This is a genomic window from Aureispira sp. CCB-E (assembly GCF_031326345.1).
Classification (GTDB): Bacteria; Bacteroidota; Bacteroidia; order Chitinophagales; family Saprospiraceae; genus Aureispira.
The window spans coordinates 3,629,448-3,744,790 of sequence record NZ_CP133671.1 but is presented as its reverse complement, the minus strand read 5'-3'; the positions used below and the strand labels follow the sequence as shown (position 1 = coordinate 3,744,790).

At 35.8% G+C, this 115,343-nt stretch carries 86 protein-coding genes (1 of these 86 only partly in view); 43 read left to right on the top strand and 43 right to left on the bottom strand.

The window, feature by feature from the left end; all coding sequences use genetic code 11:
- Positions 1 to 630 precede the first annotated feature (630 nt).
- The gene (locus tag QP953_RS14570; protein ID WP_309551517.1) at positions 631 to 3,591 is read right to left on the bottom strand and encodes an insulinase family protein; all 2,961 of its coding nucleotides are present in this window, start codon (positions 3,589 to 3,591) and stop codon (positions 631 to 633) included.
- Positions 3,592 to 3,981: 390 nt separating this feature from the next.
- Between QP953_RS14570 and QP953_RS14565 the strand changes: the two genes are divergently transcribed.
- Both QP953_RS14565 and QP953_RS14560 read left to right on the top strand, forming a co-directional pair.
- Positions 3,982 to 5,997 (top strand): M1 family metallopeptidase, encoded by a 2,016-nt coding sequence (locus QP953_RS14565; RefSeq protein WP_309551516.1) that lies wholly within the window; start codon positions 3,982 to 3,984, stop codon positions 5,995 to 5,997.
- Positions 5,998 to 6,029: 32 nt separating this feature from the next.
- Positions 6,030 to 6,917 carry a hypothetical protein gene (locus QP953_RS14560; RefSeq protein ID WP_309551515.1) on the top strand — a complete coding sequence of 296 codons (888 nt, stop codon included), beginning with the start codon at positions 6,030 to 6,032 and terminating at the stop codon, positions 6,915 to 6,917.
- 15 nt (positions 6,918 to 6,932) lie between these two features.
- On the opposite strand, the gene murF is transcribed toward QP953_RS14560, so the two are convergent.
- From murF to topA, 3 genes are all read right to left on the bottom strand, one after another.
- A complete protein-coding gene (gene murF / locus QP953_RS14555; protein WP_309551514.1) occupies positions 6,933 to 8,240 on the bottom strand; it encodes a UDP-N-acetylmuramoyl-tripeptide--D-alanyl-D-alanine ligase in 1,308 nt (435 codons plus the stop codon).
- Positions 8,241 to 8,440: 200 nt separating this feature from the next.
- A complete protein-coding gene (locus QP953_RS14550; protein WP_309551513.1) occupies positions 8,441 to 9,190 on the bottom strand; it encodes a class I SAM-dependent methyltransferase in 750 nt (249 codons plus the stop codon).
- Positions 9,191 to 9,348: 158 nt separating this feature from the next.
- Positions 9,349 to 11,985 (bottom strand): type I DNA topoisomerase, encoded by a 2,637-nt coding sequence (gene topA, locus QP953_RS14545; RefSeq protein WP_309551512.1) that lies wholly within the window; start codon positions 11,983 to 11,985, stop codon positions 9,349 to 9,351.
- A 786-nt stretch (positions 11,986 to 12,771) separates the two neighbouring features.
- Here topA and QP953_RS14540 point away from each other — a divergent pair.
- The 3 genes from QP953_RS14540 (at position 12,772) to QP953_RS14530 (ending at position 14,930) form a co-directional block, all read left to right on the top strand.
- Positions 12,772 to 13,305, top strand: coding sequence for a DUF4442 domain-containing protein (locus QP953_RS14540; RefSeq protein WP_052598885.1), 534 nt, complete (start codon positions 12,772 to 12,774; stop codon positions 13,303 to 13,305).
- Between the two features lie 99 nt (positions 13,306 to 13,404).
- Positions 13,405 to 14,370: a DUF1152 domain-containing protein gene (locus QP953_RS14535; RefSeq protein ID WP_309551510.1), complete on the top strand. Its 966-nt coding sequence runs from the start codon at positions 13,405 to 13,407 to the stop codon at positions 14,368 to 14,370.
- 23 nt (positions 14,371 to 14,393) lie between these two features.
- A complete protein-coding gene (locus tag QP953_RS14530; protein ID WP_309551509.1) occupies positions 14,394 to 14,930 on the top strand; it encodes a hypothetical protein in 537 nt (178 codons plus the stop codon).
- A 61-nt stretch (positions 14,931 to 14,991) separates the two neighbouring features.
- On the opposite strand, the gene QP953_RS14525 is transcribed toward QP953_RS14530, so the two are convergent.
- The 4 genes from QP953_RS14525 to QP953_RS14510 all read right to left on the bottom strand — a co-directional run bounded on the left by QP953_RS14525 (position 14,992) and on the right by QP953_RS14510 (position 23,537).
- Positions 14,992 to 18,117, bottom strand: a complete 3,126-nt coding sequence (locus QP953_RS14525; RefSeq protein ID WP_309551507.1) for a glycoside hydrolase family 2 TIM barrel-domain containing protein — start codon at positions 18,115 to 18,117, stop codon at positions 14,992 to 14,994.
- A 220-nt stretch (positions 18,118 to 18,337) separates the two neighbouring features.
- Positions 18,338 to 20,455 carry a T9SS type A sorting domain-containing protein gene (locus tag QP953_RS14520; protein ID WP_309551505.1) on the bottom strand — a complete coding sequence of 706 codons (2,118 nt, stop codon included), beginning with the start codon at positions 20,453 to 20,455 and terminating at the stop codon, positions 18,338 to 18,340.
- A gap of 271 nt (positions 20,456 to 20,726) precedes the next feature.
- Positions 20,727 to 21,191, bottom strand: a complete 465-nt coding sequence (locus QP953_RS14515; RefSeq protein WP_309551503.1) for a GNAT family N-acetyltransferase — start codon at positions 21,189 to 21,191, stop codon at positions 20,727 to 20,729.
- Between the two features lie 45 nt (positions 21,192 to 21,236).
- Positions 21,237 to 23,537, bottom strand: a complete 2,301-nt coding sequence (locus tag QP953_RS14510; RefSeq protein ID WP_052598891.1) for an acyl-CoA dehydrogenase — start codon at positions 23,535 to 23,537, stop codon at positions 21,237 to 21,239.
- 503 nt (positions 23,538 to 24,040) lie between these two features.
- On the opposite strand from QP953_RS14510, the gene QP953_RS14505 reads away from it, so the two are divergent.
- A complete protein-coding gene (locus tag QP953_RS14505) occupies positions 24,041 to 24,490 on the top strand; it encodes a MarR family winged helix-turn-helix transcriptional regulator (RefSeq protein ID WP_052598892.1) in 450 nt (149 codons plus the stop codon).
- Between the two features lie 61 nt (positions 24,491 to 24,551).
- Positions 24,552 to 25,070, top strand: a complete 519-nt coding sequence (locus QP953_RS14500) for an NADPH-dependent FMN reductase (protein ID WP_052598893.1) — start codon at positions 24,552 to 24,554, stop codon at positions 25,068 to 25,070.
- Between the two features lie 34 nt (positions 25,071 to 25,104).
- Here QP953_RS14500 and QP953_RS14495 read toward each other — a convergent pair whose 3' ends face one another.
- Entirely contained in the window at positions 25,105 to 26,451 is a 1,347-nt protein-coding gene (locus QP953_RS14495) for a transposase (RefSeq protein ID WP_052594259.1), read from the bottom strand.
- A gap of 444 nt (positions 26,452 to 26,895) precedes the next feature.
- Here QP953_RS14495 and QP953_RS14490 point away from each other — a divergent pair, with 444 nt between their 5' ends.
- The 4 genes from QP953_RS14490 (at position 26,896) to QP953_RS14475 (ending at position 31,070) form a co-directional block, all read left to right on the top strand.
- The gene (locus QP953_RS14490; RefSeq protein ID WP_309551502.1) at positions 26,896 to 27,753 is read left to right on the top strand and encodes an SDR family NAD(P)-dependent oxidoreductase; all 858 of its coding nucleotides are present in this window, start codon (positions 26,896 to 26,898) and stop codon (positions 27,751 to 27,753) included.
- Between the two features lie 215 nt (positions 27,754 to 27,968).
- The gene (locus QP953_RS14485; protein ID WP_309551501.1) at positions 27,969 to 28,697 is read left to right on the top strand and encodes a pyridoxine 5'-phosphate synthase; all 729 of its coding nucleotides are present in this window, start codon (positions 27,969 to 27,971) and stop codon (positions 28,695 to 28,697) included.
- A 372-nt stretch (positions 28,698 to 29,069) separates the two neighbouring features.
- Complete coding sequence (locus QP953_RS14480; protein WP_052598896.1) at positions 29,070 to 29,609, top strand: EB domain-containing protein; 540 nt, start codon at positions 29,070 to 29,072, stop codon at positions 29,607 to 29,609.
- Between the two features lie 273 nt (positions 29,610 to 29,882).
- Positions 29,883 to 31,070, top strand: coding sequence for an acetyl-CoA C-acyltransferase (locus tag QP953_RS14475; protein ID WP_052598897.1), 1,188 nt, complete (start codon positions 29,883 to 29,885; stop codon positions 31,068 to 31,070).
- Between the two features lie 122 nt (positions 31,071 to 31,192).
- Here QP953_RS14475 and QP953_RS14470 read toward each other — a convergent pair whose 3' ends face one another.
- Positions 31,193 to 31,912, bottom strand: coding sequence for a LytTR family DNA-binding domain-containing protein (locus tag QP953_RS14470; RefSeq protein ID WP_052598898.1), 720 nt, complete (start codon positions 31,910 to 31,912; stop codon positions 31,193 to 31,195).
- Positions 31,913 to 32,013: 101 nt separating this feature from the next.
- On the bottom strand, positions 32,014 to 33,156 hold the full coding sequence (locus QP953_RS14465; RefSeq protein WP_063833168.1) for a sensor histidine kinase: 1,143 nt from the start codon (positions 33,154 to 33,156) through the stop codon (positions 32,014 to 32,016).
- A 481-nt stretch (positions 33,157 to 33,637) separates the two neighbouring features.
- On the opposite strand from QP953_RS14465, the gene QP953_RS14460 reads away from it, so the two are divergent.
- From QP953_RS14460 to QP953_RS14420, 9 genes are all read left to right on the top strand, one after another.
- Positions 33,638 to 33,868 carry a MotA/TolQ/ExbB proton channel family protein gene (locus tag QP953_RS14460; protein ID WP_309551500.1) on the top strand — a complete coding sequence of 77 codons (231 nt, stop codon included), beginning with the start codon at positions 33,638 to 33,640 and terminating at the stop codon, positions 33,866 to 33,868.
- A gap of 355 nt (positions 33,869 to 34,223) precedes the next feature.
- Entirely contained in the window at positions 34,224 to 35,045 is an 822-nt protein-coding gene (locus QP953_RS14455) for a hypothetical protein (protein ID WP_309551498.1), read from the top strand.
- A gap of 215 nt (positions 35,046 to 35,260) precedes the next feature.
- Positions 35,261 to 36,196, top strand: coding sequence for an ADP-ribosylglycohydrolase family protein (locus tag QP953_RS14450; protein WP_309551497.1), 936 nt, complete (start codon positions 35,261 to 35,263; stop codon positions 36,194 to 36,196).
- A 179-nt stretch (positions 36,197 to 36,375) separates the two neighbouring features.
- Positions 36,376 to 37,260: an ABC transporter ATP-binding protein gene (locus QP953_RS14445; RefSeq protein WP_309551495.1), complete on the top strand. Its 885-nt coding sequence runs from the start codon at positions 36,376 to 36,378 to the stop codon at positions 37,258 to 37,260.
- Between the two features lie 234 nt (positions 37,261 to 37,494).
- Positions 37,495 to 41,082, top strand: coding sequence for a M1 family aminopeptidase (locus QP953_RS14440; protein WP_052598903.1), 3,588 nt, complete (start codon positions 37,495 to 37,497; stop codon positions 41,080 to 41,082).
- 240 nt (positions 41,083 to 41,322) lie between these two features.
- Entirely contained in the window at positions 41,323 to 43,170 is a 1,848-nt protein-coding gene (gene sppA / locus QP953_RS14435) for a signal peptide peptidase SppA (protein ID WP_309551494.1), read from the top strand.
- Positions 43,171 to 43,439: 269 nt separating this feature from the next.
- Positions 43,440 to 43,952, top strand: a complete 513-nt coding sequence (locus QP953_RS14430) for a DUF2628 domain-containing protein (RefSeq protein ID WP_309551492.1) — start codon at positions 43,440 to 43,442, stop codon at positions 43,950 to 43,952.
- 3 nt (positions 43,953 to 43,955) lie between these two features.
- Positions 43,956 to 44,468, top strand: coding sequence for a DUF2628 domain-containing protein (locus QP953_RS14425; protein ID WP_309551491.1), 513 nt, complete (start codon positions 43,956 to 43,958; stop codon positions 44,466 to 44,468).
- A 136-nt stretch (positions 44,469 to 44,604) separates the two neighbouring features.
- Entirely contained in the window at positions 44,605 to 45,324 is a 720-nt protein-coding gene (locus QP953_RS14420) for a hypothetical protein (RefSeq protein ID WP_052598907.1), read from the top strand.
- 55 nt (positions 45,325 to 45,379) lie between these two features.
- Here QP953_RS14420 and coaD read toward each other — a convergent pair whose 3' ends face one another.
- From coaD to QP953_RS14405, 3 genes are all read right to left on the bottom strand, one after another.
- On the bottom strand, positions 45,380 to 45,841 hold the full coding sequence (coaD, locus tag QP953_RS14415; RefSeq protein ID WP_052598908.1) for a pantetheine-phosphate adenylyltransferase: 462 nt from the start codon (positions 45,839 to 45,841) through the stop codon (positions 45,380 to 45,382).
- A 92-nt stretch (positions 45,842 to 45,933) separates the two neighbouring features.
- The gene (locus QP953_RS14410; RefSeq protein ID WP_309551489.1) at positions 45,934 to 47,730 is read right to left on the bottom strand and encodes a DUF4139 domain-containing protein; all 1,797 of its coding nucleotides are present in this window, start codon (positions 47,728 to 47,730) and stop codon (positions 45,934 to 45,936) included.
- A 115-nt stretch (positions 47,731 to 47,845) separates the two neighbouring features.
- Positions 47,846 to 48,418 carry a hypothetical protein gene (locus QP953_RS14405; RefSeq protein ID WP_309551487.1) on the bottom strand — a complete coding sequence of 191 codons (573 nt, stop codon included), beginning with the start codon at positions 48,416 to 48,418 and terminating at the stop codon, positions 47,846 to 47,848.
- Positions 48,419 to 48,814: 396 nt separating this feature from the next.
- Between QP953_RS14405 and QP953_RS14400 the strand changes: the two genes are divergently transcribed.
- The 3 genes from QP953_RS14400 to QP953_RS14390 all read left to right on the top strand — a co-directional run bounded on the left by QP953_RS14400 (position 48,815) and on the right by QP953_RS14390 (position 51,833).
- Positions 48,815 to 49,669, top strand: coding sequence for a DUF1853 family protein (locus QP953_RS14400; RefSeq protein WP_309551485.1), 855 nt, complete (start codon positions 48,815 to 48,817; stop codon positions 49,667 to 49,669).
- 181 nt (positions 49,670 to 49,850) lie between these two features.
- Entirely contained in the window at positions 49,851 to 50,411 is a 561-nt protein-coding gene (locus tag QP953_RS14395; RefSeq protein WP_052598912.1) for a hypothetical protein, read from the top strand.
- Between the two features lie 201 nt (positions 50,412 to 50,612).
- Entirely contained in the window at positions 50,613 to 51,833 is a 1,221-nt protein-coding gene (locus QP953_RS14390; RefSeq protein ID WP_052598913.1) for an acyl-CoA dehydrogenase family protein, read from the top strand.
- Between the two features lie 101 nt (positions 51,834 to 51,934).
- On the opposite strand, the gene QP953_RS14385 is transcribed toward QP953_RS14390, so the two are convergent.
- The 5 genes from QP953_RS14385 to QP953_RS14365 form a co-directional block, all read right to left on the bottom strand.
- Positions 51,935 to 52,273: a hypothetical protein gene (locus QP953_RS14385; RefSeq protein ID WP_052598914.1), complete on the bottom strand. Its 339-nt coding sequence runs from the start codon at positions 52,271 to 52,273 to the stop codon at positions 51,935 to 51,937.
- Between the two features lie 62 nt (positions 52,274 to 52,335).
- Complete coding sequence (locus tag QP953_RS14380; RefSeq protein ID WP_052598915.1) at positions 52,336 to 52,896, bottom strand: hypothetical protein; 561 nt, start codon at positions 52,894 to 52,896, stop codon at positions 52,336 to 52,338.
- Between the two features lie 330 nt (positions 52,897 to 53,226).
- Positions 53,227 to 55,065, bottom strand: coding sequence for a 6-phosphogluconolactonase (locus tag QP953_RS14375; protein WP_052598916.1), 1,839 nt, complete (start codon positions 55,063 to 55,065; stop codon positions 53,227 to 53,229).
- Positions 55,066 to 55,276: 211 nt separating this feature from the next.
- Positions 55,277 to 55,519, bottom strand: a complete 243-nt coding sequence (locus tag QP953_RS14370) for a hypothetical protein (RefSeq protein ID WP_052598917.1) — start codon at positions 55,517 to 55,519, stop codon at positions 55,277 to 55,279.
- A gap of 45 nt (positions 55,520 to 55,564) precedes the next feature.
- On the bottom strand, positions 55,565 to 56,818 hold the full coding sequence (locus QP953_RS14365) for a DNA/RNA non-specific endonuclease (RefSeq protein ID WP_309551484.1): 1,254 nt from the start codon (positions 56,816 to 56,818) through the stop codon (positions 55,565 to 55,567).
- Positions 56,819 to 57,373: 555 nt separating this feature from the next.
- Here QP953_RS14365 and QP953_RS14360 point away from each other — a divergent pair.
- The 4 genes from QP953_RS14360 to QP953_RS14345 all read left to right on the top strand — a co-directional run bounded on the left by QP953_RS14360 (position 57,374) and on the right by QP953_RS14345 (position 61,450).
- Positions 57,374 to 57,880: an HYC_CC_PP family protein gene (locus QP953_RS14360; RefSeq protein ID WP_052598919.1), complete on the top strand. Its 507-nt coding sequence runs from the start codon at positions 57,374 to 57,376 to the stop codon at positions 57,878 to 57,880.
- A 429-nt stretch (positions 57,881 to 58,309) separates the two neighbouring features.
- On the top strand, positions 58,310 to 59,266 hold the full coding sequence (locus tag QP953_RS14355; protein WP_052598920.1) for an MbnP family protein: 957 nt from the start codon (positions 58,310 to 58,312) through the stop codon (positions 59,264 to 59,266).
- Positions 59,259 to 60,350 (top strand): cytochrome c peroxidase, encoded by a 1,092-nt coding sequence (locus QP953_RS14350; RefSeq protein WP_309551482.1) that lies wholly within the window; start codon positions 59,259 to 59,261, stop codon positions 60,348 to 60,350. The genes QP953_RS14355 and QP953_RS14350 overlap by 8 nt, the downstream gene beginning before the upstream one ends.
- Before the next feature lie 62 nt (positions 60,351 to 60,412).
- Complete coding sequence (locus QP953_RS14345; RefSeq protein ID WP_309551481.1) at positions 60,413 to 61,450, top strand: cytochrome c peroxidase; 1,038 nt, start codon at positions 60,413 to 60,415, stop codon at positions 61,448 to 61,450.
- A gap of 17 nt (positions 61,451 to 61,467) precedes the next feature.
- Here QP953_RS14345 and QP953_RS14340 read toward each other — a convergent pair whose 3' ends face one another.
- Positions 61,468 to 62,688 (bottom strand): SUMF1/EgtB/PvdO family nonheme iron enzyme, encoded by a 1,221-nt coding sequence (locus QP953_RS14340; protein WP_309551479.1) that lies wholly within the window; start codon positions 62,686 to 62,688, stop codon positions 61,468 to 61,470.
- 236 nt (positions 62,689 to 62,924) lie between these two features.
- Between QP953_RS14340 and QP953_RS14335 the strand changes: the two genes are divergently transcribed.
- On the top strand, positions 62,925 to 64,613 hold the full coding sequence (locus tag QP953_RS14335) for a T9SS type A sorting domain-containing protein (RefSeq protein ID WP_309551477.1): 1,689 nt from the start codon (positions 62,925 to 62,927) through the stop codon (positions 64,611 to 64,613).
- Between the two features lie 67 nt (positions 64,614 to 64,680).
- Here the strand turns inward: QP953_RS14335 and QP953_RS14330 are convergent, their stop codons facing one another.
- A complete protein-coding gene (locus QP953_RS14330; RefSeq protein ID WP_309551475.1) occupies positions 64,681 to 65,073 on the bottom strand; it encodes a hypothetical protein in 393 nt (130 codons plus the stop codon).
- 101 nt (positions 65,074 to 65,174) lie between these two features.
- On the opposite strand from QP953_RS14330, the gene QP953_RS14325 reads away from it, so the two are divergent.
- Entirely contained in the window at positions 65,175 to 65,915 is a 741-nt protein-coding gene (locus QP953_RS14325) for a D-Ala-D-Ala carboxypeptidase family metallohydrolase (RefSeq protein ID WP_309551474.1), read from the top strand.
- Positions 65,916 to 65,922: 7 nt separating this feature from the next.
- Here the strand turns inward: QP953_RS14325 and QP953_RS14320 are convergent, their stop codons facing one another.
- Positions 65,923 to 66,609, bottom strand: a complete 687-nt coding sequence (locus QP953_RS14320; RefSeq protein ID WP_309551472.1) for a YdcF family protein — start codon at positions 66,607 to 66,609, stop codon at positions 65,923 to 65,925.
- A gap of 235 nt (positions 66,610 to 66,844) precedes the next feature.
- On the opposite strand from QP953_RS14320, the gene QP953_RS14315 reads away from it, so the two are divergent.
- Both QP953_RS14315 and QP953_RS14310 read left to right on the top strand, forming a co-directional pair.
- Positions 66,845 to 68,374 carry a WG repeat-containing protein gene (locus tag QP953_RS14315; RefSeq protein WP_063833169.1) on the top strand — a complete coding sequence of 510 codons (1,530 nt, stop codon included), beginning with the start codon at positions 66,845 to 66,847 and terminating at the stop codon, positions 68,372 to 68,374.
- Positions 68,375 to 68,566: 192 nt separating this feature from the next.
- Positions 68,567 to 69,583 (top strand): Rieske 2Fe-2S domain-containing protein, encoded by a 1,017-nt coding sequence (locus QP953_RS14310; protein WP_052598928.1) that lies wholly within the window; start codon positions 68,567 to 68,569, stop codon positions 69,581 to 69,583.
- A 658-nt stretch (positions 69,584 to 70,241) separates the two neighbouring features.
- Here the strand turns inward: QP953_RS14310 and QP953_RS14305 are convergent.
- From QP953_RS14305 to QP953_RS14275, 7 genes are all read right to left on the bottom strand, one after another.
- Positions 70,242 to 70,922 carry a DUF4386 domain-containing protein gene (locus tag QP953_RS14305; protein ID WP_309551470.1) on the bottom strand — a complete coding sequence of 227 codons (681 nt, stop codon included), beginning with the start codon at positions 70,920 to 70,922 and terminating at the stop codon, positions 70,242 to 70,244.
- A gap of 182 nt (positions 70,923 to 71,104) precedes the next feature.
- Positions 71,105 to 71,878, bottom strand: a complete 774-nt coding sequence (locus QP953_RS14300; protein ID WP_309551469.1) for a helix-turn-helix domain-containing protein — start codon at positions 71,876 to 71,878, stop codon at positions 71,105 to 71,107.
- 211 nt (positions 71,879 to 72,089) lie between these two features.
- Positions 72,090 to 73,202, bottom strand: a complete 1,113-nt coding sequence (locus QP953_RS14295; RefSeq protein WP_309551468.1) for a glycosyltransferase family 2 protein — start codon at positions 73,200 to 73,202, stop codon at positions 72,090 to 72,092.
- Positions 73,199 to 74,146 (bottom strand): bifunctional riboflavin kinase/FAD synthetase, encoded by a 948-nt coding sequence (locus QP953_RS14290; RefSeq protein WP_309551467.1) that lies wholly within the window; start codon positions 74,144 to 74,146, stop codon positions 73,199 to 73,201. Before QP953_RS14290 ends, QP953_RS14295 begins: the two co-directional genes overlap by 4 nt.
- Positions 74,147 to 74,220: 74 nt before the next feature.
- The gene (locus QP953_RS14285) at positions 74,221 to 74,694 is read right to left on the bottom strand and encodes a GNAT family N-acetyltransferase (protein ID WP_309551466.1); all 474 of its coding nucleotides are present in this window, start codon (positions 74,692 to 74,694) and stop codon (positions 74,221 to 74,223) included.
- A 209-nt stretch (positions 74,695 to 74,903) separates the two neighbouring features.
- Complete coding sequence (locus QP953_RS14280; protein WP_309551465.1) at positions 74,904 to 75,503, bottom strand: SH3 domain-containing protein; 600 nt, start codon at positions 75,501 to 75,503, stop codon at positions 74,904 to 74,906.
- Positions 75,504 to 75,898: 395 nt separating this feature from the next.
- Complete coding sequence (locus QP953_RS14275) at positions 75,899 to 78,043, bottom strand: von Willebrand factor type A domain-containing protein (protein ID WP_309551464.1); 2,145 nt, start codon at positions 78,041 to 78,043, stop codon at positions 75,899 to 75,901.
- A 521-nt stretch (positions 78,044 to 78,564) separates the two neighbouring features.
- Between QP953_RS14275 and QP953_RS14270 the strand changes: the two genes are divergently transcribed.
- The 3 genes from QP953_RS14270 to QP953_RS14260 all read left to right on the top strand — a co-directional run bounded on the left by QP953_RS14270 (position 78,565) and on the right by QP953_RS14260 (position 82,094).
- The gene (locus QP953_RS14270) at positions 78,565 to 79,416 is read left to right on the top strand and encodes a M15 family metallopeptidase (RefSeq protein ID WP_309551462.1); all 852 of its coding nucleotides are present in this window, start codon (positions 78,565 to 78,567) and stop codon (positions 79,414 to 79,416) included.
- Positions 79,417 to 79,733: 317 nt separating this feature from the next.
- Positions 79,734 to 80,783 (top strand): hypothetical protein, encoded by a 1,050-nt coding sequence (locus QP953_RS14265; protein ID WP_309551460.1) that lies wholly within the window; start codon positions 79,734 to 79,736, stop codon positions 80,781 to 80,783.
- Positions 80,784 to 80,810: 27 nt separating this feature from the next.
- Entirely contained in the window at positions 80,811 to 82,094 is a 1,284-nt protein-coding gene (locus QP953_RS14260; RefSeq protein WP_052598936.1) for a DUF2254 domain-containing protein, read from the top strand.
- Here the strand turns inward: QP953_RS14260 and QP953_RS14255 are convergent.
- The 3 genes from QP953_RS14255 to QP953_RS14245 form a co-directional block, all read right to left on the bottom strand.
- Positions 82,091 to 83,476 carry a hypothetical protein gene (locus QP953_RS14255; RefSeq protein WP_309551457.1) on the bottom strand — a complete coding sequence of 462 codons (1,386 nt, stop codon included), beginning with the start codon at positions 83,474 to 83,476 and terminating at the stop codon, positions 82,091 to 82,093. The two genes, QP953_RS14260 and QP953_RS14255, sit on opposite strands and share 4 nt — an antisense overlap.
- Before the next feature lie 81 nt (positions 83,477 to 83,557).
- A complete protein-coding gene (locus QP953_RS14250; protein WP_156039851.1) occupies positions 83,558 to 84,760 on the bottom strand; it encodes a serine hydrolase in 1,203 nt (400 codons plus the stop codon).
- 293 nt (positions 84,761 to 85,053) lie between these two features.
- Entirely contained in the window at positions 85,054 to 86,067 is a 1,014-nt protein-coding gene (locus QP953_RS14245; protein ID WP_052598939.1) for an ion transporter, read from the bottom strand.
- Between the two features lie 525 nt (positions 86,068 to 86,592).
- On the opposite strand from QP953_RS14245, the gene QP953_RS14240 reads away from it, so the two are divergent.
- Both QP953_RS14240 and QP953_RS14235 read left to right on the top strand, forming a co-directional pair.
- Positions 86,593 to 88,995, top strand: a complete 2,403-nt coding sequence (locus QP953_RS14240) for a DUF5686 family protein (protein WP_309555555.1) — start codon at positions 86,593 to 86,595, stop codon at positions 88,993 to 88,995.
- A 65-nt stretch (positions 88,996 to 89,060) separates the two neighbouring features.
- Positions 89,061 to 90,098, top strand: coding sequence for a DUF6340 family protein (locus QP953_RS14235; RefSeq protein ID WP_309555554.1), 1,038 nt, complete (start codon positions 89,061 to 89,063; stop codon positions 90,096 to 90,098).
- Positions 90,099 to 90,194: 96 nt separating this feature from the next.
- Here the strand turns inward: QP953_RS14235 and QP953_RS14230 are convergent, their stop codons facing one another.
- The 4 genes from QP953_RS14230 to yaaA all read right to left on the bottom strand — a co-directional run bounded on the left by QP953_RS14230 (position 90,195) and on the right by yaaA (position 97,112).
- The gene (locus QP953_RS14230; RefSeq protein WP_309555553.1) at positions 90,195 to 91,913 is read right to left on the bottom strand and encodes a hypothetical protein; all 1,719 of its coding nucleotides are present in this window, start codon (positions 91,911 to 91,913) and stop codon (positions 90,195 to 90,197) included.
- Between the two features lie 163 nt (positions 91,914 to 92,076).
- Positions 92,077 to 94,956, bottom strand: coding sequence for a hypothetical protein (locus tag QP953_RS14225; RefSeq protein WP_309555552.1), 2,880 nt, complete (start codon positions 94,954 to 94,956; stop codon positions 92,077 to 92,079).
- 128 nt (positions 94,957 to 95,084) lie between these two features.
- Positions 95,085 to 96,311, bottom strand: coding sequence for a glycosyltransferase family 4 protein (locus QP953_RS14220; RefSeq protein WP_309555550.1), 1,227 nt, complete (start codon positions 96,309 to 96,311; stop codon positions 95,085 to 95,087).
- A gap of 51 nt (positions 96,312 to 96,362) precedes the next feature.
- Entirely contained in the window at positions 96,363 to 97,112 is a 750-nt protein-coding gene (yaaA, locus tag QP953_RS14215) for a peroxide stress protein YaaA (protein WP_309555549.1), read from the bottom strand.
- Between the two features lie 298 nt (positions 97,113 to 97,410).
- Here yaaA and QP953_RS14210 point away from each other — a divergent pair, with 298 nt between their 5' ends.
- Positions 97,411 to 98,160: a glycosyltransferase family 2 protein gene (locus QP953_RS14210; RefSeq protein WP_052599052.1), complete on the top strand. Its 750-nt coding sequence runs from the start codon at positions 97,411 to 97,413 to the stop codon at positions 98,158 to 98,160.
- 473 nt (positions 98,161 to 98,633) lie between these two features.
- Here the strand turns inward: QP953_RS14210 and QP953_RS14205 are convergent, their stop codons facing one another.
- Together QP953_RS14205 and QP953_RS14200 are read right to left on the bottom strand one after the other, a co-directional pair.
- Positions 98,634 to 99,692 (bottom strand): class I fructose-bisphosphate aldolase, encoded by a 1,059-nt coding sequence (locus tag QP953_RS14205; RefSeq protein WP_052598947.1) that lies wholly within the window; start codon positions 99,690 to 99,692, stop codon positions 98,634 to 98,636.
- A gap of 333 nt (positions 99,693 to 100,025) precedes the next feature.
- On the bottom strand, positions 100,026 to 101,207 hold the full coding sequence (locus QP953_RS14200; protein WP_309555547.1) for a WG repeat-containing protein: 1,182 nt from the start codon (positions 101,205 to 101,207) through the stop codon (positions 100,026 to 100,028).
- Positions 101,208 to 101,718: 511 nt separating this feature from the next.
- On the opposite strand from QP953_RS14200, the gene QP953_RS14195 reads away from it, so the two are divergent.
- A complete protein-coding gene (locus QP953_RS14195; protein ID WP_197043905.1) occupies positions 101,719 to 102,306 on the top strand; it encodes an outer membrane beta-barrel protein in 588 nt (195 codons plus the stop codon).
- A gap of 351 nt (positions 102,307 to 102,657) precedes the next feature.
- On the opposite strand, the gene QP953_RS14190 is transcribed toward QP953_RS14195, so the two are convergent.
- Positions 102,658 to 102,966, bottom strand: coding sequence for a hypothetical protein (locus tag QP953_RS14190; protein WP_309555546.1), 309 nt, complete (start codon positions 102,964 to 102,966; stop codon positions 102,658 to 102,660).
- 574 nt (positions 102,967 to 103,540) lie between these two features.
- Between QP953_RS14190 and QP953_RS14185 the strand changes: the two genes are divergently transcribed.
- Positions 103,541 to 104,122 (top strand): outer membrane beta-barrel protein, encoded by a 582-nt coding sequence (locus tag QP953_RS14185; RefSeq protein ID WP_052598953.1) that lies wholly within the window; start codon positions 103,541 to 103,543, stop codon positions 104,120 to 104,122.
- 345 nt (positions 104,123 to 104,467) lie between these two features.
- On the opposite strand, the gene QP953_RS14180 is transcribed toward QP953_RS14185, so the two are convergent.
- Positions 104,468 to 105,571 (bottom strand): endonuclease, encoded by a 1,104-nt coding sequence (locus tag QP953_RS14180; RefSeq protein ID WP_309555545.1) that lies wholly within the window; start codon positions 105,569 to 105,571, stop codon positions 104,468 to 104,470.
- Positions 105,572 to 105,966: 395 nt separating this feature from the next.
- On the opposite strand from QP953_RS14180, the gene QP953_RS14175 reads away from it, so the two are divergent.
- The 3 genes from QP953_RS14175 (at position 105,967) to QP953_RS14165 (ending at position 110,362) form a co-directional block, all read left to right on the top strand.
- Positions 105,967 to 106,857 carry a hypothetical protein gene (locus QP953_RS14175; protein ID WP_309555544.1) on the top strand — a complete coding sequence of 297 codons (891 nt, stop codon included), beginning with the start codon at positions 105,967 to 105,969 and terminating at the stop codon, positions 106,855 to 106,857.
- Positions 106,858 to 107,008: 151 nt separating this feature from the next.
- Positions 107,009 to 107,710 carry a redoxin domain-containing protein gene (locus QP953_RS14170; RefSeq protein ID WP_309555542.1) on the top strand — a complete coding sequence of 234 codons (702 nt, stop codon included), beginning with the start codon at positions 107,009 to 107,011 and terminating at the stop codon, positions 107,708 to 107,710.
- 378 nt (positions 107,711 to 108,088) lie between these two features.
- A complete protein-coding gene (locus tag QP953_RS14165; RefSeq protein ID WP_309555541.1) occupies positions 108,089 to 110,362 on the top strand; it encodes a VIT domain-containing protein in 2,274 nt (757 codons plus the stop codon).
- A gap of 155 nt (positions 110,363 to 110,517) precedes the next feature.
- Here the strand turns inward: QP953_RS14165 and QP953_RS14160 are convergent, their stop codons facing one another.
- Positions 110,518 to 111,696, bottom strand: a complete 1,179-nt coding sequence (locus QP953_RS14160; protein WP_309555539.1) for a hypothetical protein — start codon at positions 111,694 to 111,696, stop codon at positions 110,518 to 110,520.
- Between the two features lie 342 nt (positions 111,697 to 112,038).
- On the opposite strand from QP953_RS14160, the gene QP953_RS14155 reads away from it, so the two are divergent.
- Positions 112,039 to 112,884, top strand: a complete 846-nt coding sequence (locus QP953_RS14155; protein WP_309555538.1) for a hypothetical protein — start codon at positions 112,039 to 112,041, stop codon at positions 112,882 to 112,884.
- Positions 112,885 to 113,119: 235 nt separating this feature from the next.
- Here the strand turns inward: QP953_RS14155 and QP953_RS14150 are convergent, their stop codons facing one another.
- Together QP953_RS14150 and QP953_RS14145 are read right to left on the bottom strand one after the other, a co-directional pair.
- The gene (locus QP953_RS14150; protein WP_309555537.1) at positions 113,120 to 114,622 is read right to left on the bottom strand and encodes a hypothetical protein; all 1,503 of its coding nucleotides are present in this window, start codon (positions 114,620 to 114,622) and stop codon (positions 113,120 to 113,122) included.
- 210 nt (positions 114,623 to 114,832) lie between these two features.
- Positions 114,833 to 115,343, bottom strand: the 3' portion of a protein-coding gene (locus QP953_RS14145; protein ID WP_309555536.1) for a methyltransferase. Its footprint extends 380 nt past the window's final position; the window shows 511 of its 891 coding nt (coding positions 381-891); the start codon falls outside the window, past its right edge; its stop codon occupies positions 114,833 to 114,835.

Genomic DNA, 115,343 nt, shown 5'->3' with positions numbered 1-115,343 from the left:
ATTTGGTTATAGGTGGCAAGTCATCATAATTGGCTATTTAATGACTTCCACCTTTTTTTTATTCCTGTCTTCTTTCTAACATTACTCCGTTGAAACCACGCAGTAGCAGCGCAGCAAACTAAAAGCAAAGCGCTCACGCAGTATCGTATTAATTTACCACACGAGGGCTTTTTTTTTCGTTGATTATCAGCAAGATGCTTTTTTTATGTTTTTACTTCCTGAGCCTACGGGTTCGTAGAAAAACTAAAAAACTAAGCTTGCCGAGTAGGCTTGTGCCAGTAGCACAAAAGCCCAAGCTCATGACCAGAGGGAACTAGCCTTGCGATCTCATGAGCGTAGCGAATAATAAACAACAGAGTATTATTGTAATAATACTTCATAATAGTAGTTCGTTGATTTTTTACTTTTTTACCAAAAAGATAAAAAAGCACATTTATATTAGTTTGATAATCAAAGCTTTAACACAAAACACGGCAAACTTACAACTTATTGATTATCAAACTAATAAAGTTTTTCAACGAACTATTGTCATAAAAAAGCCTCTTCTTAATAAATTCCCTTAGGAACTCTTAAAAAGAGGCTTTTAATCATTGGTTTAGAAATTCAAAATTTCACGATGAACTTCTTCTCTTATGGCTTTTTAGTAGCTTCGCTATCTCCAAAAATTTCATCAATAGTAAATTCTTCCACTGTTCCCAAAGATTCCAAGAACTTCATATCTACTTTTTCTTTATCTCCCAAGACCAAGTATGTATATTTACGTCCCTTGATTTTTTCTTCTTGAAACTTTTTGATAGCAGCAATTACAGCTTCTTTATCTTTTGCCAATGCACTAACTTTATCATAAACATCTTTACGAATATCGTGGTCAACGCCTTTCTTTTTATTGTTTCTATACGTCCAATAAATACCGCTTTTGGTAATGCGCTCTGACTCAATTTTCTTAGTTAATGCTTCTGCAGCACCTTGCATCAAACCTTCAGAAACAGGCATTTCCTCAACAATTTCTTTCATAGCAGGAATTGCTTGATCCATTTTATCGACTTGAGTTCCTACAAATGCTCTAAAGTAATGTGGTTCATCCTTTTTATACGGAGTAGTATTACTAGCATATGCAGAATACGCTAACGCTCTAGATTCTCTGATTTCTTGAAATACAATTGAGGAAAGTCCACTACCAAAATATTGATTGTATAAACGGCTGTCTACATACTCATTCAAATCAAAATGATCTGTTCCTTTTGACAACATCATAATCTCTGCTTGTGTCATATCAGGAAAGCTTACAAAAATCACTTTATCCTCATTCGTATCCAATTCTTTATATTCTTTCTTAGCAGGAATTGGTTTTAGTTTTGCAGGAACTTCGTGATGTGTGTCTAAGATTTTAGAAACCTCGGCAGGTGTCTTGGTACCATAGTAGAAAACATCGTGCTCATAAGAAGTCAAGTTATGAATTTTATCAATCAATTCACTAGCAGCAATATCATCTAAAGCCTTTTCCGATAAGCGATCCATCAAAGGAGAATTTTTACCGTATTTAGCATAATTCAACATACCATTGTACAAAATGGCTCCTTTCTCTTTCTTTTGATCTGCACGGCTTTTCTTGATAGAAGCAATCATATTCTTTAATGCCTCTTCGTTTCCTTTAGCATTCGCCAAAATGTGCTCAAACAATTCTACCCCTTCTTCCAAAGAACTTTCCAAACCTGTTAGCGTAACATAAGCAACATCATTGGCAGCAAATACATCAAAACTAACTCCTAGTTTATAAAATTCTTCTTGCACTTCAGCAGGAGTATATTTATCAGTTCCTAAAAATGGCAAATACTTAATAGCTATTGGCAATAGTTCATCATGCTCTGATCCCATATTCACAATATAATTCAAAGAGAATGTTTTATTGTATGGGTTGGTAATATGATCTAGCTGAATGCCATTTGACAATTTAGTGGTAACAATTTGCTTGTCAAAATCTAAAAACACTGGTTGCAAAGCAGGGGTATTTATCTTATCCCATTCTTTTTTGAATTCAGAGATAGCCTCTCTATTGACTTCTACAGGCGTAATTTTAGGTTTTTCTACTGTATAAATATCTTTTGGCTTGCCCTCTCGCTTATAAATAACAGCGTATTGACTATCCTTCAACTTTTCATTAGCAAATGCCACCAAATCTTCTTTGGTTAACTTGCGCATTTTATCATAATGATTCACAATATCCTTCCAGTCTTGATCGTACAAAAACGCATTTAGCATTTTGTCCGCACGCCCATAGTTGGACTCCATTTTTTTGATTTCGCTATATTCCTTATCATTGATAACAGCATCAATCAACCAATCTGGAAACGCTCCTTTTTTCACCATTGCCAATTGACCTAACAACAATTTTTGCACTTCTTCTAAGCTCTGTCCAGTCTTAGGCTGCCCAGCCATACAGTAGAAACTATAATCGTATGCACCACTAAAGTAAGAGTATGTTCTAGCTCCAGTACGTTGTGTTTTGACTAAGTTTAAATCAATTAGACCAGCACTCCCATTAGCAACAATCATATCCATCAATTCACAAACCAAAGCCTCACGGCTACCAATACCGTCCAATCTCCAAGCCATTGTCACTGTAGGGCTCTCTTTACTAAACACGTCTCTTTCTACCGGCACCTTAAACTCTGGTTGGGCAGGATTCGTCCACTTCGGTACTTCTTTGCTTTTATAATCTCCAAAATGTTTTTCAACCATTGGGATAACATCATCTGGATTAAAATCCCCTGCCAAAATAATGGCCATATTATTCGGCACATAATAAGTATCAAAATATTCATGAATCTTTTCCATCGAAGGGCGCTTCAAATGCTCTCCTTTTCCAATGGTTGTTTGTTGACCATAAGGATGGTTAGGATATAGGCTTTCCATCAAAGCTTTGTTGACTTTACGAAAAGCATTGTTTTGGCTAATATTAAACTCTTCGTATACCGCCTCTAATTCTGTATGAAACAACCTCAACACCAACTCACTAAAACGCTCGCCTTCTAGTTCCAACCATTTTCCTAGGGCATTAGAAGGAATATCATTAACATATACGGTCTGATCCAACCAAGTGTAAGCATTGGTTCCTTTTGCCCCTAAAGAAGAAACCATTTTGTCGTATTCATTGGTAGCAACATACTTCGCTGCTTCATAAGACAAGGCATCAATTTTTTCTAAATTAGCCTTGCGCTCTGCCTCATCAGCAGTTCTATTTTTTTCGTACAAATCAGAAATTTGCTTCAACAACACCTTCTCTTTTTCCCAGTCCAAAGAAGCTATTTTACTCGTCCCTTTGAACATCATATGCTCCAAATAGTGTGCTAATCCAGTCGCATCAGAAGGATCGTTTCTAGAACCTGTTTTGACAGCTACAAAAGTTTGGATTCTAGGAGCATCTTTATAAACGCTCATGTACACTTTCAAGCCATTTTTAAGGGTATAAATTTTTGTTTTTAAAGGATCTCCCTCTACAGTCTCATATTGGTATTTCCCACTCTGTGCCTGAGTAGCACAAATAAAGGACACCAATAAAATTGCAGAAAAAAACATAGTTGCTAATTTCATTATTTTGCGCTTTTGTGGTGAAAAGGTTTTACTTAACTACGAAGTATTAAGTAATCGTTCAGAAAAAATCATATAAAAATAAGTCTATTTTTTAGCTATATTTTTTTCTGCCCACTTACTTAAGATATTATAATGCAATTTTAGCGAAAAGTATTCAAGCAAAATGCTTGCTTCTTATTCTTCTCTATTTTTTTGCATCACAAAACTTCTTATTGTTTCTAGCAAAACTAAGTTTTTTTTATGAGAATACACTTGATTTACAACCACAATATCGACCAGTGACTATATACTATCCACAATCAACAAATAGTCTGTCGAAAACATTGGTTCTTTATTCTATTTTAAACTTGTTATTAGTATGTTTGTTGTTATGATCAAAAGGACTATACTATGAATTTTTATAAACCACTCCTCGTACTTTTACTATGTTTAGGACTTGGAGCTTCCACTCAAGACTCCAAATTAGCAACCCCACTTTCTCTTAGAACAGCCAACTACGAAATTGACTTAACTTTAGATGTCGAAAAAAAGCAAGTGTATGCTAGCCAATACCTAACCTTCAAGAATCCATCGTCAGACACCATTTGGACGATGCCTTTCCACATGTACTACAATGCGTTTAAAAATAATAAAAGCACCTTTGCCTTAGAAGCAAATAGTATCTTGGGCACCAAGAGTCAGGAAGACATCGAAAACGGCATTTGGAGTTGGATAAAAGTTGATGAAGTAATTGACCAACAAGGAAATATTTTATCAGACAGCCTTCATTTTGTTGCTGTAGACGATCAAAATGAACAAGATCATACTGTTTTAATCTTGCGTTTAAAAGAACCTATTCTCCCACATCAAACCTACGGTATCCAGATGAAATGGACTTCTCAAATTCCTAAGACATCCATCCGAACGGGTTATAATAGAGATTACTTCTTCATGGCGCAATGGTACCCCAAATTAGGAGTTTACGAGCCTGCTGGCAGCCGTTTTGCCAAAACAGGACAATGGAACTGCCATCAGTACCACGCCAACACCGAGTACTTTGGTGAATTTGGAGTCTACAAGGTAAATCTGACCGTTCCTGACAACTTTGTGGTCGGTGCCAGTGGTTTTTTAGTAGAAGAAAAACCTACTCCCAATAAACTAAGTCTCCAACGCCCTCTAAAAACATATACTTATTTGGCAGAAGATGTCATTGATTTTACTTGGACTGCTAGTCCACACTTTACAATTATAGAAGAAACATGGAAAGGGGTAAAAATCAAGTTGCTAATTATGCCAGAACACATTTGCAACAAAGAACGTTTTTTAACGGCAGCCAAATACACCCTTGATTTTTTTGAAGCCTACCTCGAAAAATATCCTTACCCAACCCTTACCATTGTTAGCCCTCCTTATTATGGATTATTTTCAGGCGCTATGGAATACCCTACGCTATTTACTGCGCCAACTTTATGTATTTTGCCGCCCAACATTCGAACTACCGAAACCTTGACCATGCACGAGTTAACGCATCAGTATTTCATGCAAATGCTTTCTACCAACGAACAGGAAGAGGCATGGATGGACGAAGGTTTTACAGCGTTTTTTGAAGCAAAAATGATGGATAAATATTACCCCAAAGGTGTTTTTTATTGGGATTATATGAACATCAATGTAGGATCGGAAGAATACCGTAGGGGGCGCTTTTTTAATGCGGACAATATTAAAATTGGTCCAATGAGTCAATTTGGATGGCTGTTTAAACATGGCGGACATCGAGAAATTGTATATGGCAAGGCAGCGGTTTGGCTAAAAACCCTAGAAGGAATGGTTGGCGAGGCATGTATGCAAGATATTATCAAAACTTACTTTAAACGTTGGAAATTCAAACATCCCTGCCGATTCGATTTTATAGATATTGTGAATGAAATTGTTCCGCAACATCACGGAGATCTTTTTGGAACCGATATGAATTGGTTTTTAGATCAGGTAATTTATGGAACAGAAGTATGTGATTATAGTGTCCATTCTATTACAAACAAAGAAGTCGTTGAGCCACTGGGGTACTTTGATAATACAACTCAAGCCCTCGTTCCTACCAACAAGACCTCTAAAACTTATGAAGCAAAAGTAGTCTTGTATCGCTTGGGGGAATTGTGGTTACCTCAAGATGTTAAAATTACATTTGACAATGGTGATGTGGTACTTGAACGATGGGATGGAAAAGCAAGGAGCCACGACTTTACTTATATTGGCAATCGAAAAATTGTTGCCGTGGAAATTGACCCAGCTTTAAAAATTCCATTAGACAAAAACCTTATCAATAATAGTTATGTTGTAGAACCACAATCAGCTGGAATTACTCGTTATTTTACGTCTTTTTTAACTTGGATGCAAGGGGCTATGGTTACAGCAAGTGCTCTCATTTAAATATAGATGGTACGTTATATTACTTTAATACTATGAATTTACTCCAAGCATTACAACAAGGAATCAAGCAAACTTGGCAATACAAGCCAATGATTTTTTTCTTGTATTTACTAACTTTTCTACTGGCTGCATTTGTTGCCTACCCGCTCAAAAGTTTACTTGAGTCTACTGTTGGGCATTCGATGATGATTACTGACCTAGTAAAAGGCTTTGATTATACATTCTTAAATGACTTTAAAAACGCACATGGCGATGGTTTTCTACCTATCATTGACCAATCTATTGTCATCTTAATACTCTACCTACTCCTATTTATATTTGTTACAGGTGGTATTTTCGCAACATTTATTCAGCAACCACAGACCTATAATCGAAGTATTTTTTGGGGACAAAGCGCCGAGTTTTTCTGGCGATGTTTACGACTGACCTTTTATTTTTTGCTAATACATAGCTTTGTTTTTGCACTTTTTGCCTTTGTATTTTATACTTCGTCTAATGGCTTATCTCCCTTTACTTTAGAAAATGAAGGAACCATAGCGTTTAATTTCAAAATTATTGCTCCCATTTATATCTTAGTCGCCGCTTTCTTTTTTATGTGGCAAGATTATGCTAAAATATTTTTGGTAGACCAAGATAAAACATGGATTTTTCAATCCCTCTGGCCAGCATTGAAATTCATAATTAAACATCTAAAACAAACCTATGGTCTCTATCTACTGAATTTGGGAATATGGTTTGTAATGGTCTTTATTAATTATTGGATTTCGACTCAGATTGAGTTCAATTCTGAAAATGCCATTTGGCTTTCTTTTGCAATCTCTCAGATTTTTGTCCTCTGCCGATTGAGTTTGAAATTAATTAATATAGGAAGTGCTGTTGCCTTGCATCAATCTACTCAAGAGAATTTATCTCATTCCTAGCACCTTGCTAAAGATTTATACAAACAAGTTTTCTAAACGATTTCCTCTTGAGCCTTTGACAAAAAAGTACCTTTGTTGGTAATTTTGAGCAGCAATAAATGCCTTTACGGCTGCCCTAGTCTCAAAATGTTGAATGTTACCTGACTTTGGAAGGTGAATATTGGCAAATGACTCACCAACCAACAAGACCTTTTCAAATTGAGCATAGTCAATGCGATTCACAAGTTGCTGGTGTTCGTCCTTGCTATACGCTCCCAGTTCTAGCATTTCGCCTAAAATTAGTATTTTAGCCTCTTGCAGATTACTTTGATGGATTTCATCTAGAAATACTTCCATGCTACTAGGATTAGCATTATAACAATCCAACAAGACTTTGTTTTCGTTCCAACTAATCTGCTGAGAACGCAGTGCCGCAGGTTGATAACTTTCCAAACCTTCTTTTATTGCCCCCCCTTCTATATTGAAATAATGCCCTACAGCCGCTGCGCCAAGTAAGGCATCCAACCAAAATCGACCAAATAAGTTCGTTTGCACGTCCCATTGAGTTTGATTTATCGACAACACCAATTTCAAAAATGGCGTATCAGTAATGGTTCCATCCACCGTACACCCATTTCCATAAAAAACTCGTTGAGCGACTTCCTTAGATATATCTACTAATAAAGCATCATTTTTACAAACAAAAGCCGTCTTATTCGTTGCTGCTAAAACATCGTATAGCTCTTTATTAGCATTGATAATATTTTCAATAGAACCATATTCTCCCAAATGATCTTTCCCACAATTGGTAACCAAACCATAATCTGGTGCAATCAATTTTGCCAAAAACAATGTTTCTTCCAAATGATTGGCACCTATTTCCAAAATTGCCATCTCATAAGTTGCATCAATAGAAAGCAAACTCAACGGCACTCCCAAATGATTGTTCAAATTCCCTTGTGTAGAAAAAGTTTTGTACTGCTGTCCCAAAACACGATGCAACAATTCTTTGATTGTTGTTTTACCATTAGAACCAGCAATGGCTAAAATAGGGCATTTTAACTGCTGTCGATGATACCGCGCCAAGTCCTGTAATGTCACTTCACCATCCTCTACCAAAATATACCGTTGGTCCAATTTATGTTTTTCTTTTAGTTCAGGATCATTAATAATGGCATAAGCTGCTTTTCCGCTATTAATTGCCAATTCTGCAAATTGATTTCCTCGATGTACACCACGAGTATCTTTTTGTCCCACAGCTACAAAAATGCCATTAGACAACTCTTTGCGTGTATCAATAAACACAAAAGGATGGTTCAAATAATGTTGGTATAATTCTTCCATAAAGGTTGTTTGATCTTGGATTTATTGCGAATCAATTCAATTGCTCAAAGCTAAAAAAAATGCACGGATAGCCCTAAAAATAATAGGTAATAATAGCGTCCTTCCCGTCAAGCTATAAAAGAGGGTAGTTCAACGTTAACAAAGATAAACATTGGGATTGACCCTTTATCACATCGATTCATTAAAATCACACACCAATTTTAAGTAAGGCGCCCTATTTTCAAAAAAATAGGAAAAGAAACTTCTTTTATTTCTTCTTTTCCCCAATAAGCTTCTATTTGTTTAATTACTGTGTCAACAGGATTGGTTGCATGTTCCCTTAAATATTTTTGTAAGCTTGACCAAGTGTTCAAATACCCCTCCAATTCATCTAGCTTCCACTGAAGGTCTATTGAATAAGAACGATTGATTTCGAGCGCTTCAAATGGAAACGGAATGGAAGTGTAGTGATTGTCAATATGCTTGCGTTCGACATCCCAATAAGGTCCAATAATTTGTGTATAATAATCATCTATCAGAACATCAATTTCTTCACTGATTCGCAACAAACCATATCCCCAAATAGCAAGAATGGCATTTTTCTTAGCAACTCGCTGAACTTCTTTATAAAAAGCATCAAAATCAAACCAATGCATTGCTTGTGCAACCGTAATCAAATCAAATTGATTGGCATCAAAAGACGTTTTTTCAGCAGCTTGTACGCTATAATGAATATTATCTTTAGGAATAGCGTATTTAATTTGTTCTGTGCTAATGTCTGTTGCTTGAACTGTTTTAAAAGCAGTAGATAAGGCTGCGGCTACCTGACCATTTCCTGTTCCACAATCCCACAAACAAATATTGTTTTCGGGCAATTCTGCCAACATTTGCAACAAAGCTTTAGGGTACTGGGGTCTAAATTTTCGGTATAAATGCGCCTGCTTCGAAAAATTTTCTTTTGTTCGTTTCATCTCCCTTTTAATGCTATGTAGTTCAATAAGATCGGTCAATAGAAATCTAATATAACTAAAAAAAAATGATCCAAGTAACTCATCCGCTCCTTGAATCATTTTGTATCTTATAAACTATATTAATAGCAACATGGCTAAACTATTACTATACCGTATCTCTATTTTTTTGTTGTCGTTTTCTTCTTGGTTCCCGTTGTTTTTTTCTTCGTTGTTTTTTTCTTTGCCGCAGGTTTCTTTTTGGCAGCCTTCTTCTTTTTCAACACCCCTCCTTGTTCTTCTACCAATTGAATAACATACTCCAAAGTAACTTCTTTCGCTTCTTCAGGAGTCATTTTCTCTCCCTTCTTATTCAACAACTTATAACTCTTACGATCTTTATCAATTTTGATAAAAGGTCCCCAACGACCATTTTGAACAGACAAACCTTCTTCGTCCCATTTGTGAATATAACGATTGGCTTCTTTCTCAATTTTAGCCTTTACTAGAACAATCGCTTCTTCTTCTGTAATCGTTTCTAACTGAAAGCCTGAGCCTTTGGTAATCGAACAATACAACCCCTCCCATTTCACAAAAGGACCAAATCGACCTTCTCCCTTTGTTATTGGTTTATCTTGATAATACCCAATTGGAGCATCTGCCTTTTGTTTTTCTTTAATCAATTCGATTGCTCGTTCCATCCCAACTTGATGTACATCTTCTGTTCTAGGGATAGAAATAAAAGCACCATCATATTTCACAAAAGGTCCATAACGCCCCTCTCCTATAACAACTTCTTTGCCTTCATATTCTCCTAAGTTTTTAGGAAACTGGAACAATTCCATCGCTTCTTCAAAGGTGATCGTTTCTATAGATTGCGTTTCTTTTAAATTGGCATATTGAGGTTTTTCTTCGCCCAATTCTTCTGTCAAACCAATTTGAGCAATAGGACCAAATCGACCAATTCTCACCAATACCGACAAGCCAGTTTTGGGATCTTTGCCCAAAATCCGTTCCCCTGTAACACGATCTGCATTTTCCAACGTATCTTCTACTTGATCGTGAAATGGTTTGTAAATATCATCCAACATCTTTACCCAATCCTCTTTTCCTTCTGCGACAATATCCAGTTGATCTTCGATTGCTGCTGTAAAGCTATACTTCATGATGTTCGCAAAATGTTCTGATAGGAAATCGGTTACTTGCATTCCCAAATCACTTGCAAACAATTTATTTTTTTCGTATCCCACATGTTCCGTCTGAGTAGCCGTAGCAATCGTTGTTTTTTTGCCGTCCAACGTCAACACTTTGTATTCTCTATCTTTTCCTAATCTAGTCTGTTTAACCACATAACCTCTATTAGGGTCCATAATTCGGCTAATCGTTGGCGCATAAGTAGACGGACGACCAATTCCCAATTCCTCTAGTTTCTTAACCAAACTAGCTTCTGTATAATGTGGTTTGGGGCGAGTAAAACGCTCTATGGCATCCATTTTTTCTAACATTAATGGTTGCCCTACGGTCATTGGTGGCAAAATTTTATCGTCCGTATTATCGTCATCTTCTTGCTCGTCTTCTTCTTTAGACTCTAAATAGACCTTCAAGAAACCATCAAATTTTAACACTTGCCCCGTAGCGACCAATTTTAGGTCATTTATCGTCGAAATATCAATATCTATTGTTGTCTTTTGCAACTGAGCTTTTGCCATCTGAGACGCAATGGTACGTTTCCAGATTAAATCGTACAAACGATTCTCATCACTGCCCATGTTTACGGCACTATTCTCAGCATAAGTCGGACGTATTGCCTCATGCGCTTCTTGAGCAGAAGCTTTGTTATTGGTATATTGTTTTGTATTTAGATAATTGTCACCGTATAATTTCTTAATTGTATCTGCCAAAGCCGCCAAGGCTGTTTCGCTCAACGTAGTAGAATCTGTACGCATATAGGTAATGTGTCCCGCTTCGTACAGGCGTTGTGCAACAGACATTGTTCTGGAAACAGAAAAACCTAATTTTCGACTAGCTTCTTGTTGTAAGGTAGATGTCGTAAATGGAGCAGCAGGTTTTCTATACGCAGGCTTAACAGCAATATTGCCTACTTTATAATTAGCCGGCGCACATTTTTCTAAGAATGCTTGTGCTTCTTTTTCAGAATCAAAATTCTTGTTTAGGTTGGCTTTGAAATGAACTGTTTTATTTTTTGAATCCTGAACTTCAAATTGTGCTACTACCTTAAAAAAGGGCTTGGGGGCAAAATTATTAATTTCTCGCTCTCGCTCTACTACCAATTTCACAGCAACAGACTGCACACGTCCTGCCGATAATTTCCCTCTAACCTTGCGCCACAACAACCCCGACAGCTCAAACCCGACCAAACGATCCAATACACGTCTTGCTTGTTGTGCATTGACTAAATTTATATCTACTCTACCAGGGTTTTGAATGGCATTTTGCAAAGCAGGTTTTGTAATTTCTCTAAACGAAATCCGCTTGGTAGAGTCCAAGTCCAATTTTAACACCTTTGCTAGATGCCAAGAAATAGCCTCTCCTTCGCGGTCTTCATCCGTTGCCAACCACACTTCATCCACTTTCTTGACCCAATCTTTGAGCTCTTTAACTACTTTTTGTTTGCCTGTAGAAATTGCATAATTAGGTTTGTATGAATTGTCAACCTCTATGGCTTTTTTATCTTTCGAGTCTTTGATTAAGTCACGGATATGCCCATAACTAGATTTAACTGTAAAATCTTTTCCTAAAATTTTTTCAATTGTCTTCGCTTTAGCGGGAGACTCCACTATCAATAAATGTTTTGCCATGTTGCAAAATCCGTTTTTCCCTAGTTATATAAATATAGTCGTTTGTTATCCTTGCAGTTTCGAGCGTTCTAAACGGCTATTGTATTAGCTTATAATAGTTCGTTGTTTTTTTACTTTTCTACCCAAAAAGACAAAAAAACACACCTACAACAACTTGACGATCAAAGCTTTAACGCGAAACACAATAAATCTACAATTTATTGATCATCAAACTAATAAAGTTTACTTCGTGAGCGCTGCGCTTTTAGTTAGCTTTGCTGCTACTGCGTGGTTTCAACGAACTATTGAGCTTGAGTATTGCTACTTTTTCAAAATTTGGTGACAGTCTGCAAGTTAATAAGCCAAGTCCGCTCCTATTGCATGGTTTTAGTAGATTATCAAAAATAGTAATTTATTGATTGTCATTAATCCCTAAAATAGCTCAAACCATAATTCTCACCAAGATGTTTATTCGTTGGATTTAAGTAATCGTTCAAAAAAATTATATTTATTAAATCCTTTTTATGCGCATTCAAACGCCTCTTTTAACTTCGAAAGATCCTATTAGAATGCAAAAGTACAATTTTTTTTTAGACCTCAAAATATAGTTTGAATGCCACAGTATACAAAAAAGGTCGTAAAATAAACTATCAATACACTAAAATTGTTGCTTTCGGGGTTGTTTCTTTTTATAAAAAACACACTAAAATTTACATAAAATTCATCTTAGAGTATAATAATTATCGTATTCTGTCTTATTTTAAGGCTGTCAATTCGACATTATCATCATATCATAAAAAATCATCAATGGCAATCACCAATAATCTAACACTCCCTTTTGACAATAGTAACCCACACATCAAAAAATACCTCAAACAATTAAGTAATCCTGTTTTGCAACGCTTGTTTTTGCTTGCCAAACTTCCCGCTGCATTTTTTATGGGTGTTAAAGTCCAATCTGTAAGCCCTCAAGAAGCAAAGGTTACGGTTCCCTATTCTTGGCGTTCTCAAAATCCATTCAAGTCTACTTATTTTGCGGCACAAGCGGCAGCCGCTGAAATGTCTACTGGCGTCTTGGCTATGTTGGCACTTCAAGGACGAGGTAAAATATCAATGCTGATTACCAAAATGGAAGCTACGTATGGTAAAAAAGCTGTCAGCACTGCTACATTTACCTGTAAGGAAGGGGATAAAATCATAGCGGCTGTTCAAAAAGCCATTGAGACAGGAGAAGGGCAAGAGGTTAGCATACTAACTATTGGTACTCAAATAGATAAAAATGGACAGGAAGTAGAAGTATCTAGATTTACATTTACTTGGTCTTTTAAAGTAAAACAATAATGGAAACTGGTTAACAATGATTTTTTGCTCAGAAAAGCAACGTAGAACAGTACCTTACGCATTTTTCTCATCAAATTTATAAACTATAAAACAAAACCCATGAACCATTCATTAACTAAAATCCCCTTATTTCAAGCTTTAGAAAATAGCCAACATATTTTACTAGCAGGTGCTGGTGGGGGCTTTGATATTTACGCTGGCATTCCACTTTATTTTGCGCTTAAACAATTAGGCAAAACCGTAACATTAGCCAATTTTTCTTTTACATGGCTGGATCACACAACAGCGAAAGAAGTCTGCTCCAAATGTTATCAAATAGAAGCTAAGGATATAGATCAATCAGGGCGAAATTATTTTCCTGAAAAATTTTTAAAACAATGGCTAGCCCAACAAAAAGAGTTTCCCGCATTGTATGCCTTTGATAGAATGGGAGTCCAACCTCTAAAAGAGGCGTACATCTACTTACAAAAGAAACATCAAATTGATAGCGTCCTTTTGGTAGATGGAGGCACGGATAGTGTACTCTTCGGAGACGAAGAACTCTTGGGTACCCCTCAAGAAGATATGTGCACAATTGCAGCCGTTCAAGAAAGTGGTATTCCAACTCAATTGCTCGCTAGTATTGGTTTTGGCATCGACCATTTTCATGGGGTATCTCACTTTCGCTTCTTAGAAAATGTTGCGGCACTCGCCAAAGAGGGTGGTTATTTGGGCTTATTTCAGCTCACACAAGAAATGCCAGAGGCACAGCATTACATTAAGGCCGTTCATTTTGCCAACCAACAAATGCCCCAAGCTCCTAGTATTGTCTCCAATTCTATCGTAAGTGCTCTACAAGGAGCCTATGGAAATATTCATGCTACGACCAGAACTATAGGAAGTGAACTTTGGATTAATCCTTTGATGACAATTTATTGGTGCTTTGAATTAAATGCTCTAGCTAGCAAAATAGAGTATCTAGAAGCCGTAAAAGATTCTGTTACGATGGGTGATTTTAATAAAAAGTTAGCTCAATATAGAAGTGGTTTAAAACAGACAAGACCTTACAAACAGCTTCCCATTTAATAAAACAATTACTCCTCTTCAAAATGAGAACTTTATTAACATTCATTGCCTGTTTCTATTTCTTTAAAGCTTCATTGGCTTGTAGCTGTGCAGAAATTCCCTCTATCGAGGATGCTTATTTTATGACGCAAGTTATTTTTTCAGGCACCGTCATTCAAATAGAAAACGTTTCTTTGTGGGAAACGGTCACTTCTGACAAAAGAATGCAGGTTCGAAAAGAGTATCAGCAACGGCATCCCAATGCAGCCTTTTTTGATAATGCAATCATTCAAAAAGTAAGTATAAAGCGCACCAAGGTTTACAAAGGAGAAAATATAAACGATACCCTTATCATTTTTACTCCTCGTTCGGGGGCGGCTTGTGGTTTTACATGGTTTAAAGTTGGGGAAGATTTTACCATCTACGCCAGCATTTACAACAACTATCTTTACAACTATACTTCTTTTACGAATTTAAAAGCACTCCAACTCCCCAACAGTTATTGGACCAATCAGTGCACTAGAACATTTGTCTATAGGGAGCAAGAAGCGGAAACATTACTCCAACTGAGTCGAGATTAATTGATGGTATTCAATGAGCGATTACAACAAGAACTCAAAATCATACCGAACTAGACAACTTCTATTGGTTCCAATCATTAATCGTGTTGATTGGTTGCATGACAAATTTATACCTATAGATACGTTCTGTTAAACGGTATTTTTTATGTGGTTTCTGCCACCACGAGTCATCGCCCCCAAGACCTTGTTGTACGCAATCAATTTCCAAAGCGACTAAGTCACGTTCCTTAACGTCTATTGTATGCCGATTCTTTTCGTTTTGTCCACCTAATGCACGGACTTCAGATTGGAAATCTTCGGTTAAATAATGCAATGCAGACATAGAAAAAGGCTGTTCTAAAGCTGTTACTTTTAAACCAACACCTTCTTTGTTGGTCAATGAAAGCCATTGTACATCTGTTTTGTTAGCGTTCTCTTGTGGGCGAATATAAGGCACATATTGTTCTGCAACGGTACTTTGGTAAAGGTCTACAAAAGCCGCTGATTTCCTATCTTGATAATTTTCAAAAGGTCCTCTCCCAAACCATTTTAATTGATCGTACTCTTTGGGCAATTGCATGGCTAAACCAAATTTGGGCAACGCACCAAATCGAATTAGTCCTCGTTTCAATTCACTGCTAACCATAATTTGACCACTGCTATACACATCGTACTGCACCACCAATTTCCCATTCGTACCCAATCGATAAACCACTTCAATTTGAGCTTGTTGAGCATTCGCAAAGATTAAGCGTGCTTTGTTAGCTTTGGCTCGGTTGCTAGCACGTTTCCAATTACCTGCCCTTAATAATAAGAAATTGCCATAATCATTATCCGTCATACCTCGCCAAAAACTAGGCGCAAAACCCTTTTTGATCAATTCTTTTCCATTCGTTTTCCATGAAACAATATTGCCTAGCTGCAAATCAAAACGGACGCTAAATTCGTCCCCTTCTATCCTCAAATTATCTTTATTCGCCAATACTTCTATAGAACGATTAGGAATGGTATCAATAGAAATGTTAAAGGGTGGAGTATTCACTAAAAATTGTTCTCTAGCCATGATATGCCCTATTTGGGAGACTGCTGTTGACCTATTTCCAATCAACTGAATATTCAAAAAACAAGCTTCTTTTTTTGTTCTATTCAACGCCTCATATTCCAAATCAATTGTCAGGCTATCACCTGCCCTTACATCTATTGCTTTTATTATCCCTTCTTTGAGAATACGCCCTTCTGTTTTTAATTGCCAGTGCAAATCAAAGTTAGAAAGATTTACAAATGCATAATTATTATAAACTTTAACTCGTCCTTGATTTAAATCTACTGCTTTGATTTGAGCATATTGATAGACCTTTTTGACCTCTTGTAAGGCTGGTTGCGGGCTTCGATCAGGGAAGACAATCCCATTCAAACAAAAGTTGCCTAGGCTGGGAATGTTTTTAGGACCAAAATCGCCACCATATGCCCAATACCGCTCTCCTGACGCACTAACTTTCTCTAGTCCTTGATCGACCCAATCCCAAATAAATCCGCCTTGTAAAGCATCGTATTGTTCAATTAAGTTCCACCAATCTTGAAAATTTCCTGTGCTATTCCCCATTGCATGCGCATACTCACACATAATTAAAGGTTTAAGAGACTCCGACTGAGCATATTTTTTTACCTTGTCAAATAGAGGATACATAGGCGCATAAATATCTGAATTTCGCCAATTTAAATGCGCTTGTTCGTATTGTACGGGGCGAGTAGTATCTCGTTTTTTTAACCAATCATAACTGTACAAAAAGTTGGTTCCATTCCCTGCTTCATTTCCCAGAGACCAAATAATAATGGATGGATGATTTTTATCTCGCTCAACCATTCTTCTTATCCGATCCCAATGCGCCAATTTCCACTTCGGGCGTTTTGCCAAAGAGGCAAGACCATAGCCCATTCCATGTGATTCGATATTGGCTTCATCCACCACATAAAATCCCATAGCATCACACAATTCATAAAATCGTTCGGGTTGAGGATAATGAGAGGTTCGAATAGCATTGATATTATTTGCTTTCATTAACTCCAAATCTTTCTGTAACAAAGCCTCTGTTACAACATGAGCAGTTTTAGGATCGTGTTCGTGTAAATTCACTCCTTTTAAATAAACGTACTTTCCATTCACCAATAATTGCCCATTTTTGATTTCCGAGGTACGAAAACCTGTTTTGCAACTAACCGTTTCTAATTGAACACCATCTTTATCTAATAATGTCAATACAAGGGTGTATAAATTAGGTGTTTCGGCAGTCCAAGGTTTTATTGTAGGCAACAGGTCAGAAAAATAAACGATAGCCTCGTTTGGTAGTTGCACCCGTTTTATTTTTTTCAGAATAGTCTTATTGTTTTCTAACAATTCTAACTGCAAATTAAGCTCCGAATTACCTTGTAAAATAACCTGAGTCTTTAACTGCCCTTGTTCGTAGTTTTGAACCAAACTTGCTTGTACCTCGAAGTCTATTATTCTTTCTTTTGGAGCAGCATAAACATACACAGAACGCTCTATACCACTCACTCGCCAAAAATCTTGACATTGTAAATAACTCCCATCTGAATACCGATACACCTCTAGTGCAATTGTATTTGTTCCCTCTCTAACATAAGCCGTAATATCAAATTCTGCGGGGGTCTTACTCCCTTGTGAATAGCCTACTTTTTGTCCATTTATCCAAAGGTAAAAGGCAGAATTAACGGCTCCAAAATGTAAAATAACATCTCGTTTCAGCCAAGCAGCATCTAATTCAAAAGTATGTCGATAAGCACCTATTTCGTTTTTACCTACTGGAATATGAGGTGGATTTTTTGCTTGAAACGCATACGCTTGATTAACATAAATAGGAACACCATAACCATTCACTTCCCAATTTCCTGGTACTGGAATAGTTCCCCAATTACTAATATCATAGGTCACTTTGTAAAAATCTTTTAAGCGTTTACGCTCATCTTTCACCCAATAAAAAGCCCATTGCCCATCCAAACATTGATAATATTTAGACCCTGACTTGTCTTCTTGTAATGCTAATCTTCTTCGTTCAAACGAGAAGAAATCAGCGTGGGGTTCTAATTTATTGATTGCAATGACTTCTGGGTTTTCCCAATCATTTTTTTGAGCAACAGAATTATTAAAATACAACAATAAAACGCAAACGATGCAGAACAGTAACTTCATATAAAATGCTTTTCTTTTACCCCTTACTCTGTTAAAACCACGCAGTAGTAACATAGTTAAACTAAGCGATAGCGATCTCACAAAGTAAGCTTTATAAACCAAGAAGTGTGTAAGAATAGTTGCCTATAAAAAGAGCAGAACGACAATAATGTTGTTCTGCTCCTACCTAAATTAGTTACACTGAAGTTCAAACTCTAATTAAACATGAACTTTTTTATCATTATCGTATAATTTGAAATGGTTGACCAACAATATGATCGACATCTAAGAAATACATTCCTGGCAGGATATCTTCTAGATTTATTTTTATAATTGGTTGATCTATCCTACCTTCTTTAACAATTTCGCCCGTAATTCCCACAACTCTATAAGTAGAGCTATTCAAAGATTTAGGAAGTTCTAAATACAAATCTGTATTTGTTGGGTTAGGATAAATATTTAGTTGTAATTGGAGCAGTTTCGATATTGAGTTAAGATCTTCTGTTCTAAAGCTCCATGTCGAACTCCACGGACCAGCAGTTGTCCCATTTAATGCTCTAACTTTCCAGAAATATTCTGTTTTAGGTTGAAGGTTGTTTACAGTCCATGTAGAACTAGAAGCAGTATATGTTTGTGGATTACTAGCAAAAGTAGCACTGGAATCAATCAACATTTCATAAGAAGAAGCTCCCACAGCTGTTGTCCAATCAAATACTAAATTCACATACACTTGATTGGTTGCTAAATCAGCTGGTGCTATCAAATTAAAGTTATCCAATGAATTTGTTGTAAAGCACCATACAGCGCTATATTGCCCCCATGAAGTACCATCTGTTGCACGTACTCTCCAATAATACTTTGTGCTAGACAACAGACCACTTAATCCTATATTTGTATTTGAACTCGTATACGTTTGAGCTGTCGCAAAGCTTGGCAATGTATCTACGTCTATTTCATAAGAAGTAGCTCCAAAGGCAGTCGTCCAAACCAAAGGTAAGGTGCTGTAACTTTGCTCGGTTGCCAGATTCGCAGGTGAGGTCAATTGAAAAGAGTCCAACTGAGGAATATCTGTTCCCAAATATCTTGCTATTGCAAGATCATTTCCTGTATATCCAACAGCAACAATTTTGTTGTCAGCAGGCTGAACAAGCACGTCAAAGCTTTCACTAATTGAATTGTTGTTAAAAGAAGTATGTACAACTCCCCCGTTGCCAAAGGAAACATCCAAATCATAATTACTAGATTCCAAAGTTCTAACAATTGTAAATTCCTTAGAAGTATATCCACTTGATCCTGCTAAAATAAATTGACCATTGTTATCTTCTGCAAAACCATAGGCTACGTCATACAAATTTCCAACATCTTTTCGTGTTTTAGGGCCTTTAATTCCCCCTGCATCGTCCAGCTCTACCAAAGAAAATTTATCCAAAGCCAAACTTTGATGACTCGTTCCGATCAAAAGTATATCACCATCAGGGCGAATGGATACAGAATAGGCACGATCTTGATCTCTACCATCTATACTCCCTCCATAATCATACGACATAACACCATCTGCTGAAAAAGTATTGTCCATTGTTCCATTAGAATTGATGCGGGCAGCATAGAAATCGGAGTACCTTGAAGACGATACAATATCTCTCCATCCTGCCGCTACTATTTTTCCATTAGGTCGAACTTCCAAATCCTCAATACACAAATAATAAGTATTACCTAAAGTTGTACCAATTGGCAGTTGTTGAACTCCAAAGGTCAAATCCAAATTTCCTGTAGACAGGTAACGTGCTACAATAGGCTTTGCTTCGTTAGAAGAAATTTCAGTATTTCCTCCCACTATAATATTTCCAGTCAATGCATGAATTTTGACAACTTTAATTTCATCTTGTTGGTTAGAAACAAAGGTACTGATAACAATCCCATTTGTACCAAAAGTACTATCAATAGAACCATTGGTATTATAACGAACTAATGCAGCATCTTTTTTGGTTCCATTATCACTAGATCCTGCCAAAATAATTTTCCCATTGGTTTGGATAACCAAATCATATGCGACATCCTCACTGCCTATTTGCAAATCAGTTGTCACGATTCCTCCATTTCCAAAAGTGCTATCAAGTGTGCCATTCGTATTATATCGAGCGCAAACAAAATCTTTGCCTGTAATCAAGCTACTAGAATTACCTGCTACTACGATTTTCCCATTGGTTTGAATAGCAACACCATGAGCTTGGTCTAAGCCATTTGTAATTGAAGTAACTACTTTTCCGCCTATGCCAAAACTTGGATCAAGGCTTCCCGCTTGCTGCGCAATAAGGTTTGAACATAAAAAAGATAATAAAATGAGTTGTATTGTTTTCATTTTGTTTGTTTTGGTGATTAACGTTTTCTTAGGAACTAAAACCTTTGAAGCACAAGCAATAAGAATCTTGCTGTCCTATCAAAGTAATTAATAAGCTCTTAATTTTAAAGCCCCCAAAAGTAAACAAAAAAACATATATTAACAACAAGCCTTTTTGTAACATCTCTATTTCGCTTGCCATCACCAACACAGCCCTAGCCTACAACAACATAATTATCAACAACATACACTTCACTCCGACTTGAGTGTTAAAAATTCCTTAGTTATAACACTAAATCTTAAAGGCATGAATTTGATTTACATCAAAATCACAATTACTCCATTCATTATCAATATCTGCACCGCATTTTTTGTACAACGCAATAGCAGACTCATTCCAGTTTAACACTTGCCAACGTACTCGTTTACAATTATTTTCCTTCGCAGCTTCAAAAAGCAATTCTAATAATTCGGAACCAATTCCATGACCACGATAAGCTTTCTTAACATACAAGTCATCTAAGTACAAAGATTTCCCCACCCAAGTATAATAGGCAAAATAATACAATGCCATGCCTATAATTTTACGATCATCCAACTCTACAACATAGCACTGAAACAACTCCTGTTCCTCCTTCATTTGCTCGACCGTATTGAATACTTTTTCAGGGGCATTCTCAAAGGCTGCCAACTCTTTGATAAGTCCTAATATGGCTTCAAAATCATTTTCTGTTGCCTTTCTTATGGTATAATTCATTCTATTTTTTGATTATTCATTATAATTAACGCCTACTCTACCCCTCTAAAAAACAGCAATGGGTGCCGCGAGACAAGCATCAGGAATACCAAATGCTTCCACCAGCGCAAAAGCATCGTTGCGAACTTCCTTACAGAGCTTGTCTACTACCCTTCTAATTGCTCTCGTTTTAGCACCAGACATACAGCCTTGTTCCAAGTACCATCCTTTATTTTCTTCTATGGTATGCAATGCATATAGATCGCAAAGCATTTTTAATGTTTTTTTGAGTGCAGCATCTTCACAACCCTCAATTTGTGCTAAAAACTGCTCCAAGATAATACGATCAATATAAGCATGAGCGACCTCTATCATATGCGTCTGACAACGCAGAAAGGCTTGATAGGAAGGAATACCTCGCTTGATAAATTTCCGCAAACGCTGTCCTACCGAAACCATTAAATCTCGTTCTCTATAAACAAAAGCATCTAACTGAAAAGTAGGGTCTTTGAGATGGCCTTCGTCGGTGTTGTGAGTATTGACAAAGTTCTTTTCTCGAATCGTTGCAATAAAACGCTCCGAGGCAAAATTGACCATTCCTAGCAACCCGCCACTAACAATCTCTTTGTTAAAATCGCCCAACACTCCTTTTGCCACCAATTGCATGAGCACCGTATTATCTCCTTCAAAGGTGGTAAAAATATCTGAGTCTGCTTTAAAATCAGCAAAACGATTTTCAGCCAAATAGCCTTTTCCCCCACAAGCCTCTCGGCACTCTTGAATTGTTTTGGTCGTATACCAAGTTGCGACAGATTTTAAACCCGCTGCTAAGGTTTCTATTTCTCGCATATCTTCCTCTGTTCGATTTGAAAAACGATCTGTTAGATACGTCAAAGCAAAATCTAAAGCATATGCTTTTGCCAAAGGAGGCATTAATCGACGTTGATGCGAAGGATAATCCATAATAAGCATTTCGGGCTTACCATCTTCACCAAATTGCCTCCGTTTCAAAGCATACCGAATGGCAATTGTCAAACTTGCTTTAGCAGCACTTAAACCCGCTCTAGGCACGCACATACGCCCTCCAACCAAAGTACCTAACATCGTAAAAAATCGCTTTGACTCTTTCTCTATTGGACTCGAATAGATCCCGTGTTCGTCTATATTCCCAAATCGATTCAATAAATTGAAACGAGGTACTCGAACTTGGTCGAACCAAATACGACCATTATCAACACCATTTAACCCCAATTTATACGCACAATCTTCAATACTAACTCCAGGCGCTATATTTCCTTCTTCATCTCGAATATCTACCAATATAGCATGTACCCCGTGATTTTTGCCATCGACAATCAATTGAGCAAAAACCGAAGCCATCTGACCATGCGCTGCTGCATTGCCTATATAATCCTTTCCAGAAGACAGCGTTGGAGAATTGATAATAATTTCATCCCTAACAGGGTCATAAGTCGCCGTTGTTTCACAATCTCGAACATTTGATCCATGTCCAGTCTCTGTCATGGCAAAACATCCAGGCAGTTTCATTGTCCCAATATCATTCAAATAACGCTTGTGGTGTTTTTCAGTACCCAACCACAAGACAGAACCACCCCATAATCCAAACTGTACCCCAAACTTTACTACCAAACTCAAATCGTGATAACCTAACGTTTCAAATACAGCTGCATAAGCTCCCATGTCGTCAATGCCACCATATTCTTTAGGAAAATGCAATGCACCGTATCCTTGTTCAGCAAGTAGGTGTACCCATTTTAATACATGTTCTCTATACGTTTCTTTGTTCCGAATGGTCTCCAAATTAAACATTGGGTCGTGCAAGATTTTGAAAACATTGGCTCGTATTTCTATATAATCATCATCCAATATGTGTTGCAAGGCTTTCACATCAATGTTAGAATGATTTAGCGTCGCTTCTCTTTCTTCTATAATTTGTTGTTGTGTTAGAAGGTGGCTGTGCAATTCTAAGCTAACAATACCAATCGCCTCTTCTAGTTTTTTTAAAGCTTCAACAACCTTGGGAGTCAACCATGTTTGATTATCGGATTGTATTTTTGCCATTTCAATTCCCAAATCTACCAAAGTTTGTCGTCCATCTGAATTCATGCTTTGAGCGGTCGATTGGATACTTTCTGCCCATTCTTGATGGAGACTATCTGATGGCGGATTCGTTGGATCCATCCATGATAATAAAAGCTGTTTGTCTCTTTCTTTTATCCAGTCAAAATTATTAATCTTATTTTGTATCAACTTTATTTCACTAGGTCCTAGCACCGCATCAGACCATCCGATATAAAACAAAGGAATTAAAGAAGCAACTTGTGGAGAATACTTTTCGGGTAACATGGCGTATTTTTTTTTATAATAATTCAATAATCATCATTACTTCACAATAAAATCATACCACACTAATAATCAACACGATACAATTTAAATTGGCAAAACATTTAAAACCAACATAATTTGAGCTATCTTTTATCAAAAACTCCAACCAACAAGCTAAGTTTGGAAATTTAGGATTGATGAAAAGAATTGAGTAGTGTAGCTAAGTATTACAATTATTAACAGAACAAATAAATGCTGTTTAGGTTGACGCATCACAATTCTAAATTAAATATTTACAAAGGCATAACTAGAGCAAATGATTCTGTTATTGTTATTAAGGTAGCAATACTTCGACAAAAAACAGAGTACTGTAGAATAATTCAAAATAGAAAGTTCGAAATAATCATAATCCATCTGCCTTTTTATTTTAGAGAATACATTTTTTTTGAAAAAAGGCACATTTATTTGTAATTACAAATAAAAAATTGTACATTTGTAATTACAAATAACGGAATAACATAAATATGGACATAAACGAAGCAATACAACAAAAGAAATTCGAAAATGAGTGGGAAAAAGCACTTGTCAATCTACACTTCACAAGCAATGTATTTAGTGACCGATTATTGGCAATACTAAAACCTTATTCTATTCATGATCAACACTACAATATTTTACGTATTCTGAATGGAAGATATCCCGATGTAGCTTGCCCTGGAGATATTAAGGCAGTTTTACTCAACAAGCGAGGAGACCTAACTCGGCTACTAGACAAGCTAGATAAACTAGGTTATGTAGAACGAGCTACCAACCCGACCAATAGACGAATGGTAGATATTAAAATCACAGCAGCTGGCATTGCTTTGCTAAAAAAACTCAAATCTGAGATAAAAACTACTGAAGCGATAAAAAAGAATTTAACAGAAGCAGAAGCCACTCAGCTCAGTTTATTATTAGATAAAATAAGAAAATAATTTTTTTTTAAATCAACATCTGTAATTACAAATATTGTACAAACACTTAAAATACTATATTATGAAAAAAATACTTGCATTTTCAGGAAGCAACAGCTCAAGTTCTATTAACCAACGATTGGTACACGCTGCTGCAAAGTTAGTAAAAGAGATAGATGTTATTGACCTAAGAGACTATGATGCTCCTATTTATAGCGAAGACATCGAAAAAACAACTGGTCTGCCTCAAAACATTACTCAACTATATGATTTGATACAAGAATACGATTCTATTATTCTTGCTTCACCAGAACATAATGGGCTACCAACTGCTTTTCTAAAAAACATCTTGGATTGGCTTTCTCGCAACAAAGGACAAAAATTTTTGCAAGATAAAAAAGTTGTCTTATTAAGTACTTCACCTGGTGGAAATGGAGGAGCAAGTTCCTTGGCAAAATTACAAGAAGTCATTCCTTATTGGGGCGCAACTGTAGTTGGCAAACACAGTCTTGGTAATTTTCATGACAAAATAGATTTAGAGAACAACCTCAAATTTGAAGCTGATCGAGATGCCCTAAAAAAGGTTCTAGAGACACTTTAAGTGTTGCAAATGTTACAATATTAGCCAACATGAGTCATCCCGAATTTTGTAATAGAGCAAAGAGAGAAAAAATACAAACGGAGATGGCAGCTCTAAGACGGTAAATCGGTATGGAAGTATTTCTATACCGATTTCCTGTTCGATGTCCCCAGTTTCGGAGGAAAAGGTTGACCCAAGTTCTCCAATTTCGAAGTAGAGTTAAAAGAAAATCATAAACCAAAGCAACGATAGCTAATAACTTAAGCTTGTTTTCCCAAAACCACAATCTAGGAGATTCCATTGCTAACTCTGTTTTACAGAAACGAAAAGATTGCTCAATTTCCCAGCGATGCATATAGCTATTCGCCATTTCCCAAGCAGTTCTGGCATTTGTAATGATTACAGAAGTCAGAAAATAAATAGGAGGAGTCTGTCTTTTTTTGTCTCTAAGAATAACTAAATATAAGGGAATATCGGGTAACTCTGGATGAAAGACTTCTCCCCATGCTATAGTTGCAGAACGTTGCTCTTTTCGTTCCTTGTCATAAATTAATCTAGGTTTTTTTCCTTTAAATGAACGGGCTAATAAATGTGTTTTCTTCTTTCCTTTTTTCGTAGCGATAAGTAGATGATTTTTCTTCCAACGGATCAGAAAATCTTGTTGGAAATGTAACATATGCTCTACTGTCCAGATATTTGCATATCCTCTATCCAAAACATGTAGAACTCCTGTATTTAATTCCTTTTTTAATCGTTTTAGCATACGAAAAATGATATTAGTAGCGAGTTCTTTATGCTTGCCTCTTGTTGTCCACCAAGTCATTTGACAAACACTTGGCACTCCTCCTAGGCAAGACAACATCGTAGCTGTCCACTTATAGCCAGGGACACATATTCTGCTACTTGGTGGTCGGTAAAAACCGCGTTTAATTTTTGTTAATCGCTTGCCTTTACTACTCCAGACACTACACAATCCTTCACTCCACCAACTTTCTGGCTTTTCTAAACGAGAATCATCCCATAACAACAAAGGGCGTTTTCCTTCTTTTTGCAAGCTGGCAATACGCTCTTTTGTCTTCTCAAACAAATAGTCTTTTATTAACTTGTGTTCCCATTTTTTGCTCCTTAACAAGTTGCTTATTCGCTTTGTCCCTGCTGGTGCCTTCCGAAATCCACAAATGTACCCGCCTAACTCACTTAAAAGTAAACCGCTACTCTTGTTTCTTAATATTAGTATCGAAATGAATAGATTATAAAATGTTCTAACCAAACGGCTATCTATTTGCTCATCTAGTTTTATCAGTAATCCTTCTAAGTATTTAGAACTTTTTTTCAAAAGAAAATTGTCGGCACCATTTATTTTTCCTTTTTCTATTTTATCTTGTAAGTATGTTTTATACATAAAAAAACTCTTGTCGTTTTGGAATTGTCGTTAATCCCAAATTTACGCAAGAGTTTTTATTTTTTTGTCATCTCATAAATTCGGGATGACTCATGTTTTTTATTTTATTTTTCTTAATTAAGCAATCTCTCAAAATTGGCATCCAGCCTCTTATTTTTCTAAACGATTGTTTAAGATTCTTAAAATAGATAGTATCTTAACTCTAATAAAAATCTATTTGATATAATATAGTACTTAGCTGCGGTGCTACTTCGTGGTAGCTCCCTACGGTCGTGAGATTGCTATCGCTTAGTTTTTTTGTAAAAAACTAAAAAAAGCATCTTTGCATCAGTTTAATTATCAATTCTTTAAGAAATTAAACAACAAAACATACTCTATTGATAATCATACTAATACAATTTACCCACGAAGTAATAATCAAAATCATCCATTAATTTCCAATCAATGAGAAAAAGCAAAAACATTGTTGTTACAGGTGCCTCGACAGGAATCGGCTATGCCACTGTAGCATCTTTAGTAAAAAGAGGGTATAAAATTTTCGGTTCTGTTCGCAAACAAGAAGATGCCGATCGCCTTAAAAAAGAATTTGGGGATTTATTCGAGCCTCTCTTGTTTGACGTAACCGATATGCAAGCTGTTCGGCAAGAAGCGGCAAGAGTAGAACAACTTATTGGCAATGAAGGCATTCATTCCTTGATTAATAATGCAGGAGTGGCTGTCTGGGGACCAATGATGCACCTGCCGTTGGAAGATTTACGTTGGCAAATGGAGGTCAATGTAATTGGGCTGGTTGGTGTTACACAAGCTTTTTTGCCTCTTTTAGGAGCGAAAAAAAATTGCCCTCATGCCCCTGGTCGTATTTTTAACATGAGTTCTGCCGCAGGCGAAATTGCCAATATTTTTATGGGACCTTACTCGGCAAGCAAACACGCTCTCGAAGCCATTTCAAAAACTATACGTATGGAACTCTTACTGTATGGAATTGATGTGGTTGTTATTGGTCCTGGTGTTGTAAAAACTCCAATTTGGGACAAAGCAGAGGAAGTTGATTTGAGCAAATTCGAAGAAACGGACTATATAGAGCCTGGCAAAAAGTTCAAAAATTTCATGCTAAAAATGTCTAAAATAGGCTACGAACAAGCTAAGTTTGGTGACATGATGGCAGATATTGTCGAACATAAAAATCCCAAAGCACGGTATCCGCTTGTTTATGGGAAACTCAAAAACTGGATTATCCCTCGGTTAATTCCAACTCGAAAATTTGCTGCTATGGTGGGCAAAATGCTAGGTCTCTCAAAATAAATTCAAAACATCCATCAAGTAATTCTCAAATCATATTATCTTTGGGACTTCTTTTAATTTTTCGTTCTTTACACTGTTTTGCATTAAACTATATTCCATTGGTTATCAATATAATTTATTTCAAAAATTAAAACTAATAATCAATAATATAACTTCATCATCACAGGAAGTAACCCACGAAGTATTATTATATATTTTATACTAGGTACTAAATTATGAAAACACGTCTAAGTGTCAATGTCAATAAGATTGCTTTGATTCGCAATGCTAGAGGAAGTAATTATCCTGATTTAATAAAAGTCTCCAAAGATATAGAAGCCTATGGAGCCGAAGGTATTACCGTCCACCCTCGCCCAGATGAGCGCCATATTACTTATGCGGATATTCCTGCCTTAAAAGCAATTGCAACTACTGAATTTAATATCGAAGGAAATCCACGCACTCAAAAATTTATGGATTTGGTTTTAGCCAATGCCCCCGACCAATGCACGTTGGTTCCTGATGCTCAAAATGCGTTGACTTCTGACAGTGGCTGGGACACGATCACACACGAAGCTTTTTTAACGGAAACAATTGGTGTCTTGAAAGAGAAAGGCATTCGCGTTTCTATTTTTTGCGACCCTGTTGAAAAGTTTATTGAAGGGGCAAAAAAAGTGGGTGCTGATCGAATAGAATTTTATACAGGTCCTTATGCTGAAAATTATCACAAAGATAGAGCAGCTGCTATACAGCCTTATGTCAATGGGGCAAAAATTGCCAACGAATTGGGAATTGGTATTAATGCAGGGCATGATCTTAACTTAGATAATTTGCGCTATTTTCAAGAAAATATTCCCAATCTATTGGAAGTTTCTATTGGGCATGCTTTGGTCGTAGATTCATTGTATTATGGGCTACAAAACACCGTGCAAATGTACTTGGAGTGTTTGACAGTGAAGGATTAGACAATCCTTTAAGAAATAAAAATGCCTGAATACAGGATATGCTGTATTCAGACATTTTCTATAGCACTTTATCCCATTGTCACTGCTCTTCTAACATTCAATAACACCTTTGAAAGCTGCTAAATAACTTACCCCCTACTTAAAAACTACCATATGAATTGACAGAAGAGACATTCTTACAATAGTTCGCTAATAACGAGTACTAAAATAGTGAATCAAAGTCGCTATTTTTGATAAAATTCTGTACATTTGCAGGCATTTTTATTACTTCATTTTATAAGGTCAGAAAAAGAGCCTAACAAATTCTTAATCTTATAATTTGAGCCATAAACTAAAATCTTAAAATAATTATTTTTAAAAAATTTATTACCTATGAAAAAATTTATTAAAGGAGTTTTTTTGACCATGATTCTATTTACAGGGGGAGCAATAGCAAGTTCTTGTGATCCATGTTCGGGAGTCGTTTGTACCAATGGAAATTGTAGTAATGGTATTTGTGTTTGTGACCCTGGCTACAAGAAATCTGACAACAAATGTGTTTCCATTAGTTCAGACTATACGGGAGAAAATTGGCATGGTACTCAAATTGGCTATTATACATTTATGCGTAGTGATACGCAATCTGTTGTCTATACGATAGAGATGTCAGAAGTTACTCCAAACCAAATTATTCTAAAAAACTTTTTAGGTCATATTGGAAATGATATCCCTCTCACTATAGATTTAGAAAAAAAGAATATTTTTGTTGAAGAGACTGTATTACCTGTAGGTATAACCAATGGTTCAATTACAAATCCTTCTTTTCTTCCTGTTCCTTATGATGTTGCTGGTACGATTAAAGCGAATAAAATAAATCTAACTTTGAATGGAAGTGGTATTATTGAAGACTATAAACTCGTTTTGCAGCGATAACAATTCACGACTGTCTTTTATTTAGTTTATATAGTGCTCTACAAAAGGAGTCAAATGTGACAAGGTGTTTTCTTAGACAATAGTCGCTTTGGATCAAATAACTGGTGAACTTACTTGTCGATTTACACTACATTTAAAAACCGCTGTTTAGCATAGATTTCAACCTCTCTCCTGTTATTTTATTAGAATAAAACCTAGACAAACTCCAATATTTTTTGTAGTTTCGTGCCAAATTTTAAAATAATAATTTTTTACCATAAGAAAATTACAATCATGAAAGAAGTATATATTGTATCAGTTGCAAGAACTCCTATTGGAAACTTAGGTGGTATATTGTCTTCTGTTAATGTTATTGATTTGGGAAAAACAGCAATTACAGGTGCTATTGAGCGTGCAGGAATTGATGCCAAAGAAGTAGGTGAAGTGTATATGGGTTGCGTTTTAACAGCCAATACAGGACAAGCTCCTGCCAAGCAAGCTGCTTTAGCTGCTGGTATTCCGAATACAGTACCTTGTACGACCATCAATAAAGTATGTTCTTCTGGAATGAAAGCAATGATGCTAGGTGCTCAATCTATTATGCTGGGTGATAACGATTGTGTTGTTGTAGGAGGAATGGAGAGTATGTCTCAAGCACCACATTATATCCCTTCTGGGCGTACTGGAATTCGTTATGGCAATGGTCAAATGGTAGATGCCATCGTTAGAGATGGTTTGCAAGATCCTTATGATGGCAATATGATGGGTGTTTGTGGAGAGGTTTGTGCTGAAGGTAAAAATATCTCTAAGGATGAGCAAGATGAGTATGCTTTTGCTTCTTATGAGCGTGCTAGAGCTGCTTATGAGAATGGTTGGTTTGCAGACGAAATTGTTCCTGTAAGTGTGCCTCAACGTAGAAAAGATCCTATCATCGTTAGTAGAGATGAAGAGGTAGATAACAAACGTATTACAGACTTAGCTAGCGTCAAGAAAGGTCGTGCGGTCTTCAAAAAAGATGGAACTGTATCGGCTATCAATGCTTCTAAAATCAACGATGGTGCTGCTGCTGTTGTTTTAATGAGCAAAGAAAAAGCTGAAGCATTGGGCTTAAAACCGATTGCTAAGATTAGAAGTTTTGCTGACGCAGCTCAGGAGCCTGTTTGGTTTACAACAACTCCTTCTTTGGCAATGCCTAAGGCTGCTCAAAAAGCAGGCATCAAATTAGAAGATGCTGATTTATTCGAAATCAACGAGGCATTTTCTGTTGTTGCTTTGGCTAATATGAAAGAGTTGAACTTAGACCACGATAAAGTAAATGTGTTGGGCGGAGCTGTTTCTATGGGGCATCCTATTGGTGTTTCTGGTTGTAGAATTGTTATTACATTGCTTTCTGCTCTAAAACACAAAGGTGGAAAAATTGGTGTTGCTGGTATCTGTAATGGTGGCGGTGGTGCTTCTGCTATGGTAGTGGAGCTAGTATAATATAACTAGCACTAAACAGTGCTTTGTCTATCATATAATCAAGCTAAAATCTTTACCAATAAAGATTTTAGCTTTTTTTATGTGTTTTTTGCGAAAATAATTGGGTATTAGTATTGACAGCTTTAGTTTATGGTTGCTTCCAAACGAATCAAAGTCTCTTTTTTGTATCCTCGGCTAATAGGTAAAAAGACACCATTCACCTCTATTGCTTCGTTAGAAAATGAATGAATGGCATACATATTCACAATAAAAGAACGATGGATTCTTATAAAATGCTTAGCTGGTAATTGTATTTCAATGCTAGAAAGTGTTTGACGGGTTGTTATTAATTTATTATTAAGATGAATCTTTAAATAATCTCCAAAACTTTCGATATAAAGGATTTCCGAAAAAACAACTTTTACCATTTTCCGATCAGAACGAACAAAAATAAACGTTCGATGAATTGGCTCTATCTCCATCTTACTCATGGGCACAAAAGGACTAACTTCTACATAACTCTCTATCGATTGCAACAAACGTTCAAAAGAAATCGGTTTTAGCAAGTAATCAACAGCTTTTAGTTCAAAACCTTCTAAAGCAAATTCTCGATATGCTGTCGTAAAAACTATCTTTTTGTCTTTTGAAATCGTTTTGGCAAATGACAAACCCGATATTCCTGGCATATTAATATCTAAAAATATAAGGTCTACTTCTTTGGTATTAATCGCTTCAAAAGCCTCTAAAGCATTTTTACAAATTGCCACAACATCTATTGTTGGAATTTTAGCTAAGTGAATGTTTAAAATATCTCGTGCTGTCGGTTCGTCATCAACAATGATAGATCTTATTCTTGAAGCCATTAATTTGTTATTTTTTATTGTATTAATTGTATCGAATCGGTTTATAAAAATCAAAACTGCACAGTAGTCCTACCATTTAACAAAGCTGTAAACAAGATTTCTTAGAACACAATATCCATTTTAAATTTGCTAAAATCCATTTTCCTTAAATAGTTTCTCTCTTCATTCGTATCATTGTTCAGATACAACTCTACCTTAAAACAATCGTCATTGACATCAAAATTAAGTAGATGCCTATCTTTGTATAGCAAATCCAATCGATTTCTAATATTCTTTAGCCCAATTCCTCCTACTTGAGAATCTTCAAAATCACTGCTAATACTATTGCTAATAGCAAAATAAATTTGTTCTCCCTTTACTTGAAGCTTTATCGTTATATCAAAAACACCATTTTTGATAGCACCATGTTTAAATGCATTTTCAACAAAGGGCAACATCAACATTGGGGCAACTAAAGTCGGACGTTCATTCATGGAAATCTCAAAATTAATATTCAGAACATCTTGAAAACGAAGTTTCTCTAGTGCAATATAATCTTGGATGTGTTCTACTTCTTCACGCAATTCAACGACAGCATCATTAATTTGATACAACAAGTAATCCAACAAGTTGGACAATCGTAGGATCATTTCTGCCGTATAGTCTGATTTTTGTAGCGCAAACCCATAAATTGTATTCAAGGTATTGAATAAGAAATGTGGATGAATTTGCATTTTTAAATAATTCAGCTTTTGGGCATTGAGTTTTAATTCTCTTTCGAGCAATTGATTTTTTAGCTCTTGATTTTTGGTAATAGTATGCTGATTTTGTCGTTCTAATGAAAAAGCACTCGCAATAAAAACGATGGTATACACTCCTATAAAAACCAACATGAAGTTTTTGGACATAGGAAGCATTTCATCTACGTTTAAGTCAGACAAAAAAACTAATCCTCCCAATATTGATAAAGCTATCAGACATGCTGAAATAGTAATTAGGTAAATACTGTAAATAAGAAACGTCCAATAGTGCTTTCTTAGTAGATATTTGGGAATTAAGTGGTAGATGGTTGCATAAGTTGTTGTGATGGTTACGGGCATTAACAAAAGAGAAAAATTAATAATTTTGGTAAAATCTTCTGTCTGAAACTTGAAGAATTGCGTAAAGAAAAACAATACACAACACCACAAGAAAATATGCACAACAACGATCTTTTTTCCTTCTTTGAAGGAGTATTTTTGCCCTTTTTTAACACCATTTAGCATACGATTGAGTATCTTTTGTTTTATTTAACCGTCCCTACAAAAGCTGTCTTTGATTCGTTTTTTATAAAATTGGCGAACTCCTCACAAGCATTTAGCAAACAATGCTTTTTATACTAAAATAGTTTTTCACGCTCATTTTTACAACTAAAAATGACAAATAACCAATTTAAATCTTTCTCCAAAAGTGCAATTCAATCAAGCATTTAGTTTTTGCAAACAACCGTAATTATGGCACATTACGGTACTTTTAATATTCGTTTTTGCTCTAGATAAAAGATTCAATTTCTTGAACAAAAAAAGAAGCCCAATCAACCTAGCTAACTATTATAAATAAATAACTATGCTCTTACAATTTTTAATAGAAGGAGGACTACTTTTTACAGCACCTATATGTTTCATTGGGTTACTACTAATTTTTTTCTTTATCCAATCCCTTGTATCTATTCTCAAACAACAAAGCATACACAAACGCCTTTTATACATGCACAAATTAGGTTTGCTGGCTTTATTCTTAGGAGTTTTAGGACAATTAATTGGCTTAACTGCAAGTTTGCGCATCATTGAATCTGCTCATGGAAAAATTTCTAGAACGATCATTTACAAAGGGTTATTCATCTCTTTTATTCCTACCTTCTTAGGACTCATTATCTTTATACTTTCAAAAGTGGCTCGCCTTTATTTAAAGTGGTTTCAAAAATATCGTATCCAATAATTATAAAGCCAATCAAGTTATCCTCTCCAACCTTCCCCTTTTTGCGCCTCTGTATCTATTGCAAGCAGAAAAACAACCAAACTCCGCTCAAAAGCGGTCATTCATCGCAAATAATAAAAAGTCTTATTTATTTATCTTATAATTGCATTGTCACATGCATATTTAAAACGCTCCCCTTCTGACACTTACGCCTATTACAAGCTATTTTTTTTAGCTACTGTAAGTTCTCTTTGTACTACAACATATAATATCTTCCCCAACATTTTCTAGCAACTAACATAGTTGCTCTTATTTAGATTTTGCACCAATTAAAGCACCCAAGAGGTGTACTCATTTATAACTAAAAACAATAAAGATGACACTTAAAAATCTTTTTTTATTCGCAATGATTACTTCTTTTTTGGCAACTTCTTGTGAAAAAGAAACGATGGAGCTGGTCAAACAAGAAGCAGAAGCAAAAAATCTTGCAATTGAAGATCAAACTTCAGAAAAACCACAAGAAACATTAGAAGAAGTAAGCAAGCAGATGCAACAAAAAAATATAGAGTTTTTAACTCTTACAGAACAACCCATTCCATCAGAATTGCGTTCTCCAAACACAGCCGCTCGATCCCCTCACTCTGCCTATAATTCAGGAAGAATAAGCGTTGCTTATCCTTCTGTGCCCACCAATGGTTATGATTTATTAAACTTTGGAACTCGAACAGGCACAACACAGTGGATCGCCTTTAATTTGAACAATAGCTATCTCTACGCTTATCCCGATCAATACTCAAATAATCGCCCAGGAAAGCTACTCTTTACATTGAATGGTGTAGGGCAAACCGTAACACTCAATTTTTCTATTAATCCTTACACACTAGCAGCTGTTATTACCCCAAGCACTACTGCAAGTTTACATAGTAGAGTTCATCCCAATACGAGTTTTACTTTTAGCAGTGATATGAGCCTAGTTATACACTCTAACACCAATGGATGGTTGTGGCTTGAAGTCAAAAAAGCCAATACCGTTGTCTTTAGTTCTCTTTATCGCTACAATTACAACTCTAGTTTAGATGCTAGAAATGGTGGCAACATTCGAGCCCTTGATTTTGGTTCTGTTGGCGTTGGTCCTCGACCTCCTTATTCTCTTGCGGGGATTACAACAAGCTATTCGGGGCATTGTGGTTGGTTTTAAATTAAAACTTTGCTAAAATAACTATTGCATAATCAGAACAGAGAATTAATTCTTTGTTCTGATTTTTATTTTTTAGTAAACTAGATCTAGCAGTTTGTTGATTTTTTTTGTTTATTTATAAAAAATTGCAATCGCTTTCTTTCATCGTAAGCAGCTCCTGTGTGCTACTAATCCAAGCTTGCTCAAAACACAAAATAACTAAACACTTATCAATCATGAACCTAAAATCTGCCATCCTTGGCTTGGCTGTAGGTGACGCACTTGGCGTTCCTGTTGAGTTTATGTCTCGCCAAACACTTCAAAAAAATCCTGTCAAAATCCTACGAGAATACGGCACACATCAACAACCCAAAGGAACATGGTCGGACGATAGTACCATGACCTTTTGTTTGATGGAAATGCTAGCACAAGGATATGACCTTAGACAACTAGGCAATCATTTTGTCAATTGGTATCGACAGGCTTACTGGACACCACACGGCGTTGTTTTTGACATGGGCAACACGACTCGGCAAGCCATTTTGAAATTGGAACAAGGAATCGTTCTACCTCAAAATGCAGGTGGCAAGGATATACAAAGCAATGGGAACGGCTCTTTGATGCGCATTTTACCACTTATCTTTTATACTCAAAATCGTCCCATAGAAGAACGATGGGCAATGACAAGCGATGTATCTTCCTTAACTCATGGGCATTTTATTGCTCGTTTTGCTTGTTTTATTTATTTAGAATACGCTCGATTGCTACTACAAGGCAAAGAAAAACTAGAGGCTTATAAAGCTGTAATTATTGTAATCAATAATTTTGCTCAAACTCAAAACTTCTCTCAAGAACATTTAGCTGTTTTTAATCGAATCCTTGCTGTCTCTACACCTCTTTACCAGTTGCACCAAAAAGAAATCAACTCTGGTGGTTATGTTATAGATAGTCTAGAAGCTAGTTTGTGGTGCTTATTAAAGCATAATAGTTATTCTGAAACCGTTTTGGCAGCAGTCAATCTTGGTCGAGATACCGATACAACAGGCGCTATTACTGGAGGGTTGGCAGGAATCGTATATGGCGAGGTGGGGATACCAATCACATGGATTGCTTATTTGGCTCGTTTTGATGATATAATGGATTTAATTGAGCGTTTGCAGAGTAAATTATGACTTTCGTCTAGATGTCTCTCTTGCGTGGAATTATTTTTTTTCCTTAGACATTACTAAAAGTAGTTATCTATAAATACCTTTAATACAACCTATATTAGATAAACAACTAGTATTTTTAAACTTGAAATCTAGTTATTATTTTCATTCATTGAATATTTACTCTACTAAATTGTACACAAATGTCTAGTCTAAAAATTAATAACCTCTCCAAAACTTACCCCAATGGTGTCAAAGCATTGGATAATATATCTTTGGAAATCCCTAATGGAATGTTTGGTCTATTGGGTCCCAATGGTGCAGGGAAATCTTCCTTAATGCGCACCATTTCCTCTTTGCAAGAAGCCGATAGTGGCTCTATTTTTTTAGATGATTTAGATGTCTTTAAAAATCCTACCGATCTACGAAAAGTGCTGGGTTATCTCCCTCAAGAATTTGGAGTATACCCACACATTACAGCCTATCAACTTCTGGATCATATCGCAACCCTCAAAGGTATTAGTCAAAAAAAAGAACGCAAAGAGTTAGTTGACCATTTACTAGAAAAAGTAAACCTAAGCGAACACAAACATAAAAAAGTAAAAGGTTTCTCTGGTGGAATGAAACAACGAGTAGGAATTGCACAAGCATTGATTGGCAACCCTAAGTTAATTATCGTTGATGAGCCAACAGCTGGTCTTGATCCTGGTGAACGCAATCGCTTTCATAACTTGTTAGCTTCTGTCGGCGAGAAAGTCATTATCATTCTCTCAACACATATCGTAGACGATGTCAAAGAACTCTGTTCGAATATGGCCATTATGAACAAAGGACAACTAGTTTACCAAGGGACTCCACAAAAAGGAATTGATGAACTTAAAGGAAAAGTTTGGCGCAAAGTTATTGAACGTAGTCAAGTAACAGACTATAAGAGCAAGTACTATGTCATTTCAGATAAACTCATTGCAGGCAACCCACTTATCCATATTTTAGACGAGTCCAATCCAGAAAATGGCTTTGAACCTATTACTCCTAGTATTGAAGATGTATTTTTCAGCAAAATAAAACGAACCAACGAAGCGTATTAGTCCGCTAAAATAGTAGTCTACTTTGCCTGCTTAATAATTTCTTTGCTGTCACTTTCATTTATTTTTTAATAACGCTTTGGAGCACCTCCAAAAATCCCCCTCTAATATAAAAAGGGATATTTTTGATACCTGCCAACGAGTACAACTTCCCAATTACAAAGTCACTTCTACCCTATTTAACAGACCTTCTGGGAGATAAAACTCTTCACATAAAGCGGTTTTAATTTTTTAATTATGTTCGTAGAATTCTTCAAACGAGAGATATCCATGTCCATCAAACGACCTATGATTTGGATTTTCTTTTTAATTATAACGCTTCTTGTTTCTGGAGCTATAGCCAGCGATAATATCATTATTGGAGGTAGTGTTGGAAACATTTACAAAAATGCGCCACATGTTCTAACTCAATACACTATTATTTTGCTGCTGATTTGCTTGATGATGCCTGCTGCCTTCTTTAACAATGCTGCTCTTCGAGACTACAATCATAAGTTTAATGAAATTCTCTTTAGTACTCCCATCCAAAAATCAGGCTATTACTTCGGGCGCTTTATGGGAGCTCTTGTCTTATCTATTATTCCCTTTTTAGGTATTTTTGTTGGCTTCTTTTTAGGCAGTCAAATTGCCTTAGCAACAGGCTCTGTAGATGCCGAACGGATTGGACCTATTTATGGTAGTGCTTTTTTTAATAACCTAGTACTCTTTATTATTCCCAATCTATTCATTGCGGGTGCTATCATCTTTTCTATTGCTAACAAATGGAGAAACACCGTTGTTTCTTTTGTTGGTGCATTGGTAATCATTGTAGCCTATTTTGCTTCAGGAAGCTTGGCTTCTAATCTTGACAATGAAACACTTGCTGCTTTATCTGACACCTTCGGAATTAGAACCTATAGTATTGACACTAAATATGCTACTACGGTCGAAAAAAATACGATTGGGGCTAGTTTCAGTTGGTTATTGGTAGTCAATCGATTGATTTGGATAGGAATTGGTTTGATGGTTTTAGTTGGTTCTTATTTTTCTTTCTCATTTGCAGAAAAAAAATCAACATCCAAAGCGAAACAAACAACCAATGCAGGAAAAACATCTCCCAAAAGTCTTCTAAAACCAGCCTTTACAACTGCATTTAATCGACAAACTACTTGGTTGAGTTTTATCAGTTTCTTCAAGCTAAATTTCTATAGTATTACCCGTAGTACCACTTACAAAGTGTTATTCATTTTTAGCGGTATCATGCTATTCACCTCCCTTTTTGGAGGTTTTGAGTATTACGGTCTGCAATCTTACCCTGTTACGTACAAAATGTTAGATGCCTTGAATGGTTCTTTGGTAGTATTCGAAATCATTATTGTCGTCTTCTTTAGTGGCGAACTTGTTTGGCGAGATCGCATGGCAAAAATTAATGAGGTAATTGATGTCACCCCTCATAATTCTATTGTAGCCCTGTTTGCTAGAGTAATTGCTTTAGTTTCTACTGTCAGTATCATCCATTTTGCAGCAATGATCATTTGTATGTTGTATCAAATACTAAATGGTTATTATAATTTGCAAATAGGATTGTACCTGCAAATGTTTTTGCTTAAGATTTTACCCATTTTTATTTTTTGGTCTTTCACTTTGGTCTTTGTACAAATTCTCTGCAACAACCTGTACATTGGTTACTTTATTTCGGTTATTTTAATTTTTATTCTAGAGCTGATTTTCTTAATGTTTGACGTGCAATCAAATATGGTGAACCTAGGAGCTACGCCTTCCTTAACCTATTCAGATATGAATGGCTTTGGCCCTGCATTAATTAGTATACTTTGGTTCAACTTGTATTGGATTTTACTAGGAGTTGTTTTATTAGGTTTTGGTGGTTTAATTTGGGTTCGAGGAGCTTCCACAGGATTGAGCAGTCGTCTTAAATCCATAAAAAAACATCTGAATCCTCGCTATGCGATAGGTTTAGGAATTGCCTCTATACTATGGATAGCAACTGCTAGTTTTGTCTTTTATAACACACAAGTAATTAACGAGTACGACAGTTCTGATGCCACAGAGAAATTACTAGTCAATTATGAAAAAAATTATAAAAAATATCAAGGTATCCCTCAACCAAAAATCACGGATGTAACTTATAACATTGATATTTTCCCAAAATCTAGAACAGTGTTGAGCAATTCAAAAGTAGTGTTGACGAATAAATCACATCATGCCATTGACTCGCTACATTTTATTGTAGATGAAGACTGGAATATGAGCGTAACCGTTCCCAATGCCAAGCTAGTCTTTGAAGACGAAGAGATCGGATACTTAATTTATCAATTGGATGCCCCCTTAGCACCTCATCAAACAACTACAATTACAGTAGACGCCTCTTATGTCCCCAAAGGATTTGAAAATGAAGTTAGCAATTTGAGTGTTGCTCAAAACGGCACCTTCTTAAACAACAGTAATATCCTACCATTTATTGGTTACAACGAAAGCATCGAATTAAGAGAAAAATATACTCGAAAAAAATATGACTTGGGTCCCAAGAAATATATGCCTACCTTAGAATCTCCTTGTAGTGACCATTGCATGAGCAACTACTTGACAAATGGAGGAGCAGATTGGGTCAATGTAGAAACATACATTTCTACCTCTGAAGATCAAGTTGCCATTGCACCAGGAACATTAGTGCAAGAAACCAAAGAAGGAGGACGAAAAAAATATCATTATAAAGTAGATCGTGCTTCTCAAAACTTCTATTCTTTTATGTCTGCCAAATACGAAATAGCTCAACGCAATTGGCAAGGAATTGACATTGAAATTTATTACGACAAACAGCACTCTTACAACATTGATATGATGTTAGATGCAGTGCAGAATTCTTTAGAATATTTTACCAAAAACTTTGGTCCTTACTATCACAAACAAGCTCGTATTATTGAATTTCCAAGGTACTCTACTTTTGCACAAGCATTTCCTGGCACGATGCCATACTCAGAGTCTTTTGGTTTTATCATCAACTTGGAAGATGAAACTGATAATAATATTATTAATGCTGTTATAGCGCATGAAATGGCGCACCAATGGTGGGCACATCAAGTTATTGGTTCTAGTATGGAAGGGAGTACCATGCTGTCTGAAAGTTTTGCAGAGTACTCTTCTTTGATGGTTATGAAAAATGACCTAAAGGACGACTTGCGAATGAAACAGTTTTTAAAATATAATTTTGATCGTTATCTCGGGGGGCGTAGTTCTGAAACACGAAAAGAAACACCCTTGTACAAAGTACAAAATCAAGGGTATATTCATTATGGGAAAGGTGCTTTGATTTTATATGCTTTGCAAGATTATATCGGGGAAGATAGCCTCAATCAAGCTCTAAAAGAGTTCTTGGAATTGTATCGTTATCAAGATCCTCCCTATCCAACTTCTTTGGACTTTTTAAGACTTTTGGAACCCAAAGTACCTGATTCTCTGAATTATTTAATGACAGATTGGTTTAAAGAGATTACGTTGTACGACTATCGTTTGAAAGAAGCCAGCTATCAAAAATTGGACAATGGTAACTATCAAGTTGATTTTAATATCGAGGCATATAAATTACGTGTGGACTCTATTGGTACTGAAACTAAAATTGATTTTGAAGATTGGGTAGATATTGGAATTTATACCGATGACGAGGAAAAAGAGCTTGTCAAAGTAGAACGTGTTTTGTTTGATGGCAATGATTTACATTTTAGCTTGGTCGTAGACAAAATGCCTGTTAAAGCAGCTATAGATCCCAAACGATTATTAATAGAACGAACCATTTCAGACAATGTAAAATCCGTTGTTCTAAAGGAGTAGAAGCTGGCTGTTGATGAATTTTTGTCTTTAAAAATGATTGTTCGCAGATAAAAAATAGACATTAGTCTAAGGAAACTTATAAATTGGAACAAAAAACTAATATTTATGGTAATTCAATGGAACAATAGATTTACTAGGTTCTGCAAATAATTGATCAAAAAGACAAAAATTCTTATCAAAAACAGTAATTTAGTAACTTACTTTTTACACAAAAAATTATTAAAAAAAACAATATAAAATATGAGTTCTGAGAAACCTCAAGTTATAAAAGCAAAAGTTGGCTTTTTTAAACTTTTTTTCACTTCCTGTCTAGGCACGTTGCTGGCATTGGGAGTAATTGTTGGAGGTTTTATTTTTGTTGGATACCAAGCATCACAAGGTGGTCTCCCTGTAATAAAACCCAATACTGTTTTAAAACTACAATTCAATCAGCCTATTCCTGAATTGTCGAACAACTCGGCACAAGACCCTTATGATTTTCAAGATATGTTAAACGAGAATCTTGGTTTAACAGACATTTGCAAATTGATTGATATTGCCGTAAACGATGACAACATCAAAGGTATTTACTTGGACTTGAACTCGGTACCATTGGGATGGGCGTCTTCAAAAGTTTTGCACGATAAATTATTAGAATTTAAAGAAAGTGGCAAGTTTGTAATGGCTTACAGCAATTATTACGATCAAAAAAGCTATTACTTTGCTTCTGTTGCTTCTCCTGTATACATTCATCCTCAAGGAGGCTTCTCTTTCTATGGTTTTGCTGGTGAGATGACTTATTTCAAAGGCTTAATGGATAAACTTGGTGTTACATTTCAAATCTTTTATGCTGGTAAATTCAAATCTGCTACAGAGCCGTTTCGTCTTACAGAAATGTCTCCCGAAAATCGCAAGCAAGTAACGGAATACATGAGTGGTATGTATGATATGTATTTAGAAGATTTGGCAGCGGCACGCAATATTGATGCTGCAGAATTGGCACGCATTGCCAACAATGCACTTGTTAGAGAACCTCAAGATGCTGTTACGCACAAGTTAGTTGATGCAACTAAATACAAAGACGAAGTATTGGACGAATTACGCAGTAAATTAGGGACTGCTGAAGATGACAAAATAGAAGTTGCTACGCTCAAAAAATATGTATCTGTTCATAAAAATGAACTAAAATCTAACAATGGTTCAGATAAGATTGCTGTTGTGTATGCCGAAGGAAGTATCGTTGATGGCGAAGGAGAAAAAGGGTCTATTGGAGGTGATAAATACGCAAGCATTATCCGAAAATTGCGTAAAGATGAAGATGTAAAAGCAATTGTAATGCGTGTTAATTCTGGTGGTGGTAGTGCTTTGGCTTCTGATATTATTTGGAGAGAATTAGAAAAGGCAAAAGAACAAGGTATCAAAGTGATGACTTCTATGGGAGACGTTGCGGCTTCTGGTGGTTACTATATTGCTTCTAACTCAGAGCGCATCTTTGCAGAAGATCGTACGATCACAGGGTCTATTGGTGTTTTTGGTATGATTCCTAACATGAGAGGTTTGTTAGAAAATCACTTGGGAGTAACAATGGATACGGTTAAGATTGGTCGATACTCTATGATGTCTAGAGGTAGTGCTTATTACAAATTCAGCGAAGAAGAAGGACAAATCATTCAAGAAAGTGTTGACCAAGTGTACAAAACCTTTAAAACACGTGTTAGTGAAGGTCGTGGCATGAGTATGGCAGCTGTTGATAGTGTTGCACAAGGACGTGTCTGGTTAGGTAAAAAAGCCCTTGAAATCGGCTTGGTTGACGAATTGGGTGGTTTGGATGATGCTATTAATGCAATTGCTAAATCAGCTAACTTGACGGAAGACAATTATAGTGTTGTAGGCTATCCAAAAACAAAATCATTTGAAGAACGCCTAGCAGCTGTTTTAGGTGGTGAAGACGATGAAGATGAAATCAAAACTCAGTTGCTGCAAGAGTTAAAATCTTCGTTGACGAGTAGCCAATACAACGAATACATTGAGTATATCAAAGCAGTGGAAACCGTTAAGTCTATGAAAGGAGTTCAAATGCGCCTTCCTTATCATATAGATATCAAGTAGTAAGCCGTCTTATAGTATAAACAAAAGAAGCTTTAATATATTTTAGAAAGGTCATTTTCTCTTTTGGGAAAATGGCTTTTTTTATACATTTATTTCAAGGCAAAATTTTCCTAACTTTGCTCAACAACTATTTCTCCTACTAAACAGAATAGAATAACTTCTGTCACAAGCTGCTTTTTGTCTTAATTACGTAATCGTTCAGAAAAAATAGCTATCTTTTATTTTATACGACATCCTTTATTCAATTGCTTAGAAAACACTAAAACATCATGGAAATATTAGACAACCATATTTTTGAAGAGGAACTATCTGAAAAAGAAGCCGATTGGAAATTATTTATTGGCGACAAATTTGATTATTACTTACCCGTTTGGCAAAAGATGGAACAAGGGCAAAAAATTCACTTCAATCTATCTGCTTTTATTTTTTGGGTTGGCTGGGCAGCTTTTAGAAAAATGTATCTAATTTATTTTTTGCTCTTTGCTGCCCGCCAAGTAACCAATTACCTTCCATTCTTATTCAATGCTTCCCCTGAACTTACCCTATTTATAGAAATCATGTTCTTCTTTGTTTATTTGGCGTGGGGATTTTATGCCAATTGGGCGTATTATAATCATGCTCAAAAAAAGATAGCAAGCATTAAAACCGCAGGTCTTTCTAAAGTCTTGGAAGAAAAGTCCATTCGAGATGCAGGGCAAACCGATATTCAGTTTCCCATATTTATGGGTATTGTCCTCTTTGTATTAACTAGATTTATAGAAACTTTTTTGGGAATAATTTAAATTATGGAAATACTAGACAACGAAATAGACATCTACCTTAGTCCTGATGAACACGAATGGGAAGTTTTTATTGGTGCCAATGCCTCTTATTACATCCCTATTTGGCGCAAATTTCAAAAACAAGATACCAAAGTCCACTTTCACTTCCCAGCCTTGTTTTTACACATATACTGGCTCAGTTACCGCAAAATGTATAAATATGCTCTCATTGGGGTTTTATTCCCTCATTTTGTCAATTTTTTTATTATCATTTTACTAGGCATTGACAGCTATTGGGAAACTGTCTTGATCAGCTATTCCTTCTATCCTTTTTTTGGTTTGTTCAGCAACTGGATTTATTACAATCATGCTCAAAAAACAATCACTCAAATCAAACGAACGCACCCAACAGAAGCTAGTAGATTTTCTACCCTTGTAGAAGTTGGGCAAACGAATATTGCTGCGCCATTTATTTTACTCTTTGTTTCTACTTTTACTGGAATTTTAATGTCTTCCATGTTGCTTTTTTTCTACTAGAAAACATCCTGTCAAGAATTGGGCACAGCAATCGAAGATTATTTGCTATATTGCGAAAGTTTGGGGGGTGGTAGGTGATCACCTTCTTCACATCCACACTATAAATTTATATTTTGAGTTAAATTATTTGTCATCAATGTCCATTACCAACTATAGAGATGAGCAGGAAATTGCTACCGCAGAACGCTACAAACAAGTTGTTCCGCTTCCTCTTAGAATATTAGCAACAATCATTTCCATTATTTTTCATCCCTTGTTTGTGTTGAGTTACGCCTATGTATTGCTAGCTTATTTCAATCCATTTCTTTTTGGAGAGGCTAGTACAGAACGCATCTTTGCTTTTGGAAAAGTAACCTCCAAAGGGCTCTGGTTCGTTCACTTACTCTCTTTTAGCTGTATTATACCAATGGTTGGCGTGTTGTTGATGCGAGCCCTAGGAATGGTACAAACGCTTTCTTTAACCACACAGGATGAGCGCAAAATTCCTTATATCTTGACAGGTGTTTTTTATATGGCAATGGTGGCACAAAACAGCACAACAGGGCTTCCTTTGGAAATTAAGATATTTACTCTTGGGGCAACCATCGCTTTATTTATTGCTTTTTTTATCAATTTATTTACTAAAATAAGCATGCATACGGTTGGAATGGGAGGTTTTTTAGCTATGATTATCATTATCATAGCAAGAAGTTATGGTGGCGCAGAATTCTTGTTCATCTTTGGGATTTTGAGCTGTGGACTAGTAGGGACAGCTCGTTTATTATTAGGTTCTCATCAAGTTTCAGACATCTACGGAGGATACTTTGTGGGCTTCTTAGCTCAATTTGTCGCCTTAAATTATATGTTCAGCACTTAACATTCTAAAAGCAGCATCCATGATGGCAATAAGTACATCATGGATGGCACTCTGTTTACATCAAAGCAAGCACTTGCTTTGGCAAGAAAATACTGGCATCTCCCCCTCCTTTGATAATCTCCCGCACTACCGTTGAACTATAACAAGAATATTCCGCTGCTGCTATCAGAAAAACCGTTTCTAAGTTTTCGCCAATGGTTGCGTTCAAATTAGCAATCGTATTTTCATAATTAAAATCCGTCGAGTTACGCAAGCCTCTCAGCAAAAAATTAGCTCCTTTCTCTTGACAATAAAATGCGGTTAACTGCTCGTAGGTATCTACCTCTACCTTAGGTTCATCTTCAAAAGCTGCTTCCAAAAAAGCAATTCTTTGTTCCGTATCAAAAAAATATTTTTTAGCGGAATTGATTCCCATAGCAACAATAATCTTATCAAACATCGGTAGTGCTCGCTTAACAATATTGATATGACCTTTGGTAATTGGATCAAACGACCCTGCAAAAACAGCTGTTCTCATTTCTTTTTATTAAGGTTATTCTTTCATTAAAGTGGAGTGACACGCGCATCCATCCGCCCATCTACCACTTACATAATATGTGAATATACAACTTAATTTGTTTTTGTCACACCTCTATCTTTAGGATATTTAACCTCGTATTCAAACTTTAATTTTAGGGTCTCGTTTTTTTGAACATCCCTTCTCCATCTCAAAGAGCCATAAGGTTCATAAAAAATAGCACTCGTACTTTCCAGTAGTTTTATTTCTAATTCCTTATTCTTAGAAACAGGTACTTGATCCAATACCGTCACCTTAATCGTTTCGTTTTTGTTGTTTCGAACACTAATCTCAAACCCAAGATGTTCCTTTACAAAGTTCCCTTGTTCTTTCTGGACACTTTTAAGTTTTTCTCTACGCACACTAATTTTTTCATCTCTCCCCAACGATAACAACAAAGTATCGGTTGTTACTTTAGAATTCAGATACGATTGCCCCAGATAAACACCTTCAAAAAAGATATTCGCCTTACCACTCAACAGATTATACTGTCCATAATTTGTTATTTTAGCCAACAAAAAAGCCCCTTTATCCAATTTAGGAACAATGTGATACTCATAGTCCACTTCCATTTCATGACGTTTAACTTCTACAATATGCTGTTCTCCATCACTTGGAATATCCTGTAACAATTCTAAGTTAAAGTCCATCGTATGATTCTCATTCGCTAAGAGGTCGGTAAAAGCTTCGGTAGTTATAATTTCAGATTCAGGAATACTAACGTTACCAATGACACGTACTCCATCTACATAAACATCGTTACTGGACGACCGAGAACCGTTGGAGTTAATTGCTTCGCCCTCATCCAATGCATTAACAGTGGCTGTTGTAACTACAACACTAGAAATAGAGCGTTGAGGATTATGTCTAATAAAATCTATATCTCTCTTTTGAATTTGAGACTCTAACACCACGTTTCCAGAACCTTGGTACTGAATATATGTATTCCCTTTTTTCTTTTTGGTAGTAACATTTGTTGTCGCCAATAAATTTAATTGCATAGGGTTCAAAATAGGGCGATCGTGGCTCAAAGAAGGATCACTAGAAGAAAGTGTTAGCTTTACCTGTTGCCAATCAAAACCCGTTTGCTGAAAAACATGTGCCTTATACACCAACTCCAGAGGCTTGCCAACTCCTTCTGATTTCAGATCATACAAAGGACGCCATCCCGCATCTGTTACGACATAAACTACTTCAATATCCGTTGCTACATTAGATGTCGACTGTAACTTTAAAACAATTTCTCCAGAAGGTTTGCTTCTAGCACCATACAAGGCGTTTTGTTGTTGACGAAGTATTTGCTCTTGCTCTTGCAAAGCCTTTTTTTGATAATCCAATGCCAATAACTCTTTCTCTAGCGCTGCCAACTCTTTGCGTTTAAATTCCATGACTTCCTTGACTTCTTTCACCGTAAAGCCCTCTTTGTAACCTGAGCCCAAAGGATTGTTCTCCAATAAAGTTTTCTTAGCCACTCGAACAACACCTTCATCTAAGGTCAAGGTTTTAATTGCACGAGCAATTAATTCTAAAGAATCGTTAATTGTTTGAAAGCGCTCTGAGGCTTCTGTTTGTTTCAAGTAATTAATCCTCGGCACAGCAGAAACTAAAGCCACATTGCTGTTACTTATTTTAACTTGAATGCTATTAATCAGTATCTTTTGGCTCAGCTGTTCTAAAATTAATTCACTACTCCCTGCGGGAATATTTGCCTTTGCTTTCCGAAGAATTCGAGCATTATTTTTGTAAACAGTAACGGATTCAATTGTGGATTTGGTAGACGTTGTTTTTTCTTGTCCCCATACCCCAAAATGAATACATAAAAAGAGCGTTAGTATGCTTAGTTTTTGCATAATATTAGTTTAATTATAAATAACAATAGTTAGCTGCGCTCACGAAGTAATCAACAGATTATTAAAACAATAATAGAGATTCTTTCATCTTAACAACTAACGACAACCCAAAAAATCAACGTTTAATATCTTCCAAATAAACCTTCTCTCTTCGGTTACAGTCCCATCCTACCTTCAATGTTTTTTGTGCCTTTCGTTTTGGACAAACCTGAAGCAAACAACATGGATTTGCTTTTGCGAAATCCTTTTCGTCCTTTCTAACCAAAGATAATTTTAATTCTGCATCTATATAGAGTGGCAATACTCTTGTGTTTATTCTTATTGTTTGAACAAAACGTACATCTTCATAATAAAAGCCATGTATTCCAGGTTTCCGATCTGCCTTCAAGCGTTGTGCTATTTGATAGTCTGTATTAGGTCTAAATTTCAGTGCCATATCTACAGTATCAATATCCCCTTGCCACATCGATTCGTATCCATCTTCTACCTTAAGTTTCCAACCATCAGGAAGATCAATATCAATTACCATGATTAATTTGTTCGCAGATAGCAATTTGCCTGTCGTTTTTACTTTTAATTTAATATCTTCGTTATAAATACTTCTTTGTCCTAATAAACTAGAAGTGTTCCATAACAATAAAAAACAGGTACTTAAAACGATTGAATAAAAAGAAAAAAGATGCTTCATGTTGTCGTTATTTGGTGCAGATGACGCATCTATATGAAGGTAGATGCCAATCGAATGAATTTTGGTGTATCGGCACTTCATAGGAATCACGTCGTAACAGCGTAACTAAGTGCTCACGTATACGACCTTTCCTATTGTTGGGTCTATCTGCTTTTTAAATAGAGGTTGTATTTTTCATTACTCCGTTAAAAATCGCATCAGCCTAATTACCAGCAAGATAACCCTCACTTGCCTTAACTCTAAAAAACTGATAATCAAACTTAAAAACTAAGCTTGCGCTCTCACGACCGCAGGGAGCTACCACGAAGTAGCACCGTAGGTAATCAACGAAGTACTAATTTTTATATCATTATCCTAATTCACTTTTTCCTTTTTGTTACATCAAAAACTATTCTTGTGCACACTATTCCCATACATCAACGCTTAATACAGCAATACCAAGGCTTCTTGCAGGGACAAGATGTTAGAACATCCCATCAACGTCAAAACTTTTCTATTTTTGAAACCAGTGCTCCATCCATTCCGACAACATCCATCTTACAACATTGGGAGCAGGCCATTTCTCCCAACTTAGTACTGGGCAAACGAGTAGAACATTTTATGAGCTATTATTTACAAAATGATACCCCTTACAGAATTTTAGCTCAAAATATTCAAGTTTTTGATAACAAAATCACCCTTGGAGAAATAGACTTTTTGATACAACACCGCCACAGTAGACAAGTAATTCATTTGGAACAAGTTTATAAATTTTACTTGTATGTCCCTAAAGCAAGTTTATACCACAACGATCCTTGGATTGGTCCCAATTACAAAGATAGTTTGCAACAAAAAATGGATAAGCTTTCCCAAAAGCAGTTTCCATTATTACAACACCCCAAAACCCAAGATTTGCTCCACGAGTTAGGCATCAATTCTTCTACCATAGAACAACATCTAAGTTTTAAAGCTGCCCTTTTTGTACCCTATTATGCTCCTTTTTGTGAAGACCACTCTATCAACAAAGCCTGCATACAAGGTTATTGGATGCGTTTAGATGAATTTGAGACCAACAAGTTTTTTCAAGATCAACAATTTTTTCTACCCCAAAAACAAGATTGGGGCAGCGCTCCTATACATCATACAAATTGGAAGTCTTATTCTATCATTCTGGAACAAATTAAAATTAGTCTCGCCAATAAAAGGGCTCCTATGTGCTGGGTAAAACAAAAAGGAGGCAGCTACTCAAAACTCTTTATTGTTTGGTGGTAAATTTTCAACTATTAATCACAAACTTTAACATAAAAGTTCAATCTAAAATAAGGTTTTAAACAATTTTGGTTCTTTTTTTGCTCGATTTTCATTCAATTCAAATCATCTTTTATATCCTTCATAGTTTACCTAACTAAGCTTGCAATCTCATGATTGCCTAGCGAATTTAAAAATACAACTTATGAAAACAAGACTATTTATTCTTTTTATTATTTCTAGCTTATTCGGTCTAGCATTGAGTTGTTGTGACCGTCCCGACTACTGGAATTTAACCACTTTACAGATCACACCAATTAGCTTTGATGGTCGTGTTATACCTATTCAAGATACGATTGTAACAGATACACTTGTACTAAGAGTAGAATACGAATACGAGTTTTTGAGCGACCATATCCAACTAGGTCCAAATCCCTTTATCAGTAGTGCCTATGCAATATCTTGCCCTATTCCTGGTGAGTTGGGCATGAAGGACGGCTTGGTTGATATTACGATTACTAGCAGCGCCCCATTCAATAATTATTTACCTGGGCATTCTTTGCTTCCAATGCTGCTTATTAATGGTATATCTGCTCAAGAATGGATCGACAATAAGTATTTTGATAGCTACTATATAGACAATTGGAACATTACCTTTCCCCAAAAACCAACAGCGAGCAGCAATACACATGATTTTAAAATTCGTCTAACCTTTAATTCTGGTCGAACAGAAGAGGTTCAGTTAGGGGCACTTACTTGGCTTTGATTTATCAAACCCAGCGCCCCAAACTTATCAATAATAAGCAATGAAGCTCCTATATCGGAAGAATTCTCCTTTAGAATATTAGACCATTTATAGACAAATCAATTTATTCTTAGTAAATTTGCGGCAACATTTGTTGCAGCGTTTGATCAGTGATTACAAGCCTGCCCCAAAACAACTATTTAACCGTTGAAAATTTATTTTATGCAAAATCTAACTGTTGATAGCACAACATTCAAAAGAGCAGCAAAAACAGATCGTTATGCTGGTCATGATTATTATGATTTAGATGGTTTACTAACAGAAGAGCAAAAAATTGCTCAAATGGCTACTCGTGAATGGGTAAAAAAAGAAGTTAGTCCAATTATAGAAGATGCTTACGAGCGTGCCATTTATCCTAGACACTTGCTCAAAGGTCTTGGCGAGTTGGGTGCTTTGGGCCCAAGTCTACCTGAAAAATATGGCTGTGCAGGTGCTGATGAGGTAACATACGGCTTGATGATGATGGAATTGGAACGTGGTGATTCTGGAATTCGTTCTGCGGCTTCTGTTCAAGGTTCTTTGGTCATGTATCCAATCTACAAATATGGTAGCGAGGAACATCGTGAAAAATACTTACCCAAATTAGCTAGTGGTGAAATGATTGGTTGTTTTGGTTTGACTGAGCCTAACTCTGGTTCAGATCCAGGATCAATGACCACAAACATCAAAAAAGATGGTGATTACTATATCTTGAATGGTGCAAAAATGTGGATCACCAACTCTCCTATCGCTGACATTGCGGTTGTATGGGCAAAAGATGAAGAAGGTGTCATTCGTGGTTTAATTGTTGAAATGGATACACCGGGCTGCTCTGCTCCTAAGATTGAAGGCAAATTATCCTTGCGTGCGTCTGTCACTGGTGAATTGGTTTTTGAAGATGCTCGTATTCACAAATCTCAATTATTACCAAACATCAAAGGTTTAAGAGGTCCATTATCTTGCTTAACCAAAGCACGTTATGGAATTGCTTGGGGAGCAATTGGTGCTGGTTTGGATTGTTACGATTCTGCTCTGCGTTACTCTTTAGAGCGTGAGCAATTTGGTAAACCAATCGCTGGTTTCCAATTGACACAAAAGAAATTGGCTGAAATGATCACTGAAATCACAAAAGCTCAATTGTTAGCTTGGAGATTAGGAACCTTGTTTGATGCTGGAAAAGTAACTCCTGCTCAAGTATCTATGGCCAAACGTAACAATGTTCACATGGCATTAGAAATTGCCCGTGAAGCACGTCAGATCCACGGTGGTATGGGGATTACAAACGAATACCCTTGTATGCGTCACATGATGAATCTGGAAACAGTATTGACTTACGAAGGTACTCATGATATTCACTTGTTAATTACAGGAATGGATGTGACTGGGCTTAATGCTTTTAAATAAGCTTATAGATATCCTTATAGATATCTTTGTATATATGAAGTCCTCTCGTTATTGCTTAACGAGAGGACTTTTTTCTTTCAATAGATAGATTGAGATTGACTCTAAGCGTTATAATTTGCACAATAATTGTTCAATCCTTGCTTTAAAGCATCAACAGCAAGTGCTGCAAGAGCTTCCCATACCTTATCTTTCGTATCAACTGTCTTATTCAAATGACTTGCAAGTGTTTCAACAAGTTGATCTATATTTTCTTTGGTAATCTTTCCTGAAATAGAACTCTGATGACCACAAATTGCTTTCTTAATTTCCTTTTCGTGTTTGGTATAAAACGCTTCTCCCGCTTCTACTACATCTTTTGCTCCTGCTTCTATTTTGCCCACAATTGCCATTAACTCTTTATGCGTTTTGTTTTCTAAATCTTTCCAATTTAACTTACTCATGATATATATATTTTAAATTATTGTTGTTGTTTTAATACTATTTTTTTGGGGAGAATAAACGATCAATCTACCAATAACTGGGTGATAATAATATTGGTATTCTCTTGAGCTGGAACAGAAGCAATTCTAAATTGTATCGTGACATCTTCGCCTTTTACATTCTTACCTTTATAAGTTTTGGAAAGTGCAGAATGCCCATCTTTTTTGACATCGTCAGCTGCTTTTTTAGGGCTATCTGAAAAAATAACACAAGTTTTTTCCGAACCAATTTCTGGATTGTCAAAGCCTATAGCAATGTCTAACGTTTCTGTTTCCCCTCCTTCTTCAGGCATTTCCAATCGAAACGCAGCACCGCCTTGAAGTCCTGTTAAAATAGTCCCATCTGAGTCTGCCGCAGAAAATGTCATGGCGCTAAATTCATCAATATTGGTGGGAGCCTTCCATAATTTTCCCCAATCTTCATGAGAAGCAGTAAAAATTAATTTGAATTGTGTTTTGTTGTAGACCTTAATCACCATTGATCGGTTTCTACCTTCTAAGGTTTTAGAACTTTCTGATAATGAAATTACAACATCACCAATTTCTTTCGCAAGTTCTAATGCATCTAAAATACCTTCGATCATATTTGCTTGTTTTAAGTGGAGTTTTTAAGGAATTCTTCACCACAAATAACCGCAAAATCAAGTAGTAATTTTATTGGTCATTCACTATGAAACTTACCTCTAAAAAGCATCTCCTTTCTCTGTCAAGATTGACATTAAAACAAAGCTATTATTATTATATTTAAAATATTACTTTTTGTTATAGACAGGCTTGGTATTGTTCTAAAATGTTTATTTTTTGTTATAACTATTTTTCAGATAGATAAAGAAGAAGCATAAGAATCAATATGATTGTAAACACTTGCGAAATGTTTAAGGTAGGGTTTCTTAATAAAGTTCGTTTATTTGCTCTTAATAAGAAGACTTCTTACGCTGTTCCTCCACCCGTTCTACAAAATCCACTATAATATGAGTTGCTTTTTCTGGGTTGACCATGTGGTAAAGGTGTTCTCTAAACAAATCCGTTTCTTTTTCGTCCGTTACATCAACGACCGTTACATTAGGTGTTTGGTGTAATTTAGGCGAAAATTTGGCGATAGCATCCTTCTCACTTTTAAGAATTAAAACAGGCACATTGTATTTGGCCATATTTTCCATTGATGTTTGCTTATCGTGTGATTTAGATTCTAACAAAGCCGCATGGACTTGTATGGCAAACACTTTGGCAGGCAAACGACTCAACGCTCGCTCAATTGGTATTCTATCCAAGTGAGGAACAGAATCTAGATTGGTCATAATATATAAAATCCGCTCTTTTACGGCTTGCCAAATTCGCTCTCGTGTGACCGAATCTTTTCGAATCAGCCAATCAGTCAATCGGATGCCTCTTTTTCGCACCCCTTTGCGCGTATCCAAAGGAACCAAGCGACGCAAGGTCATCAACATTGTTTTCCACCCTGTATTTTTTCTAAAACTAACAGCAGGCAATAAAACATTATCTAGGAAACCTATAAAGGCATGTTTGGCGTGTTCGCAGAAAAACGGGTTTGCTCCAATTCTACCACACAAGTATTTTTGGATTCCAGATAGGCTTTTGTAATCTCGATCCATTAGCATAAAATAGGTATTCCCCATAGAGTGATCGAAGATGTATACAGAATGCCCTCGCTCTCCAAAATAAGTCACAACCTCATTGATGTTCTTAACCACGTGATTTGAATACAGCTTCGGGGGGAGATCATGAGGAATAGAACCATAGTGCATCGCTGCTCCAATACACTGATGTGTTGGCAATTCTGCCAAAATTCCATCAAAGGAATTCAAGCCCAAAAATCCATGAATTAGTAAAACAACAGGCAATTTTTCTGTCGCATGCTCATCATAAGGCTTGGCAAAGTCTAAACGAATGGTACTAGGACCATAAGGCGTTTGGCGCACAATCTCTATCTGAGGCCAAGTCAATGCCTGATCGTCTATAAATACCGTCATTCGATCTTGGACCTTGTCTATGTGACGTAAAAAACTCGGACTTTCATTGGCTTTTCCCCAACGATAATACAACCATGCCAATGGACGGCGCTTGTCTGACTTGGTAGCCAAAAATGCAATGCGCTTTGATTTTGCCAAAAAACTAGGAGTCCCTGTTATTTCCTTCTCTCCTACGTCATCAACAATAATCACAAGTTCATCAGATGCAAAAGCCTCAGAGTTTCTAGAAACAGCGGCCACTTTTCCTGTTGGGTCAAAACTCAGAAAAACATAATCAAATCCGACCTTGTTATTTTCTTTTAAATAGTTCTTGAGACGATTATTAAACCCTTCTGCATATTGATCTATATCGTCTCTATTTAGACTTCTTCCTAAGATTTGATCTTTGGTTATAAGCCCTTTACGAAGCATTTTAGTCAAAAATGCCCGTGCATCCATAACACCTTCTAAACCTCGTTGACGTTTTAATCTAGAATTGGTGAATGTAAAACGAATAAGCGAAGGATTGCTTATTTCATGGTAATGTTCCAAAATATACTCGTAAGCACCAGCGGGAGATTGCCCATGTGCCAGTCCAACCAGAAATTTTTGTCCCTGCCCTATTATTTTATTGGCATACTCAATAAAGTCCTGCCCTACAGCTCGATCAAACTCTTCTTTAGTTCTGAAATAAAGTGTTTCTGGAACTTCAAGATCGGAAGTGTTGCTAATCTTTTGGGAATGAGGAAATGGGGTAAACTCAAAAGATTTATTTTTCGTCATTATATTTTATAATTGATTTTCGTATGAACGTTGTCAATAGTTTGTTATAATCGTCTAATACAAACTACCAAACTGCTATAATAAGCTTTTTTTCTGCAAAATGACAAACATTTTTAAACATTTCTATTCGTCTTAAAGTAAGTCTTTAAACTACTTTTCTTCCAAAAACATGGTTATAGACATTACAAACACACCAGCTACCAACAATCACTTATTGATTAGGAAATTTTTCGAATAGTGCAATTTTGCCTGTAATAGTTTGTTGCTGGGCAGGACTAAGGGCTCTAAATATACCATACAAGTCATCCTCCAACTGATAAGTCTCTCCTGTCTCTTCTTCTATAAACTCTTTTATTTTTGTGCGAAGTAATCGGCGAGATACTTTTATTTTTTCCAACTGTTCTTCTGGTGTTAGATATCTTTTTTCTTCCGTTTCGTTATTATTCTCTTCCATAAATTATATGATTTAATCACCTCTCCAACATTAAAGGGCTCTTCTTTATCGGGGTAAAGCTTTTCCTTTATCATCTAAAAAAGTAACTTTTTTTTCATTTTCAACTGTCATCGTTGGCTTTCCCTTATAATCTGTTATTTTTCCTGTAATGCATATTTTTTTTCCTAAAAATTCAATTTCAGGGTCATAGCTAAAATTCTTAATATTACTAGCCCAAACCGAGCCAGAAAAAGTGTGATTAGGGAATTTGGCATCAAAGTTAAAGAAAACCGAACCTCCATTCGTTTTGCGTGTCGAAACAACCATGCCACAAACACATGCTTTTTTATTCATAAACAAATCTGCTTCAACAGAGTTCAAGGTATTTTTAGGTCGTTCGCTTAATTTCAAAGGTTCTTGTGTAGGAATTTCGCCCTCTTTGAGTTCTTCCCATTTCGCATAATCAAAATTAGCTTCTAACTCGCTTTCCAATGTCTCATCCAAATTGGGAAAAAAGTCCAAGCCTGTTATTTTTTCTACTTCGTCAACAGAAACAGCGTAAGAGACCAAAGGTTGTGTACACAGTTCGTTGGGCATTACAAAAGCAATTGCCTTTTTCTCTTCGCCAGTTACATCTAAAACCACTTTATAAAATCGCTTGGGAATAGATACAACATTAGGTCCTTGCGTGATCGTTTCCATTTCGTTATCAAAAACAGGTCCTGTAATTACATAGAGTTGTTCATTTTTAACCCATACATGCTTTCGAATAAAACTTTCTAAATCTGCCCACCCCTCTCGATTTAACTCTGGACGTTGTGGAGCCATATTCGAATAAACATATGATTCACTAATTGCTCTACTCGACCATCTAAAATCTGCCGATGGAGCTAGATGCCCTCTATCATAACCACTATACCAATAATCTGCTTTGACAGCGGATCCAGTAGAGACCAAAGAATCTCGCCGAAAGTCGTTGGTTCTAGACAAATTACCTTTGTTAACAGCTGGTATAATAATATGAGCTACCCAATTGGCTTGTTCATGGGTTTCGTTATAACCTAATATCATAGCACCATGTTCTACCACTTCATTTTTCACAGTTTCAGGCACTTCAGGAAGCCCAACAGAACGAATATCTTCTTTAATTTTTTTTAAGCGCAAAATTTCCAAATCATCTGCCAATGCTGCTTGACGTGCTTCTAAATTAAGTGCTTCTTTTTCTAAATTGGCAATTAAATCTGCTGTTTTTACTTGAGCTAACATAGGGTAATTTCCCAATAAAAAAAGAACAGCAAACCAATTAATATGCTTTAACATTTGGTCAAAGTTTTTTGAGAGTATGCTTAAAAAAAATTGGTTTTCACAGCTAAAATTTCCAAGCCTATCCCTGATATAAAAAGTGCATTCAACCTTCATTCAAAAGAATAAAGAATTTTTAAAGATACAACTATTATCAACAATATTTTAGTAGAAATTAAAGGAATCCATTCCTTAACATAGAATTCAGTTTTACTTAAAGCAAGAGTGCAACAATGTTTTAGGACAATTTTCTAGATAAAAAGTAGCATTCTATTCTCTAAATTACTAGCAAATAAACGGGTATATATTTAGGTGTTTTGTACCTAAATATCTTTTTTCCTCTCTTTTTATTACAACTAAGATTTAACACTTTTAGCTTATAATAAAAAGATTCTACAAAAATAAACACCATCTCTTAAACATCGTATCTTGACAATCTAATTACAGATTAGAATCGTTCATTCGTTGTTTTTTTATTCAAAATATATCTTATCAAATTAATAAAAAATCCTATTTTAATAACAAAAGTAACCACTTTAATAAAACTTTATTTCAAAAATCAATCCATCTTTCATGTTCTTAAAGTTAATTCATATTCTCAATATTTGGACGGTTCTATTCTCTACCATAGGGATTGCAACCTATAGTCATTATTGTCAAGATGAATTAAAAGCCATTGCTTTTTTTGTTAATACCATACAACCTTGTTGTAAAAAACAAAAAGCAAAAGAACAAAATGCATTCCCAAAGGTACTAGCTAAAACTTGTTGCTCAAACTCCAAAAACTTATACCTAAGTTGCTTTGATCAAGCTCTCTTGCAGCAACAAAACTCTTTTAAGAAGAAGCCTTGCTGTTTAGATGAACAGTCATTGGCAAAATCTGACTTAAACGCTGTTTCTTCAGAATTAGATTTAGAAACAACCGCCCAATACCTTCATCAACTCCCTTTTTATGCACCTATATTTCCAAAGCAACATACTATACTAGGGTTTAGCTCATTTGCTCAGCATCCTATTGCTTATTTTTTCCCTCCGCCAGATGTTCCTTTATACATTTTGCATCAATCATTTTTATGTTAGAGAGCAACTATTTATAGCTACTTTATAGCTACAATAGAGACACCAGACCTATTGTGTTATAAGCTTATTTAGCCCTGCTTGTTGATTTTTTATGCCATAACCAATGGTATAAAGTAGGTCTTTAGTGTACTAAATGACACATCAAATCAATCAATGAACAAGCATAACAATAACTTTTTAAAGTCTATTAACAATAGTTCGTTGAAACCACGCAGTAGCAGCGCAGCTAAACTTTATTAGTTTGATAATCAATAAGTTGTAAATTTATTGCGTTTTGTGTTAAAAATTTGATTATCAAACTAATATAAATGTGCTTTTTTATCTTTTTGGTAAAAAGTAAACAACTAAGCGATAGTGATCTCACGACCGCAGGGAGCTAATCAACGAACTACTATATTAAAATAGTTAATCACAATAATATACATAATAATGAAAAATATAATTTTATTCCTCTGTGCTACCTTAGCATTACAGACATCCTATGCTCAAAAAGACGTCTACTTCAAAATTAATCATCTCCTTGGAAGCAGCAATTTTGCTTTTAACCAGACAACACCCAATAATGTTGGTAGTGATTTTCAAGTAACTCGTTTACAGTACTACATTAGCAATATTACGCTTTACCATGATGGTACTCAAACAGCTGTCAACAATACCTTTATTTTGGTTAATGCCAATACCTCTACTAATCAATTACTAGGTAATTTTAATATTAACAACTTAGATAGTGTTTCTTTTGGCATTGGGGTAGGTAATGCAGAAAATCATTTAGACCCAACGACTTATCCTGCCAATCATCCTCTAGCGCCACAATCACCTTCTATGCATTGGGGGTGGACAGCTGGCTATCGTTTCGTTGCATTCGAGGGCGTTTCAGGTTCCTCTATGTCTGATGTTTTTCAAATGCACGGCTTAGGCGACAGCAACTACAAAGTTAAAACGATTGTGACCAATGGTTATATCAATAATAATGATTTAGAAGTAATTATTGATGCAGATTATGCCAAAGCATTGCACTCTATAGATGTCAGTTCGGGAGTTGTTAGTCATGGAGAAACAGGTGCTGCTAGGACTGTTCTCAACAATTTTAACACCCTAGTATTTTCGGATGGCTCTATGTCTGTGCCTGTTGTCAAGTTGGCTTCTAGCACGATTTCTATATATCCCAATCCCGTAAGAGTAGGGCAAACATTAACGATTGATGCCGATGAATCGTTGGATACTAGTGTTGAGATTTATGATATGACGGGCAAAGTATATTCCAATATTATTGCCTCTCCTGACAAGAAGAACATCCAATTTTTAGATGCTGGTTGGTATATTTTGAACCTAAAAAAAGAAGGACAAGTTATTACTTCACAAAAAATATCCGTGACTCATGAATAACAGTAATAACACAAAACTCCTTCCTGTTTGCCTCTTACTCTCAATTATATTGTTGGGATACGGGTGCCACACCAAAGAAGAACCACTAGTTTATAAACCTATTGCTTATCAATTAGAAACTGGAGACTTGCCACCACCAAATCTGCCAATGGACAATCCACTTACAACCGATGGTGTGCAATTGGGGCGGATGTTATTTCACGAAAAAAAGCTGTCTTTAGATGCTTCTATTAGCTGCTCTTCTTGCCATTTGCAAGAGTATGGTTTTTCTGATACCGCTACTTTCTCAAAAGGTGTTAATGACCTTCGAGGGCATCGACAAGCAATGTCTGTCTTTAATTTAGCATGGAATACCAATGGATTTTTTTGGGATGGACGTGCCGAATTGCTTAGGCATCAGGCATTGTTACCAATACAAGATGCGCTGGAAATGCAAGAAACGATGCCCAGCGTAGTCGCTAAACTACAGGCGGAACAACAATACCGCAATCAATTCTTTTTGGCTTTTGGCGATGAGACTATTACAGAAGAACGCATAGCGTTAGCACTAGAACAGTTTATGTTTTCTATTGTGTCCGTAGATAGCAAATATGACCGACATTTGCGAGGTGAAGTCGCTCTAACAACCGCTGAACAAAGAGGAAAAGATTTATTTTTCAACGAATACAATCCATCTTTTCCTGCTATATCTGGTGCCGATTGTGCGCATTGCCACTCAGGAAAAAACTTCGAGAATGATGATTATATGAATAATGGCTTGGACTCTATTTTTACAGATAATGGAAGAGAAAAGGCAACTCTTAATAGTTCTGACAAAGCTAAATTTAAGGTTCCTTCGTTGAGAAATATAGCATTGACAGCTCCTTATATGCACGATGGTCGCTTCAAAACCTTAGAGGAAGTTGTTCAACATTATAATACAGGTTTGATCAACTCTCCTACTATAGATCCAGCATTATTATACCCTTATCACAATGGAGGATTAATGCTCTCAAACCAAGACATTCAAGATTTAATTGCTTTTCTGAAAACATTAACAGACGATAAGCTAGCAATCAAGGAGGAATATAGCTCTCCTTTTTAGTTGATTACTAATAGAGGCGTAGTTTTAAGGCTACGCCTCTACAATCATATCAAATATAACTTATGCTAAAAGTGGTTACTCTATCTTTGTGGGTTTTAATTTTTTGCTATGGCACAATAGGATGCCATACAGCTAGTTCTTCCATGGGTTTTTATGATAATTTACCTCATAATTTCCCAAATATCCAACACCCTGAAGATAACTTACCAACAGAACTCCGTGTTCAGTTAGGGCGAATGCTTTTCTACGACCCTATTCTATCTAAAGACAGCACCGTATCTTGTGCCAGTTGTCACAAACAGCAATTTGCTTTTGCCGACAGTGTGCCCCTTAGTTTGGGTGTAGAACAACGTCTCGGGACTCAAAATGCGCCCTCTCTAGTTAATGTTGCCTATGCCCCCTATTTTACAAGAGCAGGAGGTGTCCCTACTTTAGAAATGCAAATCTTAGTTCCTATTCAAGAAACACATGAGCTCGATTTTAATATAGTATTGGCCGCCCAACGAATCGCCAAAGACAGCCTCTATAGTACCATGAGCCTAGCAGCTTATAATCGCCCTCCTGACCCTTATGTTGTCACCCGTTCTATTGCTGCTTTTGAACGCAGTTTGGTTGCTGCCCATTCTCCTTACGACAAGTATACTTACTATCGTAAAAAAAAGGCGCTTAGTTCTAGTGCTCAAAGAGGGCTACAACTATTTATGAGTCATAAAACAGATTGTTCTTCGTGTCATACCCCACCTCATTTTTCTAATTTTTCGTTTCAAAACAATGGTCTATACGAACACTATGCTGATTCTGGTAGAATTCGGCTGACTTATCAAGAACAAGATCGGGCTCTTTTTAAGGTGCCTTCCTTAAGAAACATTAGCATGAGTGCTCCATATATGCACGATGGCAGCCTTCAAACCTTAGAAGAGGTCATCCAACATTACAACAGAGGAGGACAACCACACAAACACAAAAGTCCTCTTATTCGTCCACTTCATTTGAATACTCAAGAACAAAAGGATTTGGTGGCATTTTTAGAATCACTGACAGATAAGTATATTCTAACTCATCCTTCTTTTAGCAATCCCCATCATTCCATAAAACATTAAAAATGTATCGAATCTTTTTACTCCAATGGTTCTACTCTAGTCATCCCACATCTAAAACCAATCAAACGCTCTTGTTGCCCTCCAGCTTTTGCGCCTTTTCGGTTTCCTGGGCTTTTTTCATTAACAGATTTAGCGCCCTTAAGTACACGTAAGCTATTGGCATCTACCTTTAAATGAGACTGAGCAGCCTTCCCTTTTGCGACCACTTCTTCCCATGGTGTTTCTATGACACTCATTTGATCTTCAGGAATTGTTTTTTGAGTATCCTTGGATTGAGGTGCCGTTATTGGTTTTGGAATGTTTTCCACTACTTTGGAAATAGGTTGATAAACATCGTACACCCATTCTGCTACATTCCCATTCATATTAAAAATCCCATAAGCATTAATATCTCCTTCAAAGACACATTTAGGCAAGTTGTGTTTCTCAGCATTATAATAATTAGGAACAGGATATTTTCGAGCGTGGCGCAAGGCTTTTTTTCGTTCTTGGTTTATCTCTTTTTTATAATGCTTTTCTTTCCCGTCCGTAGGTGTCGATACTAATTGTTGGTTAGCCACATAACCATCCTCATTTTGAAGGCGCTTGCCAATTAATGCCCAAGCTGCATACTCCCATTCTGCTTCGGTTAGTAATCGATGATTGGGCAAGAATAGATTGTGACCATTAGGAAAATCTATCCCTTCTTTTTTATGATAAGTTCCCGAAAGGAATTCAGCCGTAGAAAAAGCATATTTCTCTTGCATCTCTGAAGACCACAATCCGCTTGTTTTAGCGAGCTGTTCGTTATAACGGTCCGATTTCCATTTTGTAAATGCAGTAGCTTGCAACCAAGATACCCCAACAACAGGATAATAATCAAATGCTGGAAGTCTAAAATAATCGTTAAAAAGTTGCTCTCCAAGCTCTTTAGAGACACAACGTTGCCATATACTTGTATCAGGTAACATTGCTACTACCTGTGATTTATTGTGCTTATTTAGCCAATTGATAAATGCCCTATATTCCTTATTCGTTACTTCCGTTGGTGCTATATAAAAGGCACTAACCGTTACTCTACGAACAATATCCTCCTCTGCATCTTGCCCCATGTTATACGTACCTCCTTCTATAAATAATAAGTTGTCTTTCTCTATTTGTTTACTCGACATCCAATTGCCAGATTGAGCCATTCCTAACATAGGAAATAACAACCATAATAAAACCAACTTAAGTTCTTTGTTTAATAGTGTGTTCATGTAATTATTCTTTTATTTTTTTAAAATCTATCAATACGTCCTTTTAGCAGACTTTTGTTAATCCAGCAACTCATTAAAACCGCACGGTAACAATACAACTAAATCATCTTGTTTTTAGATCTATTCTTTTTCTACTAAAAAGGAATCACGCAAAGCAAATTATTTTTATCGTTAAAAACTCCTTTAAAATCATTATATTAAAGTGATCAAACTTTTTACAATCAAAACCAAATCGAATGAAAAAACTTATTTTACTCTGTGTTTTCTCTTTTTCTCTGCTTCAAACTAGCCTAGGACAACAACATTTAGTTTCCTATCAACTCGTACAACATTACGACATTCAAGATGTCCAAGCGATTTTAAATGGCTTTGGGATTCCGCCTACTGTTGTAGCCCCTGAATTTGAATTAGATTATTACAAAGTAAGTTATACAACATCTAATGCAAGAGGGAATGGAACGACAATTGCCACAGGAGCACTTGTGGTGCCAACGGGCGTTACCTGTCCTGTTCCTTTGGTCAGTTACCAACACGGAACAACAACTACCAAAACAAGTGTTCCTTCTTATCAAGGTGGCTCCGAGTATCAAATTGGGGTACTGGCATCTGCTATTGCTGGCGTCGTTTGTGCCATGCCCGATTACTTAGGCTTAGGAGACGAACCTGGATTTCATCCCTATATAAATTCTAGAACTGAGGCTTCTGCCACTATTGACATGATGCGAGCTGCTCGTGAGCTGAAAGATAGTTTAGGTTTTAATTTAAACGACCAAGTTTTTTTGTTTGGCTATTCTCAAGGTGGTCATTCTACAATGGCAGCATTCAAAGAAATTGAAACCAATCTTTCCAACGAATTTACAGTAACTGCTTGCGCCCCTATGTCGGGACCTTACGATGTATCAGGTGTACAAGCTGCGACCATTACGAATCCTCAACCTTATGCAACTCCAGCTTATTTACCTTATGTTATTTTGGGTGCGCAAGAGGCATATGGGAATGTCTACAACAATCTTTCTGAGATTTTCCGTTCTCCTTACGATACATTACTACCAAGTTATTTTGATGGCGTTCATTCTACAGGTTGGATTAACAATCAATTACCAGATACCCCAAGTCATATGCTGGATTCTACTTTTTTTAGTAATTATATAAACGACCCCAACCATTTTGGTAGGGTATTATTAAGAGAACAAGATGTTTATAGTTGGGTTCCTCAAGCTCCTTTGGCTATGTATTATTGTGAAGGAGACGAACAGGTATTTTATGGCAATTCTGTTGTAGCACTGGACACAATGACTGCTTTGGGCGCTCTAAATGTCTCTGCAACAGAACTAGGACCTACCTTAGATCATACGGCTTGTGCTCCATTAGCCATTCTTTCTGCTTTTGCATTTTTTGAACTATACATGGATTTAAGTGGTGGAATGACATTGAACAACACTGTTGTAGATGCTTCCTCTGGCACTAGTAACGACGGCTCAATTACACTTTTAGCCAACAATGGTACAGGACCCTATGTTTATGATTGGCAAGGCAGTTTAACTGGTCAAACTACAGATAGCGTGTCGGGACTTGCACCCGATGTGTATGAAGTTAGGGTATCCGATACACGTGGTTGTTATATCAAGCAAGATATTACCGTTAGTGTCGCATCTTCTATCACCTCTATTGATCCTGCCAGCAACTACTTTAAAATAATGCCTAATCCTAGTCAAAATACATTCTATCTAAAAGTTGTCCGACCACTCAACAGCTCTTATAACGTTAGCATTATAGATATGTTGGGACGCACTGTTCATCAGACATTTAATGCAGATAGCCCCTTTATTAGTTATGACGTAAGTCAAATTCCGAATGGAACATATTGGGTTCGTCTAGAACATGAGGCAGATATTTACACTCAAAAGTTAGTCATCCAACGATGACTTGGAATTCAAGTATTGTAAACGTTATCAAAACACTAGATAATCTTCTATCCTAAGCGATAGAAGATTATTTTTCAGTTTCCTTTTTATGAGGGGTTGCTCGATGAGTATATGTGAATAAATCGCCTTTATTTCGATGCAATAATTGTATTGCGACAAGACATTCAAAATTATCAGGGAGTTCTGTCAACGTAGTTTCTATTTCATAGCCATCTCTTAACTCAATTCCATATAACCAACCTGTTTCTGCAACCAACGCATCGTTAATAAAAATTTTCATTTGTGGATAATCGTTCCTTGAATAAGTTCCTTCTGCTTCAAAAACAAGGCAGTACCCCTCGTATGCTTTGCATTTTTCTAAGTGAATTCCTTTCAATTCCAAGTCATTGATTACTTTTTGTGCTTGTAAAGGTATGCAAGCGACAATTCCTAAAATCAAACTAAGCATAAGTCTTTTCATATCTCGATTTTAATAGGTGATTCCATCTTTCAATAATTCTTTTCAAAGATAATACCAAGATTATATACACTTCATAAGCAAACATCATATCTTAAACTTCTATGAAAAAACGCTTATTAAAAACGCTCTGCTCATTAATTATAATTGGTAGTATTGGAATCCTAATTTCTTTTTCAGCAATCAGAGATAAGGTAGAAATGGTCTGCTATGATCTTTTTAACAAAAATGATTATATAGATAATAAAGCAGCAATACAAAACCTTCTTGCTTCTTTTAAAACTGTTTCGTTGGATGATTTGCCTAAAGAATATTTATCAGAATCGCAACTGAATCATTCTTCTTATTTATCTTTAACTAAAGGAATTCGTTTTTATGTTCTAAAGAAAAAAGATTGTTATAAAAAGGTAATTGGTAATAATCGAATCAAAGATTTAATTTCTAAAGACAATCGGTATAAAAACTTGTGGTATTTTTCTGATCAAGAGCTTTACTGGGGAATAGACCAAAGAGTTTTGTTCAAAGCACTCGAATTACAAGAAGCATTAAAACAACTCAAATTAAACCAAGATGCCATACAAATCACCTCAGGGCATCGCACCCCACAGCAAAATAAATTGGTAAACGGTGCCTCCAAAAGTAGGCATATCAAAGGACAAGCTTTGGATTTTTGGATTGGAGATGTTAACAAGGATGGCAAATATACATCCGAAGATAAAGCAATTGTCTTAGAACTTTGCGATAAAAAAATTATTGGCAATAAAGGAGGCATAGGACTTTATCCTGGCACCCAAGTCGTCCATATTGATGTGCGTGGACGTCGAGCAAGATGGAATAGTTACTAGCCAACATTTATTTATTTTTTTTGCTCTTAGGATCATCCCCTTCTTCATACTCTATAAATTTCCCCATTGTTCCTTGAAAACGAATAAAGCCATTTTCACGTTCGGTAATTGATTTAAAATCATCTACATAAGCTGTACTAGGATCTATTGCTGGTGTAACCAAATCTATTTTGCTTAGCGTATCAAATACAATTGGTAGAAAACCAATATCATGTAATTTGATTTTATTAGCAAACCCTCTCAAAAAAGAACCTTGGAAAGGATCTGTTGCCAAAGCTACCTTTTTTAAGTTGTTATCTTTGGCAATTCGATAAGAGTAGTAAAGGTTTTCTGAACTATGCTCTGCCCTTTCTTCTGTATAAATATGCGCTGTATCTACGCCCAATTGTTCGGCATACAAAGCCATAATTTTGGCTTCTACGTAAGGGGAATAAACCGCACTCCCAGAGAAAATAATATTTTTAGTTGTTCCCTGATTATACAAGTAAACAGCCCAATGCACTCTCATTTTCATAATCTCACTCCACTCGTCATTTTCAAAAGGTACTCCTGGAACAATAATCGCATCGTAAGGACCGTGTACGCCATACCGTTCAAAACTACGCCTTGCACTCCTATTAATACAAGAACTTACTATTATAGCTAAGACACCCAGTATCGCTATTTTTTTCATTATATTTGTTAACTGATTCATTATTTTCTAATTTTAAAAAACGGACAATTTACTTTGGCTAATATGCCTTTAAAAATGGCGTATATTGTTGCTTCATTTTGTTACATACAAACGGATAAATAACTCACAGACAACATACTCTACGATCCAGATAAAACATTGTTTAGTATATAGAAGAGAAAAAGCCGAAAAAAGTTTGATGAAATTTAGAAAAATTTAAAAATTCTTCCGTTTACCCTATTATAAATCAACACCAATGCACTTAAAAGCTACCTATACCTTAAATATTTTCATTGCTTATCACCCCAAAGATCAAGTACAATTTGAGGAATTGCTCCATAACCTAGAAGGCCTAGACAAAAAAAATGCAGGTTATGTAGTCAATAAGGTTTGGTATGATGGAACAGATTTATCAGAGTCTGGGCGAGCAAGTATCCGTGAATTGACAGAAGCCGCTGATTTGGTCTTGTTACTTATGAGTGACAATTCTATTTTATCTCCCTTTTTTATCTCCCAAGAACTACGAGAAACACTACAACAGCACGATAATGAACAAAGTATTGTTGTCCCTATTATATTAAATACTTGTTGGTGGGAAGATACAGTATTCAGAAATTTGGATGTCTTACCTAGAGCAGGGCTCCCCATTTATGATAGTTCTAATATCAAAAATGAATTATTTGATCAAGTCGTTCAAGAACTAGATCGAAAGTTAGAAAAAGTACGCCAACGCAAAGAAGAATTAGAAGAAACATTTAAATCAAAAATTACAGAAGCCGAAGCTATTTTTAACAATTGGCAAAAGCGCCCAGGGCGCTTGCGTGCCGCTTTACCGCTTTACAAAGAAGCCGTTAAATTATGGAGAGAAGGGTTTGCCCCTGATATAAAAATCATTGAGGCTCATGTAGATATTTGCCATCGAGAAATAGATTTTCGTCATTACTCCAAAGCCGCTCACGAAGCCTACAAAAATCAAGATTATCAAACTTGCTTTTTTAATTGTAAAGATGCTTTAGATTTAAGAGATGATGCCGTCATTCGTCGTTTGTACAATAAGGTTAAAAACTATTTGGATGAAATTGAATTAAAGGAAAAGCGAGCGCCTTTTGAAGCACACTTAACACAAGGACACGAATATTTTTTGGCGCTTATGTGGAAAAAGGCAAAAGAGCAGTATACTTTGGCCTTAGAGCATTACCAACCTAATTTTATGCCTGAACGAAAAATCATTGAGCGCAAAATTAAGATTTGTGAACGAGAAGCGATACTAGAATTCGCACTGTCAGAAGCTACTAGGCTTTACAGTATTCAAAATTATCAACGAATGGCGCATGTCTTAATCGATAGCATTCAAACCATTAATCACGAAGCACTTTATCGCATTGAGCATGCAACCAAACTTATTGGCTACTTGCAACATGTAGAGCCTTTTTTGGATAAAAAAACAGATAAATGGGGATTTGTCAATAACAAAACGCACAATATTATTATCGCTCCTAAATATACTGCTGCCTATAACTTTAGTGAGAATTTGGCTGGTGTAAAAAAATGGGAACGATGGGGTTTTATTGATATTGAAGGAAATGAAGTCATTCCTTTCTTATACAACTACGTTAGTCATTTCCAAAATGGTATTGCCCAAGTTATTAAAAATGGTGAGACCTATTGCATCAATCACAAAGGAGAACGAGTAGAGGCAGATGTTTATCAAGTAGAAGTTCCCATTGATACGCCTGATGATGAAATTCCTAAGCTACTTCCTCCTGATTTGGATGGGATTTTATAACTCAACTTTAAAGTCCTTTATTGCTATCCTTGCCATTGTTATATTTCACAACTTTTTGAGTACAACACACCTATTATTAACCAAAAAAATAAACTATTCGCTTGAACAAGTGATTTAAATTCATTATTTTATTTTTTGTTAGGTAAATAGGCGGCGCTAACTCAACATTATTAATAGCACTAATAAAAAACAATGGCATCAAAAGAACGTGTTTTACCTCCATTTCCCAATGGCTGGTATGTAGTTGAAATATCAAAAAAATTAAAAAAGGGACAGATACACACTAAAAAATTCATGGGGCAAGATGTTGTTGTCTTTCGCACTCAAAGTGGCGAGGCTTGCATAATGGACGCATATTGTCCACACATGGGGGCGCACTTTGGTTTTGGGGGCGATGTTCAAGGGGAATGCATTCGTTGCCCTTTCCATAGTTTTGAGTTTGACACCAAAGGAAATTGTACCAAAACAGGCTATGGCACCAAACCTCCCTCTAAAGCAAAAGCGAATATTTTCCCAATCAATGAAATCAATGGAGTCATTTTGGCATACTATGACTCTGAAGGAAAACCTCCTCATTGGCAGGTTCCTCAAATTGACCTAGAAGGCTGGATGCCTTTTGAGTGGGTAGAATGGGAATTGCGCAGCCATCCACAAGAAACAAGTGAAAATAGTGTTGATGTGGGGCATTTTTCTGAAATCCACGGTTACAACAAAGTATCTATTCTTGAGGAGCCTTTTGCCGAAGGTCCTTATCTATCCGCGAAGTATGGCATGGAGCGACATAGTTTCTTGGGCAAACACTTCAAGCCTATTCAAATAGAATTTACTCCTCATGTTCATGGTTTAGGTTTCTCTTTTGTAGAAGCCAAAACAAGTCCTTATGGACTAGAAACAAGGCATTTTGTCTTGCCAACACCTACCGACGGGGATCGTATCATTCTTAGAATTGCTTCTTCTCTAAAAAAAATCACACAGCCTGGTCGCATCAATCCATTGCTCAATCTTGTCCCCAAATCCTTGCTTAGCTATATCATTTCCAAACAAGTCATTCGAGAATACAAAAATGATGTTTATCAGGATTTCAAAATTTGGGAAAATAAGAAGTATATTATTCGTACGCCTTTAGCTCCTGGTGATGGTCCTATTGGATTTTATCGCCTTTGGGCTAGACAATTTTATAATGAGCCAACCGCAGATGTATTAAGTTAGCTTCAACTATTTTATCCACTTAACAATCAAAATATCAATTTAAAACCAAACTAAAATCAAAAGATGTAGGTTAGTGAGCAAAGAAAGCAACTAGGTTAAAGAAATAACAGAACTTATTACCTTGTATATTCGTTGTATCAAATATTCATAACGACTTTGCCAGCTCAAATACATGTACAATCTTATATTAGACGAACATCATCCGCCCTCACAAGGCAAGGTGTATAGATTCATAGAACGATCCTTACTCTCCACTAGATGTAAAAAGGTTTTAATTTATACACATGCTATCGTCTATCTATTGCTATTATACTTACTTTTAAAAATAGAGCTATTGCTGTTGTTGTTTCCTACTATCTATGTCAACATACTCTTTTTATCCCTATTAGATACTCTAACCAATAACAACAGAAATGGCAAAACAACACTCATTAATTTAAAACGCAGAACAATTGAATTCTATCGTTATCAATATCCTCAATCATTCGATTATGCCAAATTAAAGGTATTTATCAAGCACAAACATCTAAAAATAGTAGCCCAACAGAACTTCTTTGTTTCTTCCTATTATTACGGTTCCTTGAATAAAATTTTTCCATCATCGGATAGCTTTCTTGAACAGTTAGAAAAAAATGGCGCTACAATAATAAATGCCTCTTTAGTTCGCTTTTCGTTCCTCCAATCCTTTTACAATCAACCAAATACTCAAAACTATTTCTTGAAAAACCAAAGGAAGACTCAGCATAACAAACGAAGTGGAGATGACATCTATTTGAGAAAATAGAATTAGAAAGCTAGCTAACATGGCCAATAAATTGCCAACCAGCCCCCATATAGACAACCATTTGGGAACTAAATGCGCTTTGTAGAAAATAAAATACATCAACAAGTTCCCTAAACCAGTTGCTAACATAACGCCTAAATGATTGGTCAAATCTCGCCCTAACTTCAGCATACCTCCAAGTTGATCAAAAGATAAGCCATTGGTTACTTCTGTTTTTATAAACTCTTGGCTTAACAGGACAAACACAGGCAACAATATAATGCCTATTAATTGAAATACGCCTGCTACAAATCGAAACCCTACAAATCCCAATGCTAAATTCTCTTTGTAATTCTTTAAAATGGGATAAAGCAACAAAGCGAACCCTATGTATATTGGCACCAAAAAGAATTGAAATAAAGCTCCCCAGAGTACTTGGTTTTTGTGTAGATAAGCTTGCCGAAGGTAGTCTTCGCCCTCTACAGCAGGTACAACACTTAAAATACCTGATACAATTCCCAAAAGAATCAAGCTACCTGCTATGATGGATACTTTTCTGTCTGATTTTATTAACATACCTTTTTTTGAATTGAAGTTTAGCTGTATTACGCCTCTCTCGTTACTCCGTTAAAAATCGCGTTAAATTAATTATCAACAGATTAGTTCATGAGCTTTATAACACAACATAAAATTGTTTTTTAAATACAATTCAAAGGTAGGTGGAATAAAAAATCCTTAATTGTAAAAAATGGACATTCTTATTTATGCTCCTCTCCTATTTTCCAAAATGCAGTTGGGTTATATCCTGTAAATGCTTTAAAATCATGTATAAAATGTGCTTGATCATAATACCCATTGGCATAGGCGACATCGGTTAGATTGGAGGTATTGGAGTAGCTTTGTAAAACCGATTCGAAGCGTATAATTCTTGAATACATTTTAGGGCTGAACCCTGCAAATGCTCTAAAGCGTCTTGCAAATTGTTTTTGCGACAAACAAAAGTCATTGGCGAGCTCATTAACTTTAATAATTCCGTTTGATGCTTTTATTTTTTTTATGGCTCCTATAATTATTTTGTCCTCCATTTGCTGTTTTCTTACCGCAGCAATAAAATAATCTGATAGTATTTTAATACGGTGTTCGGTGGTTAGAGCAGTGGCTATTTTTTCATTTAAAACCCTTCCTTCATATCCCCAAAATGTATCTAAAGCAATAAATTCCTCATTTAATTCTGACGACGGCATCTTAAAAACAGTAGGTATTGCATAAGAATAAAAGGCAACGCCTAGTAAATGATAAAATCCTTGTACAGGCAATTTATTCGGCAAACTAGTATGTCCTTGTACCACTGAAAACAATAAGTTGGAGTGTTGACGATGAGAACTAAAGGCAAAAGTGATTTCAGTCAAACTATTCGCAACAATATAGTAGGTCTCATTAGGTGGCTGTTCTAGAACATTCCAAGTTCCAACCCAAAAATGACTAATGACATTCCTAAGTTCTTGAGGAGGTAATATGATCCGATAGTCCATTTTTTACTGTATTTGATACTAATTATAATAATTAGTAGTTAGCTACGCTGCTACTTCGTGGTCGTTGATTAGCTTCGCTGCTACTGCGTGGTACTTCGTGAGCGCTGCGCTTTTAGTTAGCAGCGCAGCTAACTATTGAATAATCAAAATCGCTATAAAGCTATCAATGAGTTGTTACATAATTGTCTAACTTAACTTATACACTCAACCACTACAATTCCAAGTCATTAAAAGTCTGTTTACCTTTTACAAAATGCTGCCAAACAATGCTTTTGGGATACACACCTGTTTTTCGGTAAGTAGCTTGTTGTTCATAAGCATATTTTTTTACCGTTTCAGCAGTGCTTTTTCGCTTTTGTTTGTTCTTTCCATACTGAGCAAAAAACGACCAATGGGCTCGAATAATAGCCTTGATATTGGCAAATTCGCCATTCATCAAAAAACGACAGCCAGCAATAGCATCCAATAATAATCGAATGAAAACAATTTTATACGCTTGGTTGCCTGTTTCATTTTTAAAAATAGTCGATAAACTATTCCTAAAGTTCAAAAATGCTTTTTGAGGGCTATGTTGTGGCAATGTCCCTCCGCCTACATGCCAAACAACAGACTGAGGACAAACCATGACTTTGTAATTGGCACGTTTTAATCGCCAACACAAATCAATCTCTTCCATGTGCGCTTTGTAATCCGCATCAAATCCACCCAAGTTGTGAAACAATTCTTTTCGAATAAACAAGGCGGCACCTGTCGCCCAAAATACTTCTTGAATATCATCGTATTGTCCTCTATCCTCTTCCACTTTGGTAAAAATTCTTCCTCGACAAAATGGATAACCCCACTTATCAATATAGCCTCCAGAAGCTCCTGCATGTTCAAATAAATAAGGTTCTGCAACCATACGAACTTTGGGTTGACAAGCCCCTATTTGCGCATCATTTTCCATTAGGTTAATAATGGGCTGAATCCAATCTGAAGCAACTTTTACGTCTGAGTTCAAGAGAATATAATAATCGGCATCGACATACGGCAAAGCTTTGTTGTATCCTCCTGCAAACCAATAATTTTCCTCCAATTCAATTAAATATCTTGGAAAATCATGGTCTTGTTGGCTTTTATCGGTGTGTGGCTGAAAGCCTTCACTTTTCAAGTAAGCAACAGAATCATCGGTAGAATGATTATCAACAACATACAATTCTAAGTTGGCATAATCAGAGGCATAAACAGAAGGCAAAAATTGAGCTAAATAATCATCTTTCATGCCATTGTAATTCAAAATCACAATAGCTACTTTAGGGAGCTCTGTTAAGGGACTTAACGTCATAGTTTTATTTTTTTTCTAGCTTCAAATACCTTCAAAGCAGCTTTTTTATCTTCTGTTAATTGATTTTTTAATGCTTCCAATGTCGAAAACTTAGCATCCCCACGCAGATATTCAATAAAATCTATCTTTAATTCCTCTCCATAAATATCCTGATTAAAATCAAAGATGTTTACTTCTATGGTTTGCTTCAAATTATTGTCAATAGTTGGTCTATTCCCTATATACAACATTCCTTCGTAACGGCGGTCATAATCTACTTCAACAGCATAAATCCCTTCTGGAGGAATCAATTTGAATGGGTTCGCAACTTCTATGTTGGCCGTAGGATAACCAATTGTATTTCCTATTTGCAATCCTTTTACAACCGTTCCTCTAAGCCCATAGGGATGTCCTAATAAACATTCCGCTTGATGCACGTTTCCTTCTAACAAGGCTTTTCTTACTTTAGTAGAACTAACTGCTATATCAGCAACCTCTTGTTTAGATATTTCAACGACTCGAAAGTTGTATTTGCTTTCAAACTTTTTTAAATAAGAAATGTCTCCAACACGATTTTGACCAAACTTATGATCATAACCAATCGCTATAATTTGGGGATTAAAGTGTTTCACCAAAAAATCTTGAATATAGGCATCAGGGCTTTGACTCGCAAACTCCTTAGAAAAAGGCACAACGACCAATACATCAACGGCACACTGTTCCAACAAATTGGCTTTCTCTTCGAGCGTATTCAAGAGTTTTAAGTTATCTTGCCGCTTTCCAACTACAAATCTAGGATGTGGATCAAAGGTAATTAGAATAGACTCACCATCAATTGACCTTGCCAAATCATTAATTTGTTGAATAATTTGTTGATGCCCAACGTGTACACCATCAAAAGAACCTATTGTTAAAACTGCATTTTTGAATGCTGGTAAATTATTTAAATCTTTATATATTCTCATTCTTATTTCCCATTACTTCGTAAAAACACCTTTAACAATTGTATGAGTAATAATTACGAAGCAAGCGTTTTAATTTATAATAACAACTCATAAGCTTGGTCACAACGAGCCACCATATGATCTGATTCAAATCGTTGAAATCCGTTTTTCTTATACAAACCAATTGCCTCTTTTAAGACACTAGCCGTATCCAATTCGACTCGTTGGAATCCTAATATTTTTGCTTTTTCTAATAATAATGTCAACATCCATTGTCCCAATCCTTTGCCTCTGTGCTCCGAACGCAAATACATTTTTCGCAATTCCAAGCTTCGACCATCCAAAGGATAGATTCCTCCTGTTCCAACAACAACACCATTTTGATCTAAAATAACGACAAAATACCCACCTCGCTCAAAATAATGCTTTTCTACATCGTCCAAGCAAAAATCAATAGCTCCTGGCTTTAGTCCATACTCTTCCAACACATCAAATACCAATTGCTTCATCTCTTTGGTATAATGATTTGTTGCTGGTATTAATCGATATGTTCCTCGTTTTTTTTCCACTTGCGTTTAATAGAAGATCATTAGTTTGTTTTAAGTAAAAGGTCCGAAAAAATAAGAACAAAAAATGAGATTATTGTTTTGCTAATCAAAGAAGAAAAAGGAAGGCTTAGCGAGCTAAGACAAGTTTTTCTGATGAAGAGTAGCGCAAAAAAAGGCTGCTTTAGTTGCGCTGCTACTGCGTGGTACTTGTTATTTTTTTGAACGATTACTTAATTTCCTGATGTGTTGGTACTCGTTGGCACAGGATAAAATTGAAGATAAGCTCCAAATGCCCATCCAACTTGCCCTGCTTTATTTTTAACCTTAATCCAAGGAGCTGTCCTTACCTCGTCTGGAGATACACGCAGTTTTTCTAATACCGTACGCTCCCCCAAATCAATCACTTCCTCACCATACATTAAATAAGTGACCAATTCGCCCCCCAAATTTGGCGCTTGTCGCACTCTCAAACTATCTGTAATAACATATAATTTTCGACCACCTCCATTGTTGGCAACAACATTGGTCGTTGGTGTTGCAGCCCCATTATTATCGTTATCAGATCCTGAAAATGAACTTCCATTGTCATCTCTTGGCTCTGGTTCTGATCTATGATTTTCTGTTGTAGAATCGACCACTTCTTCTGTTACAACAGGACCTTGAGGCGTTTCTACAGCAGGCTCTTTCCCACATTTAGATATTCCATACAACAAAAATGCGACACAAAACAAACCTATCCCTAATAGTTCCATGTTATTTAGTTTACCTTTAGAACTTTTTTGCGGTTTTGTTTCTTCTTCTTTGCGTCTACGTGGTCTATTTGATGCCATAATTTGCTATTTTCTACAAACAATAATGATTATCACGAATAGATATTCTGTTTTTTCTTTACATCACTTCGTAAAAAATCGTATCAATTTGATTATCAATAGAGTAATTTTTCACCATTTAACTCCTTAAAGAATTAATAATCAAACTCTCGTAGAGGTTATACGTCTTTCGATGATACAGGTAAAACAAAAAATGCTATATCGAACCCCACAACTCCATTCGTGATAATCGTTAATAGTATTATAAATTTCAATGTGCGAATATACTGAAAATTCAACGCATGTTAGAATCACGTGTCAATTTTATTTTGCTCAACAATATATAGAAAATAAGAAAGCCATCTTAGAAAAATCTAAGATGACTTCATAACGAACCATAACCAATAAAACGCTTTTTATTTTTGTTTGTTAGCTTGTGCTGACATAGACGATACATTTTTGACCATACGGATAAACTCCTGGCGATAACCTTCCTTATCGGCTCCTTTCGCTCCTTGAGCTAAGGACAACACGTTCTCATAAGTCAAATCATTCGAAAACTTAGATGCTCTCAACAACATACCAAACCCCGCTACTGAAGTTGCAAATCTAAAGTTTTCGGAAGCTTCGGCAATAGGCTTGATGTCTTTTGGGACAGGCAACGCCATTAAAACACTTTTTGTTCCTTTTGGTTCTTTATAACGCAATTTAATAGTCATTAAATCTTTGCTGCTATGCGCTAAACTCGTCGCTTTATTTTTTTGATAAATCAATGCATCTACTTTTTTCTCTCTTTTGCTCTCCTTATAATTATCTGCCAAAACAATTTCGTACAAAGCCGTCACTGTATGACCTGCTCCTAACTCACCAGCATCTTTGGCATCATTATTAAAATCCTCTTTATTCAACAAACGATTTTCATACCCAACCAGTCGATAAGATTTAACTTCTACAGGATTAAATTCGATTTGAAGTTTGACATCTTTTGCAATCGTATAGAGTGTTCCTCCCATTTCTTTGACTAACGTTTTTTTAGCCTCCTTTATATTATCAATATATGCATAATTACCATTTCCTTTGTCTGCCAAGACCTCCATTCTATTGTCTTTGTAATTTCCCATGCCATATCCTAACACGGTCAAAAAGATATTGTCTTTTCTCTTTTCTACGATGAGCTTTTCCAAATCAGTTGTAGAAGAAGCCCCTACGTTAAAATCGCCGTCTGTTGCAATGATTACGCGATTATTGCCATCGGCTACTAAGTTTTTCTTAGCAATTTTATAAGCCAATTCGATTCCTGCGCCTCCTGCGGTAGAACCCCCTGCTTCTAATTTATCCAAAGCCTCTAATAATTTATTTTTGTCACTAGTAGATGCCTGAATCAGCCCCGCAGCTCCTGCATACACCACCAAAGCCATTTTATCTTTAGCTCTCATATTGTTAATGAGCAGTTTCAGAGACTCTTTTAGCAACGGTAATTTATTGGCATAAGACATAGATCCAGAAACATCTATCAAAAACACCAAATTACTAATAGGCGCTTTTTCCAAATCAATTTTCTTTCCTTGCAGACCAATCTGCACCAATTTTGCCTCTTTGTTCCAAGGGCAATCCGATACTTCTGTATGAACACGAAAAGGATGCTCGTCTTTAGGTTGTTCATAATCATAATTAAAATAATTAATCATTTCTTCTATCCTAATCGCATCTTTAGGTGGTGGTTGCATCTGATTTAAATGGCGGCGAATATTGGCATAAGAAGCTCGATCCACATCAATGGAAAAAGTTGACAGCGCTTCATCACGTACCGCTATGTACTCATTTTCTACAAAAGAACCATACTCCTCGTTACTTGGTTTTTCTACAGAAGCAATGCCTTTGGATGACGTCGTTTGATCTTCTTTTGCGGTTGCCATTGAACCCGCAGCTCCAAATGTAGGGCATCCCAACTTTCTATTCCTTGCTCTTTTTCCTCTTCGTTTTCCACCTTTTCGGGCTTTAGGGGCTGGTGAGCCATCCACAAAAATCAGGTTACTATGCGCTCTTGAACCAGCTCTTGAAATCCCCTTTCCTTTGCTTTTCTGATGTACGCCTGCTGTTGTTGATATAATATTTGATATATTTCTTGTGGGTATATTTTTAATATCTTCTGCCCCCAATACCTGACCACCAGAAGTAGCACTCTGCTCAATCAATGGAATTCGATAAGCTCTTACAACCACTTCTTCTACATTAACCCCTTCTTCCATTTCTACATCAAAAGTAACGACCTGTCCTAATTTGATAACAATATTTTCTATTTTCACTGATGGATACCCCACATAGGATACTGTCAAATCATACGTATCTGCTTCAATATTCGAGAAGTTATAATTGCCATCAAAATCTGTCTGCCGACCTGCAATTAAACTATCGTCCTTTTCTAAAAGCACAGAAGCAAAAGGCAAACCTTCATCATTGGTTACGTCAATTACTTTCCCTTGCAATGTTCCTGTTGTTTGCCCATAACTCGTTATTACAATAACAAAAAACAAGATGCTAAAAATAAAATATTTACTCATGGTTTATTCTGTTTAAAGGTGTGAAGGAATTCATTTAGTTATTAGTACATAGTAGTTCGTTGATTAGTTCGCTACGCTCATGAGGGCGCAAGCTTAGTTTTTTACTTTTTTACCAAAAAGATAAAAAAGCACATTTATATTAGTTTGATAATCAAAATTTTAACACAAAACACAACAAAGACATAACTTGTTGACTATCAAACTAATAAAGTTTTTCAACGAACTATTGAGCACAAACGCAATCACTCAAAAAATGATCAAATTTGTCTATACAGATAGGATAAGTTGGTAAGAAGCTCAGTTTATTGATTGTCAATAGTTCGTTGAAACCACGAAGTAGCAACCTAGCTAACTACTAATTGTGCAAAGTGGTGTATTATAATCGTGCATGAAAATTGTTATCACTTCAAATTATTATGGGGAATCTAAGCTTATAAATTATTAGATGCAGGTAGATTTATTTTTGGTGGGTTTGTTGAATAATTTTTATCAAAAGTCCCTTAGATTTTATATTTTTAGTTATGAAACTACTTTTACAACATCTTATTTTATGGAGTTTGGGGTTAAGCATTCTATTGGCTTGCACTACCAAAAGCAAAGAACCCAACCACGTTCCAATCAATTCCACACATTCTCCCCTTCTTAACGTTCATTCTCAAACCATTCAACAGGCAATTCCTATTGGTTTACAAAAATTAATTGCAGCATATCCAGAACAAAATTTCAAAGCTAGCTCTACCGCCTTGATTTGGATGGACGGTGATACAATGCCTTATCGAGGCAGTACTCCCAATAAAGATTTTGAGATGTTGCTCAACCATCCTGATTTAGAAGACCAGTTTATAATGCCTTATCCTAAAGGAATTGATTTTCCTATCCCCAGTCGAAACAGTGACCCAGGGCGAGTTCGAGTGGAAGCATTTTTTTTAAAAATGTATGGTCAGACGAAAGAAGCTGTTCGAAAAAATTTGGTTGAAATCGATTTTTTAGGAACGTCACTGCTTGTTACTCAAATCAATTCTATTGACAAAAAATTAATTCATATCGCCAAAGAATTAGCACAATATCCTGAATTAAAAAAATACGTAGAAAACGTAGGAGGTACTTTTAATTGGCGCAAAATAGCAGGAACCAATCGTTTGAGTACCCATAGCTTTGGGATGACCATAGATATCAATGTCAAGTATTCAAATTATTGGCGTTGGGCGGTTCAAGATAAAACAGAAGATGGAAAACGTCCGATTGTTTATAAAAATAGAATTCCTCTAAAAATTGTACAAATATTTGAAGAGAATGGTTTTATTTGGGGAGGCAAATGGTATCATTACGATACGATGCATTTTGAATATCGTCCAGAATTATTAATTGAATAGTTGCTATAATTTAATACTCCGTTGATTTTTTAGTTTTCCTACGAACCCGTAGGCTCACGAAGTAAAAACGTAAAAAAGCATCTTGCATTAGTTTGATTACCAGCCTTTTAGCACAAAGGCTAACAAAAGCACATCTTACTGATAATCAAACTAATACGATTTTTCAACGGAGTAATGATAATTAATACTCCATTGATTTTTCAACGGAATGGTATATAATGTAAGTAGTTAGCTACGCTACTGATATGCAGTTGAATAATATTGATAATACCGAAGCTAGTTAAAATCAAGTACAGCCATACAAATTATAATTTACAATGTTAAAAAACACAAACTTACTGCTCTTATTAGTCTTTTGGGGAACATTGCTTTTTGCGCAAAATGCAACAGAAGAAAGTTACCAACACTGGTATCCTTTTGATGGAAAAATTCTAGATTTAAAGACGTTGCAATACACCTCTACCAATCATGAATTGCCAGCGTCATTTAAGACAAATAGTCCATATGCGGTTCGTTACAAAGGCTTAGCGGTTGATAAATTAGCCTACCAAGGTATGCTCTTTGAAATAATAGAAGACAATAGTATTTTGCTAAAAAACCTAGAAACTAAGGCGGTTACTCCTCTACCAAACAAAGAAAAAGGCTTACCCATGCAAGGTCGGAGTTTACTACTTGAGGCAATTGATGGCGTTATCTGTATCAAACCACTAAAAGCTGATAATGGGTATATCGTTTACAAATACGATAAAACGGGCAAAGAATTATTTGGTGTCCAAATAACGCATAGCGAATTTGTTCAACACAACGAATTGACTTATCACCTACCGTATTTGGGTTACGTCACCCATACGGCTAGTAATGTTGTTTTTGCTTCTTACGTCAACCGCATTCCCAAAACAGTGGTTTTAAATACTATTGACGGTAGTCTTTCTCAGTTCGATTTTTCTGCTGTAGGCATCATTCGAGATGCTGAAATGGATATGGATGTACATGGATTTGTCCAATTGGACAAAACGAATGGCAGTATTCAAGTAACCTACATTAGTGATAATTTTGAATTCAAAAACCCTTCTTTTAAAAACATTACACATATAGAAACGTTAATAATAGAAAATACACTCGTTTTAGCAGTTTATAATGGTCGGTCGCCTGAAGTTCATTTAATGGCAATTGACCTATCCACCCAATCCTTGAAATGGGAAGCCGATGTCGCTCCATTTGGTACCAATGCAACGAGTGCTTATTTTAATGCTGTTTGGTTGAGTGCTTATGAGGGAAAAATTATCTTAGAAGGCTACGAATCGAAGGGCAAGCATTTGCAAATTTTTGATGGTTCCAATGGAAAGCGACTTTGGAAATCATTTTAATCTCCTATTTTCCCCTTAACGAATCATATGAAAGCCACTTTAAAATTTATCAATAAATTAAAAAGTGCTATAATTCATAGCATTGCCTTTTACCCTATTTTAATTAGCACGTCTTTCGTCTTCTTGGCAGTTATTTTATTGTTTGCCGAAAATTTAGAAGCTATTGCTACCCTCAAAGAAGTAGTTCCTTACTTAATTGTCAAGGAGCACGATACCGCCAGTTCGATTTTATCTACTATTTTTAGTGGCATTCTCTCTTTGACGGTATTTAGCTTTACCATGGTAATGGTAGTTCTGAATCAAGCTTCTTCCAATTTTTCGCCAAGATTACTACCAGGGCTCGTCTCCGACAAAAAACACCAAATCATTTTAGGGTTTTATATTGGCACCTTGTTGTATAGTATTATTGTGTTAATGTCTTTGGGCACCTACGGTTCTTCGACCAATGCCATTGGATTTTCGGTGATGATGTCGGCTGTTTTTGGGGTAACTTGTGTCGTTTTATTCGTCTATTTCATCCATAGTATTTCTCAGTCCATACAGATTCACAACATTATCAATCAGATTTACTATGCTAGCAATCGTCTCCTAGAACAAGAAATTGAAGAACAACAAGAAGCTCCTAACGCAATTCAAAATGTTTCTGGTGATTATACGATTATCAAATGTGACCGCACAGGATATTACCATTCTTTTGATGGTACTTTGCTGCCCGATTCCTTTAAGAAACGCTCGACTACTATTGAAATCTTGCCTTATGCCGATCAACATATTTGGATGGGTACTCCAATTATTCGAATCAAAGGAACAATTTCAGAAGAAGATGAAAAAGCAATTTGTTTGTGTCTTTATATACTAGGCAATCAGCACGAGGACGATAGCAGTACTGGGGGCATGATAAAGCTTTCCGAGGTTGCGGTCAAAGCGCTTTCTCCTGGTATTAACGATCCTGGAACAGCGATTAATGCGATTTCTAAACTAGGTCAATTGCTGCACCGTGCTCTACAAATTAAGCCTACGACTCAACTTGAAATTCCAGAGAGCAATATCAAGACCATTCACAATAAAATTGCTCCTGACGAAATGATGCGCATTATTGTACAACCTATTCGTCAATATGGAAAAGGAGATGCGAGTGTAGCACATACTCTAATGCGTACTTTAATCTATATCTGCCAAAGCGAGGCTATTCTACCCGATTACAAATGGGCTATCCAAGCGGAAATTGATGCCTTGGCTTATGATGTAAAACAGACCATTAGTAATAAAAACGATGCTAAGAAGATATTAAGTTTGTTAGAGTCCGTTTAAGTTAAAGTATTCTTCTTTTTTTGTCTTAATTCGCCTACTAATACGACGAATACCAACGCGTATTCTAGCCCAATTGCCCAAGAGTTTTCAGCGAATATTTCATGTTGATAACTGATATATGTCAAGCCGATCAAGGCTGTCCATATCAATACATACATTCTATAAGAACTTAATACAGCCAACATTACCAAAGGCGTAATGTACCACGGATGAACGGTTGTTGCCAAAAAGAAATGCACAGAATAGATAATCAAAAAGGCTGTCCAAAATGTTTGAATTGACGCTCGGATATTTTTTCTCAAAGAAATATATAGAATCAAGATCAAATCTATAATTGGTAATAGTTTACGCAGGAGAACATACCAATCCATCTTCAAAAAATCCTCCAAAGGAGAAAATCCCATGAAATATTCATGATAATCCCACAACCACCAATATTCGTTAATTAACCAATATCTTGTTAGATAATAAATGCTTGCATTAAACTCAAAATGACCAAAATACAACCCCATACTCTCTTTTATCTTCTGTATCATTTCTAAATCAAAAAAGAGCACTAATAAGGCTAGATTTACGATCCCAACAAGCATACAATAATACACCCCTCTTTTGAACCACAATCGATGCAAAATAAGGGGCATAAACATCAATGGTAGCAACTTAGCTCCTACCGCCATTGAAAATGCCAAGGCAGATTTTGCATACCCCTTTTTTGCAAAAAGATACAGCGCTAGAGTCATAAAGAAAATCAAAATACTTTCGGTGTGTAAATTGCCAGATAATTCAAGAATTATCAATGGATTAAAAGCATAAAAGAAAGCCAAGTAGAGTGGCTTATTCAAGCATTTTAGCAACCGAACCAGCAATATTATGGTGCCTATTTCTAAACATAAAACCAAGGCATGAAAGACAACAATACTAGCGAGTACATTATCTGTAAAAAAATAGGTTGCTGCTGTAAAGAAAAATTGTGTTATAGGCGGGTAGACAGAATAAAACTTAGGAGAATTAAGTTGTGCATACAATTGCTCTAAATGTGCCTCTGCATACAACTCTGTTCCTAATAATTCTACTGGTGTAAACTCATAAGGATTAACGCCAAAACTCAACAATCTACCATCCCACAAATAACGCCAAAAGTCGTCTGAAAGCTCGGGAATCGCACCTAAGAATACTGCTCTTAAAAGAATTGCTCCCAATAAAAACATCTTCCATTTGGATGAGTCGAACTTCTTTTCTGCATGGTAACACCAATAGAAATACAACGCAAATAAAAAGGCATATAAAATCGCAAACAGCTCAAAGGAAGTTCTTGGAACTGCATAACCTAATAACACGTAGGCAATGATAGAGCCTATTAATAATAGATAATTTGTCTTCATAAAAAATGGTTTACACAAGGGTTCAAGTCTACCATTTTTTTAATACAACAATTAGTGAAAATATTTGTCTGCTAAAAGCAACTAGCTAGGCACTCTTGGGGCAAAGTACATTTCAAAAAAAGCATGCACACAAGCAGAAGACAGGTCATTTTTAGACGCATTCGTCAAAAATACAATTCCAATATCTTCTGTTGGGCAAAATCCCATTTCGGGACGATAACCTCGCACAAAACCACCATGATAAACAATTTTATGCTTCTTATAATTAAAAATACGCCACCCCATTCCATAGTATGCATCTGTCAAACCAGGTGACCATGTTTCATAATATTTAGAATCTTCGTTGATTGGAATATGAGGTTTAAAAATTTCCCCTAATACAGATTCAGGAATAATATCTGGATGATGTCCAAGCATTGCTTGAAGCCAAATTGCCATGTCCGAAATACTTGCATTGACGCCCGCTGCTGGTCCCACATTGTACCACTTCTTGCGGATGTTCACACTACTCCAGCCCTTTCTATTACTAAAAACATGAGGAATTGCCTTGTTTTCATTGCTCATCATTGCCTTATAACTAGAAGAAGCGTCTGTCATCTCTAAAGGATTAAAAATCATAGAATCTAACAAACGACCATAACTTAAGTCTGTAGTTGCTTTTCCAATTTCGCTAATCGCACTAAAAATAGCATTTTGATACGCAAATACTTTGGCAGGTTTTTCTTCTATTTTGGCATTCCTTAATCCTCGCAAGATACTACCACAAGACCAATCCTTATAAATCAAACTAGCTCCAGAATATTCTTTTAGACCAGTAGTATGGCTGAGTGTATGTCGAATCGTTAGCGCCTCTGTTTGAGCTGTGCTACGCAATTTAAACGTAGGCAAATGAGTCGTCAATTTATCGTTCCAATCAATATATCCTTGATCGACCAACAAGCCTGCCAACACAGCTGCAAAGCCTTTGGAAATAGATGCTAAACGAAAAGTAGTATGTTCATCAATTAACTCCTCTTCGCCTTTTTCTCGGACACCATGCGTACGCATCAACACTACTTCTCCATCTTTTACAATCGCATACGCCAATCCTGGTAAATCCAATTGTTCAAACTTATTGGTAATAAATGTATCGTATTGCTCTAGAAAGTCTCTCATGCGAACTTCCTCTGGGTCGGGTTTATTGATCAATCGAGCTGTCTGTCCTTCCTTTTTCAATCGTAATTCTTCTTCCGCTGTCGCTTGATTATTATTACAATTGCTAAATATGAGAAATAAGCTGATCAAAAAAATCCACTTCAAAACTAGCTTCACCACTATATCTTTTTTTTTATTTAAGTAATAGTTCGTTGCTTTTTTACTTTTTTAGCTCGCTGCGCTCGTGAGCTCGCAAGCTTAGTTACCCAAAAGATAAAAAAGCACATTTATATTTATATTAGTTTACTTCGTGAGCGCTGCGCTTTTAGTTAGCTTCGCTGCTACTGCGTGGTTTCAACGAACTATTGATTTAAGAACACTAACCTGTTTATTGCTTTTTTTTACAAATAGCATTCTGACTGTCTTTTAATTAATAACGCTACTTACGTATGTATATGATTTTCATCATCGTTTAATTTTTCACCACAATAAGGGCAATATACAAAAGCCTTTCCAAAGTGCTGACTACAATCTTTATGACGATTGGTTTCTATGGTTTCATTGGTCGCCCAACTACTATCGTCACTTTTTTTGGTATTGACTTTCTGAAATTGCGCTTGTGGCAAATTCCCTTTGGGAACATAATTGTCTATTTCTTCCTCTTTGATGGTGCCATCTTCTAGCTTTTCGATAAAAGCGGAACTCAAAATACCTGCTGGCAACGCAACCAAACCAATTCCTAACAAGGCAATCAATCCCGATAGAAACTTTCCTAAAGGTGTAATCGGAAATACATCTCCGTAACCGACGGTCGTTAAGGTAGCAATTGCCCACCAAAAAGAAGCGACAATATTAGGAAACAATTCTGGTTGTTCTTGCCCTTCTACATACCACATTAAGGTAGAAGATACTAATAATAATACGAATGTTACAAACAAAGTAATCCCTAAATCGTGTCGTTTTTCTGTAAAGACTTCTGCAACGACTGTAATCGAATTGGTAAAAGAGTTCATTTTGAAAATTCTCAACAATCGAGTAATCTTCAAAATCCGAATGAATCGAAAATCATTTTGAGCAAACTCTCTCAAACCAAAGAAAGAAGCAAAATGGAAGAAGATTGGAGCGATTGCTATTAAATCTACAATTCCTGAACCAGAGGTGATAAATCGCCAGGCAGCCGTAGGCCAAGATACCGCATCTTTATATTTGTAATCTGCTGTAGAAACACGCAAAATGTATTCTATGGTAAAAATACCTAAAGTAATATTTTCAAACAAATTAAAATAGTAACCATATTGCTCTCTTAAATTATCAAACGACTCCAATACAATGGCCACAATGCTTAATAGAATGAGCCCAGTAATAAACAATTCAAATGATTGGCTTCCAAAACTTTGCTCTTCTTCATTATCTATAAAGTGGTAAATATGTTCTCTTAGTCCTCGTTTTGTTGGCATAGGATCGGCGCTTTGTTGGTTATGACGAACGAACAAGTTACAAAGCTTCACACAAAAAACAAAAGGCTACTCACTTATTTTAGGATTAAAGATGCGATGGGCAAACCTCACTTTTGTTGGGCAAGATTTTTGAACTAATCGGAAAACATTTGTTAAGCAATTGATTAGTGCATACTTTGATAGTGCCATTACTTGCTCAAATCTTGTTCTTAAGTAATCGTTCAAAAAAATAATCCCATTTTTTGTTCTTATTTTTTCTGACCTCTTACTTAGAATCTTCATAAGATTTCTTTATATGCTTTTGGGTTGCCTGAAAACGATATTTTTTTTAGATTTATCAAATGCTTTTCTCATTATTACAATTATGAACCACACAATGACTCCCCCTTCTTGCCCTTTTAGAACAAGTGTTCCTTAAGTTTAGCACCTACCTCTAACAGTATATACCGACAGTTAATGCTCTTACTAAGCTAAAGTGTCATACAATAAACCATTCTACACCATACTCGAATCGATTCACAAACAATGCATTCATTTTTTACATTTATTTTTCTATTTTTTTGTCTTTCTACCCATGCCCAATTCATTGTGGAAGGTAGCATTATAGATGCCGAAACCAAAGAAGCTTTACCCTTTGTTAATATTACATTTAACCACAATATTCAACTAGGCACAACTTCTGACATTGACGGTCGATTTAAGTTAGAACATCACGAAACCATTACTAGTGCGCAACTCAGCTATGTTGGTTATCTAAATAAAAATATTGCCCTAAAAATATCTGAGACACCGCTCTTGCTTGAAATGGAAAGAACAGATGTTGCTTTAGAAGAAATTGTTGTCATAGCAGGAGAAAATCCAGCGTACCGCATTATAAGAAAAGCGGCTAAAAATAGAAACTTACATGACCCTAAAAAAGTGCCCACCTATACCTATGATAGTTATAATAAAATGCGCGTTTTTGACCAACACAATCACCCTAGAAAGGTAGCTCCCAAAGACTCTGTTGATCATAATTCGATTGATTTCTATTATACTATGATGGAAATTATTTCGAAGGTTCAATACATTGCTCCTGACAAAATCCAAGAAACAATTATTGCCAGCAAACTTTCAGGCTTTAAAGACCCTACCTTTGTTACAGCGATTGCTGAAATACAGCCTACTAGTTTTCACAAAGATAATTTCTTGATTTTAGACAAAGAATACCTTAATCCGATTAGCAGTGGCTGTATCAAAAAGTACGAATACCGTTTAGAAGATACGCTTTATCAAGAGCAAGATACGGTGTATATGATTCGCTTTTTTCCTAGAAAAAATAAAACCTTTGATGCTTTAAAAGGCGTTTTGTACATCAACACCAATGGGTATGCCATACAAAATGTATTGGCGGAACCTGCTCAGAAGCAAAAAATACATCTCAAAATTGAACAGCAATATACTTTAATTGATCATCAGAAGTGGTTTCCTTCTCAATTAAACTTTGAAGTTGAGCTTGCCCCTAGAAAAGTAGATACCTTTACTATTCAAGGAAAAAGGTATATTACCAATGTCAACTTACATCCTCATCTTCATCCCAAAGATTTTGGATTAAACAAAGTTACGATCAATGATGATGCGCACAACAAAGACAGTACCTTTTGGATTGAAAATAGAACGCATCAACTCACTGTCAAAGAAGCAAAAACGTACCAAGTCTTAGACAAAATTGGACGACAACTTCCCTTAGATTTGCTAATGGCATCCATCAATGAATTAGAAGATGAGCGCATTCAGTTGGATTGGCTATCGGTCAATTACACGCAAATTTTAGAATTTAATTTGCACGAACAGTTTCGCTTAGGGCTCGGATTGTACAGCAGTTACAAATGGAATCCTTATTTTTCTGTAGGCGGTTATTTTGCCTATGGTTTTAAAGATAAAGAGTGGAAATACGGTGGGAGTATTACGTTTCGACCTGCTCCCAAAAAAGACTTTGGCTTTCAAATTAGCTATGTAAACGACATTTTGGAACCTGCTGCAATCATTCAAAATACCCATTCTCTATCCAAAAAAGTATTGCCTAGTCAAAGCTTTACTCGCAGAAACGTTTTAGACCAAATGGACCGTACCTATGAATTTGAAATATCTGGCTATTTCCGTTCTTTTCGTTATTTACGAACACGCATATTGGGCAATTGGAGTTATAAAATACCTTTGTATGACTACCGTTTTGTTTCTGATAATGAAATCCTACAAAAATTCAAATTTGCGCGGATAGGTATTCAATTTCGCTTTGCTTACAAGGAAGATTTTGTAAGAATGGGCAACAGCAATATGAGTTTACGCAATCGTTATCCCGTCGTTTATTTGAGCTACACCAAAGGTTTAAAAGGCGTTATGGATGGAGGTTTTGATTACCACAAAATTGTTGGAGGTTTAGAAAGCAGCTTTTTTGTGAAAGGATTGGGAAGAACCTCTTGGTTTGCGCAAGCAGGTTGGGTTGGTGGCGAAACACCCTATTCTATTTTATTTAATGGTCGAGGGAGTTACGACCGTTGGCGTATGTTTCTAATCAAAAACACCTTTCAAACCATGCGCCCCAATGAATTTTTGGTCAATTCATTTGCCTACCTATTTATAGAACATAATTTTGGAAGTTTGCTCTTCAACACCCCTACGTTTAAACCTGAAGTAAAGCTATATCAAGCCATTGGTTTTGGCTGGCTTGATCACCCAGAACATCACGAGGGAATTGCTGTGCAAGATTTGAGAAAAGGCTATTTTGAAAGTGGCATTATGTTAGCTAATTTAATACGGTTGCCGATGTTTAACTTTGGCTATTTCGGGCTTGGCGCAGGCGCTTTTGTTCGTTATGGTTCTTATCATTTGCCCCAAAACTTATTGGATAACTTTGCCTTTAAAATTGACATGACAGCTACTTTTTAAGGAGCTTTGCTTTGTTAAGCACTAAAATCGACTTATGCTCTTACAACAACTAAAATAACCAGATTATGAGATTCTTCTTTTTACTATCAATACTTTCTATTTTTTGGGGTGCTTGTGGTACGAATATTATGACCTTAAGTGTAACAGAACCCGCCCCCGTTACCATTCCAGCAGATGTACGAAAAGCAGCTATCATTGCTCGGACAAAAGTAACCAAGGACAATGATGTGTTAAACAAAATCGATCAAGTACTCTCCATTGAAGGCAAGGTCTTAGATAGTTTGGGCGCGCAAGCCTGTTTAGTGGGACTTTACGATGATTTGATACAAAACCAACGCTTCGATTCTGTTGTACTCCTAGATAGTTTTGAATTAGAAAATCCAAATTTGAGGCAAGCAGCAGCCCCCTTAAATTGGAATAAAGTAGCAGCAATTTGTCAAGCTCAACAAGTTGATTTACTTTTTGTTTTAGAACATTACGACACAGACACAAAGATTGCCTATAGTACGGTTCCTGTTACCATTACGACTCCCATTGGGCTAGAAGTCCCTGGCTTAGAGCATCAAGCTCAAGTTACTACCTTTATCAATACTACTTGGCGAATTTACGATCCACTTACTAAAACCATTTATGACGAGTTTCCAGGAACGAGACGTTTTGTTTCAGTTGGTAAAGGCATTAACCCCACCGTTGCCATTCAAGCCATCAAAAACCGAAAAAACTTGGTAGAACAAAACAGCCGTGAAATTGGCAGTCTGTATGCTAGACGATTGCTTCCTTATCGAATTCGAGTCTCTAGAGATTACTTTGTAGGTGGAAGTCCCAATTTTAAAATTGCCAAACGTAGAGCACAAACGGGCAATTGGGATGGCGCCGCAGAACTTTGGCTACAAGAGTCTAAAAGCGACAAACGAATTCCTGCTGGCAGAGGTGCTTATAATATGGCTATTAGTAATGAAATCAATGGCAATCTAGAAGAAGCTATTCGCTGGGCACAGAAAGCCTATGAAGACTACAATATTCGTGAAGCTTTGGATTATGTTAAGATTCTACGCAATCGCCAAGCAAAACGCCGCTTGTTGGAAGTGCAAGGCAGGCAATAATAATTAACTTTTTTACTAAAAAACAGGAGCGATGCCCATTGAGGTATCGCTCCTGTTCATTAAATAATTTATTATTAGCCAATAGACGTATGTGCTCTAAACGACCGTAGACATAATGCCTCCACCTATGGCAGCAGCAGCAGACATTAATATAGTGGCAACAAGCCACCATGATGCAGATACCGCTGCTTGACGCAAATGCTCTGCATGAATCACTAATTTGCGCTCTGTGTTATTTACGGTGCTTGTTATTTTATCATTTACCTTGTCCAATTTCAATGTCAGATCGTTTTTAGCACTTTCTACCATATCAGCTAAATTATTGATATCCTTTTTATCAATCCATGGTGTGTTCGTTAATAAAGCCACCAATGTATTTCTATCAAAAGTATTTAAACGATGTTTTAAGATATCCAAACTATCATTAGGATTATTCAATACATTTTTGACATCTGCTTTCAGTAAATGATATTGCAATTCAGGTGCATCCGTTGTATCTATAAATGCTCGAACCTTATTTTCAAAAGATGCCAATAGATTCTCAATTTCTGGATCTTCATTCGTAATTCCCAAACGCTCTCTAGTGGTAACGATACTTGATTCAATCCGAGTAGCATATTCTTCAATCTTGCTGCGCTCCAAAGATGTATTTTCATCCAGTAGATTGATAATATCTTTTCGTTTCCATGTCCCCATTTTATCAAACAAGCGATTTATTTTTCCTTGTGGATTATTCATAAAATCGCTCCACAATTCTTGTATTCTCTCTGGACTCATGTCCCTATCCGTATTCGTTCTGATTTTATGTTTGATTTCATCAATTTTTTGATCAACATTCTCTTCGTCTACAGGTGATAATTCAAGCACATTGAGCAAACTCTCTTGCCAATCATTTCCATCATTATAGGCATCTTTAATTTCTGCCAATAAGCGTTTTAATTCGTCTACTTTCTTCTGCCCTTCTTCTGTATCGGTATTTCCAGCAGTTTGTATAGCTCCATTAATAATTGTCTGAACCGCCATCCATTTTGCAGCACTAGATTTTGAATTGGCATCTTTTCCCACACTAGCAGCGATTTTTTTCAAATCTTTCTTTAGTGTTTTATAACTCGGCATATTTTTATTTTGCTGATCAACAAAATTTTTAATGCTATTCATCACCCCCTTCATATCAAACTCACTAGAAAATTCCTTTCTCGCTTTCTCGATTGTTCTATCTACCAATTTTTGAGCTTTTTTTTCTGGTGATGTACTAAACATAGAAGCTATTTTGCTCCCAGATGCTTTTATTCCAGCTATAGCCGTGCCGATCAAGCCACCTAATGCAGTCCCAACCATTTTGCTTTCCAAGTAAAATAGGAGCATAAAAAAAGTAGCCCAAATTACCAACGATAAACTAATGCTTGTTACACTACTTGCCATAGGCACCAATTTTAAAGCAAAAAACGTTGCTCCAAGTAAGGATAAAGCAACCGTCAACATATTCCAAACACCAATTCCAGATGTCACTTTCACGCCCATAGGAATAGATTTCTCTAATCGGTCGTCGTCATCATCCTCTTCAGTATCTCCAAGATGATCGTACTTATATTCTGCATAACTTTTCTTTAGATTTCCAACAGTAGTTACCCCTGCTGCAACAGAAAGAACCGTTAAAAAAAATTGAAAACCAAGTGCCAATAATACTCCTGACAAGATGACCATTAAATACCCTGGATAGCCTGCTTGTACAGGTACAGTCACGTCAACATCTTGTGCCCATGCCGTTTGTGTCAATAAGATGATAATAAATAACAGATTAAATAGTTTTTTCATTTTTTATATTGATTTTTGATTAGCTAATATTTTTAATATCAACAAATTAAACACAAAATAATGTGCTTTAAATTTAAATGTGTGTTATAATAACTAAAACACATATTTACCAAAAATGTTTAAAAAATGCTAAAATATTTTGTTTTCTAAAATTTTATACTTATCACAACCAATGTGCTTTAAATTGTTTCCATTTTGATTTATCAACCCCCTTTAAATTTCCTATTTTTCCTTCCTTAGCAGTAGCTTTTAAGATACCATTCTGCCATTCAAAAATAATCCAATCTGCATTTTTCAAAAGCCACCCATAGGTTAGCATTAATCCTTTTTCATTCACTTCAACTACCACTTTTCCTTTTGCCCGATATCCCTTTTCCCCTTTACTTTTTATCTTTAAATAACTACCTTGGCTAATCCAAGCATTCTCATCATTGTTCCAAATCAATGTCATTGAGTCTAAGCTGTAATTAAAAGTATCATGTATAACAAAGGTTCCCGTCAGATCTTCGATATAAGCATCGGATTCTATCGTCAGTACGGAGTCGTGCAAGTACAAAAAAGCATTTCCTATTCTAATAGGCGCTATATCAACCAAATACAATAAGCCTTGATTCAAATCGTATCTTCCTTTAGAAGCATAAAAAGGAAAGCTGAGCTTGCTCCCTTCTCTTTTAATAACAACTTTCCCTCCTTCTTGTTCTGGCTCTAAGTAAAGTAAATTGCTTTGCCAATCCCAATCAAGTTCCTTGCAATTTGCGACATAGCCATTATAAGGAAAAGCAACAATCGTATTTTTATCTTGGCAAACAAACCTTGCCTTTTCTCTTTCAAAATCCAATTCCATCCGAATACGCTCGCATTCAATACCAAATTGATCCACCCCTTTTATTTTTAGTAACAAATCGACCGAATTAGACGTCAATCTGCTTGCTCCTATCTTATAATCTCCATCAGGATTCGATACAATGACCGCTTGTTCCCAATCCAAGGTTCCTTTGCCTACAGTCTCTTTGGCTCCTATTTGCAACTGCCCATCTAACTTATAAATTTGATTGTTATAATAAAAATGAAATGGAAAGCCCTCTGTAAAAAGAGAGTTTAAATACATACAATTCTCATAAGGCTTCCACAACATTCGAAGATGTGTTGCCTTTATTTTAGGACAAATTGTGGTCTTCCTTACGATCAAACTATCTACCTGTTTTGCAATAACTTGTTCAGGCTGAAAATTAAAAACATCACAACCCAATGTAGCGTTTAGATAAGTCAACCGACCATTCCCTTCTAAGCCTTTGTTAGAAAGTTTAATTTGTCCTAAAAACATTCCTTTTCCGCCAATATTTTCCTTCCAATAAATTGGAATTCTCTTACCTATAATCGTTGTATCAAAGCCTAAAGATAAATCTGATAATTGTATTGTTAAATGATTATTTAAAACAGGTAAAATTTTGGATGAGTAAAATTTTCCTTTAAAAATAAAATCTTTTAAATTAAGGTCATTCAGTTGTTTTAAATAAAAAGGCTCCAACTCAAAATAAAAATTCTTGCGAGGATAAATTACGTTTTGATTGTTTGTAGTAGGTTCATAATATGCTTTCGTTTTAGAAGTTAGCACCAAAACAGGGGCATCAACAGTTGTTGTCTGCTCTTTAGGTTGATGGTAAAAAGAATCCATCAACAAATAACCACTCCCTTCTTCTATTGCAGTTGGAATGTACTCTAATTTATGGGTAGGTTTTCCTTTTTCATCCAAAGCCCTTTTTAGGGTAATAACAGGCGGCTCTATCCTCCATTCATTTTGAATTCTAGCTCGCTTGTAAATCGCCAACTGTAAACGATTTATTTTCGGCAAATTGACTTGATAACCTTGATAATTAAACTGGATATTACGACCACTAAAACAGGTCTTACCAACATAAAGCTGCCCGTCAAACTTAAGATTTCGATAAGGTAATAAAGACAGATTACCCCTTGGCACTGCTACTACTTGCTGAGGCATACTCAAAATGACATTTTTCACATTGGGAACAAGCAACTCTTGCGTTTCCATATTTAAAACGACACGCCCTTCTTCGGTACAAAATTTCAAATGATCATAAGCTGATATTGACTCTTGATTTATTGCTGCCACATAATGAAATAATTTTTGTTGCAACTGTACCTGTTTCGTTGATTCCTCATAAATTAAAAACCCATCCTTGACCATTCTCCAATAAAGTGGCAGTACTACATTTTCTTCCAATACAGTATTGGAAAACAATTGCTTCAGGTCTTGCACATCGATGCCTGCAAATTTAAAAACTAAGGGATAACCTTTTTGGAAAACTCTAAAATCTTCTTGTTCTCTTATTATTTTAAATGTTGGATTTTTTTCGGCTTTTTTTACCTCATCTTCATCCATCAAAACAACTCCTTCTAAGCGTTTGTCTAATAGTAAAGCAAGTTCTTGTACATCAAACCAAACCTTTTCTTTTTTCATTTTTTGAGCATACAAAGCCATTTTCACTAAAGGATTGGTCGTTCCCAACCCTTGATAAGCTTCCATTAAAGCTGCATTAAAATAATTAAAAGATGTAATGCATATAGCACTTTTTTCATTCACCAAATACAGTTTCTTTCGTTTTATTTGCCACTCTATAATTGGAACTTCTAGCTCTACTTGGTGTAGTGTACTGATGTAATAAGGTGGGTAATTTCCTGTTGCAGGAATTTCTGTTCTAAGAGTATAGTTTTCCCTACTGTATTGAAAAAACACATTTGAATGAACAATAGAGTCTATCTGTCCTTCGGAGTGATGCAAATAGAGTGTAATTTTTCCTTCTTCCGCTCGAATGTATTGATCTTGAACATCAAATTTCTGACTTCTACAAACTGCTAGCACATTTCCCCTCCCATCTTTCAGCACAACTTCCCATAAAAGATTAGAAGGCTGTTCGTTTCTTATCAGCTCATAATGAACCATTGTATCCAACTGCTGTGCAGTTGCCATTCCCCCGACAGCAAGCCAATACACAAAACACCATAAAAACGGAAACTTCTTCATAGACTTGTATTTAATCCCTCTCACTCAAAATTAAAGCCATAAGGTATTATCAATATACAAATTTACGTTTAAAGTTATCAGGTTATACGCCTCTACTATTTATGAAAAGAACAACCACACATCCCCTATTAATTCCCAACACTAGACACTGATGGAGAACTAATTAATTCGCTGTAAAAATCCAACAAACGTTTTCCTATCGACAAATTATCATAATACTCATGAATAAAATTAGAAGCAGCGGCTCCAATTGCTTGAATCATGTTAGGTTCTTGGCTACAAATTATAATTTCATTGACAAAATCTGCAACCGTGTTAGCAATCAAAACTTGCTCCCCGTGTTTGGCATGAATTCCTTCAAGTCCTAAATCGGTACTTAACACCACCTTTCCCAAAGCCATTCCCTCCAAAATTTTCACACGCATTCCACTTCCTGAAAAAAGTGGCACCAACATCACATCATGAGAGTTGATAAAATCGGCAGCATCAGGAACTTCGCCATGGATAACCACATTTTTCCATTCTTTTGCTAACAAATTTTCTGGTGTATTTCTACCAGCAATATGAAAAACAGCTTGTGGAGCTTTTTCCAATACCTTAGGCCAGACTTTCTCCAAAATCCATTCAATTCCTTCCGTATTGGGCATCCAATCCAATGAGCCTATAAAACAAAATGTAGGTACTTTGTGTTCGGTTGCTTCTATTGTATAATCTTTTAATTCCAAGCCAATTGGCGCGACATGAGCAGGAATAGTGCAACCTAATTGTTTAAAAAAGTTTAAATCCCTCTCGGTGATGGCAACCATCATATCATACTTATTTAGATACTCTAACTCAAAGTTTTCTAAACGCCGAGTCAATAAGCTTAGATACATTTTCTTTGCTCCCAACGAAGTGTTTTCTGTAATCCGTTTCCAAATTTCATGCTCTACATTGTGTGAACGCATGACAATTTTCGCTTTGGAATAACTGCGAATCAAGTCTACATATGGCGCCAAGTAAAGTGTTTCTAGCTGAATTATATCATACTCTTTGGCTTTTAGCAATTCAATTAATTTTAACTGAAATTTGGGAGAAACAAATCTAGAGATATGGTAAGATTGACTACTAAACAAATTTAGAAAAGCATCCTTTGCCTTTACTCGATTATCGACATCTACCAAATGAATGGATTCGTAGTGATTAAAATCTTTCGGCAAGGTACTTTTGTCAAAAAAATGCTTGGTTGTGTTCATACTCAATAAGGTTATTTCACAATCCAATTGATGCAGTGCTTGTGCCAAATAAGTGACCGCAATAGCTTCTCCATCCTTCAAGGGAAAAGGAAATTTTTTACACAACTGAAGTATTCTCATCTTTTTCTGTTTTCTCAATAACGATTAAAAGCCCAGCAAATTGGTTTCACTCTATCGAGTAAATACATAATGACGTTCACTTGACAATGCTTCATTAAACTGGTAGTCTTCCATGTCAAATCCTTTCATTTCTTCGGGCTTTTCTAGGCGATTTTTAACGACATAATTACACATCATGCCTCTTGCTTTTTTAGCATAAAAAGCAACCACCTTATATTTTCCATTTTTGTTTTCTTTAAAATCTACTGTCCACAAATTTCCTTCCAAAGCTTCTTTTTTCACAGACTTAAAATATTCGTTGGAAGCTAGATTAATAATGTCTTTGGCACCAGACGCATTTATTTGCTGGGTAATTCTATCTCCCCAAAATTCATACAAGTTATTTTTGCGTCTGATTTTCAATTTTGTTCCCATCTCTAAGCGATAAGCTTGCATCAAATCCAATGGACGCAAAAAACCATATAAACCCGACAAAATACCAATGTGCTCCTGAGCAAAATCTAAATCGGCTTCGTTAAACTCTTCTACCGACAATCCTTGATAGACATCGCCTTTAAAAGCCAAAATTGCCTGTTTGGCATTGGAACGATCAAATGGCAATGAAAAATCTTGATAACGCGTAACATTCAAGTCTGCTATCTTTTCACTTACTCCCATCAAGTCCTGTATTTTTTTAGAGTTGAGCTTTTTCAATTTGTCCACTAGCGTTTGACTTTGCTCCAAGAGTTGTGGTTGAGTATGTTTTTCAATATTAGTTGCATCGAAATCCAATGTTTTGGCTGGAGATATTAATAGTAACATAAGTTTATTCTATGAATATTTGTTTTAATAGGCAACGAATTGCCTTTGATTCAAAAGCTGTGTTGCAGAACACAACAGTACAAAATTAATACTAAAAAGAGAAATGAAGTAATAAATAACCCATGTTGTCTAAAAACAATTTTAAAATCATTTATTTTAGGGTAGATTGCATTTATTTTTTAATTTTGGGTTCTTCTTCATATCATAAATAGAAATCAGTACCTACAAAAAATCTAAATTTTAACTAATTTAATACACTGTCGATTTTTTGGGGTTACTTACTACCATTTTAATCTTTATGTACAAAAATAAAAAAGTTGTTGTTGTTTTGCCTGCTTATAATGCTGCTGAAACACTTGAAATGACCTACAATGAAATTCCTTTTGATTTAGTTGACGAGGTTATTCTATGTGATGATGCTAGTAAAGATCATACCGCAGAGGTAGGAAAACAATTAGGTATCCAACATATTATTATCCACAAAAATAACAAAGGGTATGGTGGCAATCAAAAATCACTGTACAATAAAGCGTTAGAAATTGGGGCAGACATTGTTATCATGTTGCACCCTGATTATCAATATACTCCTAAACTAATTCCGTCAATGGTCAATATTATTGGCGAAGACTTATATCCTGTTGTTTTAGGTTCTAGAATTTTAGGGAAAGGTGCTTTAAAAGGAGGTATGCCTCTTTATAAATATATTGCCAATCGCTTTTTGACCTTCTCTCAAAATCTTTTAATTCGCTACAAATTATCAGAATACCATACTGGGTACCGTTCTTTCAGCAAAGAAGTGTTAGAGACAATTAACTTCAATGCCAACGACGACGATTTTGTATTTGATAATGAAATGCTTTCTCAGATTATTTATGCAGGTTTTGATATTGGTGAAGTGACTTGTCCAACCAAGTATTTTGACGAAGCATCATCAATCAATTTGCAACGTTCTATCAAATATGGTTTGGGGGTATTAGGGGTCTCCTTCAAACACTTTTTTAATAAATTAGGAATTCTCAAATCACCGATTTACAAGCGCTTAAAGTAACAACATTTTCTATTTCAGAAGTGCATAGCATTGGTCGTTAGAAATCAAATCTATCTTTCGGCTAATGACAAACCTATGTCTATATTTTATGCATAAAAGACATCTCAATAGGGATTTTTCCTACGTTCACCTATAACATTACTCCGTTGAAAAATCGTATTACTATAACTAGTAGTTCGTTGATTTTTTACTTTTTTAGCTCGCTACGCTCGTGAGATCGCAAGCTTAGTTACCAAAAAGATAAAAAAGCACATTTATATTAGTTTGATAATCAAAATTTTAACACAAAATACGATAAAATCATAACTTATTAATTATCAAACTAATAAAGTTTAGCTGCGCTGCTACTCCGTGGTTTCAACGAACTATTGTATAACATAACAACGACTATTAGTTTAACAAAAATAGGAGCCACTGAAAACAAACAGTGACTCCTATTTTTTTGTTTTTATATCCGTTGGGATTTACTTGGACTAAGCCAGATCAATTGCATCGCAAAGATAAACATCTTGTACAGCGTTGATAATTTCAACTCCTTCTTGAACTGGTTTTTGGAATGCTTTTCTTCCTAATATCAATCCCATTCCTCCAGCACGTTTGTTGATAACTGCTGTTTCAACAGCATCTTGCAAATCGTTTCCTCCTGAAGCACCTCCTGAGTTGATCAACCCAATACGCCCCATATATCCATTTGCTACTTGGTAACGACACAGATCAATTGGATGATCAGTAGATAATTCGCTATACATTTTATCGTGTGTCTTTCCAAAACCAATATTGGTAAATCCACCATTATTAACAGGCAATTTTTGCTTCACAATATCCGCTTGAATAGTTGCTCCAATGTGATTTGCTTGTCCTGTCAAGTCTGTTGCCGCATGATAATCTACACCATCTTTTTTAAAGGCATTATTACGAGTATAACACCATAAAATAGTTGCCATTCCCAATTCGTGTGCGTAATCAAAAGCTTCTGCTACTTCTATAATTTGACGGTTAGATGTTTCTGCGCCAAAATAAATTGTTGCACCAACAGCCACAGCTCCCATATCCCAAGCATTTTTGATACTACCAAACATAATTTGATCGTATTTGTTAGGATAAGTCATCAATTCATTGTGATTAATCTTAACGACAAAAGGAATTTTGTGTGCGTACTTACGAGCGACAGAAGCCAATACGCCATAACTACTAGCCACAGCATTACAACCCGCTTCCATTGCCAATTTAACAATATTCTCTGAGTCAAAATATCTAGGATTGGGCGCAAAAGAAGCTCCTGCGGTATGTTCTAATCCTTGATCTACTGGCAAAATAGACACATAACCTGTTCCGCTCAATCGACCATTGTTATACAAAGCATCTAAGCTTCTAAGTGTTTGAATATTACGGTTAGATCCGCTCCATACGTCATCAATAAAATTGGGACTTGGTGTGTACAATGTACTCTTATCAAATGTTTTACATTCGTGCTCCAAGTGAAGCTTGGATTTCTCTTCTCCCAATATGCCAGTAATCTTATCCAAGGACATAATTTGCTATTTTTTTTGTTCTTATGATCTAAAAACAAGTACCTACGCAACGGTTATTTATCAATAATAAAATTTAGGTTTGTTGTTATTTTAGCTATTTTAAGATAACCACACTCCTATCCTATAATGAAAAATCGTCTTGTAAAAGAAAAAATAAGTTATTGATTTAGACCAGTATATTTATAATTATAGATTTCGCCGTAAAAATAGTATTTTTTGAGACACTAGGCATAAAATTTTACAATTATATTAGCAGACCTTTAATTACTTTACAAACTCACTCGTCTGATCCTCCAATTCATAAAAAATATTGTCCGCACGATTTCATGTTTTTTAATCAACCCACCAGACAACTTGACCTTTTGAATTTAAATATCCCTGTTTACCTTCTTGTTCTATTTTGGCTAAGCCATGTAAAAAGGGTTCTGCTTTGGTGTATTGAAAATCAGCAACAACAGTCCCTTTTTTATCTATATATCCCCAAGCTCCTTGTTTGCAAACGGCAACAAAACCCTCCGAAAAATTAGGGGCACCACATACATCATAAACAAGTGGAATCACCAAAACACCTTGCCGATTAATAAACCCAATTTTACCATCTTTGTGTACTTGAGCCAAGCCATCTGAAAACACTCCTAATAAATCATAGTCATCTTGTAATAATGATTGTCCATTTTTATCAATCAAATCCCATTCATTGTCAACGAACACACGAGCTACTCCCTCTACAAAAGGCTCTACTTTGTCATACTGATAATCGATCACTTCTTTACCTTCTTTATTAATATAACCCCACTTTTTGTTCATTTGCACCCCAGCTAGCCCCTCAGAAAAAGGACTTGTACTGTGGTAAATCATTTGAATTTTTAACTTTCCATCCACATTCATATATCCCCCTTGTTCGTTTCTTGCTACAGCAATTAGACCTTCAGAAAAGACTCCTACTCGATCGCAAAAAGCAGGCATCACCATTTTGCCTTCTTGATTCACTAGCCCAATTTTGCTATGCTTACCTACTCCTGCCAAAGGACCAGTATATCCTTGTACAAAGTCGTATTCCAGAGGTACAACAACAACTCCTTTTTTATTAATGAACCCCCATTTTCCATTTTTTTGCACATAGGCCATACCATTAGACAAAAAATGCCACCCGTATTCATAGATTAGAGGAATAACAACCTCTCCTTTCATATTAATATACCCATACTTCCCTCCTTTTTTCACCAATGCCAGCCCATCGTAAAAAGGAAACGCCTTGTCGTATTCAATAGGAATAACAACCGTTCCATCTTCGCTTATATACCCCCATTTATCATCCAATTGTACTACAGCCAAGGTGTTCTGAAAGTCAAATACCTTGTCATAAATTGCAGGCACTTTCCAAGTCCCCTCTGTATCTAAAAAACCCCATTTATTAGCTACTTTTATTTTTCGTAAATTAAAGTTTATATCAACCTCCGCTATTTGTGCCGATAAGGTGTTTGCTATTAAGCAAAATAGGAATAAAAAACGCATTGGAATATAATTTTCGGTAAGGGTTACCTTGGTAAAAAATGATTTTAACAAGGTGCAAAAAAACAAAAACAACGCCACAAAATGAACATTTTAGCCTTTTCCTTGTTGTATTTATAGTTTTAAGCATTCTAAAACAGAATAAATTATTCAATCTTCTTAGTAAGTTATTTGTAACTTATACCCAGAAGACTCAATCAAGGTTTTGCGTTGATTAATATTAAAATTATTAAGAGAAATAAAGTAATGTTCCAAATAGAATTTCAACCAACAAGAGCTCGTTTTGTTGATATATTAATTTGATTAATAAACCATTGTTACAAGATAATATAAAAGTCTGCAACTTTCAAAAATTCAAAATTAGGCATGCCCAGTTGTAGGTAATTAATTATAAAATTTGCTTCCAGTAGTAACACCTATTTCAAAATAGGTTTGGCGAAGCATACCACAATTTAATCATTCCAACTTTTGGTAGCCTCGCTTCTAGATGTTGGTAACCATAAAACAAAAAATCATGCATTTACATAAATATTTCACAGGAGTAGTCATTGGGCTATTATTATTTTTAGGAATAGAACAAAGTCAAGCACAAATATTTAGACCGGGTTTAAAAGTAGGTTTGACAACGTCTAACTTAGTAACAGAAGGGATTCCAACAACAGGCTTGACAACCGGTTTTATCGCAGAACACAAATTGACAAACTGGTTTTTGATCCGACACGAATACAATTTGTTATGGCATGGAACCGACAAGCACGCTTGGGAACGTGATGACATTGATTACTTCGCATTTGGCTTACCAGTAATGGTCGAATTTATGCCAATTCAAAATCTTTATTTGGGCACAGGTATGGAACTAGATTTCTTAACCCATACAAGAGGTGCTGCTATGCCCAACAACCGATTTAATTTAGGACTATTGGCTCATATAGAATATCGCATTGCGAATCAACTAGGCTTAGGGCTACGTTATGTCCACAACTTAGGAAACTTTAGCGATATTAGACAGATTGGTGAGGTTGCTTACGACCCTAATGAGCCAAGCCTTGCTTTTCCAGGGTCTTCTTTTCAAGCAACCCTTTCATACCATTTTTGTCGATAATTAAATCACATCTAAAAAAGTCATTCTAATTCCTTAGGATGGCTTTTTTTTTATCAACTTCTATTTTAGCCCTTTGGAATATTGCAACTTGTTTTGGGCAATAAAACACCATCCACGCTATAAATATGGTCTAAGCGAACAATAGTTTCACTTTTCAATAGCATAAATTCCTCCCCATTTTTGGTGTAAACATCTTTTATGATGTCTTTGCAAGTTTCTTTTTCTCCATCTTTTGTATAATAAACAATTTCTACTTGCTTTCTAAACGTCGCTTTTTCTAGTAAAACATCGTGAAAAGAACAGTTAATTGGTTCGTATTTTTTTTTTATAATCTGACATATTGATACTTTATTAATTTATTGCATGAGTGCTGCGCAGTTGATAATCAACAAATTGAAAACTTATTGCGTTTTGCGTTAAAATTTTGATTATCAACTGCGCAGCACTCACAGCTGATTTGTTGTGTCTACTTTCTAATAACAACTCTTTCTGCTCTTTGTTGTAAATAAAATTATGGACTCCTTTGGTATACACTTTAGCACCTTTGTTAGCAATTCGGAGATGATTGGGACTAACTACTTTTTCTAAATAAAATTCTTCCGACCAAACATCTCCTCGTTCAGGATAGTTTGCACATACACACAAGTTATTTGATTTCAAATCAATATCTAGCCTTACTACTCGATCAAATAATTTTATAAAAATTTATAGGCAAAATAGAATTCTTTTTGCACTATTCTTCATCAAAAAATCTCGTTTTAGCCCGCTACCACGAAGTAGCACCACAGGTAAAACTTCAATTCTTTTCTTTGAACAACACTAAAAACAATTGCATTTTTAGCGATACTTTTTTTCTGTCCACTTACTTAAGTTTTATTTTTTACCATTAAACACAAGCACTTTGGCATAAAAAATGTTTTATTAGAATTAAAGCGACTCAATAAAAAACGATTTTGTTCGTTTGATTAAAAAGAAAGATTCCAAACAACTAAATATTAATAGGGCAACTAAGCATTTTTTGAAGATACTAATGATTTCATGAAAATAGTTGCGCTTCATATCTACATCCCAACTTTATGGCATAGTTTTTACATTTTTTATACAACCACACTTCTAGACAACAGAATTCCACCTAACGAGGGATACTGTCTTAAGTCAGTTATTTATAAGCCTAGAATATTCTTACAATTAGACTCTTTCTAAAAGTAGGTAATATTCTCCAAAACGAAGTATTATGGGTATTCAAAAATTGTTTGTAAGCGTTGCTGTATGTGCTTTATTATTGATAGGAACAAACCAAAGTCAAGCACAGTTTTTTAAAATGGGAATTAAAGGTGGACTGACCACTTCCAATTTATTCACACAAGGTACTCCTACCATGGGTATGACAGGAGGTTTGATGGGCGAATTTAAATTCGTCAACTGGCTGCGTTTACGAACAGAAGCCAATGTTTTGTGGCACGGAACCGACAAGCATTTTTGGGAGCAAGATGACGTTGATTATTTTGCAGTTGGATTGCCCGCTATGTTAGAATTTATGCCTGTTAAAAACTTTTTTATTGGTGCGGGTGCTGAACTAGATTACCTAGTCCATGCACAAGGTGCGGATATGCCCAACAATCGATTCAACTTTGGCTTGGTAGGTCATATTGAGTATCGTTTTTTCAGCAAATTGGGCTTAGGAATTCGCTATGTACACAATCTTGGCAACTTTAATAAAATTGGGCAAATTGGCGATTCTGTTAGCAATCCAAACCAACCTACAGCTGCTTTTCCTAGCTCTTCTGTACAAGTATCTTTATCTTATCTTTTTTAATAGAAATTAGCATTCCTTCAAACCAAATAGGAGTCATTTTCATCTCAAGAACAGGAATTAAATAGACGACTAAAAGAATCTTTTCTTAAAACAACGTTGTGGGTAAGGCTTTTTTTAGGAACCATTATTTAAACAGTAAGTAAGTAGACTAATTCTGTTCTTAGTTGTTTATACATAGTAAGTAAGTTTTGTAAATGCTTAGCACTTGTTGCTAAGCATTTTTTATTTAAATTTAGAAATGAAACGCTGCTATAGCCTTACTTTTACACGTTTAAATTAGACTATAATGCCATTAGGGTTAATTAGGCACTCAAAGCTATCTTATTGATTGCTTGAATAGTACATTTAGTGCTTAATTGTAAACTGTATGACCAAATTAATAACATGTCCATTTTGTTCCAAACTAAGACGATAAGCATACACTCCACTTGCCCAATCTGTGCAGACAATATTTTTTTGAAAAAGACCAGCGTCTTGCTCCCCCAACGACAGCGTTTTTAAACACTGCCCTGTCGAATTATAAATACTAATTTGAACCATCGTAGGACGACTTAACTCGTATTGAATGGTCATGCTTGTAGTTGCAGGATTAGGAAAATTGGCATATAATTCTGCCCCAAAATCAGCCAAAGTATTATAACTAGTAAAACAGCTGTTGGCAGGCAAATATGGGCAATAGGTTCTGTATGGCAAGCTACAATCTAAGACAAAAGGATTTGCCTTTCCTTCTTGATAATGTGCTATAATGTGTGTGCGTTCCCACTCTAAACTGTCAACAGGATCATCCAAGTGCCATTGGCAAATAGTAGGCAACTGCTTTGCAAAAAAAGTAGGATCAGCGGCATCTGCTTCCGCTTTGTACATCGTATAAAAGTAAAAAATTGCACGGGCAGCATTGCCCTTATGCGCTTCCTTGGGTTCGAAAACTTCGGCATTAAAATCTAATTCACTATACCATGTTGCTTCTTTGGTTGGATAACTTTCTGTCACTGCGTTGTAGAACCAAGCAGTTGTTTTTTCATCTGCTATTTCTGCATAGGGAAAATTATTTCGAGCAGAATTAACAGCTGCACGAACAGGAAATAAATGATGCAAATCGCTACGAGCATTTCCTTGACCCGCTCCTTTACTTTGAGGATACGTATGCTCTGTATTAATTCCGTTAGCACTACCTCCATTATACAAATTGGTAGAAGGATCTACTTGAGTATTCAAATGCAAGGCATGCCCTGTGTATACACAACGTACACTATCCTCCAATGCATATACCTTAGCAAAAAGTGTATCTCTCGCATCATCATAATCTAAAACAAAACTAGGTTTATACAAATCCACTAATTCATCTAGTAATTCTTGACCATTTTGGTTTAATAATAGTTGTTGCTGATCGTATTGGGCTTGTACAATTGGAGCGATAAAAATTAATAAAAAACATAATTTTTGTCGCATAAAATCTAATTTTACAATAAAGCCATTATTAAAACTGTTTTGGCTATATGATTGGACAAGATTGTTACTGAATTAGTGGCAGTTATATTAAAACTTCAACAATATTAATTTAGCATCTACACATACAATATCCAAGCGTCCTATCAATGTTAGCACAGTCGATTAAAGGCGTTCTTAGGTGGAATAAAATAATTAATTAAGGCATTTTAAAAATACTCTTTTTTATTGCTTTTTTCAAATTTATGATAGGTTTGGTCTAAAAGTTTTTATTTTTTCTGTTAAATAATGAACCTTATCATGTTTTTTACTTAAAGTTTTATTATATTAATAAGCAGACACTTACATATTATTTTAAAATATCATTTTATTATAAGCGTTTCCCAAACACCTTTTAAATGACTACACATTTACATGCTACAATTTACATTTGCATATATTTATTTATCATAACACTAAGTAGTTGTGAGACTTCTTCTGCCCCATCCCAGAATGAGCACTCGCTGGTGCCTACTACTCCTAAGCCCCCTCTTGCAACACCCAATTTGATCGTCATTGATAGTCTTGGGCACTTAGACAGTATTACCAATAAACACAGCAATGCTTACAAACGTATTCAATTTAGGTCTTTAGACAGCTTACTGATTGATGCCAATTATTACTATAGCAGCGACAGTGCTCCCAACATCTTACTTTGTCATCAAGCAAGGTGGAACAAATATGAATACGACTCTATAGCTGTTGTCTTACAACATAATGGTTACAATTGTTTGGCTATTGACCAACGTTCTGGTGGCACGATGGACGTAGATGGGATTCATCCCATTAATGCAACTCATCAAAGAGCAATGGCAGCAGGTTTGCCTACCGAGTATCTTGATGCTGAACAAGATATCGTTGCAGCTATTGATTATTTTTATAAACAAGCCAAACATCCAATTATTATTTGGGGTTCTTCTTATTCTTCTACACTAGCACTCTATAATGGATTGAACAATAATAAAGTTTTTGCTGTTGTGTCATTCAGTCCTGGTAATTACTTTAGCAGTCAGAAAGGATCTCTAATTCCATTAATCACAACAAGTGCACAACCTTTTTTTATTACTTCTTCAAAAAAAGAAGCAGAAGGAATTAAAAATTTAATTCAAAAGACAAAACAAAACAACCAACAAATACAATTTATACCTAAAGGAGATGGTTATCATGGTTCTAGAGCTTTATGGGCTAGCAAAGAAGGTCACGAAGAATATTGGGCGGCTATTTTTAGTTTCTTAGAAAGCCTAAATTAGGCTTCTCAAAGTTCAAATAAATCTTTTTTTTTGTTAATTTTATCAATATGGCTTTGATCCCCACATCAATTAAAGCCATCGTTCAATCCATATCAACTATCTTCTTAAAATTATATTCTTTTTAGTATGTTTGCTTGAATTTAGATTCCCTATGAAATATTTTAACTATACCATACTCTTATTGCTCATTTTAAGCGCTTGCAAAGATCCAAGCAAGGAGAAGATTACTTTTGAAGATATCAAAGACTCTAGTCATCGAGCTGCTCCTACCAAAATAGAAGAGAACATTACTTTTTTTGATACTCAAAACAAAATAATTTCAACCGATAAATTCAATCAGTTGCTAGCAGAAGGGCTTTATCTTTCAGAACAAAAACAGAAGATAGATGGTTCTGAAGAAGTGCATTTAGTTTCTATAAAAGAACACGCCAAGAAACTCGAAGCTCAGCCTTTACCTGATTTTGAATTGTCTAATCTAAGAGGGGAACGATATACCAAACAAAGCCTTGCTGGCAAAGTTACTATCTTAAGTTTTTGGTTTACGGCTTCTCATATCTGCACCAAAGATATTCAAGACTTAAACGCTTTGGCTAAAAAATATGCTAATAATAAGAACTGCATTTGGATTGCTCCTGCATTGGATAGTCCTGCCAATTTATCCCGTTTCTTAAGAGGCAAAAGTTGGAATTTTGACTTTGCTGCTGATCAAGAGTTATTGGCTTTAAAATTTGGTATTATTACCTATCCAACTCATCTTATTATCGACAAACAAGGCAATATTTCCAAAGCTGTTATTCGCCATCCAAAAACGAATGAAGTAGTAGAACAAACCATTCAAAACCTACTCAGTTGAGCCAATTATTGACAGACTTATTGCTCTCTCAAATCGTCATCCATACAACATACTTGAACAAGTCATCTTATTATCCATATCGTAATTTTTGTAGTGCTGATTTCAACAAACAGCACTATTTTTTTTTGATACACACAACCATATCCACACAAAGTGCATCTCTATTTTTAAGTACGCAACCAATATTTAATAAAACAAAAATAATTTATTGATTTGCCCAAGTAAGTTGATACTCATAATATTTAATGAGTAGAGCAACGCTATTTCGGATATTTCCAAAACAGTTAGTCATAAAATTATCACTTGAGCTGGTTGCTCTTTATTGTCAACAAATACCTCGTTGTTGATTACCTCTTAAACCAACAAACAAAACAAATCATGCAAAAAATAATTTTATTAGTAACAACCACCTTGTTGTTTAATATTGCCGCAAGCTACGCAGGAGGATTCATTATTGTTATGCCTGATAAGCACAGTAACCCCAACGCTATTATTCCTGGTCAACCCAATCCCGCTTTATTTCCCCTAGAATCTAGATCCACACAAGTTAATACGTCTATCAGTGGTCAAACAGCAACAACTACGATAAAGCAAGTTTTTTTCAATCCAACCAATCGCCAATTAGAAGGTTACTTCTTGTTCCCTGTTCCTAAAGATGTTGTTATTTCCAAATTTACAATGGATATTAATGGTGTTAAGCATGAAGCAGAGTTATTGGACGCAACCAAAGCTCGAAAAATTTACGAAGAAATTGTCCGTCGTTCCAAAGACCCTGCTTTATTGGAGTATTATGGAAAAGGGATGTTCAGAGTGCGTATTTTTCCAATTTTAGCTAAAAAAGAACAAAAGATACAACTAACATACACAGAAACCCTTTCTAAAAATAATGGTACCATCGAGTATAGTTTTCCTATGAATACCGAAAAATATTCTGCCAAACCTATCCAGCAAATTAGTTTTAAAATTGATATTGATGGAAAAGAAAAAATTAAAACAGTTTACTGTCCCACACATCCTGTCGAAATCATCCGCAAAGGAGCAGAAAAAGCAACCGTTGGTTTTGAAGCAAGCAATGTAAAATCAGATCGAGATTTCAAATTATACTTTAATTTAGACAACAGTAAACTAGGGCTTTCTTTGCTCAACTACAAAATGCCCAACGAAGATGGCTATTTCTTTCTCAACCTAAGCCCTGGCTTTGGGAATGAACATGAAATCGTTGCCAAAGATATTGTTTTTGTCATGGATAAATCTGGCTCTATGGCCGGTGACAAACTAGATCAAGCAAAAAAAGCTTTGCGTTTTTGCGTAGAGAATCTAAATAAAAACGACCGTTTTGAAATTATCCCTTTCTCTACAGAAGCTACCTCTTTATTTGGAAAAGTCGAACAGTTGAATACATCCAACAAACAGAAAGCCATTGACTTTATAGACGACATTAACCCTATTGGAGGAACAAACATTGAAGAGGCACTAGATTTGGCACTTTCTGCACAAGAAACCAATAGCAAAAGACCTTTCTTTGTCATCTTTATGACAGATGGAAAACCTACCATTGGTGAAACGGAAGAAGATCCATTATTAAAGAAAGTAGCGGCAATGAACAAGAAAAATGTACGTATTTTCACTTTTGGAATTGGCACAAATCTCAATACTCATTTACTAGATAAAATTACAGCAAGCACCAACGCTTATCGAACTTATGTCTTGCCTGATGAAGATATTGAACTTAAAGTCTCTGACTTTTATAGCAAGGCTTCCTCTCCTGTGCTTACTGATATAAGCATAGAGTTTGATAAAAATGTGCGCATATCGGATGTTTACGACAAAAAATTGCCTGACTTATTTAAAGGTGGTTCGATCAGCTTAATGGGACGCTATAAAGGATCTGGAAAATCAACGATTACCGTAAGTGGTAATATCAATGGTGCTCGCAAAACATTTCAATATTCTGTTGATTTGTCCAACGAAAATACCGAGCTGGATTTTATTCCCAATCTCTGGGCTTCTAGGGCAGTAGGATATCTCTTGGATCAAATTCGTTTGCATGGTGAGAACGAAGAATTGGTCAAAGAAGTAACTCGCTTAGCAAAAAAGCATGGAATTATCACGCCTTATACTTCCTATCTTATTTTAGAAGATGAAGCAGTTGCTTCTAGAAATCAAGCAATTCAAGAACAGGATTTGATTTTAAGACCTCGTGCTTTAGATGCCCCACAACTGTCTGATGATATAGATTTTGAAGAAGAAGTAGAAACTATTGCTGGTTTTGGTGCTAATGCCAAAAAGAAAGATGGAAAGTCCTCTGTCCGTGCTAGTAAAGAAAGTCAAACCATGAACAAAGCTTCTAACTTAGCTGAAATTAAACAAGGTGTCGAACGATTGGCTTATAAAGATAGTTCTGGCAAGCATCGCAACCTATCTGAGGGAATTGTCAACATACAAGGACGTGCGATGTACAATAACAACAACGAATGGTTGGATGCTAATATCTCTCTCAATCAGAATAAAAATATTAAAACCAATCGAATTAAATTTAATTCAGAAGCTTATTTCAAACTAATGGAAAATCAAGAAGCCGTTGCGTTTTTAGCACTAGGCAAAAATGTACGCTTTATGATGAATAATGAGGTATACGAAATTCATGAATAAAAAACTTAATCAATTGCTCTGTCTCGTGGTGGAGGCAGATTAAATGGTGTGTGACCAAAGTAGCGTGGTGGCTGCTTTGGTCCTTTTTTATAACAAAAAAGCACAACCACTCTAACAACGGCTGTGCTCTTATCTTTTTAGGTCTAATTGAAGGCTTAAATATCTTCGACTTTACGAACAAACATTGGTCCTGAATTTAAAAAATTTCCCATAGCGTCAACTCGATTAATAATAGGCGCAAAACCAACGTAACGAATGCTCAATGACTTTGTTTTATCGTTCCATACCCAGTCCTGTAACAACCGCAAATTTTTAATATCGCTGCCATTCATCTTAGATTTTACCACTTGATTGGTTTCTTTAAAGGTCTTAGGATCAAAGGTAATAATAGTATCAATAGACGCTCCTAAATGCTTTATCTCTTCAGCCTTTAAGTATTCTGTGCCATCAGCATCAAAAGTATAGCCCAATTTAGTGGTTGCAGCATTTTCTCTAAACCCTTTCATCATCATTTCAATAACCACACTAATATCTTGTTCTTGCTTTATCATTTTAACTGTAGATAAATCAAAGTTTCGATACATACGTTTTGCCCAAGTAACCGTTGAGGATGATAAATCTGGTGCTGCTGTCAATACTTCTGGCTTCATCCAAAAAAGAGGTTTTAAATCTGCTGGACTAGCAGGAGTATTGGAAGTTTTTTCGTATGCCAATGGAGCGATAGCCAAGGCAATGGATTTAAAAGTCATCTCTTTTTGGCTATAATAAATTACTTGACGCAGTCTAAATGCTCTGACTGTTTCTGGGTCTAATGCGTTTACTACTACTTGCTGTTGCTCTTTCATCGTCTTCGGATCAAATGTAAAAATAGTATCGACTCGACCAATCAAACGCTCTACTTCTTTTGAAGCATATTTGTCCTTTAAAGTGGCATCTTTGTAAAATGTCATTTCACGACGATTTTTGAGCACCTTTTCAAATAAATCGTGGTCGTCATTGTGAGAAGCATTCAAATCCGTTACTTGATACTTCAATATTTTGAAACTGTTTCGGCTCTTAAAGCCTAAATTCTCCATCAGTAATCTTTCTGGATCTTCCTTATCATAATCCCATCGGTTGTAGTTGAGCGCATAATCTACTTCAGCTTCTCCCAACCAAATAATATCCGCATTTTGTTCCAATTCGCTCAAAGTGGGAATTGCTTCTTTTTTAGGCTTTTTAGTTTCTAGATTCGTTGTTGTAACATGATCTGTAGAGCCTGTTTCGGTAGACGTACAGCTTGTCATCAACAATGCAGACAAACTCATTGTCTGTATTAAATAAGTCATTTTCATAGTGAGGTTGATTTTGTAAGAGAGTATTCTCTTCTTAGTTTAAACTATTTATTTATATAATATATAATACACCAAGGAGAATAGGTTACAGAAATATTGTACTAGAAAATGCTAAAATTTTATTGCATGGGAACTTTTCTTAAAAAGATGCCGTTAAGGGGGTTATAATGATAACCTAGTGTATTTTCTCAAAAATCACTACATCCACTTTTTTTGCCGTTATGAAAGTCTAAAACTAGATACTTACTCTTTTTTATAAGCCTTTGACAAATTGCTTACTATTTGTACAACATGAATGCCCATTCATGTACATAGGCTATTGATAACGCAAAAAATAATAACATGATAACTACAGATATAGATTTTGATAGAGTAAAAGCTCTATTAGCAAGCCCCCTTGAGCAAAATCAACGGGTTGGTTTAGCCTTACTCAATAGTATTAAAATACCCCAAGATGAAACATTAGCAGAATTGATGACCAATAGCAATGATAAGTTATTGTGGTGCATCGAGTTTGATCTTACAGAAAAAGTAACAATCATCAAACTCGAACAGGGATTTAGCCGCCGTAATATTTCTTTGGCTCCTTTTGTAAATCTCGAAAAGCTATACTTTAATCAACAAAATTGGAACAGAGGACAAATTCCGTTTGCTACTTTGAAGGGAATTAAAACCGTTAGTCTTACAGGGCATCAATTGCATGAGTTTCCTAAAAATATTCGAGTACTAAACCAATTAGAAACGCTCTATCTAGGAAAAAATAGATTCATAAAAATTCCTGCGGAAATCGGTCAATTAAAGATGTTGAGAGTGCTCATTCTTTCTAGAAATAGATTAAAAAGCCTTCCAACGCACCTTTTCAGATTAAGCCGTTTAAACAATTTAAATCTTAGTAACAATCATTTGACAACAATACCTAGAGATATTGGTTTGTTGCAGAATTTAGAGATATTAAATGTAGCATCTAATAAACTAAGGGATTTACCAACGAGTATTGGCGAACTCCGTCAGTTAAAAATTCTAAACCTAAATGGCAATCACTTGGAAAGCTTGCCCAATCAAATTCGTAATTTGACGCAATTGGAAACACTCCATCTAAGAGGAAACCCTATTGCCAAAAATAAAGGACTCCTCAATCACTTACAAAGATTGCTGCCCAATACAAGCCTACTTTTTAACAAAAAATAAGCAACACAACAATAATAACAATTTATAAAAATAAATATTTCAAAAAATCGACATTTGCGTGAACTATTTTAGTCACTTTGCTGTTATAGTGTTCGTACGATTGTTCTAAAGAAGGCTTCCAAAGTCTTCTTTTTTTATGCCCTTTTTTATGGTTGGTTTGACCAAAGACAAAACAACTCCTCATTCGTTCACCCATCTACCAGACCCCAAACACTCCTTCTGTTAGTTAGTACAATTACTTTTTATAAAAAAAAGTCAACTTACTATTTTCACTATCTAGTACTACGTTTTTAAGACCTCTTTTTTGGAGCGTTTTTACCAATTTGCTGACGACTACTTCCAACTTATTATTTCTATTATCCTGAACTATTACAATTGAATTCATATTCAATTGTCCAGTATTTTCTTTCGAAGGCAAATCAATAGAGCCAGTTAGAACTTTATTATTTAATAGAACATTGTACGCATCTAATTCAATAATATGCTCCTCAAACGGTAATTCAAGATTTGCAGCAGCAATTTTCAGCCCTGAAAACTCCGTAAGAAGAGGCGAGTACTCATAAATAGTTGTTCCTTTTTTTCGAATGGAGTCTACCAGACATTGAGTGTATAATTTGTAATTTAGATTAGGTTTCCCTCCTTTTTGATTGGTCACAATATCTGCTTCAATTATATCCATAAGAATGCCTGTTCCTGTGATTTCAGAAGTTGGCATACAGATTTCATAGGAGTAAGCATTCAGCCCTTTAATACTTGAATAATGTAGGTTTGAAACTTCACAAAGTATTGTACTACCAATAGGCACATTAGAACTATCAAGCTTGGGTCTATTTTCCACAGAGTTCCATTCTCGAATCATATCTGGCGAGAGCTTGATGCTAACATAATTTGCCCTTATATCAGCTTCTACCGTGGGATTGATAATATGCCGTTGAATCGAAGCATACGAAATGTTCCCTAACCAACGACCAAATAAATAACGCAACCGTTTTTCAATTTTATCATCAGCCTTTCTTAATTTTTTCCCATATAGAACAAAATGCTCCAAGGCAATTTTTGTAAGGTCAACTTTTTGTTTACGAAACTGGAGTAAGTATTGTCGAATGCTATCTTGGTAGGTCTTTGCTTTGAATTCTGAAAGCTGGATTTTATTTCTTTTTATTACTTTACGAATGAACTTCTTCATAGATAACTCTTTGCCTTTACCTTTCCACTGTAGTGGACCTGTTTCTATAGCTATTTTAAGAAACTTCATGTCATCTATACGAGCACGAGCTTTTAGAATTCGGTAATAAGACTCTGGAGAATAATCAAAACTGGTAAAGTCAAACTCTGGTAAGTATGTTTTTATATCGTGTCGATACGATACTTCCAGAGGTAATAGATAAAAGATTTTATCCTTTGTGCAAGGTAGTAAATCAATAGTGTAATATTTTGAAGGATGTTTTAGACGAATCTTATCGTATGAAACTGCCTTGAGTTCGTAATTAGACACTATTCGGTTATCGCCTCCTATTAAATCTCTATAAAAAATAAATTCGTATAGTTCCTTTCCATTTTCTAACTCCCAACCCAAAACATTATTGAATTCGTCAAAGCTTATAAAATCTTTCAGCAAATTAGAGAATTTTGCCTCTATATCGTCTCCAATACAAACGCATTTGCTTGTGTCATTTTGCGCAAACACAACCTGACTGCTCATCAACAGGAAAAACAACAATGATTTTATTGAATTCATCTTTAGGCATTTATATTTTGATGGTAGTTTATTGATTCCTATAAGAATACACAATTAAGTAATCGTTCATAAAAATTTATAGGCAAAATAGAATTCTTTTTGCACTGTTCTTCATCAAAAAATCTCGTTTTAGCCCGCTAAAACTTCAATTCTTTTCTTTGAACAGCACTAAAAACAATTACATTTTTAACTATACTTTTTTCTGTCCACTTACTTAAAAGAAGATAAGTAGTATCTTATTAAAAAATGAAGGTAGGTTGTTATTTTAGGAATCCAACAACCTACCTTCCCTCTATAATTTTTATAATCTAATCCAAACCTTAATTCCATATCTTTTTCTTCTATGGGCTTGACAACAAGCTCCCAAAGGACTGCCCCCAAAAGGGCATACAACAAGATAGGAATTGAACTAAAAATAATGCTTATAGCAACAACTTGCCCGACTCCTGCTATTGCCATAGGATTTCTCACATATTTATAAGGACCTGCTACAACTAACTTTTGAGTTTGATCCAATGGCAAAGGTGTTCCCTCTCCTTTTTTGACCATAAAATACGCACTGCAAATCCCCAACACACTACATACCAAAAAGAACGAGAGTCCTATCAATTTATTGGTTTCTTTTACCAAAGGTATTCCTTCAGATGATTCCATGATCAATATTGGAAACAGCACTAAAGTTATTAGCCAAATGCTAATCATTTGAACTATTGTTTTCAGC

What these genes read in the sequence shown, in the direction of transcription:
- QP953_RS14440 (WP_052598903.1), top strand. Translation starts at nt 37,495, where the DNA reads ATGTTCGTAGAATTCTTCAAACGAGAGATATCCATGTCCATCAAACGA.
- QP953_RS14310 (WP_052598928.1), top strand. Translation starts at nt 68,567, where the DNA reads ATGGCATCAAAAGAACGTGTTTTACCTCCATTTCCCAATGGCTGGTAT.
- QP953_RS14490 (WP_309551502.1), top strand. Translation starts at nt 26,896, where the DNA reads ATGAGAAAAAGCAAAAACATTGTTGTTACAGGTGCCTCGACAGGAATC.
- QP953_RS14220 (WP_309555550.1), bottom strand. Translation starts at nt 96,311, where the DNA reads ATGAGAATACTTCAGTTGTGTAAAAAATTTCCTTTTCCCTTGAAGGAT.
- QP953_RS14280 (WP_309551465.1), bottom strand. Translation starts at nt 75,503, where the DNA reads ATGGCATCAAATAGACCACGTAGACGCAAAGAAGAAGAAACAAAACCG.
- QP953_RS14390 (WP_052598913.1), top strand. Translation starts at nt 50,613, where the DNA reads ATGCAAAATCTAACTGTTGATAGCACAACATTCAAAAGAGCAGCAAAA.
- QP953_RS14320 (WP_309551472.1), bottom strand. Translation starts at nt 66,609, where the DNA reads ATGAATCAGTTAACAAATATAATGAAAAAAATAGCGATACTGGGTGTC.
- QP953_RS14530 (WP_309551509.1), top strand. Translation starts at nt 14,394, where the DNA reads ATGAGAACTTTATTAACATTCATTGCCTGTTTCTATTTCTTTAAAGCT.
- QP953_RS14150 (WP_309555537.1), bottom strand. Translation starts at nt 114,622, where the DNA reads ATGAATTCAATAAAATCATTGTTGTTTTTCCTGTTGATGAGCAGTCAG.
- QP953_RS14345 (WP_309551481.1), top strand. Translation starts at nt 60,413, where the DNA reads ATGCTAAAAGTGGTTACTCTATCTTTGTGGGTTTTAATTTTTTGCTAT.
- QP953_RS14455 (WP_309551498.1), top strand. Translation starts at nt 34,224, where the DNA reads ATGACACTTAAAAATCTTTTTTTATTCGCAATGATTACTTCTTTTTTG.
- QP953_RS14385 (WP_052598914.1), bottom strand. Translation starts at nt 52,273, where the DNA reads ATGAGTAAGTTAAATTGGAAAGATTTAGAAAACAAAACGCATAAAGAG.
- yaaA (WP_309555549.1), bottom strand. Translation starts at nt 97,112, where the DNA reads ATGTTACTATTAATATCTCCAGCCAAAACATTGGATTTCGATGCAACT.
- QP953_RS14305 (WP_309551470.1), bottom strand. Translation starts at nt 70,922, where the DNA reads ATGTTAATAAAATCAGACAGAAAAGTATCCATCATAGCAGGTAGCTTG.
- QP953_RS14540 (WP_052598885.1), top strand. Translation starts at nt 12,772, where the DNA reads ATGGCAATCACCAATAATCTAACACTCCCTTTTGACAATAGTAACCCA.
- QP953_RS14335 (WP_309551477.1), top strand. Translation starts at nt 62,925, where the DNA reads ATGAAAAAACTTATTTTACTCTGTGTTTTCTCTTTTTCTCTGCTTCAA.
- QP953_RS14410 (WP_309551489.1), bottom strand. Translation starts at nt 47,730, where the DNA reads ATGCAAAAACTAAGCATACTAACGCTCTTTTTATGTATTCATTTTGGG.
- QP953_RS14480 (WP_052598896.1), top strand. Translation starts at nt 29,070, where the DNA reads ATGAAAAAATTTATTAAAGGAGTTTTTTTGACCATGATTCTATTTACA.
- QP953_RS14500 (WP_052598893.1), top strand. Translation starts at nt 24,552, where the DNA reads ATGAAAAAAATACTTGCATTTTCAGGAAGCAACAGCTCAAGTTCTATT.
- QP953_RS14375 (WP_052598916.1), bottom strand. Translation starts at nt 55,065, where the DNA reads ATGACGAAAAATAAATCTTTTGAGTTTACCCCATTTCCTCATTCCCAA.
- QP953_RS14395 (WP_052598912.1), top strand. Translation starts at nt 49,851, where the DNA reads ATGAAAACAAGACTATTTATTCTTTTTATTATTTCTAGCTTATTCGGT.
- QP953_RS14195 (WP_197043905.1), top strand. Translation starts at nt 101,719, where the DNA reads ATGCATTTACATAAATATTTCACAGGAGTAGTCATTGGGCTATTATTA.
- QP953_RS14550 (WP_309551513.1), bottom strand. Translation starts at nt 9,190, where the DNA reads ATGAAACGAACAAAAGAAAATTTTTCGAAGCAGGCGCATTTATACCGA.
- QP953_RS14270 (WP_309551462.1), top strand. Translation starts at nt 78,565, where the DNA reads ATGAAACTACTTTTACAACATCTTATTTTATGGAGTTTGGGGTTAAGC.
- QP953_RS14495 (WP_052594259.1), bottom strand. Translation starts at nt 26,451, where the DNA reads ATGTATAAAACATACTTACAAGATAAAATAGAAAAAGGAAAAATAAAT.
- QP953_RS14200 (WP_309555547.1), bottom strand. Translation starts at nt 101,207, where the DNA reads ATGCGTTTTTTATTCCTATTTTGCTTAATAGCAAACACCTTATCGGCA.
- QP953_RS14210 (WP_052599052.1), top strand. Translation starts at nt 97,411, where the DNA reads ATGTACAAAAATAAAAAAGTTGTTGTTGTTTTGCCTGCTTATAATGCT.
- QP953_RS14365 (WP_309551484.1), bottom strand. Translation starts at nt 56,818, where the DNA reads ATGTTAAAGCATATTAATTGGTTTGCTGTTCTTTTTTTATTGGGAAAT.
- QP953_RS14225 (WP_309555552.1), bottom strand. Translation starts at nt 94,956, where the DNA reads ATGAAGAAGTTTCCGTTTTTATGGTGTTTTGTGTATTGGCTTGCTGTC.
- murF (WP_309551514.1), bottom strand. Translation starts at nt 8,240, where the DNA reads ATGGAAGAATTATACCAACATTATTTGAACCATCCTTTTGTGTTTATT.
- QP953_RS14275 (WP_309551464.1), bottom strand. Translation starts at nt 78,043, where the DNA reads ATGAGTAAATATTTTATTTTTAGCATCTTGTTTTTTGTTATTGTAATA.
- QP953_RS14265 (WP_309551460.1), top strand. Translation starts at nt 79,734, where the DNA reads ATGTTAAAAAACACAAACTTACTGCTCTTATTAGTCTTTTGGGGAACA.
- QP953_RS14170 (WP_309555542.1), top strand. Translation starts at nt 107,009, where the DNA reads ATGAAATATTTTAACTATACCATACTCTTATTGCTCATTTTAAGCGCT.
- QP953_RS14445 (WP_309551495.1), top strand. Translation starts at nt 36,376, where the DNA reads ATGTCTAGTCTAAAAATTAATAACCTCTCCAAAACTTACCCCAATGGT.
- QP953_RS14175 (WP_309555544.1), top strand. Translation starts at nt 105,967, where the DNA reads ATGACTACACATTTACATGCTACAATTTACATTTGCATATATTTATTT.
- QP953_RS14340 (WP_309551479.1), bottom strand. Translation starts at nt 62,688, where the DNA reads ATGAACACACTATTAAACAAAGAACTTAAGTTGGTTTTATTATGGTTG.
- QP953_RS14260 (WP_052598936.1), top strand. Translation starts at nt 80,811, where the DNA reads ATGAAAGCCACTTTAAAATTTATCAATAAATTAAAAAGTGCTATAATT.
- QP953_RS14475 (WP_052598897.1), top strand. Translation starts at nt 29,883, where the DNA reads ATGAAAGAAGTATATATTGTATCAGTTGCAAGAACTCCTATTGGAAAC.
- QP953_RS14380 (WP_052598915.1), bottom strand. Translation starts at nt 52,896, where the DNA reads ATGATCGAAGGTATTTTAGATGCATTAGAACTTGCGAAAGAAATTGGT.
- QP953_RS14325 (WP_309551474.1), top strand. Translation starts at nt 65,175, where the DNA reads ATGAAAAAACGCTTATTAAAAACGCTCTGCTCATTAATTATAATTGGT.
- QP953_RS14420 (WP_052598907.1), top strand. Translation starts at nt 44,605, where the DNA reads ATGTCCATTACCAACTATAGAGATGAGCAGGAAATTGCTACCGCAGAA.
- QP953_RS14505 (WP_052598892.1), top strand. Translation starts at nt 24,041, where the DNA reads ATGGACATAAACGAAGCAATACAACAAAAGAAATTCGAAAATGAGTGG.
- QP953_RS14160 (WP_309555539.1), bottom strand. Translation starts at nt 111,696, where the DNA reads ATGAAAATGACTTATTTAATACAGACAATGAGTTTGTCTGCATTGTTG.
- sppA (WP_309551494.1), top strand. Translation starts at nt 41,323, where the DNA reads ATGAGTTCTGAGAAACCTCAAGTTATAAAAGCAAAAGTTGGCTTTTTT.
- QP953_RS14520 (WP_309551505.1), bottom strand. Translation starts at nt 20,455, where the DNA reads ATGAAAACAATACAACTCATTTTATTATCTTTTTTATGTTCAAACCTT.
- QP953_RS14460 (WP_309551500.1), top strand. Translation starts at nt 33,638, where the DNA reads ATGCACAAATTAGGTTTGCTGGCTTTATTCTTAGGAGTTTTAGGACAA.
- QP953_RS14245 (WP_052598939.1), bottom strand. Translation starts at nt 86,067, where the DNA reads ATGCCAACAAAACGAGGACTAAGAGAACATATTTACCACTTTATAGAT.
- QP953_RS14350 (WP_309551482.1), top strand. Translation starts at nt 59,259, where the DNA reads ATGAATAACAGTAATAACACAAAACTCCTTCCTGTTTGCCTCTTACTC.
- QP953_RS14180 (WP_309555545.1), bottom strand. Translation starts at nt 105,571, where the DNA reads ATGCGACAAAAATTATGTTTTTTATTAATTTTTATCGCTCCAATTGTA.
- QP953_RS14425 (WP_309551491.1), top strand. Translation starts at nt 43,956, where the DNA reads ATGGAAATACTAGACAACGAAATAGACATCTACCTTAGTCCTGATGAA.
- QP953_RS14510 (WP_052598891.1), bottom strand. Translation starts at nt 23,537, where the DNA reads ATGTTACCCGAAAAGTATTCTCCACAAGTTGCTTCTTTAATTCCTTTG.
- QP953_RS14570 (WP_309551517.1), bottom strand. Translation starts at nt 3,591, where the DNA reads ATGAAATTAGCAACTATGTTTTTTTCTGCAATTTTATTGGTGTCCTTT.
- topA (WP_309551512.1), bottom strand. Translation starts at nt 11,985, where the DNA reads ATGGCAAAACATTTATTGATAGTGGAGTCTCCCGCTAAAGCGAAGACA.
- QP953_RS14525 (WP_309551507.1), bottom strand. Translation starts at nt 18,117, where the DNA reads ATGAAGTTACTGTTCTGCATCGTTTGCGTTTTATTGTTGTATTTTAAT.
- QP953_RS14290 (WP_309551467.1), bottom strand. Translation starts at nt 74,146, where the DNA reads ATGAGAATATATAAAGATTTAAATAATTTACCAGCATTCAAAAATGCA.
- QP953_RS14300 (WP_309551469.1), bottom strand. Translation starts at nt 71,878, where the DNA reads ATGGACTATCGGATCATATTACCTCCTCAAGAACTTAGGAATGTCATT.
- QP953_RS14240 (WP_309555555.1), top strand. Translation starts at nt 86,593, where the DNA reads ATGCATTCATTTTTTACATTTATTTTTCTATTTTTTTGTCTTTCTACC.
- QP953_RS14515 (WP_309551503.1), bottom strand. Translation starts at nt 21,191, where the DNA reads ATGAATTATACCATAAGAAAGGCAACAGAAAATGATTTTGAAGCCATA.
- QP953_RS14560 (WP_309551515.1), top strand. Translation starts at nt 6,030, where the DNA reads ATGAATTTACTCCAAGCATTACAACAAGGAATCAAGCAAACTTGGCAA.
- QP953_RS14330 (WP_309551475.1), bottom strand. Translation starts at nt 65,073, where the DNA reads ATGAAAAGACTTATGCTTAGTTTGATTTTAGGAATTGTCGCTTGCATA.
- QP953_RS14430 (WP_309551492.1), top strand. Translation starts at nt 43,440, where the DNA reads ATGGAAATATTAGACAACCATATTTTTGAAGAGGAACTATCTGAAAAA.
- QP953_RS14185 (WP_052598953.1), top strand. Translation starts at nt 103,541, where the DNA reads ATGGGTATTCAAAAATTGTTTGTAAGCGTTGCTGTATGTGCTTTATTA.
- QP953_RS14155 (WP_309555538.1), top strand. Translation starts at nt 112,039, where the DNA reads ATGATAACTACAGATATAGATTTTGATAGAGTAAAAGCTCTATTAGCA.
- QP953_RS14355 (WP_052598920.1), top strand. Translation starts at nt 58,310, where the DNA reads ATGAAAAATATAATTTTATTCCTCTGTGCTACCTTAGCATTACAGACA.
- QP953_RS14315 (WP_063833169.1), top strand. Translation starts at nt 66,845, where the DNA reads ATGCACTTAAAAGCTACCTATACCTTAAATATTTTCATTGCTTATCAC.
- QP953_RS14360 (WP_052598919.1), top strand. Translation starts at nt 57,374, where the DNA reads ATGTTCTTAAAGTTAATTCATATTCTCAATATTTGGACGGTTCTATTC.
- QP953_RS14450 (WP_309551497.1), top strand. Translation starts at nt 35,261, where the DNA reads ATGAACCTAAAATCTGCCATCCTTGGCTTGGCTGTAGGTGACGCACTT.
- QP953_RS14370 (WP_052598917.1), bottom strand. Translation starts at nt 55,519, where the DNA reads ATGGAAGAGAATAATAACGAAACGGAAGAAAAAAGATATCTAACACCA.
- QP953_RS14485 (WP_309551501.1), top strand. Translation starts at nt 27,969, where the DNA reads ATGAAAACACGTCTAAGTGTCAATGTCAATAAGATTGCTTTGATTCGC.
- QP953_RS14205 (WP_052598947.1), bottom strand. Translation starts at nt 99,692, where the DNA reads ATGTCCTTGGATAAGATTACTGGCATATTGGGAGAAGAGAAATCCAAG.
- QP953_RS14465 (WP_063833168.1), bottom strand. Translation starts at nt 33,156, where the DNA reads ATGCTAAATGGTGTTAAAAAAGGGCAAAAATACTCCTTCAAAGAAGGA.
- QP953_RS14255 (WP_309551457.1), bottom strand. Translation starts at nt 83,476, where the DNA reads ATGAAGACAAATTATCTATTATTAATAGGCTCTATCATTGCCTACGTG.
- QP953_RS14295 (WP_309551468.1), bottom strand. Translation starts at nt 73,202, where the DNA reads ATGACGTTAAGTCCCTTAACAGAGCTCCCTAAAGTAGCTATTGTGATT.
- QP953_RS14235 (WP_309555554.1), top strand. Translation starts at nt 89,061, where the DNA reads ATGAGATTCTTCTTTTTACTATCAATACTTTCTATTTTTTGGGGTGCT.
- QP953_RS14565 (WP_309551516.1), top strand. Translation starts at nt 3,982, where the DNA reads ATGAATTTTTATAAACCACTCCTCGTACTTTTACTATGTTTAGGACTT.
- QP953_RS14470 (WP_052598898.1), bottom strand. Translation starts at nt 31,912, where the DNA reads ATGGCTTCAAGAATAAGATCTATCATTGTTGATGACGAACCGACAGCA.
- QP953_RS14165 (WP_309555541.1), top strand. Translation starts at nt 108,089, where the DNA reads ATGCAAAAAATAATTTTATTAGTAACAACCACCTTGTTGTTTAATATT.
- QP953_RS14405 (WP_309551487.1), bottom strand. Translation starts at nt 48,418, where the DNA reads ATGAAGCATCTTTTTTCTTTTTATTCAATCGTTTTAAGTACCTGTTTT.
- QP953_RS14230 (WP_309555553.1), bottom strand. Translation starts at nt 91,913, where the DNA reads ATGAAAAAACTATTTAATCTGTTATTTATTATCATCTTATTGACACAA.
- coaD (WP_052598908.1), bottom strand. Translation starts at nt 45,841, where the DNA reads ATGAGAACAGCTGTTTTTGCAGGGTCGTTTGATCCAATTACCAAAGGT.
- QP953_RS14535 (WP_309551510.1), top strand. Translation starts at nt 13,405, where the DNA reads ATGAACCATTCATTAACTAAAATCCCCTTATTTCAAGCTTTAGAAAAT.